At 64.9% G+C, this 112593-nt stretch carries 109 protein-coding genes, 5 tRNA genes and 2 pseudogenes (2 of these 116 cut by a window edge); 76 read left to right on the plus strand and 40 right to left on the minus strand.

Annotated elements, in window-relative coordinates:
- The 3 genes in view from epmA to WN73_RS38445 are tightly spaced (at most 43 nt apart) and all read left to right on the plus strand, a layout consistent with a single transcriptional unit that may run on beyond the window.
- Positions 1-881: the 3' portion of an EF-P lysine aminoacylase EpmA gene (gene epmA / locus WN73_RS38435; RefSeq protein WP_028171304.1), read on the plus strand. It extends 184 nt beyond the left edge of the window; the window shows 881 of its 1065 coding nt (coding positions 185-1065); the start codon falls outside the window, past its left edge; its stop codon occupies positions 879-881.
- Complete coding sequence (locus WN73_RS38440) at positions 878-1972, plus strand: lysine-2,3-aminomutase-like protein (RefSeq protein ID WP_161535017.1); 1095 nt, start codon at positions 878-880, stop codon at positions 1970-1972. Before epmA ends, WN73_RS38440 begins: the two co-directional genes overlap by 4 nt.
- Positions 1973-2015: 43 nt before the next feature.
- Positions 2016-2270: a hypothetical protein gene (locus WN73_RS38445; RefSeq protein WP_028171306.1), complete on the plus strand. Its 255-nt coding sequence runs from the start codon at positions 2016-2018 to the stop codon at positions 2268-2270.
- 56 nt (positions 2271-2326) lie between these two features.
- On the opposite strand, the gene WN73_RS38450 is transcribed toward WN73_RS38445, so the two are convergent.
- The 9 genes from WN73_RS38450 to WN73_RS38490 all read right to left on the minus strand — a co-directional run bounded on the left by WN73_RS38450 (position 2327) and on the right by WN73_RS38490 (position 9139).
- On the minus strand, positions 2327-3412 hold the full coding sequence (locus tag WN73_RS38450; RefSeq protein ID WP_011087161.1) for a 3-deoxy-7-phosphoheptulonate synthase: 1086 nt from the start codon (positions 3410-3412) through the stop codon (positions 2327-2329).
- Positions 3413-3644: 232 nt separating this feature from the next.
- On the minus strand, positions 3645-4223 hold the full coding sequence (locus tag WN73_RS38455; protein WP_011087162.1) for an HdeD family acid-resistance protein: 579 nt from the start codon (positions 4221-4223) through the stop codon (positions 3645-3647).
- A 69-nt stretch (positions 4224-4292) separates the two neighbouring features.
- Positions 4293-5333, minus strand: a complete 1041-nt coding sequence (locus tag WN73_RS38460) for a PrsW family glutamic-type intramembrane protease (RefSeq protein WP_271557423.1) — start codon at positions 5331-5333, stop codon at positions 4293-4295.
- 340 nt (positions 5334-5673) lie between these two features.
- The gene (locus WN73_RS38465) at positions 5674-5829 is read right to left on the minus strand and encodes a hypothetical protein (RefSeq protein WP_271557424.1); all 156 of its coding nucleotides are present in this window, start codon (positions 5827-5829) and stop codon (positions 5674-5676) included.
- Between the two features lie 141 nt (positions 5830-5970).
- Positions 5971-6213 carry a hypothetical protein gene (locus tag WN73_RS38470; protein ID WP_271557426.1) on the minus strand — a complete coding sequence of 81 codons (243 nt, stop codon included), beginning with the start codon at positions 6211-6213 and terminating at the stop codon, positions 5971-5973.
- A 134-nt stretch (positions 6214-6347) separates the two neighbouring features.
- Positions 6348-7352 (minus strand): acyl-CoA desaturase, encoded by a 1005-nt coding sequence (locus tag WN73_RS38475; protein WP_011087165.1) that lies wholly within the window; start codon positions 7350-7352, stop codon positions 6348-6350.
- A gap of 122 nt (positions 7353-7474) precedes the next feature.
- Positions 7475-8101, minus strand: a complete 627-nt coding sequence (locus WN73_RS38480; protein WP_271557428.1) for a PilZ domain-containing protein — start codon at positions 8099-8101, stop codon at positions 7475-7477.
- A gap of 206 nt (positions 8102-8307) precedes the next feature.
- Entirely contained in the window at positions 8308-8967 is a 660-nt protein-coding gene (locus tag WN73_RS38485) for a hypothetical protein (protein WP_271557430.1), read from the minus strand.
- A gap of 97 nt (positions 8968-9064) precedes the next feature.
- Positions 9065-9139, minus strand: a tRNA-Glu gene (locus WN73_RS38490).
- Between the two features lie 225 nt (positions 9140-9364).
- Between WN73_RS38490 and WN73_RS38495 the strand changes: the two genes are divergently transcribed.
- The 3 genes from WN73_RS38495 to WN73_RS38505 are packed head-to-tail and all read left to right on the plus strand — an operon-like array spanning position 9365 to position 10096.
- Positions 9365-9619, plus strand: coding sequence for a PilZ domain-containing protein (locus WN73_RS38495; protein ID WP_271557431.1), 255 nt, complete (start codon positions 9365-9367; stop codon positions 9617-9619).
- 57 nt (positions 9620-9676) lie between these two features.
- Positions 9677-9922, plus strand: a complete 246-nt coding sequence (locus WN73_RS38500) for a porin (protein ID WP_271557432.1) — start codon at positions 9677-9679, stop codon at positions 9920-9922.
- A 6-nt stretch (positions 9923-9928) separates the two neighbouring features.
- On the plus strand, positions 9929-10096 hold the full coding sequence (locus WN73_RS38505) for a hypothetical protein (protein ID WP_011087169.1): 168 nt from the start codon (positions 9929-9931) through the stop codon (positions 10094-10096).
- A 134-nt stretch (positions 10097-10230) separates the two neighbouring features.
- Here the strand turns inward: WN73_RS38505 and WN73_RS38510 are convergent, their stop codons facing one another.
- Complete coding sequence (locus WN73_RS38510) at positions 10231-10869, minus strand: glutathione S-transferase family protein (RefSeq protein WP_271557433.1); 639 nt, start codon at positions 10867-10869, stop codon at positions 10231-10233.
- Positions 10870-11158: 289 nt separating this feature from the next.
- Complete coding sequence (locus WN73_RS38515; RefSeq protein WP_271557435.1) at positions 11159-11611, minus strand: VOC family protein; 453 nt, start codon at positions 11609-11611, stop codon at positions 11159-11161.
- 307 nt (positions 11612-11918) lie between these two features.
- Between WN73_RS38515 and WN73_RS38520 the strand changes: the two genes are divergently transcribed.
- Positions 11919-12299: a hypothetical protein gene (locus WN73_RS38520; protein WP_271557437.1), complete on the plus strand. Its 381-nt coding sequence runs from the start codon at positions 11919-11921 to the stop codon at positions 12297-12299.
- A gap of 283 nt (positions 12300-12582) precedes the next feature.
- On the plus strand, positions 12583-13089 hold the full coding sequence (locus WN73_RS38525) for a hypothetical protein (protein WP_271557439.1): 507 nt from the start codon (positions 12583-12585) through the stop codon (positions 13087-13089).
- A gap of 124 nt (positions 13090-13213) precedes the next feature.
- Here the strand turns inward: WN73_RS38525 and pip are convergent, their stop codons facing one another.
- A complete protein-coding gene (pip, locus tag WN73_RS38530; protein WP_271557440.1) occupies positions 13214-14167 on the minus strand; it encodes a prolyl aminopeptidase in 954 nt (317 codons plus the stop codon).
- A gap of 172 nt (positions 14168-14339) precedes the next feature.
- Between pip and WN73_RS38535 the strand changes: the two genes are divergently transcribed.
- Positions 14340-14543: a hypothetical protein gene (locus WN73_RS38535; RefSeq protein WP_028171322.1), complete on the plus strand. Its 204-nt coding sequence runs from the start codon at positions 14340-14342 to the stop codon at positions 14541-14543.
- A gap of 103 nt (positions 14544-14646) precedes the next feature.
- Here the strand turns inward: WN73_RS38535 and WN73_RS38540 are convergent, their stop codons facing one another.
- Positions 14647-14949 (minus strand): hypothetical protein, encoded by a 303-nt coding sequence (locus WN73_RS38540; RefSeq protein WP_028171323.1) that lies wholly within the window; start codon positions 14947-14949, stop codon positions 14647-14649.
- Positions 14950-15151: 202 nt separating this feature from the next.
- On the minus strand, positions 15152-15337 hold the full coding sequence (locus WN73_RS38545; protein ID WP_271557441.1) for a hypothetical protein: 186 nt from the start codon (positions 15335-15337) through the stop codon (positions 15152-15154).
- A gap of 338 nt (positions 15338-15675) precedes the next feature.
- Here WN73_RS38545 and WN73_RS38550 point away from each other — a divergent pair, with 338 nt between their 5' ends.
- The 4 genes from WN73_RS38550 to WN73_RS38565 all read left to right on the plus strand — a co-directional run bounded on the left by WN73_RS38550 (position 15676) and on the right by WN73_RS38565 (position 17638).
- On the plus strand, positions 15676-15972 hold the full coding sequence (locus tag WN73_RS38550) for an HU family DNA-binding protein (protein ID WP_027542683.1): 297 nt from the start codon (positions 15676-15678) through the stop codon (positions 15970-15972).
- Positions 15973-16510: 538 nt separating this feature from the next.
- Positions 16511-16648 carry a hypothetical protein gene (locus WN73_RS38555; protein WP_165448157.1) on the plus strand — a complete coding sequence of 46 codons (138 nt, stop codon included), beginning with the start codon at positions 16511-16513 and terminating at the stop codon, positions 16646-16648.
- 315 nt (positions 16649-16963) lie between these two features.
- The gene (locus tag WN73_RS38560) at positions 16964-17116 is read left to right on the plus strand and encodes a hypothetical protein (protein ID WP_271557442.1); all 153 of its coding nucleotides are present in this window, start codon (positions 16964-16966) and stop codon (positions 17114-17116) included.
- 324 nt (positions 17117-17440) lie between these two features.
- Positions 17441-17638 carry a hypothetical protein gene (locus WN73_RS38565; RefSeq protein WP_271557444.1) on the plus strand — a complete coding sequence of 66 codons (198 nt, stop codon included), beginning with the start codon at positions 17441-17443 and terminating at the stop codon, positions 17636-17638.
- Here WN73_RS38565 and WN73_RS38570 read toward each other — a convergent pair.
- On the minus strand, positions 17635-17808 hold the full coding sequence (locus WN73_RS38570; protein WP_074076975.1) for a hypothetical protein: 174 nt from the start codon (positions 17806-17808) through the stop codon (positions 17635-17637). The genes WN73_RS38565 and WN73_RS38570 overlap by 4 nt on opposite strands.
- 54 nt (positions 17809-17862) lie before the next feature.
- Complete coding sequence (locus WN73_RS38575; protein WP_271557446.1) at positions 17863-18327, minus strand: hypothetical protein; 465 nt, start codon at positions 18325-18327, stop codon at positions 17863-17865.
- 44 nt (positions 18328-18371) lie between these two features.
- On the opposite strand from WN73_RS38575, the gene WN73_RS38580 reads away from it, so the two are divergent.
- Entirely contained in the window at positions 18372-18662 is a 291-nt protein-coding gene (locus WN73_RS38580; protein ID WP_011087180.1) for a hypothetical protein, read from the plus strand.
- 69 nt (positions 18663-18731) lie between these two features.
- On the opposite strand, the gene WN73_RS38585 is transcribed toward WN73_RS38580, so the two are convergent.
- Entirely contained in the window at positions 18732-18896 is a 165-nt protein-coding gene (locus tag WN73_RS38585) for a hypothetical protein (RefSeq protein ID WP_164933808.1), read from the minus strand.
- Between the two features lie 289 nt (positions 18897-19185).
- On the opposite strand from WN73_RS38585, the gene WN73_RS38590 reads away from it, so the two are divergent.
- The 4 genes from WN73_RS38590 (at position 19186) to WN73_RS38605 (ending at position 21584) form a co-directional block, all read left to right on the plus strand.
- Positions 19186-19944 carry an SIR2 family NAD-dependent protein deacylase gene (locus tag WN73_RS38590; protein WP_161535003.1) on the plus strand — a complete coding sequence of 253 codons (759 nt, stop codon included), beginning with the start codon at positions 19186-19188 and terminating at the stop codon, positions 19942-19944.
- Between the two features lie 198 nt (positions 19945-20142).
- Positions 20143-20802 (plus strand): cold-shock protein, encoded by a 660-nt coding sequence (locus WN73_RS38595; protein WP_027542689.1) that lies wholly within the window; start codon positions 20143-20145, stop codon positions 20800-20802.
- Positions 20803-20926: 124 nt separating this feature from the next.
- Positions 20927-21412, plus strand: a complete 486-nt coding sequence (locus WN73_RS38600) for a DUF192 domain-containing protein (protein ID WP_271557451.1) — start codon at positions 20927-20929, stop codon at positions 21410-21412.
- Positions 21413-21507: 95 nt separating this feature from the next.
- A tRNA-Pro gene (locus WN73_RS38605) sits at positions 21508-21584 on the plus strand.
- 56 nt (positions 21585-21640) lie between these two features.
- On the opposite strand, the gene WN73_RS38610 is transcribed toward WN73_RS38605, so the two are convergent.
- Positions 21641-21835 (minus strand): RNA-binding protein, encoded by a 195-nt coding sequence (locus WN73_RS38610; protein WP_231166472.1) that lies wholly within the window; start codon positions 21833-21835, stop codon positions 21641-21643.
- Between the two features lie 186 nt (positions 21836-22021).
- Between WN73_RS38610 and WN73_RS38615 the strand changes: the two genes are divergently transcribed.
- Positions 22022-22240 (plus strand): hypothetical protein, encoded by a 219-nt coding sequence (locus tag WN73_RS38615; RefSeq protein ID WP_028171329.1) that lies wholly within the window; start codon positions 22022-22024, stop codon positions 22238-22240.
- A 667-nt stretch (positions 22241-22907) separates the two neighbouring features.
- The gene (locus tag WN73_RS38620) at positions 22908-23102 is read left to right on the plus strand and encodes a hypothetical protein (protein ID WP_271557458.1); all 195 of its coding nucleotides are present in this window, start codon (positions 22908-22910) and stop codon (positions 23100-23102) included.
- A 31-nt stretch (positions 23103-23133) separates the two neighbouring features.
- Here the strand turns inward: WN73_RS38620 and WN73_RS38625 are convergent, their stop codons facing one another.
- Positions 23134-23532, minus strand: coding sequence for a hypothetical protein (locus WN73_RS38625; protein ID WP_028171331.1), 399 nt, complete (start codon positions 23530-23532; stop codon positions 23134-23136).
- Positions 23533-23697: 165 nt separating this feature from the next.
- The gene (locus tag WN73_RS38630) at positions 23698-24870 is read right to left on the minus strand and encodes an OpgC domain-containing protein (RefSeq protein WP_271557460.1); all 1173 of its coding nucleotides are present in this window, start codon (positions 24868-24870) and stop codon (positions 23698-23700) included.
- Between the two features lie 257 nt (positions 24871-25127).
- Here WN73_RS38630 and WN73_RS38635 point away from each other — a divergent pair, with 257 nt between their 5' ends.
- The 4 genes from WN73_RS38635 (at position 25128) to WN73_RS38650 (ending at position 27083) form a co-directional block, all read left to right on the plus strand.
- The gene (locus WN73_RS38635; RefSeq protein ID WP_028171332.1) at positions 25128-25433 is read left to right on the plus strand and encodes an ETC complex I subunit; all 306 of its coding nucleotides are present in this window, start codon (positions 25128-25130) and stop codon (positions 25431-25433) included.
- Positions 25434-25706: 273 nt separating this feature from the next.
- On the plus strand, positions 25707-26192 hold the full coding sequence (locus WN73_RS38640; protein WP_271557462.1) for an Lrp/AsnC family transcriptional regulator: 486 nt from the start codon (positions 25707-25709) through the stop codon (positions 26190-26192).
- 52 nt (positions 26193-26244) lie between these two features.
- Entirely contained in the window at positions 26245-26607 is a 363-nt protein-coding gene (locus WN73_RS38645) for a DUF1428 domain-containing protein (protein WP_271557463.1), read from the plus strand.
- 185 nt (positions 26608-26792) lie between these two features.
- Complete coding sequence (locus WN73_RS38650; RefSeq protein ID WP_161534999.1) at positions 26793-27083, plus strand: DUF3551 domain-containing protein; 291 nt, start codon at positions 26793-26795, stop codon at positions 27081-27083.
- Positions 27084-27183: 100 nt separating this feature from the next.
- On the opposite strand, the gene WN73_RS38655 is transcribed toward WN73_RS38650, so the two are convergent.
- The gene (locus WN73_RS38655) at positions 27184-28212 is read right to left on the minus strand and encodes an AraC family transcriptional regulator (RefSeq protein WP_271557466.1); all 1029 of its coding nucleotides are present in this window, start codon (positions 28210-28212) and stop codon (positions 27184-27186) included.
- Between the two features lie 147 nt (positions 28213-28359).
- On the opposite strand from WN73_RS38655, the gene WN73_RS38660 reads away from it, so the two are divergent.
- The 4 genes from WN73_RS38660 (at position 28360) to WN73_RS38675 (ending at position 34088) form a co-directional block, all read left to right on the plus strand.
- On the plus strand, positions 28360-29487 hold the full coding sequence (locus WN73_RS38660; protein ID WP_074077705.1) for an isovaleryl-CoA dehydrogenase: 1128 nt from the start codon (positions 28360-28362) through the stop codon (positions 29485-29487).
- A gap of 75 nt (positions 29488-29562) precedes the next feature.
- A complete protein-coding gene (locus tag WN73_RS38665) occupies positions 29563-31167 on the plus strand; it encodes a carboxyl transferase domain-containing protein (RefSeq protein WP_271557468.1) in 1605 nt (534 codons plus the stop codon).
- A gap of 4 nt (positions 31168-31171) precedes the next feature.
- Complete coding sequence (locus WN73_RS38670; protein WP_271557470.1) at positions 31172-33175, plus strand: acetyl/propionyl/methylcrotonyl-CoA carboxylase subunit alpha; 2004 nt, start codon at positions 31172-31174, stop codon at positions 33173-33175.
- A gap of 1 nt (position 33176) precedes the next feature.
- Entirely contained in the window at positions 33177-34088 is a 912-nt protein-coding gene (locus tag WN73_RS38675; protein WP_271557471.1) for a hydroxymethylglutaryl-CoA lyase, read from the plus strand.
- Positions 34089-34205: 117 nt separating this feature from the next.
- Here WN73_RS38675 and WN73_RS38680 read toward each other — a convergent pair whose 3' ends face one another.
- From WN73_RS38680 to WN73_RS38695, 4 genes are all read right to left on the minus strand, one after another.
- Positions 34206-35132, minus strand: a complete 927-nt coding sequence (locus WN73_RS38680) for a dihydrodipicolinate synthase family protein (RefSeq protein WP_271557473.1) — start codon at positions 35130-35132, stop codon at positions 34206-34208.
- Positions 35133-35206: 74 nt separating this feature from the next.
- Positions 35207-36190, minus strand: coding sequence for a TRAP transporter substrate-binding protein (locus WN73_RS38685; protein WP_271557475.1), 984 nt, complete (start codon positions 36188-36190; stop codon positions 35207-35209).
- A 23-nt stretch (positions 36191-36213) separates the two neighbouring features.
- A complete protein-coding gene (locus WN73_RS38690) occupies positions 36214-37479 on the minus strand; it encodes a TRAP transporter large permease (protein ID WP_011087197.1) in 1266 nt (421 codons plus the stop codon).
- Positions 37479-38087 carry a TRAP transporter small permease gene (locus WN73_RS38695; RefSeq protein WP_271557924.1) on the minus strand — a complete coding sequence of 203 codons (609 nt, stop codon included), beginning with the start codon at positions 38085-38087 and terminating at the stop codon, positions 37479-37481. The genes WN73_RS38690 and WN73_RS38695 overlap by 1 nt, the downstream gene beginning before the upstream one ends.
- Before the next feature lie 232 nt (positions 38088-38319).
- Between WN73_RS38695 and WN73_RS38700 the strand changes: the two genes are divergently transcribed.
- On the plus strand, positions 38320-39012 hold the full coding sequence (locus tag WN73_RS38700; RefSeq protein ID WP_271557478.1) for a GntR family transcriptional regulator: 693 nt from the start codon (positions 38320-38322) through the stop codon (positions 39010-39012).
- A gap of 99 nt (positions 39013-39111) precedes the next feature.
- Here the strand turns inward: WN73_RS38700 and WN73_RS38705 are convergent, their stop codons facing one another.
- From WN73_RS38705 to WN73_RS38715, 3 genes are read right to left on the minus strand one after another with little or no spacing between them, the layout of a single operon-like run.
- Positions 39112-40470, minus strand: coding sequence for a TRAP transporter large permease (locus WN73_RS38705; protein ID WP_011087200.1), 1359 nt, complete (start codon positions 40468-40470; stop codon positions 39112-39114).
- On the minus strand, positions 40467-41021 hold the full coding sequence (locus tag WN73_RS38710) for a TRAP transporter small permease (protein WP_060912279.1): 555 nt from the start codon (positions 41019-41021) through the stop codon (positions 40467-40469). Before WN73_RS38710 ends, WN73_RS38705 begins: the two co-directional genes overlap by 4 nt.
- Complete coding sequence (locus WN73_RS38715) at positions 41018-42040, minus strand: TRAP transporter substrate-binding protein (RefSeq protein WP_011087202.1); 1023 nt, start codon at positions 42038-42040, stop codon at positions 41018-41020. The genes WN73_RS38710 and WN73_RS38715 overlap by 4 nt, the downstream gene beginning before the upstream one ends.
- Positions 42041-42351: 311 nt before the next feature.
- On the opposite strand from WN73_RS38715, the gene WN73_RS38720 reads away from it, so the two are divergent.
- On the plus strand, positions 42352-42606 hold the full coding sequence (locus tag WN73_RS38720; protein WP_028171344.1) for a pentapeptide MXKDX repeat protein: 255 nt from the start codon (positions 42352-42354) through the stop codon (positions 42604-42606).
- A gap of 125 nt (positions 42607-42731) precedes the next feature.
- Here the strand turns inward: WN73_RS38720 and WN73_RS38725 are convergent, their stop codons facing one another.
- Entirely contained in the window at positions 42732-43079 is a 348-nt protein-coding gene (locus WN73_RS38725; RefSeq protein ID WP_028171345.1) for a DUF6481 family protein, read from the minus strand.
- 261 nt (positions 43080-43340) lie between these two features.
- Here WN73_RS38725 and WN73_RS38730 point away from each other — a divergent pair, with 261 nt between their 5' ends.
- The 3 genes from WN73_RS38730 (at position 43341) to WN73_RS38740 (ending at position 44868) form a co-directional block, all read left to right on the plus strand.
- Positions 43341-43577 (plus strand): hypothetical protein, encoded by a 237-nt coding sequence (locus tag WN73_RS38730; RefSeq protein WP_028171346.1) that lies wholly within the window; start codon positions 43341-43343, stop codon positions 43575-43577.
- A 70-nt stretch (positions 43578-43647) separates the two neighbouring features.
- Positions 43648-43890, plus strand: coding sequence for a hypothetical protein (locus tag WN73_RS38735; protein WP_028171347.1), 243 nt, complete (start codon positions 43648-43650; stop codon positions 43888-43890).
- 183 nt (positions 43891-44073) lie between these two features.
- A complete protein-coding gene (locus WN73_RS38740) occupies positions 44074-44868 on the plus strand; it encodes a hypothetical protein (protein ID WP_271557485.1) in 795 nt (264 codons plus the stop codon).
- A gap of 108 nt (positions 44869-44976) precedes the next feature.
- Here WN73_RS38740 and WN73_RS38745 read toward each other — a convergent pair whose 3' ends face one another.
- Positions 44977-45138, minus strand: a complete 162-nt coding sequence (locus WN73_RS38745; RefSeq protein ID WP_011087208.1) for a hypothetical protein — start codon at positions 45136-45138, stop codon at positions 44977-44979.
- A 294-nt stretch (positions 45139-45432) separates the two neighbouring features.
- Between WN73_RS38745 and WN73_RS38750 the strand changes: the two genes are divergently transcribed.
- Positions 45433-45585 carry a hypothetical protein gene (locus WN73_RS38750; RefSeq protein WP_165448158.1) on the plus strand — a complete coding sequence of 51 codons (153 nt, stop codon included), beginning with the start codon at positions 45433-45435 and terminating at the stop codon, positions 45583-45585.
- Positions 45586-45645: 60 nt separating this feature from the next.
- Here the strand turns inward: WN73_RS38750 and WN73_RS38755 are convergent, their stop codons facing one another.
- Both WN73_RS38755 and WN73_RS38760 read right to left on the minus strand, forming a co-directional pair.
- Positions 45646-45912 carry a hypothetical protein gene (locus tag WN73_RS38755; RefSeq protein WP_271557487.1) on the minus strand — a complete coding sequence of 89 codons (267 nt, stop codon included), beginning with the start codon at positions 45910-45912 and terminating at the stop codon, positions 45646-45648.
- Positions 45913-46135: 223 nt separating this feature from the next.
- Positions 46136-46212 (minus strand) — tRNA-Arg (locus WN73_RS38760).
- A 416-nt stretch (positions 46213-46628) separates the two neighbouring features.
- Here WN73_RS38760 and WN73_RS38765 point away from each other — a divergent pair.
- From WN73_RS38765 to WN73_RS38795, 7 genes are all read left to right on the plus strand, one after another.
- On the plus strand, positions 46629-51833 hold the full coding sequence (locus WN73_RS38765; RefSeq protein WP_271557488.1) for an alpha-2-macroglobulin family protein: 5205 nt from the start codon (positions 46629-46631) through the stop codon (positions 51831-51833).
- Positions 51834-51970: 137 nt separating this feature from the next.
- Entirely contained in the window at positions 51971-54031 is a 2061-nt protein-coding gene (gene pbpC / locus WN73_RS38770; protein ID WP_271557489.1) for a penicillin-binding protein 1C, read from the plus strand.
- Positions 54032-54081: 50 nt separating this feature from the next.
- Positions 54082-55824 (plus strand): ArnT family glycosyltransferase, encoded by a 1743-nt coding sequence (locus WN73_RS38775; protein WP_271557490.1) that lies wholly within the window; start codon positions 54082-54084, stop codon positions 55822-55824.
- Between the two features lies 1 nt (position 55825).
- A complete protein-coding gene (locus WN73_RS38780; protein ID WP_271557492.1) occupies positions 55826-56671 on the plus strand; it encodes a phosphatase PAP2 family protein in 846 nt (281 codons plus the stop codon).
- 65 nt (positions 56672-56736) lie between these two features.
- On the plus strand, positions 56737-57477 hold the full coding sequence (locus WN73_RS38785; RefSeq protein WP_028174100.1) for a glycosyltransferase family 2 protein: 741 nt from the start codon (positions 56737-56739) through the stop codon (positions 57475-57477).
- A complete protein-coding gene (locus WN73_RS38790) occupies positions 57470-57784 on the plus strand; it encodes a lipid-A-disaccharide synthase N-terminal domain-containing protein (protein ID WP_011087215.1) in 315 nt (104 codons plus the stop codon). Before WN73_RS38785 ends, WN73_RS38790 begins: the two co-directional genes overlap by 8 nt.
- A gap of 24 nt (positions 57785-57808) precedes the next feature.
- Entirely contained in the window at positions 57809-58249 is a 441-nt protein-coding gene (locus tag WN73_RS38795; protein ID WP_271557495.1) for a DUF3592 domain-containing protein, read from the plus strand.
- On the opposite strand, the gene WN73_RS38800 is transcribed toward WN73_RS38795, so the two are convergent.
- The gene (locus tag WN73_RS38800) at positions 58220-59911 is read right to left on the minus strand and encodes a Na/Pi cotransporter family protein (RefSeq protein ID WP_271557496.1); all 1692 of its coding nucleotides are present in this window, start codon (positions 59909-59911) and stop codon (positions 58220-58222) included. The two genes, WN73_RS38795 and WN73_RS38800, sit on opposite strands and share 30 nt — an antisense overlap.
- A gap of 155 nt (positions 59912-60066) precedes the next feature.
- Positions 60067-61251: a cystathionine beta-lyase gene (metC, locus tag WN73_RS38805; protein WP_271557498.1), complete on the minus strand. Its 1185-nt coding sequence runs from the start codon at positions 61249-61251 to the stop codon at positions 60067-60069.
- A gap of 381 nt (positions 61252-61632) precedes the next feature.
- Between metC and WN73_RS38810 the strand changes: the two genes are divergently transcribed.
- The 7 genes from WN73_RS38810 to WN73_RS38840 all read left to right on the plus strand — a co-directional run bounded on the left by WN73_RS38810 (position 61633) and on the right by WN73_RS38840 (position 73314).
- Complete coding sequence (locus WN73_RS38810) at positions 61633-62649, plus strand: amino acid ABC transporter substrate-binding protein (protein WP_011087218.1); 1017 nt, start codon at positions 61633-61635, stop codon at positions 62647-62649.
- 23 nt (positions 62650-62672) lie between these two features.
- A complete protein-coding gene (locus WN73_RS38815) occupies positions 62673-63878 on the plus strand; it encodes an amino acid ABC transporter permease (protein WP_060912270.1) in 1206 nt (401 codons plus the stop codon).
- A complete protein-coding gene (locus tag WN73_RS38820) occupies positions 63875-65395 on the plus strand; it encodes an amino acid ABC transporter permease (RefSeq protein WP_271557501.1) in 1521 nt (506 codons plus the stop codon). The genes WN73_RS38815 and WN73_RS38820 overlap by 4 nt, the downstream gene beginning before the upstream one ends.
- A gap of 11 nt (positions 65396-65406) precedes the next feature.
- Positions 65407-66144, plus strand: coding sequence for an amino acid ABC transporter ATP-binding protein (locus WN73_RS38825; RefSeq protein WP_028174094.1), 738 nt, complete (start codon positions 65407-65409; stop codon positions 66142-66144).
- A gap of 101 nt (positions 66145-66245) precedes the next feature.
- Positions 66246-68486 carry a tetratricopeptide repeat protein gene (locus tag WN73_RS38830; RefSeq protein ID WP_271557504.1) on the plus strand — a complete coding sequence of 747 codons (2241 nt, stop codon included), beginning with the start codon at positions 66246-66248 and terminating at the stop codon, positions 68484-68486.
- A gap of 203 nt (positions 68487-68689) precedes the next feature.
- Entirely contained in the window at positions 68690-70960 is a 2271-nt protein-coding gene (locus WN73_RS38835; protein ID WP_271557506.1) for an O-linked N-acetylglucosamine transferase, SPINDLY family protein, read from the plus strand.
- Between the two features lie 116 nt (positions 70961-71076).
- The gene (locus WN73_RS38840; protein WP_271557508.1) at positions 71077-73314 is read left to right on the plus strand and encodes an O-linked N-acetylglucosamine transferase, SPINDLY family protein; all 2238 of its coding nucleotides are present in this window, start codon (positions 71077-71079) and stop codon (positions 73312-73314) included.
- A gap of 19 nt (positions 73315-73333) precedes the next feature.
- Here the strand turns inward: WN73_RS38840 and WN73_RS38845 are convergent, their stop codons facing one another.
- Positions 73334-74368: a cysteine synthase A gene (locus tag WN73_RS38845; RefSeq protein WP_011087225.1), complete on the minus strand. Its 1035-nt coding sequence runs from the start codon at positions 74366-74368 to the stop codon at positions 73334-73336.
- Positions 74369-75117: 749 nt separating this feature from the next.
- On the opposite strand from WN73_RS38845, the pseudogene WN73_RS38850 reads away from it, so the two are divergent.
- From WN73_RS38850 to WN73_RS38865, 4 genes and pseudogenes are all read left to right on the plus strand, one after another.
- Positions 75118-76570: pseudogene (locus WN73_RS38850) on the plus strand (efflux transporter outer membrane subunit).
- Positions 76560-77978, plus strand: a complete 1419-nt coding sequence (locus WN73_RS38855) for an efflux RND transporter periplasmic adaptor subunit (RefSeq protein ID WP_271557511.1) — start codon at positions 76560-76562, stop codon at positions 77976-77978. Before WN73_RS38850 ends, WN73_RS38855 begins: the two are co-directional and overlap by 11 nt.
- A 236-nt stretch (positions 77979-78214) precedes the next feature.
- Complete coding sequence (locus WN73_RS38860) at positions 78215-78652, plus strand: transposase family protein (RefSeq protein ID WP_271557925.1); 438 nt, start codon at positions 78215-78217, stop codon at positions 78650-78652.
- Positions 78543-79058, plus strand: coding sequence for a transposase (locus tag WN73_RS38865; protein ID WP_271557514.1), 516 nt, complete (start codon positions 78543-78545; stop codon positions 79056-79058). The genes WN73_RS38860 and WN73_RS38865 overlap by 110 nt, the downstream gene beginning before the upstream one ends.
- On the opposite strand, the pseudogene WN73_RS38870 reads toward WN73_RS38865, so the two are convergent.
- Positions 79043-79297 (minus strand): annotated as a pseudogene (locus WN73_RS38870) (transposase); the annotation flags it as partial. The gene WN73_RS38865 and the pseudogene WN73_RS38870 sit on opposite strands and share 16 nt — an antisense overlap.
- Positions 79298-79372: 75 nt before the next feature.
- Here WN73_RS38870 and WN73_RS38875 point away from each other — a divergent pair.
- The 6 genes from WN73_RS38875 (at position 79373) to WN73_RS38900 (ending at position 88431) form a co-directional block, all read left to right on the plus strand.
- Positions 79373-80791 (plus strand): efflux RND transporter periplasmic adaptor subunit, encoded by a 1419-nt coding sequence (locus tag WN73_RS38875; protein ID WP_271557517.1) that lies wholly within the window; start codon positions 79373-79375, stop codon positions 80789-80791.
- Between the two features lie 36 nt (positions 80792-80827).
- Positions 80828-83977 carry an efflux RND transporter permease subunit gene (locus WN73_RS38880; RefSeq protein ID WP_271557519.1) on the plus strand — a complete coding sequence of 1050 codons (3150 nt, stop codon included), beginning with the start codon at positions 80828-80830 and terminating at the stop codon, positions 83975-83977.
- On the plus strand, positions 83977-87084 hold the full coding sequence (locus tag WN73_RS38885; protein WP_271557520.1) for an efflux RND transporter permease subunit: 3108 nt from the start codon (positions 83977-83979) through the stop codon (positions 87082-87084). Before WN73_RS38880 ends, WN73_RS38885 begins: the two co-directional genes overlap by 1 nt.
- Positions 87085-87121: 37 nt before the next feature.
- Positions 87122-87856, plus strand: a complete 735-nt coding sequence (locus WN73_RS38890; RefSeq protein ID WP_028174085.1) for a tRNA-uridine aminocarboxypropyltransferase — start codon at positions 87122-87124, stop codon at positions 87854-87856.
- A 152-nt stretch (positions 87857-88008) separates the two neighbouring features.
- Positions 88009-88082 (plus strand) — tRNA-Cys (locus WN73_RS38895).
- Positions 88083-88284: 202 nt separating this feature from the next.
- Positions 88285-88431, plus strand: coding sequence for a hypothetical protein (locus WN73_RS38900; RefSeq protein WP_165448159.1), 147 nt, complete (start codon positions 88285-88287; stop codon positions 88429-88431).
- Positions 88432-88512: 81 nt separating this feature from the next.
- Here WN73_RS38900 and WN73_RS38905 read toward each other — a convergent pair whose 3' ends face one another.
- A complete protein-coding gene (locus tag WN73_RS38905; RefSeq protein ID WP_028174084.1) occupies positions 88513-88707 on the minus strand; it encodes a hypothetical protein in 195 nt (64 codons plus the stop codon).
- Between the two features lie 258 nt (positions 88708-88965).
- Here WN73_RS38905 and WN73_RS38910 point away from each other — a divergent pair, with 258 nt between their 5' ends.
- The 16 genes from WN73_RS38910 (at position 88966) to WN73_RS38985 (ending at position 108994) form a co-directional block, all read left to right on the plus strand.
- Positions 88966-89229, plus strand: a complete 264-nt coding sequence (locus tag WN73_RS38910; protein WP_271557521.1) for a hypothetical protein — start codon at positions 88966-88968, stop codon at positions 89227-89229.
- A 420-nt stretch (positions 89230-89649) separates the two neighbouring features.
- Entirely contained in the window at positions 89650-90579 is a 930-nt protein-coding gene (locus tag WN73_RS38915) for an ABC transporter substrate-binding protein (RefSeq protein ID WP_271557522.1), read from the plus strand.
- Positions 90579-92201 carry an amino acid ABC transporter permease/ATP-binding protein gene (locus WN73_RS38920; protein ID WP_271557524.1) on the plus strand — a complete coding sequence of 541 codons (1623 nt, stop codon included), beginning with the start codon at positions 90579-90581 and terminating at the stop codon, positions 92199-92201. The genes WN73_RS38915 and WN73_RS38920 overlap by 1 nt, the downstream gene beginning before the upstream one ends.
- A 43-nt stretch (positions 92202-92244) precedes the next feature.
- Positions 92245-93486: an acetamidase/formamidase family protein gene (locus WN73_RS38925; RefSeq protein ID WP_271557526.1), complete on the plus strand. Its 1242-nt coding sequence runs from the start codon at positions 92245-92247 to the stop codon at positions 93484-93486.
- Between the two features lie 281 nt (positions 93487-93767).
- The gene (locus tag WN73_RS38930; protein ID WP_271557926.1) at positions 93768-96098 is read left to right on the plus strand and encodes an acetamidase/formamidase family protein; all 2331 of its coding nucleotides are present in this window, start codon (positions 93768-93770) and stop codon (positions 96096-96098) included.
- Positions 96099-96115: 17 nt separating this feature from the next.
- Positions 96116-96499: a RidA family protein gene (locus WN73_RS38935; RefSeq protein ID WP_271557527.1), complete on the plus strand. Its 384-nt coding sequence runs from the start codon at positions 96116-96118 to the stop codon at positions 96497-96499.
- 1253 nt (positions 96500-97752) lie between these two features.
- The gene (locus WN73_RS38940; protein WP_271557529.1) at positions 97753-98916 is read left to right on the plus strand and encodes a PspA/IM30 family protein; all 1164 of its coding nucleotides are present in this window, start codon (positions 97753-97755) and stop codon (positions 98914-98916) included.
- Between the two features lie 10 nt (positions 98917-98926).
- The gene (locus WN73_RS38945) at positions 98927-99586 is read left to right on the plus strand and encodes an OB-fold-containig protein (protein WP_011087241.1); all 660 of its coding nucleotides are present in this window, start codon (positions 98927-98929) and stop codon (positions 99584-99586) included.
- A gap of 28 nt (positions 99587-99614) precedes the next feature.
- Complete coding sequence (locus WN73_RS38950; RefSeq protein WP_271557531.1) at positions 99615-101309, plus strand: flotillin family protein; 1695 nt, start codon at positions 99615-99617, stop codon at positions 101307-101309.
- Between the two features lie 211 nt (positions 101310-101520).
- Positions 101521-101889 (plus strand): hypothetical protein, encoded by a 369-nt coding sequence (locus WN73_RS38955; RefSeq protein WP_060912259.1) that lies wholly within the window; start codon positions 101521-101523, stop codon positions 101887-101889.
- Positions 101890-102025: 136 nt separating this feature from the next.
- A tRNA-Asn gene (locus WN73_RS38960) sits at positions 102026-102100 on the plus strand.
- Positions 102101-102317: 217 nt separating this feature from the next.
- Positions 102318-102497 carry a hypothetical protein gene (locus tag WN73_RS38965; protein WP_011087243.1) on the plus strand — a complete coding sequence of 60 codons (180 nt, stop codon included), beginning with the start codon at positions 102318-102320 and terminating at the stop codon, positions 102495-102497.
- Between the two features lie 138 nt (positions 102498-102635).
- The gene (locus tag WN73_RS38970) at positions 102636-103298 is read left to right on the plus strand and encodes a protein-L-isoaspartate O-methyltransferase family protein (RefSeq protein ID WP_271557535.1); all 663 of its coding nucleotides are present in this window, start codon (positions 102636-102638) and stop codon (positions 103296-103298) included.
- Between the two features lie 206 nt (positions 103299-103504).
- Entirely contained in the window at positions 103505-104896 is a 1392-nt protein-coding gene (locus tag WN73_RS38975) for a TolC family outer membrane protein (RefSeq protein ID WP_271557927.1), read from the plus strand.
- Between the two features lie 306 nt (positions 104897-105202).
- On the plus strand, positions 105203-105976 hold the full coding sequence (locus WN73_RS38980; RefSeq protein WP_271557537.1) for a PopZ family protein: 774 nt from the start codon (positions 105203-105205) through the stop codon (positions 105974-105976).
- A gap of 141 nt (positions 105977-106117) precedes the next feature.
- Complete coding sequence (locus WN73_RS38985; protein WP_271557540.1) at positions 106118-108994, plus strand: valine--tRNA ligase; 2877 nt, start codon at positions 106118-106120, stop codon at positions 108992-108994.
- 89 nt (positions 108995-109083) lie between these two features.
- On the opposite strand, the gene WN73_RS38990 is transcribed toward WN73_RS38985, so the two are convergent.
- Positions 109084-109686: a DNA-3-methyladenine glycosylase gene (locus tag WN73_RS38990; RefSeq protein ID WP_271557541.1), complete on the minus strand. Its 603-nt coding sequence runs from the start codon at positions 109684-109686 to the stop codon at positions 109084-109086.
- A 130-nt stretch (positions 109687-109816) separates the two neighbouring features.
- On the opposite strand from WN73_RS38990, the gene lipA reads away from it, so the two are divergent.
- Both lipA and WN73_RS39000 read left to right on the plus strand, forming a co-directional pair.
- On the plus strand, positions 109817-110773 hold the full coding sequence (gene lipA, locus WN73_RS38995; protein ID WP_060912256.1) for a lipoyl synthase: 957 nt from the start codon (positions 109817-109819) through the stop codon (positions 110771-110773).
- Positions 110774-110779: 6 nt separating this feature from the next.
- Positions 110780-111250 (plus strand): type II toxin-antitoxin system RatA family toxin, encoded by a 471-nt coding sequence (locus WN73_RS39000; RefSeq protein ID WP_027542754.1) that lies wholly within the window; start codon positions 110780-110782, stop codon positions 111248-111250.
- A 110-nt stretch (positions 111251-111360) separates the two neighbouring features.
- Here the strand turns inward: WN73_RS39000 and WN73_RS39005 are convergent, their stop codons facing one another.
- Both WN73_RS39005 and WN73_RS39010 read right to left on the minus strand, forming a co-directional pair.
- Positions 111361-112176, minus strand: coding sequence for a c-type cytochrome (locus tag WN73_RS39005; RefSeq protein WP_028174071.1), 816 nt, complete (start codon positions 112174-112176; stop codon positions 111361-111363).
- On the minus strand, positions 112176-112593 hold the end of the coding sequence (locus tag WN73_RS39010) for a b(o/a)3-type cytochrome-c oxidase subunit 1 (protein ID WP_271557544.1). The gene runs 1205 nt beyond the window's last position; 418 of the gene's 1623 nt are visible here — the last part of the coding sequence; its start codon lies off the right edge, out of view — the gene reads right to left on this strand; its stop codon occupies positions 112176-112178. Before WN73_RS39010 ends, WN73_RS39005 begins: the two co-directional genes overlap by 1 nt.

Raw genomic sequence — 112593 nt, forward strand, 5'->3', positions numbered from 1 at the left:
CCCCCCGGACCGAGATCGTGCGGCCCGACGGCAGCCGGGCCAGCCGCTACCTGCGGACCTCCCCGGAATTTGCCTGCAAGAAGCTGCTGGCGGCCGGCGAGCCCCGAATCTTCGAGTTCGCCCGGGTGTTCCGTGACCGCGAGCGCGGCGACCTGCATCTGCCCGAATTCACCATGCTGGAATGGTACCGGGCCGGTGCGCCTTATGACGCCATCATGGCCGACACCGTCGTGGTCATCGCCCGCGCGGCGCAGGCGACCGGGATCGGGACCTTCTCCTTCCGCGGCCGGACCGCCGATCCCTTCGCCGAGCCGGAACTCCTGACGGTCGCAGGCGCCTTTGAACGGTTCGCCGGCATCGATCTGCTGTCGACAATCTCGGGTGACGAGGGTAACCGTGCCGCGCTCGCCCAAATGGCTGGCGGCAAGATCCGCGTGGCCGGGGACGACACCTGGTCGGACATCTTCAGCAAGGTTCTGGTCGAGCATGTTGAGCCGCATCTGGGACAGGGGCGTTTGACCATTCTGTTCGAATACCCATCTCCCGAGGCGGCACTGGCGCGCGTGAAGGCCGGCGATCCCAGGGTCGCCGAACGGTTCGAGGTCTATGCCTGCGGCGTCGAACTCGCCAACGGTTTTGGCGAACTGACCGACGCCGAAGAGCAGCGCCGGCGCTTCACCGAATCGATGGCGGAGAAGCAGCGCCGCTATGGCGAAGCCTATCCGCTGGACGAGGACTTTCTGGCCGCGGTCGCCGCAATGCCGGAGGCGAGCGGCGTCGCGCTCGGCTTCGACCGGCTGGTGATGCTGGCCAGCGGCGCAACGCGGATTGATCAGGTGGTGTGGACGCCGCCCGCAAATGAAACGCTGAGTGAAACATGACGAAGACCAATCTTGCACGCACCTTGCGCGAGCCGGCCGAGCTCGTGGCCGAGCACCTCGCGCCTGCCGCGGCGCTGCCCGCACTGGAGCGCGTTGCCGCGCGCTATGCGGTCGCGATCACGCCGGCGCTGGTCGAGCTGATCGACACATCCGATCCTGACGATCCCATCGCCCGCCAGTTCGTGCCGACCGCCGCGGAGCTCGAGATGCAGCCGGGCGAGAGCGCCGATCCGATCGGAGATCACCCGCATTCGCCGGTCCCGGGCATCGTGCACCGCTATCCCGATCGCGTGCTGTTCAAGCTCGTTCACGTCTGCGCGGTCTATTGCCGCTTCTGCTTCCGCCGCGAGATGGTCGGCCCCGGCAAGGACAACGCGCTCTCGGACAGCGCTTATTGTGCTGCCATTGATTACATCCGCGCGCACGACGAGATCTGGGAGGTGATCCTGACCGGCGGCGATCCCCTCATGCTGTCGCCGCGCCGCATGAGCGAGATCATGGCCGATCTCGCCGGCATCGATCACGTCAAGATCATCCGCCTTCACACCCGCGTGCCCGTCGCCGACCCCGCGCGCGTCAGCGACGAGATGGTCGCAGCGCTGAAGGTTGCGGGCGCGACCACCTGGGTTGCGCTGCATGCCAATCATGCACGCGAGCTCACGGAAGGCGCCCGCGCAGCCTGCGCGCGGCTCGTCGATGCCGGGATTCCCATGGTCAGCCAGTCCGTGCTCTTGCGCGGCGTCAATGACAACGTCACGGCCTTGTCGGATTTGATGCGAGCTTTCGTCGAATGCCGGATCAAGCCGTACTATCTGCATCACGGCGATCTCGCACCGGGCACTGCGCATCTGCGCACCACGCTGGCGGAGGGGCAGGAGCTGATGCGGCAGCTGCGCGGACGGGTGTCAGGACTTTGTCAGCCTGACTACGTCATCGACATTCCCGGGGGTGCCGGCAAGTCGCCGGTGGGGCCGAACTATGTGTTGGCGGCACAAAATACCGCACCCGACGCACGTGAAGCGGCGACGGAAACGCGCTATCGTATCGTGGACTATTGCGGGGACGTTCATCTCTATCCGCCCGAGACGTGAGTGGTGACGGAGTGGACGCCGGTTTGAGCATGGAGGAACGGAAATGAAGAGGATCATCGTGGCCGTGTCGCTCGTGATCTTGCTCGGCGGCGCGGCAGTGGCGCAGACCGGCAGCAAGGGATCGACCACCACGTCGGGACCGTCGGCGGGCAATTTGCCGCCTGCACCCGTCGGTCATCGGCAGCCGCGCGCCGGCGACGTGCCGAACGAGAAGAATTTGAGCGACCCGAACGATCCCCTCAGCAAGGAAAACCAGGCGCTCGACAAGAAGATCAAGAGCATCTGCCGCGGCTGCTAGGCCGCGTCGGTGCGGGCAGGGCGCGACAGCTCGCGCCGCCCGCGTTTGCTTTGGCCTTACGCCGAGCGCTCGTGCAGCCCCGCGCGCTGGGCGTTGCGCCGGATTTCGACCGCATCGGCGAGCTGCTCGAGCACAGTTGCCGTGGTCGCCCAGTCGATACAGCCGTCCGTGATGCTCTGGCCGTAGGTGAGCGGCTTGCCCGGAACCACGTCCTGGCGCCCGGCGACGAGATTGCTCTCGATCATCACACCCATGATGCGGCTCTCGCCACCGGAAATCTGGCCGGCAATGTCGGCCATGACCAGCGGCTGGTTCTCCGGCTTCTTGCTCGAATTGGCGTGGCTCGCATCCACCATCACCAGCGGCGCGACGCCGGATTTCGCCAGCTCGTTGCAGGCCGCCGCGACGCTTGCCGCATCGTAGTTCGGCGTGCTGCCGCCGCGCAGGATGATGTGGCAGTCCTCGTTGCCCGCGGTCGAGGCGATCGCCGAGCGGCCGAGCTTGGTCACCGCCATGAAATGATGCGGATGCGAGGCCGACTTCACTGCGTCCGCCGCGATCCGCACATTGCCATCGGTGCCGTTCTTGAAGCCGACCGGGCAGGACAGCCCGGAGGCCAGCTCGCGATGGATCTGGCTCTCGGTCGTGCGCGCGCCGATCGCGGCCCAGGACACGAGGTCGGCGATGTATTGCGGCGTCGTCATGTCCAGGAATTCGGCGCCGGCCGGGAGGCCGAGATTGTTCACCGCTGACAGCACGTTGCGCGCCAGCCGCAGGCCCTTGTTGATGTCGAAGCTGCCGTCGAGATCGGGGTCGTTGATCAGGCCCTTCCAGCCGACGGTGGTGCGCGGCTTCTCGAAATAGACCCGCATTACGATCTCGAGCTGGTCGGCGAGGTCCTCGCGCAGTTTTGTGAGACGCTCAGCGTAGTCGAGCGCGGCCCGGGGATCATGCACCGAGCACGGGCCGACCACCACCAGCAGGCGGTCGTCCTGGCCGGTGAGGATGGCATGGATGGCGTTGCGCGCCGCCATCACCACACGCGTTGCGGTGAGTGTGCGCGGGACCTCTCGCATCACCTCATCCGGCGTGCTCAGCTCTTTCAGTTCACGGATACGAAGATCGTCAGTCGTGCTCAGCACGGCGGGCTCCTGCTTGTTTGAACCTGCCGGCCAATAAAAAAGCCGCCAGGTCTGGCGGCTGTTCGGACGTTTGCTTCAATATTTCAGATTGAGCGCGATCCTCCTGCCGCCAGCGAGCTGTCGTAGCTAAAGTACCAAAAATAGCTGGTGGCAACGGTGATCATGGCAGGCCATATAGCGTGCCATTGGCGGGTTGTCACCCCCCAATCGGCTTGGCGGGCGACGAGACCCCTCAGGTGTTGCTGTTGCGTGCCGCCAGCGCCATGCCGATCAGGGTGGCGCCGCCGAACAGCAGGTTGATACCGACGAGCACGCCGATCGCCCATTCCGCCGAGCTCGGCAGCCCCGTGATCACCATGAACGAGATCGCGATGTCGACGAGACCGGAGATCAGGAGCCACGACCAGCGGCCGCTCAGTTCGCGGCGGTGCTCGAGTGCGTACATGATGGTGGCGACGCCCTCGGCGAGGAAATAGGCGCCGAGCACGATGGTCAACGTCAGCACGGCCTGCATCGGCCGCGCCAGCAGCAGCATACCGGCAAGCACGGCCAGCGCGGCCGAGATTAGCGACCACCAGAAGCCCGGCGTGCTGCGCGCCCAATAGGTCACGATCAGCCCGCCAATGCCGCTGATCAAGAACATCCAGCCGAGGAAGATCGCGATGGCAAGGCTTGCGAGCGGCGGCAGGATCAGTGCGGCGACGCCGAGAACGGCGAGCAGGATGCCCTCGAACAGGAAGGCCTTCCAATGCGCCTTCACAGTCTTGCTCATCGCGGATTGCAGCCGTGAAAGATCTTCAGGCGATGTCATCGGCAGGCTCCGGATCGAAGGGTGTGTGCTCAATCTAGTATGCGCGCAGCGGGCTTGCCATCCCGTGGCTCAACCGCCGCCGTGCGCGGACGAAAAACCTTCGCCGCTGGTGCGAATGCGGTTGCGGCCGAGAATATAGATCGCCGTTGTGACAATCAGAAGCGCGAGGCCGAGCAGGATCGAGACGAAGCCGATCGGGATCAGGGCCAGCGTCAGATTGCGCTCGGGGTTGATCAGCCAGTGGTGGATCGAGGTCAGCACGAAGGCGAGGCCGAGAAAGCCGACGCCGCCGCCGGCCAGCAGCAGCGCCCACATCCGGCGCAACTGGCTGAGCCGCTCCCGCGCAACGTCCGTGCGGGGCGCGTGGTGGCGCGCGACGCGCCGCACCAGGCGGATGGCGAAGGCGATCGAGCTGAAGCCGACCAGGAGGCTCGCGGCGCCCAGCCACATCCGCAGCGTCGGGTCCAGATCCGGCATCCGCTGGAGGGTCAGCAGCGGGAAGTCGAAGGCCGAATGCAGCGCGAGCGGGCCGGCGAAGATCAGCAGGCGGCTGGAGAGACGGGCCCAGTCGCGATGGTGCCGGTTTGCGCCCAGCGCCGTGCCGGCACGGGCGATCGTCAGGTAAGCGCCGGCGATGATGCCGAGCGCGCCGTGGAACGGCACGGTGAGGACGCTGCGCAAGGCGGCGAGCGAGCGCCACATCTCGGCATGCTGGACGAGATAGGCGAGGTTCTCGTAGGCGGCGAAGCCGAGGCCGACCGCGGCGCCATAGACCACGGTGTCCAACGGATTGGCGAAGGTCCGCCGCTTGGTCGAGGAGACCAGCACGATGGCGACCACCTTGACGGCCTCCTCGGGCAGCGCGACGCCGAAGATCGAATGCATCGCCAGCGCCGCCCAGGGATTGTCGGGCGCTGCAACCATCTTGGCGAAGGGGGCGCGGGCGAGGCCGAGCAGCGAGATGCTGGCCGCGCCGAGCAGGAACGCGGTCCAGACCTGGGCCGGTGGTCCCGGGCGCTCTTCGGCGGCAATGACGAGCCACAGCATCAGCAGCGCCGGGGCGATGGCGGCAGTTCCGATGACGGTGGGTAAAGCTTCAATCAGATACATCGGCGCCGAAAATAGGTTCCCTTGATCCGCTTATCTACAATCACCGCTGCGACCATGTGTCATGCGCTTGCTGTCGCCTCGCTTAACGGGCGTGACAGCTCCCGTTCATCCGCACCGCTGGGACCGAATGCAGGGACAATCAATTGCGTAACGGGCCTGTTGGTCATCAACGCGCCTGTTGGTCCTGGATGGTCGCGATCGCATGTCCAGGATCGGGCCGCGATTGGCAAGCCAAATCAAGGAAATGCACCGGTTTCTTCGATTCACGATGCACGTCTCCCGGCGGCGAGTCTGGCAGGCGTGCCGTCCGCCAGAACAACGCGCGGCCGGGTAGATCGGCCTAGTTACGCTTCCTTGTGCGCCGGCGGGGCGATGTGGCGGTACGGCGAGCCCGCACCTGCTCCAGCTGCCAGAAGACGCGCACGAGGCACGAGCCCAGGCAGAACACGATCAACAGCAGCAGGAAGGCTTGATCGACGGCGGCGACATGGATCATGGCGATAGCCAAGCAACGTGCATGCCATGCGTTCCTGCAGCGGCCTGCGCTCGGCGCGACCGCGCCTCCTACCAGGCGTTGCTTGCGGAGGCTCGAATCGGCGCGTTGGCGCAGGGCGATCGGGGCTGCCGCTGCCAGCCTTCAGTGCGTGGTGAACGGCGGCGCCGCCTCGGGGGCGATGTCGAAGGCGCCGAGATGGAATTCCTCCCCGATGGGCTCGTCCGGCTCGGCGTGCTGCGCGAGCAGCGTGAACGCGGCCTGCGGGTATTGCTTCCAGATCTCGAGATCGCCGGCGGTGATGGTGAGCCAGCCGAACGTGTACATGTAGCGTCCGGGCTCGGTAACCCGGCCGACCCTGTCCCAGGTGATCTTGTCGACTGCCATTCGGTCCCCCGATCGCAAATCTGCAAATGAGGTCCGGCGCGAGGCACAGACCCTCAAAAGCTGATCCCGCAATGGGGCCGCGATAGGGCAGAGATGCGGAGGCAAGACGGCCCCGGAGGGCCGCCGCCTGCCGGTCAGCGCGTCGAGGCCGCCTGCGCTTCCGACGCCCGCTCCAGCTGCCGGTGCGAGGCGTGGAAGACGTCGTGGACGAGGCCGATCTTCTCCATGCCCAAGATGATCAGGCCGTTGAGATCGATCTCCCACCAGGCGTGCGAGATATAGGCGTCCCGCGGGAAGCGGTGATGGTTGTTGTGAAGGCCCTCGCCGAAGGTGAGGATCGTGGTCACGAACTCGTTGGTCGAGGCGTCGTCGACCTCGAAGCGGCGATAGCCGTAGGCATGGCAGACCGAGCCGGTGAGCTGGCTGACGAGGATCAGCAGATAGGCCCGGAGCAGGCCGGAGAACAGCACGCAGCCGATCATGGTGTGCACGCCGCCGAAAACGTAGCCGATGAAGCCGGGGATGAAGACGGCCGACATCCCGTACCAGACCCAGCGAGTGCGGACGAAGAACATCGCGATCGGATCGGCGAGGATGTCCTTGGCATAGTATTCGTTGTCGGTGGTCGCCTGGTCGAACACCCAGCTGCCCTGGGCGTGCAGGAAGCCCTTGAGCGCGCTGACATAGCGATTGCCGAAGCCGTCGAATTGCGGGCTGTGGGGGTCGCCCACGTCATCGGCATAGAGATGGTGGCGGCGGTGGTTTGCGACCCATTTGGCGATCGAGCCCTGCACCGCCATCTGGGCGATGGCGCAGAAGAAGACGCGCATGATCGGGCCGGTGCGGAAGCTGCGATGGACGAACAGACGGTGCATGCCGGCGCCGATGCCGAATGTCGTCAGCGCGAACATCCAGGCAAACGTAAACAGCTCCACCTTGCCGACGCCCTGCGTGACGGCCCAGATGATGCCCGCGACCGCGCCGACATAGAGGATGCCGAGGAGGAGATAGCTTTCGCGCAGCTTGGCTTTGACGAGCGGTCCCTCGGTCACGACACCGGGGGGAAGCTGCGGCTTGGCGGCGGTGGGCGCGCTCTGAGCGGTCTTTGCCTGGGCGAACTCAGCGTCAGCGATGGACATTCCGGGGCTTCCAATACGTTAGGCCCGCAATGATTGCGGACGTACTGGATCACACCCTATCGCGCAGGGCTTGCCGCCTCCAGCGTTTCGTTAAGAAAGAGTTAAGATGGAGCCAGCCGGTCTCAGGCCGGCTGCGGCACGGGCGAGCGCACGATCAGGCGGACGACGTCGTCCCACTGCTGCTTCTCGGCGAATTTGACCGCAAAGCCGTTGTCGAACTTGCGGATGACGCGCCCGACGCAGGCGCCGACCGCAAGCGGGGTACCGATCGGCGGATCATACTCGCAGGATATCGCGACGCCGGCGGTGGAGACGTCGATGATGAAGCAGGGATGGGTGCTGCCGTCGGCGAGCGTCAGGAAGGTGTGAGAGACCTGCGGAACGAAGCGGGCGTCATTGCGCAGCTCCTGGACGCTGGCGTCCCTCTGCTTCTTCTCCAGCCAGGTCAGCTTCTCCGACATCCAGGCGCGCCGCGCCCGCGTCATGTCGAGTTCCATCAGGAAGCCCGACTTCAGCGTCGCGCTGATCGTGCACTGGAATTCGCCGAAATCCTGGAAGTACGAGGTCACGCGCTCGCCGATCTTGCCGACGACAGGCACGTCCACGATCATGCGGAACGGCGAGACGCGCTTGGTCCGGCAGGCGAAGGTGCGGAGGTTGCCCTCACAATCGTACCAGCGCGGCAGCGAGTAGCTTCCGCTCACGGTGACTTCCACTGCACGCTGCCTGAGGAATTCTGCGATGGACATCCGCGCCAATCGGGTTTCGGAGTATTTCCGTACTTCCACGGTAGCGGTCAAATTCTAAGCAAATGATACCGCCGCTCAGGAGCAGGGGTAAATTTCCGGTAAACGCGTGGCCCGGTCATGCACCGGCGAAAGCGGCATAAGGTCCCGATTATGGGGCACGCAAGTTCACAACACCGTTATTGAGAGCGACGGCTCGGTCGTGGCGTTCAGAGAGAGCCGAGCAGAACGAGACAGGCCAGCACGGCCACGGCAACGAGGAGCCTGGTCGTTTTCCAGGCCAGACTCTCCGCACCGACGTTCAATCCGAACCACGGCAATGCGTGCCGCAGCGCGCGCGTTGCGAATGCTTCGACCATGGCGAGCGCGAGGGCGATGCCGGCAAGGAACGCCCATGACTCGGCCGGGGGGATCCACGGCGCCAGCCAGGCAGGCACCGAGCCTTTGAAGGACGCGAGCAGCGCGAACCATCCGAACAGGTATGCGAAGCTCTTGATGATGTCGGGTCCGAGCGCATCGGGCTCGAGCCGGATGCCGATCGCTGCGAGCGCGCGCTCGATGCGCTCACCGTCGGCGAAGAAGAGAAAGGCGCCGAGGTAGAGCGGAACCCGCGACATGAAGAGGAGGGCCATCAGTCCGAACAGAACCGCGTAGCCGTAGGCGTCGCCGAGAATGTGCATGCCGCTGACGCGCGAGGGCTCCGGCGCGGTCGCGGCCTGGCGCTGCTGAAGCGACCTCGCTCGCGCCATGTGCTCCAGCATCCTGGCGCGGCGGTCCGGTGTGTAGGGCGTCGTGCGCTGCATCCAGGGCGGCAGTGCCGGCGAGGCAATGCTGGATTGGCCGTCCGAGGGGGATTTGCGCTGCTCCATGGGTCCACACCGGTTCCAACAGGATGTTGGTCGGAGGTGAGGGCCGGAGAGGTTCACGGGCAGGGCGGTGAATTTCGCCGCATCGTCCGCGCGCGGATGGCGCTCCCTAGCGGAATCGAACCGCTCTCTCCACCGTGAAAGGGTGGCGTCCTAACCGATAGACGAAGGGAGCAAACGCTAAGCCCCGCCGCTTTTGACGGCACGGCCGCGGCCGCGCGAGTCGTGCCCGGCGGCTTGCAGCGGGCGAACGTATAGTGGCCTTTCGGCCCGTGGGCAAGCCGTTCGGGAACGGTCTTTTGGAACCGTGGACAGCGCCGGCGAGAGGATGATTCGGACCCGATTTCAACGGTTTCTTAGGGCTCCCTGAGGTAGTGCTGGAGCGGGAGATTTCACGCCAATGCCACCGCCCAAGAAGCGCGCAGACCGCAAGCTGCTGTCGCAGCACGCCTGGATCACGCTCGACGGCGGGTTCGCGGCGCGGCATTGCCTGGTCCAGGACATCTCGAGCTCGGGCGCCAAGATCACCCTGGACGAGGACGCAAGCCAGCTTCCGGGGGTGATCCGGCTGGCCTTCGCGCGCGATGCCCGCACCGGGCGGAACTGCCAGGTGGTCTGGCGCCGCGGCAACTCGGCCGGGATCAAGTTCATCTGACATCCACCTAGTGCGACCCGGATGGCGCGCGGCACCTCGCCGGGCTAGAACGCTCGCATGCGCACACAGCTCCTCATCCTGATCTCGTTGCTGGCCACGTCCGCGGCCGCGGCCGAAGCCTTGCGCCTTCCGGCTGCCGAGCCGCCGCAGGCGGGCAAGACCTTGCCGCTGAAGGGCACGGGCGGGACGGCGAAGGCGGGCGCATGCGCGTCCTATGGCCGTGGCTACCACATGGTCGAGGGCACCGGCACCTGCGTGAAGATCGGCGGCTCGATCAGCGTCGACGCCGCGGTCCGGCGCTAAAGCCGCATGCCGCCGGATCTGTTGCGGCTCGATATCGTCGTCCCCGTGCTGATGTATTGCGCGCTGCTGTGGTGGGTCGGCCGCGGCCTGAGCTGGCCGGCGCGGCTCGCCACTGCTGTCGTGACGCTGGTGCTGATCATCTGCGTGCTGCTCGTCGAGCGCGGCTGGCTCTAGGCGCGGCCGTCAAAACAAAAAGTGCGAAAACAACCCCATGCACAGTAGCCGTCAAGTGCGGCGATGCCGCCGGCCGCGTGCGCCGGAATGACGATTCCCCGCGCGCTCATCGCAGCTTAAGCCGCGCCAGCGGCTCACGACATCGGCGGTGCGACAAACTGGGCAAAGCCGGGGCGTTTGCCGAGCTCGGCGAGCCAGCGCGTCAGGTTCGGCTGCGCCGGCCGGGTGATGCCCTCGACGCCGAGCCAGCGCCGCGCATAGGATCCAACAGCGATGTCGGCGAGCGTGAACTGGTCGCCCTCCATGTAGCGGCGCGTCGAGAGCAGGCGATCGGCGATCGCCCAGACCTCGACGGCGGTATCGGCATCGCGCTGCACCTGGATCATGTCGCGCTCGGCGGGCGCCGTGCGCACGATGCCCCAGAACACCGGACGGTCGACCGGCTGCACCGCCGACAGCGTCCAGTCGAGCCAGCGGTCGACCGAAGCTCGCTGCTTCGGCGCGTCCGGATAGATCGGCGTGCCGCGTCCATGCGCGAGGCAGAGATAGCGCATGATCGAATTGGATTCCCACAGCACGAAGTCGCCCTCGACCAGCGTCGGGATCCGCGCATTCGGGTTCATCGCGAGATACTCGGCCTCGCGGGTCTTGCCGTATTGCATGCCGGCATCGATGCGCTCGTAGGCGAGGCCAAGCTCGGTGAGGCACCACAGCACCTTCTGCACGTTGACCGAGTTGGCGCGGCCCCAGATCGTCAGCTTGGTGTCAGGCATGAAGCTTCTCCCGCGGCGTTTTCAGTTGTGCGGGTGATAGCGGAATTTCCTGTGCCGGACGACGGCGTTTGCGGCGCGCCCCTCATGCAAAAAGCTCCGCCATGGGCAGAGCTTTCATTGCAGGTTGAACCGGCTCGTCAGTGGCCGAAGAACAGCCACAGCAGAAGGATCACCGGGATCGGCACGCCCAGCATCCACAACAACAATCCTCGTCCCATCGCGTCCTCCTCCAATCATCTTGTCGAGGAGTGAACGTGCGCGGCGAGGGCTTGTTCCTATGGAAAAGGCCCTACCAGTGGCCGGTGTTCGGCATCGACGACCACGGCTCCTGCGGCGCTTTCGGCTCGCCCTTCTGCAGCAGCTCGATCGAGTGCAAATCGGGCGAGCGCACGAAGGCCATGTTGCCGTCGCGCGGCGGCCGGTTGATGATGACGCCGGCCTTCATCAGCTTCTCGCAGGTGGCGTAGATGTCGTCGACCTCATAGGCGAGATGGCCGAAGAAGCGATCCTCGCCGTACTTCTCCTCGTCCCAATTGTAGGTGAGCTCGACCAGCGGCGCGCCGCGCGTTTGCGGCTGCTTCTTCAGCGCCTCGAGATCGTCCGACGAGCACAGGAACACCAGCGTGAAGCGCCCCTTGTCGTTCTCGATCCGCCGCACCTCCTTCAGCCCCAGCGCATCCTGGTAGAACTTCAGCGCGACATCGAGATTGCGCACGCGCAGCATGGTGTGAAGGTATCGCATGGTTGTTGCTCCCTTTGACAGTCGGAGGGTTTTGCTTTGGGCCGGGACGGCGGGGGTAGGAGATAGCAGGAAAGTGGGAGGAGGGGCAGGGGGCGGGGGCAAAGTCAGCAGGCTGGCGAAGGCAAATGAATTTGATCCACCGTCACCATAGTCCTCCGGAGTCCAGTAGATGGTATTGGGTCCCCCAATATTATACGAACAACGATACGGTCCCTTTCGCCACCCTCGCGCAAAGAATCACGTGTACCATCAGCAATCAGAGAGAGACCAACGCGGCGCAGCGTTCCATGAGGCCGGGCATATAGTCGTGGCATGGAGTCTGGGTCTAGCTGTCGGCGAGGCCGAAATAGCGATCGGTGGTGACGACGCGAAGGGCACTGCGGAAATCCAAGACGCAGGCCATGCGGACCTCGTAGACCAGCTTGCAGTTTGCGCGGCGGGCTTGGAGGCTCAGAAGCTCTTTGACGCTCCTACACATGAAGGAGCAGGTTGGGGGGACTATGGGAAGATGGTGGAGCTAATGCGAGACCTCGATGAGCAAGAGCAATTGAGGATGATGCATCAAGGGCACGGCCGTGCATCTGATCTCTTGTCCGCACACTGCGCAAAGGTTGAGCGACTTGCTCTGGCATTGTTCGATAAAAAGCGGCTGGACGCGGATGAGATCGCAAGGCTTCTTGCAGACTAATCGTGCGCCACCGTGGCAATACGCTATCGTTGCAAGAGACACAGCAGGTGCTTAGGCGGACGTGAACAGTGAGGCACGATTTCATGGGGCGCTTACAGCAGCCGGGCATGGCGTGGGCCGAGCTTAAAAACAAGCTCCGCGAAGGTATGGTGATTTGGATCACGCTGGGAGGCCTTTCATCTTATGGCTCGCCGTTCAGAATGTATCAGACACATTCTTCTCTGAGACCGAACTGAAGGATCGCGTGCGGTGGTATGGCATCTTGTTAGAAATCGGCTCCATCATGAGCATCGCCTGGGAATTAAATAAGTCGCTCCTGGAGGCGAACCGTACGCCGCTACTTTATGGATTCTTGTGTTGGGTCGGTGAATGGCGATTTATCGGTTTTCGACGCTCGCCTAGGAGCGTCAGCGCCTCTGCAATTCTCAGGGGTGTCGGTTCAATGGCAGCGGTTGGGACAAGTATTATCACTGCCGGCACGCTGGAGGAACGCGTCGCGCATTTGCAGAGAACACTGCAGGAAGTACAAGCCACGCTCGGTAGAGTATCGCTCAAGGTCGATGCTAGCGAACGCGAGTTTCGCAAGTTGTTGGAACAAGAAACTGCGCAGCGGGCACAGGCACTTTCCACACTGCGCGAGAACTTGGAACGTCAAGCGCTTGGCGATATTCGTGTACAAGTCGCCGCGCTTATGGTGCTGATCCTGAGCATATTTTTCGCTAACGCCCCGGATGAATTTGCCGTCGTCTTCAATAGAATTGGGCTCGGCGGCAAGGGGCATTGGTTATGATACCCGAAATGTTGTTGCCGTTCATTTGCCAACGGAGCCGCAGCGATGGGCAGGGTTGCTAGCGAGTGAATTTGATGGACTGGACCGCAATTCCGGCGGTCCCACGCCGTAACAGCTCACGCGCCTACAGCTTCCCGAACTCATCCAGAGTTCTGATGACCAAGGGCATGAACTCATTGCCGCCGCCGTGGCCGGCGTCTTCGAGAATATGCAGCCTGGAGGTCGTCCATCGCTTGTGCAGTTGCCACGCCGTGGACAACGGTCCGCTGACGTCGAAACGGCCATGGATCAGGGCGCCGGGAATGCCGTTCAATCTCGATGCGTCGCGGATCAATTGATCCTCCGCGAGAAATGCGGCGTGGCGCCAATAGTGAGTGACCAGGCGCGCAAATCGCAATCGAAATTCCGCGTCGTCAAATCGGGGATTTGGCCGGTGTCCCGGGGTGAGCGAGACGTGCGCATCCTCCCACTCGCACCATGCCCGGGCGGCCCTGTCGCGAACGGTCTCGTCGGCATCGGCAAGCATGATTGCGTAGGCATCGACGAGCGGCATGCCGCGGAGATGCCGGGGGACAGTCTCGGAAAAGCGCTCCCATTCCCTTGGAAAGATGCGCCCGACATCGTTGGTGATCCATTGCACCTCTGCACGCGATGTCGTCGTCACGAATCCGAGCACCATCGCTTTCACGCGTCGCGGATGCGGTTGTGCGTAGGCGAGGCCAAGCGTGGTGCCCCAGGACAAGCCCAGGACGATCCAGCTTTCGACACCGAGCAGCTCGCGCAGCCTCTCGATGTCTGCGACAAGGTGAGCGGTGGTATTGCTTGCCAGGCTCGAACCCGACTGACTTGCGAGCGGAAGGCTGCGACCGGAGCCACGCTGATCGAACAGCACAGCCCTGTAGACATCAGGATCGAAAAATCGTCTCTGACCAACAGAGCAGCCCGTGCCCGGACCGCCATGCAGGAAAAGCGCCGGCTTGCCCGCGGGATTGCCGCAACATTCCCAGTAGATCTGCTGGCCGTCGCCCACATCCAGCAATCCAGTCTCGTACGGCTCGATAGGCTGGAACTGAGCCATCGCTTTCTCCTGACGCCTTTTGGCAGCCTTTCTCTATGCCGCAATAGCGGGCTTTGGCAGGCCGGATTTATCGGGCGAACGAATTTAGCGCGGCCACCGGATCGCGACGGCGCGGATGAACCCACGGAAAAGCCGGCGCGACCAATGCTCGGCTTCATAAGGTCCTCATCACATGAGCTGGAAGAAGAAATACGCGATCGGTTGCCTGATTGCCCTGTTCGTTTTCACGGCCATGGACTCCTACGATCGCCCCAACAGGGACGTTCGCTTTGGAGCTGTCATCGTGATGGCGGCTGTATGGCCCGTCACAGTGTCCGTCATTTTGGGCGGAGCCGTCGGCGGGATGGTTCGCGATGGCTTGCCCAGCGAGAGCTAGGCAGGCCCTCGGCTCCCGAGAACCGAGGCTTCGACCTGTTCGGCGCCGAGCAACGGCGAACGAACCTGATGCGGCCCGCCGCTGAATTTCTCGCCGTCTGCGCTTAGGCAGCGATCCGCTGCTCGGCAGGCGCCGTCAGGAGCTTGAGCACTTCGGCATGCTCGAGGTCAGGGACCGCGATCGCCGTATGGCTGTAGGTCGCATGGCTGCGTGATTTGGCGATCTTGTCCAGGATCGCTTTGCCCTTGATGACGTGGAGGCCCATGCCCTCTTCGGAAGGGAAGATTGCCAGCACGACGTCATAGGCCGCGATGACGGCTCTGAGCGCCTCGGCCTTGTCTTCGGCGACATCGACAAACACGCGAACATCGGCCGCGAGTTCACGCAGCTCGTGAAAATCCAGCACTGTGAGGATACTCCAACGCAACGATACCAAGGGGAGCTTGGATGCGTTGGGTTACTGAAGTGTCAACAACACGGCTCGAACCACAGGTTTCACGGTGAGGTGTCTTGCTGAGCTGGCTGGATGAGGTGGCTTTGCCGCCGCCCGTGAACGCCGTTTTCGCGCGGGAGCGCTACGTCACTTGCGTTAAGTCACTTGCGCTAAGTCACTTGGCGTAGCCCTGGGACCGGAGCCACGCGATCTTGCGATCGCCGTTGATCCAGTCGTCGGCATCTGCCTTGCTGGTAAATCCGGCGATTTCGCGCTGCTCGTGGTCGGGGTAGTCCGCCAGGATCTTCCAGTCGCCATCGGCGATCCGGACCGCTCTAAACGTCACTTTTGTTTTGGCCATGCGCCACTATGCAACAAATGCTTTCGAAAGAGAACCAGTTAGGGGCTTTCGTGACTTCGGCTAATACGGGCATCGCTGCTGCCTGCTGGCGAACCGGCAGAACCCTCTATGGACATTGCTGAATTCGATTCGGCGCGGGTCGATGCAAGCGCTGTCATCCCGCCGAAACAGGCGGAACCGACGTCAAACTGCGGCTTGCGTTTTCGGCCCCGATGGGTTCTAAGCCCGGTGACTTCCTGACCGCTGGCATGAACACAAAGCGCGCTGCGCGGCTTTGTCGCGTGCCCGGCACGGTTACCCCACAGCCCGCGCGCACCCCATTCAGAAGGACGTTTGACATGGCGAAGATGACCAAGACTCAATTGATCGACGCGATTGCCGAGGGCACGCAGCTTGCGAAGAACGACGTGAAGTCGGTCATCGAGTACATGGCGACGGTCGGCTACAAGGAGCTCAACGAGTCCGGCGAGTTCGTCATTCCCGGTTTCGTGAAGATGTCGGTCGTGAACAAGCCGGCGACCGAAGCCCGCATGGGCGTCAATCCCTTCACCAAGGAGCCGATGCAGTTTGCGGCCAAGCCCGCGAGCAAGTCGGTGAAGGCATCGCCCCTGAAGGTCGCCAAGGACGCCGTCTGATCCTGCCATCGCGCACCGCTTGCGTGCCCAGAGCCCCGTTCCGATGATGTCGGAGCGGGGCTCTTTGTTTTGTCTCTTTGTTTTTGTCTTGGGCGGCGCGATGTCCGCAAAAGCGAAAGCCCCGCCTGGGGGGAGCGGGGCTTTCTGATGGGGATGAAGCCTGGGGGAAGCTTCAGGAATAAGACGCGCCAGCCCAGTAAAAGGTTCAGCCTTCCGAAGAAGAGAAAGAGAAAACCCCGCGCTTTCGCGCGGGGCTTTCCAAACTGACGGCGATGGGATTTCAGCGCCTGGCCGTCAGCCGTAGATCAAACCTGGGGTAGAAAATCCAAAAAGCAACAGCGCCGCCGTGACGGAGTATGTTCGTCAGGCGGCGCTGCCGTATGACTGGGCGCTGAAATCCCCAGCCTCGATGGGTCTTTGCGGCGCCCAAAAGGTTCAAGACGATGGGCGTGGGAAATCGCGCGAGGGGGGCTGGACTTTTTGTTCTCATTTTGTTCCTATGAGCCATCATCTTTTGGAATCCTTTGGGAGGTGACTCATGACCGTCGAAAAGCAGCGCGAAGTGATCAGACTCTGGAACGAGCTCAGGAAGGTCGAGGGGCCGGCCGCAGAAGAACTCCGCATCCAGATTCTCGAATGCTTCTCCGAGAAGGGCAAGGAGAAGCGCGCGGCGTGATGCGCGCGCGGGCGGACGCCGGCCGCGATGGCGCACGAGATCGCCATCGTGGTTGCGGCGGTCTCGATATTTCGCCGCCGAAGATGTCTGCCGGCGAAGACGTGAGCGCACGCGGTTTCATCGATCGTTAGGAATCGATTCTCGCTGATTTTCCCGACTCCGATTCGTTCTTCGAGAACGAAATGGAGTCGGATGCAGAACAAGTTGCGCGTCCTCGATGTCGATGCGAGCGTGCGTGTCAGAACGAGACAGCGTGAAGTCTCGCACAGTGCCGTTCTCGTCTCCCGCGCAGGAGATGAGCGAGGAGAGAGCGACATGGATGCATGCTGGTTGATCGAGATGTTCGCCGAGATCGCGAGAGTGTTCTGGTCCGACCGGCACGCAAGACACCACGCGAGGCTGCGCAGCGACAAGCCATCGGTGCCGCAGGTGCTGCCGCTGCGATCGACGCCGGCCGAGACGACGTGACGAGAAATTTCGCGCGCGACACCACTCGTTAAGAGTTGCTCCGCGCCGATTTCTTCGATTCCGATTCGTTCTTCGAGAACGAAATGCGGGCGAAGCTGGAACAAAGACGGTCGGCGAGGGGCGGGCCTGCCTCGGCGATCGCGCGATGCCTCAAGCGGCTCGCCGAGATCCAAACGGCGCTGCGCCAACTCCTAACGAAAGCTTGCGCGGGAAACGATAACCCTATTCGGTTAGGTTAAAAGCCCAATCGCGTTGCGCTTGCCGCGGGTTGGAGTAGGTGTCTGGCAACGACAAGAAACGACTTTGCCAAGAAGCCACTTTGCCATGACACCTTTTTCAGAGCCGTCCTTTTATCAAGGCGACCGCCACACCTACTGGCGCGTCGCGATCGTCGGCACGCTGTTCTGCCTCGCTTTCGTGCTGATCAGTTTTTCGCTGCGGCAGCAAGCCGAGGACACGCGCGTCGCGGTCAAGGCCGACCGGCTGGTGCGCACGGCGGGCCAGGCGCCGCACACCAACTAGCGCTCGTCACCACCGATCCGGTCGTCGGCCGCTGCGCGCGGGCACGAGGTGCCGCGGCTCGCGAGCGCGACGAAGCCGGCATAGCCGGACAGGTTGAGCAAGACTTCGAGCCACACGGGCATGTCGAACATGTCGAACCTCACTTGCGTGAAGACAACCTCAACTTGCATGCGCGGCGCTTGTTCCCGGCTCGCGCAAAAGAGATCCGCTAGTAAGAAGTCCGCCTAGAGCCGGGAGGAGGGGTCGAGCCGCCGGCCGAGGGTCGCGACGGACTCGGAGGAGGGCTGTTCCCTGAGGAACTCGGCGATGGCCCGCGCCAGCTCGCCGTCGCTCATCGGCGTCGGCGGCGGGCGCAGCGCGCCGACACCGAAACTGCGGACGATCTCGTCGTAATGTCGATCGCCGGATCCGGGAACGAGCCGGCGGATCCGGGCAAGCAAAGCGGATATCGGCAATCCTTCCTCCTCGGCCTTCCGCCCCGCGGGCAGCCGTTGTTCTCTGCTGCCCATTTGCTCCCGTGGAACAAAAACCCCGCCAGCATCGCGGAGGATACTGACGGGGCTTTCGTGCTGGGCCTTCACCGGATAGCGGAGGCTTCGCACTTGCAATTCCAACCGCCGCACGGCGATTTCGTTCCGCCTCGCATCGATTTTTTTGACCGGCTCCGGTTCCGCGCCGCGCGCAACCATCAAACGGCACTCGCGTTGTCACCCCAGACGCGAAGGAGGAGCTCATGAAAAAGACACTGGCAGTTCTGGCCACCGTCGCAGCCGTCGGCGTGACCGCGGTGGCGGCGCCTGCGCCTGCCGAGGCGCGCGGCCGCGGCATCGGCCCGGGCCTCGCGTTCGGTCTTGCCGCCGGCGCGATCACCGCGGGCGCGATCGCCGCGTCCCACCCTTACGGCTATTACGGCCCTGGCTACGGCTATTATGACAGCCCGGGCTACTATTACGGATCTGGCCCGTACGCCTATTATGGCGACGGACCGTATTACTATCGCCGCCACTATTACCGTCACTGGTAACGGCGGGGGTAAGTGAAAAGCCCGGAGCGATGCTCCGGGCTTTTTTCATGCGTGGCGATCAGGCGCGTGCTACGGCCAGAGCGAGGGTCGCTCGACCTTGCGTGCGTTCTCAAGCGTCGACACGAAATACTCTTCGCGCTCGCGCTTGAACTTCTCCTGGGTGGCACGGAAGGCGGCGACACGGGCGGCGATCTCTTCGCGTTCACGGATCTTGCGTTGTTCGTCTTCGGTCATGTCCATCCCCTCTGTTCACACTTGGACGATGTTACTCGGGTTGTTTTTACAGGGTCGTGTTTACGAGTGTCCTCAAGCGCTGCCGCCGCACCGGGCCTTGAGTCGCATAACACATGCATTGGCGCTTCTGATTGGGGCGTCAATGGGGAGGAGGCATTGCAGGATTGTGATATGCGATGGGCGGAAAAAATTGCCGAGCGCACCTGCGTTCGCAGTTGATAACAGCGTCAACAATCTTGTCGCTTGCGCATCTTGCAGCTAGCGCAAGACCAAAGCGGGAGGCGTGCGATTGATTGCATCGGATCTTCGCAGCGGCGTTGAACGTCTCGGCGACATGATCGCCGAGGCGAAGACCATCGTACCGTTCACCGGCGCCGGCATCTCGACCGAATGCGGCATCCCCGACTTCCGCTCGCCGGGCGGCATCTGGACGCGCAACCGTCCGATCCCGTTCGACGAATTCGTTGCGAGCCAAGAGGCGCGCGACGAATCCTGGCGCCGGCGCTTCGCGATGGAGGAGACCTTCGCGGCGGCAAGGCCCGGCCGCGGCCATCGCGCGCTCGCCTCGCTCTACCGCGCCGGCAAGGTCCCCGCGGTCATCACCCAGAACATCGACAATCTGCACCAGGCCTCGGGCTTCGCGCACGAGCACGTGATTGAACTTCACGGAAATACTACTTATGCGCGATGCGTCGGATGCGGGCAGACCTATCAGCTCGACTGGGTGAAGCGCCGATTCGACCAGGACGGCGCTCCAAACTGCACCGTGTGCGACGAGCCGGTGAAGACCGCCACGATCTCGTTCGGCCAGATGATGCCGGAGGAGGAGATGCAGCGCGCAACCGCGCTGTCGCGCGCCTGCGACCTCTTCATCGCGATCGGTTCCTCGCTCGTGGTGTGGCCGGCAGCGGGCTTTCCGATGATGGCGAAGCGCGCGGGTGCACGTTTGGTGATCATCAATCGCGAGCCGACCGAGCAGGACGACATCGCCGACCTCGTCATCCGCCACGACATCGGCGAAACGCTCGGACCCTTTGTCGGCAATTGAGGCGTTAGTTTGATTCGCGGCTGTGCAAGCTGTTCATAGGTTCCGGCGAATCTCTTTTTTGTCTATGCGCCGCAACCGGGAGTGTTATCTTTTGAGTCGAAAGATTCGCGTCGCGTCGAATTGAGAACATTCTCTTAAGACGCGTGATTCGAGCGCCGCCAATGTGGCGGGTTGCATGGCAGTGTGGGGTCCGGGGTTATGGGGTCGTCGGACGGATTTGAGTCCAAAAAGCTTGGAGTTCCCGGACAGGGCACGTCGCCGGGGCGCATGACGCCGGGCGAGCACGGCAGCGGCCGCGAGAGCGGGCTCAGCCCGTTCACCGGCCTTGGCGAGGCCAGCGCCAACCTCGTCGAAGTCCACGGCGTCATCAAATGGTTCGACGCGTCGAAGGGCTACGGCTTCATCGTTCCCGACAATGGCTGGCCGGACGTGCTGCTGCATGTCACCGTGCTTAGACGCGACGGCTTCCAGACCGCCTATGAGGGCGCGCGCATCGTCGTCGAATGCATCCAGCGCGCGAAGGGCTACCAGGCCTTCCGCGTGGTCTCGATGGACGAGTCGACCGCGATCCATCCGGCGCAGATGCTGCCGCCGCGCACCCACGTCACGGTCACCCCGACCAGCGGGCTGGAGCGGGCTCAGGTCAAATGGTTCAACCGGCTGCGCGGCTTCGGCTTCCTGACCTGCGGCGAGGGCACGCCCGACATCTTCGTGCACATGGAGACGCTGCGCCGCTTCGGCATGACCGAATTGCGCCCCGGCCAATATGTCCTGGTCCGCTTCGGGCCCGGTTCCAAGGGCATGATGGCGGCCGAGATCCATCCCGAGACCGGATCGCCCGGACTGCAGTCGCACTAGCGGCGGCAGGATCGCCAATTCCCGCAATCGTGAGCAGAGGCGCGCCGGCTGACCGGCGCGCCTCTGGCTTTTCGGGCGGTCGCCGCGTAGGACTGTTCCATTCCCACGCCCTGAGTGCCATCCCATGAATCTTGATCGAAAGGCTGTCTGGTCCGTTGCGAAGGGCTGGCTTGCCGCCATCCTGGTCATCGCCGGCGTTGTCGTGGCGGGCGGACCTGTCCGAGCCGCGAGCTTCCAGCCGCTCGAGATCGTCACCAAAAGCGGCGTGCAGGTGTTCTCGGTGGAGATGGCAACGACCGAGGAGGAGAAGCAGACCGGCCTGATGTACCGCAAGGAGCTGGCCGACGGCAAAGGCATGCTGTTCGACTTCAATCCCGAGCAGGAAGTGTCGATGTGGATGAAGAATACCTATGTCCCGCTCGACATGATCTTCATCCGCGCCGACGGCCGCATCCTGCGCATTGCCGAGAACACCGAGCCGCTGTCGACCAAGATCATCTCGTCCAAGGGCCCCGCGCGGGCCGTTCTGGAGGTGGTGGCGGGAACGGCGCAGAAATACGGCATCCGCCCCGGCGACCGCGTCGGCCACCCGCTGTTCGGCAGCAAATAGAGCCGTCCGGTGGGGGCCTTCCCGGCCTTGCCGGCGCCTTTAGGACGCTTGCTGGCGCTTTGGGAAGCGTGTATCGACAGGGCTCGCCGGACATTCGGGGTATAGCGCAGCCTGGTAGCGCGGCAGTTTTGGGTACTGCAGGTCGTTGGTTCGAATCCAGCTGCCCCGACCAGTCCCGAGGTCGAACCTCCTTCATTTCCTTCGAAATTTCGACTCGCGGATCCCGGCTCAGAACAGCAGCCAATCGGCGAGGCGCCAGGCGATCCAGGCGAGGGCGCAGATCCAGCCCAGCATCACGATCCCCGCGACGCCGAGTCCGCAGAGTGCGAACAGCGAGTCTCCGGGCTCCGGCGCCTCGGAGAGTTTCTCGGTCGTATCGATCTGGCTCACAGCATCCCCCTTGCCTTGCGGCCCGTTGTTCATTGGTCTCTTCTCGCTCGACGAAATTCACCGACCGGGCTCCAGCTCACACGGACGTGAGACGCGATGACCGTCCGTCCATGGCGGGCGCGCGCTGATCGTTGGCGCTCGCCAGGACCCCGGACGGATGGGAAGAAGCTGCAACGCGCCGCGCGGCGATTGGTTGCGGCCGTCCGGCGCGGAACATGCGTGCCGGATCGAACTTTCTCACGCGGCCAGCGCCTGCTTTGCAGACCCGGCGCGTTCGGCCTGAAGCCCTCGCGCTCGTTGCTTGCGCAGCCCGACTTCCGCGCGATTTTTCAAGGCATTGGCGCGGTCGGCCCGACGCAGAATTACCAAAGATTCATCGAACCTTTGGCTGTCGCCATGGACATATGGATGTTGGGGATTTCAGCGCCCAATGCCTAACGGACGCCGCCAAGCGATAATACTCCGCTTGCGCGGCGTTGCGCTTTTCAAACGTCTTTTTTGCAGGCGTCGCGATCTTCAGACGTCGCGTTCTTCAGAATTGCCCAATCAGCTCGAGGCGTGCCAGCCGGGCGGAAACGGCACGAACGGCCAGACCATCTGGTTGTCGTTGGCGGCCCTTGGCGGTTCGTGAGCCGACGTCCTGACGGCCGGGACAGGCGGCGTCGATCGCACCGCCAAGCGCAGACATGCACACTGCAAATTCATTGTGGTCGCCCCAGCCAGTATGTCTTTTTTCAAAACGTCCGAGTCTTAAACCTTCAAGTCTTCAAAACTTCCGAGTCTTCCTCAAAATCCAAGTCGTCTTTAAATTCCAAGCTCTTTAAAAAAAGCGACGTCAGTTCAAATTCAATCGCGCGTCCCGAAAACGGTGCACTCACTCTCAAATCACGCATGCATTGTAGAAAAACCGGCGCCGGCTTTCAACCAGCCTGGCCACCTGTCCGCGACAGGTAAGGTTGATGGGTTAGGTTAAGAGCGAGCGGTTGTTGCGGCCACTTTGGCGATCGTTATCAGATCAGTGCCGGCTCGCGATGGGCTGCCTGGAATTCGCGCTCACACAAGATCACAGTTCGTCGCGGCGCGCGTATCCTGTGAGTTCTGTGTCATGTCTTTCGATCGCAACTTAAGAACGGCCAGCCCGCAGTCGAGCTGGACCGAAATCTGGCACCTCTGGACCGTGATCGTGCCGCGCCGCTCGATCAACGGGCAGCTCGTTTACGGCAAGGTCTGGCGCCGGCACGACGGCCGCGACTGGATCTACAAGAAATTCACCGAGTTCGACAGCGAAGAAGCGGCCTGAAGCGATGCGATCGTAAATCGTCATCCCGCTTTCAGGTTGGTGCCTGCACGCGCGGAAGCGGCAATTTGAAGTGACGTTTCGCGTAAGCGACGATCTCGTTGTCGGAAGGATGGTCGGCCGTTTCCACTGCGGCAATCCGCTTGGCGACATCTGGCGCGTTGGCGCGGATGTGGCTGGCGAGCTCGGTCTTCGCGTTGGCCGGGCCGATGATCAGGACTTCGCCGGCATCGGCGAGGGCTTTGGTCACCTCAGCGTAGAACGTCTTGTCAGGCGCGGCATGGCCGCTGCCGATCTCATTGGCCTTGTGATGGAGATGACGCGTTGCCAGATGCGGATGCAGCGTGATTTCGTCGGAGCCGCTCAGGCCGAGATGGAAGATCCGGGCCTGCGTGTGGTCGATCCATACAATGGCGTGAAAATGAGAGGGCATGTGCTTGGCCTTGTCCGGGAGGAAGCGCCGACGTCGATGCGGCGGCGCGAGTCGCGGCGACACTAGTTCGGCCGGCGCCGGCCCTGGTTGACGCAGGTCAATCCAATCCCGGACGAACCGACAGCGGCGTCGGAACGGTGCGCCCGGACGAACGGGCGTCCCGGCTCAGGCGGCCTTCGTTGCGGGCGCCGGCTTGGATGGCGGGGGCTTCAGCGGCTTGTCCTGCCGCTTCGACCACGAGATGTAATACGCCACCGTCGTCATGATCGCGATGCCGGCGATGCTGACGAAGAGCTGCGCGAACAGCGAGCCCGAGCTCATCGACAGCTCGAAATGGCCGACGAAGGACAGGAACACGCCGACGCAGAACACCGCGAGCGATTGCTGGCCGCAGACGATCAGGGGATCGAACACCTTCCATTCCAGGCCCGGCCAGTCCTTCGGCACGAAGCGGATCACCAGGATCACGATCACGACGAAATGGATGAAGCGGTACGGCGCAAGGTTGGTCTTGTCGTTGGGGTTGAAGGCCGAGAACAGCCATTCCGGGAACATGCCGCCGATGGCGGGGAAGCGGCCGGCCATGGTCATGACCAGTGCGAACAGGAGATAGCCGAGGCAGAGCCACAGCGTGATCGGCGAATTGATCAGCGTCATCGAGCGCCGCGCCCCGCCCATCGCGCACCAGGCGCCGAACACGAACAGCACCTGCCAGGCATATGGATTGAAGTACCACTGGCCGGCCGGATAGGCGGTCAGGTTCAGGCCGTAATGGCGCGCGGCGAGCCACAGCACGATCGACAGCACCATCGTCAAATCGGGCTTGCGCAGCATGAACCACAGCACCGGCGGGAACAGTCCCATCAGCACGATGTAGAGGGGCAGCACGTCGAGATTGAGCGGCTTGAAGCGCAGGAACAGGCCCTGGCGCAACGTCTCGGTGGCGTTGTCGACGAGGCCGGCGACGTTGAACTCGTTGATCATATCTGAATCGCCGAAGCGCAGCGCCAGATAGCTGATCGAGGCGATGTAGATCACGAACAGGATGATGTGGGCGACGTAGAGCTGCCAGACCCGCTTGGTCAGGCGCGTGGCGCCGACGATGAAGCCGCGCTCCAGCATCATGCGCGCATAGACGAAGGAGGCGGTGTAGCCGGAGATGAAGACGAACAGGTCGGCCGCGTCGGAAAAGCCGTAATTGCGCGTCGTGATCCAGTTCACGACGTTGTCAGGGATGTGGTCGAGGAAGATCGCCCAGTTGGCGACGCCGCGAAACAGGTCGAGCCGTAGGTCTCGGCCTTTTTCAGGGAGCGTGGCGTTGATGTTCAGGAAGGCCATGCGACGGGAGCTCTCGGAGGGGATAGATGCGCTGATGTCGGCGAGGCAGTGCGGCCGGGCTGAATCCCGGCGCGGAAGGCGGGTACGGAATTGTCACGGTGCAGCATAATGACTATACCGTCGGTAAGGGTGACCGGGGGGCCGGAATCACCGATCAGTTCCCGATCGGTGTCTCTATACTATCCCTGAGGTTTCCACCAACTGCCACCCTGACGCATCGAAATCGAACGAAAAGACGAAAAGGCCCGGACCACCCCATGACCGCACGCATTTTCAAGCCCGCCAAGAACGCGATGCAATCCGGCCGGTCCAAGACCCGGGAATGGCAGCTCGACTACGAGCCGGAGCAGCCGCGTGCGGTCGAGCCGCTGATGGGCTGGACCTCGTCCGGCGACATGAAGCAGCAGATCACGCTGCGCTTCGACAGCAAGGAAGAGGCGGTCGCCTATTGCGAGCGCAAGGGCATCGCCTACCAGGTCATCGAGCCCCAGGATTCGATCCGCCGGCCGGTCGCCTATGCCGACAATTTCTCGTTCCGGCGCGGCGAGCCCTGGACGCATTGAGGGGGCAGGTGGCTGCTCCGACTTCATACGACGTGATGTACTCGTCATGCCCGGGCTAGTCCCGGGCATCCACGTTTTGGGCCGCGTGAAAGAGCGTGGATGGCCGGGACATAGGCGAGCGGAAGCGACGCCGTCCTTCAGACGGTTATGCCCGGCCATGACCGTGGGGAGGTATTCCCCCGAACTCGATAGTGCCGCGCGCTTGGCTCTTGGCACCAATTCCGCCTCATGCTTCGCTGGTCCCGGCATCACGGGATCAGGGCGAGGTGGGGGATGGCCGGGCGTGACCAGCTCGACGGCGTCGATCTGAAGATCTTATCCGAGCTGCAGCAGGACGGGCGGGTTCGCAACAACGAGCTGGCGCTGCGCGTCGGCGTGTCCGCGCCCAACTGCCTGCGGCGGTTGAAATCGCTGTTCAGCCGCGGCGTGATCCGGGCGGTGCGCGCCGTCATCGACGAGCGGCTGCTCGGCTATGAGGTGGTGTCGTTCGTCTCGATCCAGCTCGGCAGCCAGGCCCAGCCGGTGCTGGAGGTGTTCGAGGGCTCGATCGCCGCGATCCCGCGCATCCAGCAGTGCTGGCGCATTTCCGGCGACACCGATTATCTGCTGAAATGCGTCGCGCCGAGCGTCGAGAGCATGCGCCAGCAGCTGCTGCATTTCGCCGCGATGCCCGATGTGAAGAACGTCCGCAGCTTTCCGGTGCTGGGCGTCGCGAAGGACGTGCCGCTGCCGTTGCAGGAGGTTGCGGCGGCGGGATAGGAGATCGCTCCGCCGGTGTGAGGCTCACAGAGACTGCGAAGGAGCTGAAATCATGTACATCGCAGGCTTCGTCATTCCGGTGCCGGAGGACAAGATGGAGGCCTATCGCCGATGGGCGGAGAACGGCGCGGCGCTGTTCAGGGAATACGGGTGTCTGGAGATCGTCGAGTCCTGGGAGGACAACGTCCCCAGTGGCACGCACACCGACTTTCGCCGCGCCGTGAATGCGAAGGACGGCGAGAAGATCGTCTTCACCTGGCAGGTCTGGCCCGACAAGGCAACGCTCGAGGCCGCCGAAGCCGGGATGGGCGACGACAAGCGATTTGAGGCTGCGGGCGACATTCCGTTCGATCCGAAGCGTCTGATCCTGGGCTGCTTCAGGCCGATCCACGTCATGGGGCGCCAGGACCGGTAAGGGCGTCATAGTGGAACTATATATCTTAGTAACTCACATAAGTTTGACATGTGATTTGCGAAGCCCTGCAATGCGCCGGATCGTGATTGTCGGTCCCTGCGCGCTGCCTAGATGCAGGGTGTGAGCCTCAGCCTGCATCGCACGCTGGGGATGCTTTTGTGGGACCCTAAGCAGGAAAAGACATCATGACATCGACTTCGAAGACGATCGCAGCGTCTGCTGCGGCGCTGTGTGCGTCTGCGTTTTTTGTTCTGTCGGCACCGGCTGCGAAGGCCGACGATTACTGCATTACCAACGGCGCCCAGGCCGCTCACGGCTGCGGTTATCCGACGATGGAAGCCTGCCGGCAGGCGGCAGGCGGCATCGGCGGCTCGTGCTCGCAGGCCGGCGGCGCGAAGACCACCAACGACGCGCTCGCCTTCCAGCCGAAGCAGACGCAGTCGCGCACCAAGCCTCGTTCGGGCGCGCAAAACTAACGCCTGACATCGAGACCGGATCCGGGACATTGCGGCCTCCGAGAGTGATCTCGGGGGCCGTAACTTATGACATGCAGACAACAATGCGCTTCGGCGCCCATCAGCGATACCTTCCGCGAAACTCGCGCGGTGAGGCGCCGGTCCAGCTTCGGAAGGCGCGGGAAAAACTCTTCTCGTTGCGGAAGCCGGCGATCTCCGCGATCCGCTTGATCGGGGTGCGGCCGCGCATCAACTCCTGCTTGGCGAGCTTGAATTTGGTCTCTTCCTTCAGATCGCGCAGCGAGGTCGCTTCCTCGCGCAGGCGCCGGTGCATGGTGCGGGTGGAGAGCGCAAGCTCGCTTGCGACATCCTCGGCGCCGAGACTGCGTCCGCGCGCATTGCGCAGCACGCGGCGCACGCGCTCGACCAGCAGCCGGTCGCGCCGATAGGGCAGCACGGTCAGCCGCAGCGCGCCCTTGAGCATGCTGTCGAGATCGGCCGGGCTGCGGGTCAGCGGCAGTGAAAGATAGTGCTTGTCGAACACGATACGGGCGCCATCCGCATCAAAGCTCAAATGCCTGCAGAAGATCGTCGGATAGACCGAGACGTGGCCCGGCTCGGAATAGGGAAACTCGGCCGCACGCAGCGCGATCGCGGAATCGACGGCCCAGCAGGAGAAGCCGAGGACATAGCGGAGCAGGGTGACGAGGCAGAATTCGCGCAAGGGGCCGAGATCGCGCTGCTCGCGAAGGGAGATGGTCGCGGTCTCATCACCAAGCGAGAGCTCGAACAGCACGTCCTCGGTCAGCAGGCGATGATGCCGGCACCAGCGCTTTAGCGCGACTTCGAGATTGGGGGCCGTGATCGAGGCGCGGCACAGCATGCCATAGGTTCCCCAAGGCAGCCGGCGCGAGAACCAGCCGAGCGCTTCGTCGTCGAGCTCGCGCATGGCGTGGCCGGCCAGCGCCTCGAACTGGGCCGCCGTCACCCGTCCGTCCTGGGATCGAACGAGATCCTCGGTGACCTGGCCCTTACCCAATGCCTCGGCCGGATCCCGCCCGTAAAGGGCATAAGCGGCAACCACGCCGCGGACGAAGGCGGCTGGGGTCATGGCGCGGCGGGGCGTCGCGGTTGCGGCTTGGAACGGCATGAAAAATCCTCGCCAAAGTTGGCGGAAAATGCAACCTTTTCGACCGCCAGGACGCCCGGGCGGGGGTAGGTTCGGACCCGACAAGAATACGGAGGAATCGCCTTGAACATCCCGAGCATCGATTTCGATCTGGGCGAAGACATCAGCATGCTGCGCGACACGCTGCGCGCCTTCGTGGAGGCGGAGATCGCCCCGCGCGCCGCCGAGATCGAGAAGGCCAACCTGTTCCCGGCGGATCTCTGGAAGCGCCTTGGCGACCTCGGCCTGCTCGGCATGACGGCACCGGAGCAATATGGCGGCTCCAACATGGGCTATCTCGCCCATATCGTCGCTATGGAGGAGATTTCGCGCGGGTCGGCAGCCGTGGGCCTGTCCTACGGCGCGCATTCCAACCTCTGCGTCAACCAGATCCGCCGCAACGGCAACGACGCGCAGCGCGAGCGCTATCTGCCAAAACTGATCTCCGGCGAGTATGTCGGCGCGCTGGCGATGTCCGAGCCCGGCGCCGGCTCCGACGTCGTCTCGATGAAGCTGCGTGCCGACAAGCGCGGCGACCGCTACGTGCTCAACGGCTCGAAAATGTGGATCACCAATGGCGGCGACGCGGACGTGCTGGTCGTCTACGCCAAGACCGATCCGGAGGCCGGCCCGCGCGGCATGACTGCCTTCCTCGTCGAGAAGGGCTTCAAGGGATTTACCCACGGCCAGCATCTCGACAAGCTCGGCATGCGCGGCTCCAACACCTATCCCTTGTTCTTCGACGAATGCGAGGTGCCGGAGGAGAACGTGCTCGGCAAGGTGGGCGAGGGCGTCAAGGTGCTGATGTCCGGCCTCGATTATGAGCGCACCGTGCTTTCGGGCGGCCCGCTCGGGATCATGGCGGCCTGCATGGACGCGGTGGTGCCCTACATGCACGAGCGCAAGCAGTTCGGCCAGCCGATCGGCGACTTCCAGCTGATGCAGGGCAAGCTCGCCGACATGTATGCGACCTGGCAGGCCACACGCGCCTATGTCTATGCGGTCGGGCGCGCCTGCGACCGCGCCGACCATGCGCGGACCCTGCGCAAGGATGCCGCGGCTGCGATCCTCTATTCCGCGGAGAAGGCGACGTGGATGGCGGGCGAGGCGATCCAGGCGCTCGGCGGCGTCGGCTACACATCCGAATTTCCGGTCGGACGCCTGTGGCGCGACGCCAAGCTGTACGAGATCGGCGCCGGCACCTCGGAAGTGCGCCGCATGCTGATCGGCCGCGAGCTGATGGCCGAGACGGCGTAGGTCCGGCGCACTTGGAATTGCCGCGGTCCAACCTGGCCGCGGCCTCTCACCAGATCACCAGAAACGCGGGACAACATGCCGCTCCATTCCAGCATCGATCCGTCGTCGTCAGACTTTGCGCGCAATTCCGAGGCCATGCGCTCCCTCGTCGCGGACTTGCGCGAAAAGCTCAGCCAGGTCGCCGGCGGCGGCGGCGAGGCCTCGCGCAACCGCCACACCTCGCGCGGCAAGATGCTGGCGCGCGAGCGCGTTGACCTCTTGATCGATCCCGGGACCTCGTTCCTGGAGCTGTCGCCGCTGGCGGCCTACGGCCTCTATGGCGGCGACGTGCATTCGGCGAGCGTCGTCACCGGGGTGGGGCGCATCTCGGGCCGCGAATGCGTGGTCGTCGCCAACGACGCCACCATCAAGGGCGGCACCTATTATCCGATGACCGTGAAGAAGCATCTGCGCGCGCAGGACATCGCGCGGCAGAACAATCTTCCCTGCGTCTACATGGTCGATTCCGGCGGCGCCTTCCTGCCGCTCCAGGACGAGATCTTTCCGGACGAGCGCCACTTCGGCCGCATCTTCTACAACCAGGCGCAGATGTCGTCGCAAGGCATCCCGCAGGTCGCGATCGTGATGGGGTCCTGCACCGCCGGCGGCGCCTATGTGCCGGCCATGTCGGACGAGAGCATCATCGTGCGCAACCAGGGCACCATCTTCCTCGGCGGCCCGCCGCTGGTGAAGGCGGCGACCGGCGAGGTGGTGACCGCGGAGGAGCTCGGCGGCGCCGACGTGCATTCGCGGCAATCAGGTGTGACCGATCACTACGCGCAGAACGACGCCCACGCGATCGGCATCGCCCGCCGCATCGTCGGCACCTTGAAGCCGTCGAGCCGGCCGAACCTCAACATGCATCCGCCGCGCGATCCGCTGTTCGCGGCCGAGGAGATCTACGGCGTGGTGCCGGTCGATGGCCGCAAGCCGTTCGACGTGCGCGACATCATCGCGCGCGTCGTGGACGGGTCGGAATTCGACGAGTTCAAGAAACTCTACGGCACGACGCTGGTGTGCGGCTTCGCCCATATCTGGGGCTATCCGGTCGGCATCATCGCCAACAACGGCATCCTGTTCAGCGAGAGTTCGTTGAAGGGGGCGCATTTCATCGAGCTATGCTGCCAGCGCGGCATTCCGCTGGTGTTCCTGCAGAACATCACCGGCTTCATGGTCGGCAAGAAGTACGAGGCCGGCGGCATCGCGCGCGACGGCGCCAAGCTCGTGACGGCGGTTGCGACCGCCTCGGTGCCGAAGTTCACCGTCGTGATCGGCGGCTCCTACGGCGCCGGCAATTACGGCATGTGCGGCCGAGCCTACTCACCGCGCTTTCTCTGGATGTGGCCAAACGCGCGCATCTCGGTGATGGGCGGCGAGCAGGCCTCGATGGTGCTGAGCCAGGTCCGGCGCGACAATATCGAGGCCAGGGGCGATAGCTGGTCCAGGGACGAGGAAGACAAATTCCGCGAGCCGATCCGCGCGCAGTATGAGAGCCAAGGGCATCCGTACTACGCGACCGCGCGCCTGTGGGACGACGGCGTGATCGACCCGGCCGACACCAGGCTCGTGCTCGGCCTCGGCCTCTCGGCGGCGTCGAATGCGCCGATCGAGCCCACCAAATTCGGCCTATTCAGGATGTGATGCGATGGACCGCTCAAAGCTCTACCGGCGTTTTCGCACGCTCCTGATCGCCAACCGCGGCGAGATCGCCTGCCGCGTCATCCGCACCGCCCGCGCCATGGGCCTGCGCACGGTCGCGGTCTATTCCGAGGCCGACCGCGACGCGATGCATGTCGCGCTCGCCGACGAGGCCGTGCTGCTCGGCCCCGCGCGGGCGCGTGACAGCTATCTCAATGTCGAGCGTCTGATCGAAGCCGCGCGAAAGACCGGGGCGGAGGCCGTGCATCCCGGCTACGGCTTCCTGTCGGAGAATGCCGAGTTTGCGCATGCCTGCCTCGACGCGGGGCTGGTCTTCGTGGGGCCGACCGCCGGGATGATGACGGCGATGGGCTCGAAGTCCGGCTCGAAAGCGCTGATGGAGAAGGCGGGCGTGCCGCTGGTGCCCGGCTATCACGGCGAGGCCCAGGACGAGGCGACGCTGGCGAAGGCCGCGAACCAGATCGGCTTCCCGATCCTGGTGAAAGCGTCCGCCGGCGGCGGTGGCCGCGGCATGCGGATCGTGCGCTCGGCGGCCGAGCTCGGGCCCGCGATCGTCAGCGCCAAGCGCGAGGCCAAGGCCGCGTTCGGCGACGACCGCATGCTGATCGAGAAATATGTCGACAATCCCCGCCATATCGAGGTGCAGATCATCGGCGACAGCCACGGCAATCTGCTCTCGCTGTTCGAGCGCGAATGCACGCTGCAGCGCCGGCACCAGAAGGTGATCGAGGAAGCGCCGTCGCCGACCCTCAATGCGGCACAGCGCGAGACGGTCTGCGCCGCGGCGCGGAAGGCGGCGGGCGCGGTGAACTATGTCGGCGCCGGCACCATCGAGTTCGTCTCCGACGGCAAGGACGCGTTCTTCATCGAGATGAACACGCGTCTCCAGGTCGAGCATCCCGTGACCGAACTGATCACCGGAATCGACCTCGTCGAATGGCAGCTGCGCGTCGCCTTCGGCGAGGCGTTGCCGCTGCGGCAGGACGAGATCCGCCTCAACGGCCACGCGGTCGAGGCGCGCGTCTACGCCGAAAATCCGACCAAGAACTTCATGCCCTCGGTCGGAAAGATCTCGACCTGGCGGCTGCCCCCGGAGACCGGCGGCCTGCGCATCGACGCGGGCTATCGCGAGGGCGACAGCGTCTCGCCGTACTACGACGCGATGCTCGCAAAAATGATCGCCTGGGCACCGACCCGGGATGTCGCGATCGAGCGGCTGAACCGCGGACTGGAGGACTCCGACGTCCGCGGCATCGTCACCAACATCCCGTTCCTGTCGGCGCTGATCACGCATCAAAAAGTGCGGGCGAATGCGATCGACACCGGCTTCATCGAGCGCGAGCTGGCGGTGCTGACGCAGGCTACGCCGGCGCCCGGCGAGCTCGAGCTCTGCGCCGCGGTCGCCGCGATCGTGAACGACGAGCGGCAGGCCGCGCAGGCCGAGGCGAATTCGCCCTGGCAGACGTTCGGCTGGATGCCGGTCGGCCGGCGTCAGCGCAGCTTTGCCTTCCGCGTTGGCCACGGGCCTGAGCAGAAGATCACCCTCAACTACGGCAGCGGGCCGTCGACGCTTGTGATCGGCGACCGCGAGCTGGCATTCGCGATCGCGCCGCGCGATGGCGGCTTCGATCTGACGCTCGACGGCGTCAAATCCCAGGTCGCCGCCGTGATCGACGGCCATGAACTCTATTTGCGCACGCGCCACGGCCGCTTCGACCTGCATTGGGTCGATCCGTTCGGCGGCGAGACCGAGGAGCAGGCCGGCGCGGACAAGATCGCGGCACCCTTGCCGGGCACGGTCGTCGCCGTGCTGGCCGAGGAGGGCGCAACGCTGGAGAAGGGCGCGCCGATCCTCACCCTCGAAGTGATGAAGATGGAGCAGACGCTGCGGGCGCCCTATGCCGGCGTGCTGACGTCGATCAAGTGCAAGGTCGGCGACATCGTGCAGGAGGGCGTCGAGCTCGCCGTGGTCGAGCCTTCGGGAGAATGAGATGAGCGAGCCCGTCCGCATCATCGAGATGGGGCCGCGCGACGGCCTCCAGAACGAGAAGAGTCCCGTCAGCGTCGAGGCCCGCATCGCCTTCGTCGAGGCGCTGGTCTCAGCCGGCCTCGATACGGTCGAGGTCGGCGCTTTCGTGTCGCCCAAGGCGATCCCGCAAATGGCAAGCTCCGATGCCGTGCTGCGCGGCGTGAGCCATATAACGGGTGCCGAATTCCACGTGCTGGTGCCGAACGAGAAGGGCTATGACGCCGCCCGCGCCGCGGGCGCGAAGGTGGTCTCGGTGTTCGCGGCAGCCTCCGAAGGCTTTTCGCGGGCCAACATCAACTGCACGGTCGCGGAGTCGATCGAACGGTTCAAGCCGGTGCTGGCGCGCGCCAAGACCGACGGCATCAAGGTGCGCGGCTACATTTCCTGCGTGCTGGGCTGTCCGTTCGACGGCGAGATCAAGCCGAAGGCGGTGGCCGATCTTGCTAGCACGCTGTGGGACCTCGGCTGCTACGAGATCTCGCTCGGCGACACCATCGGCGTCGGCACCCCGGCCAAGGCGAAGGAAATGCTGCGCGCCGTCAGCGCCGACATCCCCGCCGCCAATCTCGCGATGCACTTTCATGACACCTACGGCCAGGCGCTCGCCAACCTCTATGCCGGGCTGGAGCAGGGCGTCCGCGTCATCGATGCCGCCGCCGGCGGCCTCGGCGGCTGCCCCTACGCCCCCGGCGCGACCGGCAATGTCGCGACCGAGGATGTCGTCTACATGCTCGAAGGCATGGGCATCAGCACCGGCGTCGACATGGAGAAGCTGTTGGCGGCGACGAACGAGATGAGCGGCGTGCTGGGCAAGCCGCCCGTGAGCCGCGTGGCGTCCGCGCTGAATGCGAAGAAGAAGCGAACTACGTCCTAATTTTCGTAGGGTGGGCAAAGGCGCATAGCGCCGTGCCCACCATCTCTCCGCGATCGAATTTGGAAATGGTGGGCACGCTTTCGCTTCACCCACCCTACGAGACAACGAAACGCGCGGTCAGGCCGCCTTCAGCCCAACATCCGGCAGACGCGGCCGGCTCTTGAGCGCCTTCACCATCATGGCCTCGACCTCGGCCTTTTCCTGCGGCAGCAGGGCGAGGCGGGGCGGACGGGTCAGCACCGTGCCGCGGCCCATGATGTGCTCGCACAGCTTGATGCACTGGACGAGGTCCGGGCGCGCATCGAGATGCAAGAGCGGCATGAACCATTCGTAGAGTGGCATCGCCTCGGCATAGCGTCCCGCCTTGGCCAGGCGAAACAGTGTCTCGCCCTCGCGCGGGAAGGCGTTCGACATGCCGGAGACCCAGCCCACGGCGCCCATGGCGACGCTCTCGACGATGACGTCGTCGAGGCCTGCGAACAGCACGAAGCGGTCGCCGACCATGTTCCTTGTGTCGATGAAGCGGCGCGTGTCGCCGGAGGAATCCTTGAAGCAGACGACCGTCTCGACGTCGGCGAGCGAGGCGAGGATGTCGGGGGTGACGTCGTTCTTGTAGATCGGCGGGTTGTTGTAGAGCATCACGGGAAGGTCCGTCGCGGTGGCGACGGCGCGGAAATGCGCGGCGGTCTCGTGCGGCTTCGACGAATAGACCAGGGCCGGCATCACCATGACGCCGTCGATGCCGACGCGCGCGGCTTCCTTCGCCGTCTCGACCGCGAAGGCCGTGGTGAACTCGGCGATGCCGCACAGCACGGGCACGCGCCCGGCCGCGACGGATTTCGCCGTCTCCATGATCGCGACCTTCTCCTTGCGATCCAGCGACGTGTTCTCGCCGACGGAGCCGCAGACGATCAGACCGGAGACGCCGTCGCGGATCAGTCCGTCCATCACCTTCGCGGTCGCGTCGATGTCGAGCGAGAGATCGTCGTGGAATTGCGTGGTGACGGCCGGGAAGACGCCTTCCCAGGAAACGCGGCGGCTCATGGTCTTACTCCAAGTAAATTTCGCCGGCGGGGGGCTGGGGCCGCCGGCTGTGGTGAAGAGGATGGCGGGCGGGATCAGAGCGTAGCGCCGACCTTGCGCAATTCGGCGAGGACCGGAGCCTTGGGCAGCCAGATATTGTCGAACTCGGCAATGACTGCCTCGGTGTCGCCGGCCGGCACCTGGCGGATCGGGATCGGCGCGCTCTTGAAGTTCTCGATCAGTGCGGGCTCATTGCCGGCGAGCTCGTCGATCTGCGCGTCCAGCGTCGACTTGACCGTCTTGGCGATCAGCTCGCGGTCGGCTGCGGGGAGCGACTGCCAGACCCGGCCCGAGACCACTGCGGCCATCGGCATGAAGACGGCGTTCATCTGGAGGATCACCTTCGAGACCTTGTCGAAGCGCTGGTTCCAGGAGAATTCGAGATCAGCCTCGAGGCCATCGACCTGGCCGTTGGCCATCGCGTCGAACACCTGCGGCGTCGGGATCGGTGTCGGCGCTGCGCCAAGCGAAGAATAGAAATCGCGATAGACCGGCGTCGGGTTGATGCGCAGCTTCATGCCCTTGATGTCGGCGAGCGAATTCAGGTCCCTGGAGGAGAACACGGCGCGCATGCCGGTGATGCCCCAGCCGAGCCCGATCGTGCCGGTCTCCTGCGGCAGCACGTCGAACAGCTTCACCGCCGCGGGATGCCGCACGAATTTCGCGACCGCCGGCGTCGAGCGGACGATGTAGGGCGCATTGATCGCGGCGATGTGCGGGACGCGCGAGCCGAGCTCGGCGGCCTGGATGAAGCCCATGTCGAGCGCGCCGGACTGCAATTGCTGCATCATCGCGGGCTCGTTGCCGAGCTGGCCGGAGTGGAACACGGTCAGCGTCAGCCGGCCGCTGGTGGCGGCCTTGAGGTCGTCGCCGAATTTGAGTGCGGCCTTGTTCCAGGAATGGCCGTTCGGCGTGATCAGGCCGAGGCGGAATTCCTTGGCCTGGGCGAGCGCCAGCGACGGCGCGAACACCGATGCGGCGGCGCTGGCGGCGAGAAGGCGGCGACGAGAAAGCGGCATGGTCGGGCTCCTTTTGGACGGGCCTATTTGACGAGGATCAGCGAGAGCGAAGGGAAGAGCGAGAGCAGCACCAGCAGGACGCAGGAGATGACGAAGAAGGGCAGCGTCACCATGAACATCTTGCCGGGCTTGGCGCCGGTGACAGCGGCCGCAACGAAGAAGCAGAGCCCGACCGGCGGTGACAACAGGCCGAGCACCAGGTTGATCACCACGACGACGCCGAAATGCCGGGGGTCGATGTGATAGACGTCGGTTGCGACCGGCAGCAGGATCGGCACCGTCATGATCAGGCCGGGAATGCCGTCGATGACAGTGCCGATCACCAGCAGGATGACGTTGCAGATCAGCATGAAGCTGATCGGGTCCTTGGCCGCCGACTGGATCCAGCCGGCGGTCTCCTGCGGAACCTTGCCGAAGATCAGGACCCAGGAGAACACCGCGGCGGCGGCGACGAGGAACAGCACGATGGCCGAATAGATAGCACTGCGCAGCATCATCTGCGGCAACTGGGAGAACTCGAACTCTTTGGTCCAGTATTTCCCGACCAGGGCAGCGGCCACGGCGCCGACCGCGGCGGATTCCGTTGCGTTGGCGAGGCCGCCGAGGATGGTGCCGACGATGACGATCGGGATCAGCAGGGTGGGCGACGTCCGCAGGATCGTCATGACGCGCTGGCGCGGCGTCTGATAGTCGGCGCGGGGATAATTGTAGATGTATCCCATCAGCGCGATGACGAGGCAGAACATCACGGTCAGGATGACGCCCGGCACGATTCCGGCGATCAGCATGTCGCTGACCGAGACCTGCGCGAGCACGCTGTAGACCACGAACATGACCGAGGGCGGGATGATCGGCCCGAGCATGCCGCCATAGGCGGTGAGGCCCGCCGCAAAGGTCTTGTCGTAGCCCTTCTTCTCCATCTCCGGCACCATGATCTGGGCCATGATCGCGACCTGCGCGGTCGCAGATCCCAGGATCGAGGAGATGAACATGTTGGCGAGGATGTTGACGTAGGCGAGCCCGCCCTTCAGCGAGCCGACGAAGGCCATCGCCATGTCGACGATGCGGCGGGTGATGCCGCCGCCGTTCATGATCTCACCGATCAGGATGAAGAGCGGAATGGCAATCAGGCCGTAACTGTCGACGCCGCCGAACAGCTGGAGCGGATAGGACTGGAACAGCACCGGATTGCCGGATGCGGCGATATAGACGAGGCCGGCGAGGCACAGGCAGAGCCCGATCGGCACGCCGACCAGCATGATCGCGACGAAGGCGGCAGACGTGATCATCAGTTGACCCCGTCGAGCTCGGAGAGCTGGAAGCCCCTCAGCGGCGTGCGCGGGACCAGCTCGAGATCTTCAAGTAGATTGGCGAGGCCGTGAATGGTCATCGACACCGCGAAGATCGGCAGCGTCAAATAGAGCACCCAGGTCGGCCAGTTCAGCGTCTGGGTGTGCTCGGTGTAGAGGAAGTTGAAGGTTTCGGCCGCGAGCTTGCGCCCGTCGAAGCCGGCGCGTGCGAGCCCGATCGGGTCCATCCAGAGCACGCAGGTGACGATCAGGGCGATGCCGAACACGACGACGAGACCTGTCGAGATCACTTTGGCGATCTTCTGGTGCTGCGGCGAGAGACGCTCCGTCAGCATCGTGACGGCGAAGTCCAGCCGCAACCGCGTCATGGCGGAGGCGCCGATGAAGGTCAGCCAGACCACGCAATAGACCGCGGATTCATCGATCCAGTAGATCGGGAAATGCGAGTAGCGGGTGACGACGTTCACCAGGATCAGTGCGGTGAGCAGGTACATCAGGCCCATCAGCGCCAGACGCTCGAAGGCCAGCAGCGCGCTCGACGCCCTGATCACAATCCGCCGGGCGCTGAGCGCGCCCGTATCCGGCATCGTCCCTTCGATCATCAAAGGCCCCAATCCCCCGTCAGAATTCTCGTGCCAAGGCAAAATGTATAATTTATACATTTTGGGTGTCAAACGGAGATTGCGGTCATTTCGGCGGCAGGACGCGCTTTTGCTGGGCACCTGGTTTTGTGGGGGGCTGGCTTTTGCTGGCGCCCTCAACATGCAAGAGAGGGACCGCTTTCTGCCGGACGAGTCGCGAAGAAAGACGGAAGGTCAGATGAAACAGCCTCTGAAGCATCGCACCCTGTCGGCTGCGATCGTCGACCAGCTCCGGCAGGCGATCCTCGACGGCACCTATCCGGCGGGATCGCAATTGCGCCAGGATGCGCTTGGCGATGCCTACGGCGTCAGCCGCATTCCGGTGCGCGAGGCGCTGTTCCAGCTCGAGGCCGAAGGGCTGGTGCGCATTGTTCCGCAGAAGGGCGCCATCGTCTCGGAGCTGTCACTGGACGAGATCAACGACGTGTTCGACCTCCGCCGCATCCTGGAGCCGCGCTTGCTGGCGCAGTCGGCGCCGCGCTTCACCGCGGAGGATTTCGCGGGGCTCGACGACATCCACAAGAGTTTCGAGAAGGCGATCAAGGCGCGCAACGTCAGCGAATGGGGCCAGCTCAACGCCGACTTCCACATGGCGCTCTACGTCCACGCCCCGCAGCCGCGCACGCGCGCGATCGTGCTGTCGCTGCTCCAGACCAGCGACCGCTACACGCGCCTGCAGCTCTCCAACACCAAGGCGATGGGGACGGCCGAGAAAGAGCACGCCCACCTGATCGCGCTCTGCCGCGCGCAGAAGGTCGATGAGGCCTGCCGGTTTTTGGAGCGGCACATCGAGGCCGTGCGCAAGGATCTGTTGCAGGTCGTGGCCGGCAGCACGATCGCGCCGAAATCACGGCGGAAGGAGAAATCGTAGGGTGGGCAAAGGCGCATAGCGCCGTGCCCACCGTCTAGGCGTCGTACATTCTGGTGGGCACGCTACGCTTTGCCCACCCTACGGAAGTTGCGATTGCCGCTACCTGCTCCCGTCCGGCCCCATCACGAGATCCGGCAGCGCGGTCGATATCCCCGGCACGAAGCACAGCAGCAGCACGGCGAGCATCATCAGCAGCACGAAGGGGAGGGTGCCCCAGATCACCTCGCTGAGGGGAATATCGGGCGCGACGTTGCGGATGACGAAGATGTTCAATCCCACAGGTGGGTGGATCAGCCCCATCTCCATCACGATGGTCATGACCACGCCGAACCAGATGATGTCGAAGTTCGCGGCGCGTAAGGGCGGCAGGATGATCGGCGCGGTCATCAGGATGATCGAGACCGGCGGCAGGAAGAAGCCGAGCACGACGACCATGACGAGGATCGCGAACAACAGGCCCCAGCGCGGCAGGTGCATCGCGACAACGGATTCGGCGACCGATTGCGAGATGTGCAGATAGCTCATCACGTAGGAATAGAGCAGCGACATGCCGATGATCATCATCAGCATGGTCGATTCCCGGATCGTCGACTTCATGATCGGCGCAAGGTCGCTCGGCCGCCACACGCTGTAGATCGCGGCGATCAGCCCCAGCGCGAGGAGGCCGCCGAGGCCGGCGGTCTCCGACGGCGTGGCATAGCCGCCATAGAGCGCGATCATGACGCCGGTGAGCAGAAGCACGAACGGGATCACACGCGGCAGCACGCTGAAACGCTCGGCCAGCGTGTACTCGTCGCGGGCGAGAATTGCGGCTTCCGGTCCGCCTTTCCTGTAGATGGCCTCAGCGGCTGCATATTCCCGGCGGAAGCGGATCACGGCATAGGTGCCGAACAGGGACACCAGCAGCAGGCCCGGCCCGATGCCGGCGAGGAAGAGACGCCCGAGTGACTTTTCCGCCGCGACCGCGAACAGGATCATGGTGATCGAGGGCGGCAGCAGGATGCCGAGCGTGCCGCCGGCGGCGATGATGCCCGCGGCAAAGCCGCCGGAATAGCCGCGCTTGCGCATCTCGGGGATGCCGGCCGAGCCGATTGCCGAGCAGGTCGCTGGGCTCGAGCCCGCCATCGCCGCGAATAGCGCGCAGGCGAACACGTTGGCGACGCCGAGCCCGCCGGGGACGCGATGCAGCCAGGCATGCAGGGCCAAATAGAGATCCTGGCCGGCACGCGACTTGCCGATCGCCGCGCCCTTCAGGATGAAGAGCGGGATCGACAGCAGCGTGATCGAGGCCATTTCCTCGTAGACGTTCTGCGTCACCGTATCGAGGGAGGCCGACGGCATGTAGATGCCCATGAACACGACCGCGACCGCGCCAAGTGCGAAGGCGATCGGCATGCCCGAGAACATCACGACCAGCGTCGCAATCGCGTAAGCTAGGCCAATACCGAAAACGCTCATGGACGCCTGGCTCCTGCGAAAGGCAGCGCAAGCTGCACGAGAATTTGGACGCAGAGCAGGCTCATGCCGAGCGCCATCAGCGAATAGGGAATGGCGAGTGGCGGCGACCACATCGAGTTCGAGACCTGGCCGTCGACATAGGCCTCATGGGCCAGCGTCCAGGATTTCCATGTGAAGAAGGCGCAGAACATGAATGTCGCGGCATCGACCAGCCAGAGCCTGATCCGGTTCGCCAGCGGCGAGAGCAGGCCGACGAAAGCCTCGATGCCGATATGACCGCGGTTCTGCTGCACATAGGCGGCCGTCATGAAGGTCGCGCCGACCAGCAGGAACACGGCGGCCTCGTCCTGCCAGTAATTGGCGGCCTTGAACAAGGCGCGGCTCAGCACGCTGTAGCTCAGGATGGCGCAGGCCGCGACCAGCGCGATCGCCGCGAACACGACGATGATGCTGTTGAGGATGGCGAGACCGCGATCGATCGCCGCCGCAAGGCCGGTCCTTGCGGCAGCGTTGGCCTGGTCGTCACGATCCGGAAGCGGACCGTGGCTCATGCCGCGACGTCGGTGGCGAGCTTGAGCAGGTTCGCGGCGGTCGCGGTCTTGGCGCCGTAATCCTTCCACGCGGTGTCGCGGGCGATGTCGCGCCACTTTCCGACGGTCGCGGCATCGAGCACCGAGACCTTGGCGCCGGCCTTCTCGTATACCTTTGCGACCTCGACGTCGTCGTCCTGCGCGCCCTTGCGGCCGAAGACTTCGAGCTCGGCGCCAACTGCGAGCAGCACGTCCTGCTGGTTCTTCGGTAGCTTGTCGAAGATCGCCTTCGACATCATCAAGGGCTCGAGCATGAACCAGTAGGAAGCGCCCGCGCCCGAGGTCAGCGACTTCGCGACCTCTTCGAGCCGGAACGAGATCAGGCTGGTGGAGGAGGTGAGAGCGGCGTCGCAGGCGCCGGTCTGCATCGCCGCGTAGATTTCGTTCGAAGGCACCGACAGCACCGAGGCGCCGGCGGTCTGGAGCACCATGTCCATCTCGCGCGAGCCGCCGCGCACCTTCATGCCTTTGGCGTCTTCAGGCGCGACGATAGGCTTGGAGCGGCTGGCGAGGCCGCCGGCCTGCCATACCCAGGTGAGCAGGATGATGCCCTTGTCGGCGAGGAAGTCGGAGAGCGCCTTGCCGACCGGCTCCTTCTTCCAGCGCATGCCCTGGTCGTAGGTGGTGACGAGGCCCGGCATCAGGCCGATATTGGTCTCCGGCAATTCGCCGCCGGCGTAAGGCATCGGATAGAGCGAGATATCGAGCGCGCCCTTGCGCATCGCGGAGAACTGCGCGTTGGTCTTGATCAGCGAGGAGTTCGGATAGATCTCAGCGGCAATGTCGCCATTGCTGCGCTTGGCGACTTCGGCGGCGAACATGCGGCAGAGCCGGTCGCGGAAATCGCCCTTGTCGATGGTGCCGCCCGGGAATTGGTGCGAGATCTTCAGCGTGGTCGCGGCATGCGCGGTGCCAGTGCCGAAGCGGAGAATGGCGGGTGCCGCGACGGCGGTCGCGAGCAGGTGGCGGCGCGTGAGCATGGTGTGATTCCCTTGGACGGTTCTTGTTTGGTGTGATTTGGGTCAGGCCTTGTGAGACCGGTGCCTGGGCCCATCCTAGCCGGTCTTTCGCCCGATGTTCTCTCATCTGATAGTTCGAGACCGAATGCCGCGGCAAGTGTCGGCCGTGCTGCGCTGCACACTTCTGGTCCTCCTAGGCCAGGCGGAACGAGGGACGGCGGCGGCGCGCAGAAATTTATCAGCGACCGCGTAACAACGCCGCGTGGCAATCCGTCGAGATTGAATAGCGGCGTCCGTCGCTGACAAACACCATCTCGAAGGGAAGACCAATCATGACCATTCGCACCCGCATCGCGCTCGGCGTCTCGGTTGCCGCTCTCTCGCTTGGCCTCGCACTGTCGCCGGCCGCCTTTGCCCAAGACAAGATGGGCGACAAGATGGGCAAGGAGGACGGCATGATGAAGAAGGACACCATGTCCAAGGACGGCATGAAGAAGGATGCCATGACCAAGGACGACGGCATGAAGAAGGATCACATGTCGAAGGACGGGATGAAGAAAGACGACGGGATGATGAAGAAGAACTGATCTTCCATCGTCGCGGGAGGCGTTTGCGCAAGGCAGACGCGCGCTCTCGAAAGTCCGGAGCGGTCCCGTGGACCGCCCCGGAGCGATGTCTCAGCGCAAGTTCAACTGAATGTGACTTGTGAACGTTACTTGCGCTTGGCCTTGCGGGCGGCGTAACGGGCGTCGCGCTTGGCCTTCTGTTCGGCCTCGAGCGCAGCCGCTTGGGCGGCCGCTTCCTCGGCCTCACGCGCAAGTCGCGCAGCTTCCGCGGCCTTGGCTTCTTCCTCAAGGCGCTTCTGCTCGGCCTTTTCCGCCTCGCGCGCAGCCTTTGCCTCGGCGCGCTTGGCCGCGAGCGCCTCACGCTCGGCACGCTTCGCCGCAACCGACGGATCATCCGGTCCCGGTTGGGATTTGAATTTGTTCAAAAGATTTTTGCGGGCGTCCTGCGCCGCCTTTTGCCGGTCTGCGAAACCTGGTTCCCTGAATCCACTCATCGACGAGCCTTGTCTTCCTCGCTTTCGACCCTACATCACTGCGTGTTGGTACGTCGGCTGGGCATAGCAGGCGCCACGCGACGCAGATGCGTGTACATCGCCGCGCGTCGCAACGCCACCCAAATCGCAGCCGACCAGGTAGACGAAAATCGCCTCCCGACGATCCTCGTAGCCCGGAAAAACTGCCGAATTGTGATGTCCCTCATAAGGGAGCACGCGGAGCGGCGCCTAGCGTCCGCGCCAACGAGACGGAGCACGGGCATGATGATCTTCCGATTGAGCCTGAAGGCGCTCGCAATCACCGTCGCTGTCGCCGCCTTGGCCGGCGCCGCGTTCCTGCTCGCCCGTCCGCAGCCGATCGAAAGTGCCGTCCTGGGCGCCGACTGGGAGTGCAGCCAGACCGCGTTCGTGCTCACGACTTGCGCACCACGCGTCCGTGAGGCGATCCCCGCGGTCGAAACCTCGCGCAAGGATGCGATCCGGGCGACCCGAGGCTGAACCGGAACTTGCGATGTGACGCGTCGCCGCAGAGGTGTTAAAGCCGGCTCGCCTCCGTGATCATCCCGTCATGACCAAGCCCGAGTCTGAGCCCAATCCCGAACCCAAGCCTGAACTGGGTGAGGGGCCCAAATCCCCGCCAAGACCTCAATCCGGTGACAACCGCCGCGGCGCGGTCGCCGGCCTGATCATCGCGATCGTGATCCTCGGCGTCGGCTGGTGGCTGGCCCGCGATCTCACCGCCGCCAGCAAGATGCAGGACTGCCTGATGTCGGGGCGAAGCAATTGCAACGTGATCGAGCCGGCCCGCTAGAAGTCCTCCAACGCTGTCCTCTGCAGCTCTTTGGGCCGAAAAATCGCCGTGATCTTAATCATTTGTAACGGGACTTCGCCGATCAGGCAGGTCAGTTATGTCAGCCGGCATCAGCCCAGCGCGCAGCGAATCGTCTATCGCGCTGGGACCACGGCAATCGAAAGAGTAGGGGGGCAAGCACGCATGAGTGCGTCCAGCAGCAAGAAGATCATCATTCCCTTGGTTTCGGCCATGTCGTTGCTCGCGCTCTCGGCGCAGGCGCAGGAAGCCAGGCCACCGAGGGACGCCGGCCAATTTCCGGCAGCGCCAGCTCCGGGCTTACCGTCCCAGAACAACCAGAACATGCGCAAGGGCCCGCCGCCGCAGCAGGCGGCCCGGCCTGCGCCGCAGCCCGGCGGCCAGCCCCATGCGGGCCCCGGGGCCGGTCCGCACAATGCGGGCGGCCCGCCGCCCGGACGTAACTACGCCAGGGGGCCCGCACCGGCGCGCGACTGGGGCGGACACGCCTATCGCGGCCACGTCGCCTGGGATGGCGGGCGCTGGCGCCACGAGGTCCACAACGGCCGCTCCGGCTGGTGGTGGGATGTCGGCGGCGTCTGGTACTATTATCCGGGGGGGGGGGGGGGGGGGGGGGGGGGGGGGGGGGGGGGGGGGGGGGGGGGGGGGGGGGGGGGGGGGGGGGGGGGGGGGGGGGGGGGGGGGGGGGGGGGGGGGGGGGGGGGGGGGGGGGGGGGGGGGGGGGGGGGGGGGGGGGGGGGGGGGGGGGGGGGGGGGGGCATCGTCGGCGGCGTGCTCGGCGGTCTGCTCTCGGGCAACGCGACGGGCGCGGCCGCGGGCGCCGTGATCGGCGGCGCCACCGGCGCGATCGCCGGTGCTACGGCTGCCTCGCGTCCCGGCTACTACCTGGCCGAGGGCAATTGCTACTACCGCTATCCGAGCGGCCAGTATGTGCAGGCCGATCCTCGCGCGTGTTACTGAGGGTCCAGGCAGCTCTGAAATGAAGAGGCGGGCGAAAGCCCGCTTCTTTTTTGTCCGGGTTTGTCGTCTTGGCTTGGCGCCGCGGCGGAACGACTGATTGCCGCGCGCCTACGACACCAGCCAGGTCATGAACGCCATGAGGCCCCAGACCAGGCCCGCGATCCAGGCCAGCATCACGATGCCGATGGTCGCAAGAAAGGTGACGCCGAACGCGTCGGACCTTTTTCGCGGTGTGGGGACGTGAGCCTCAGCTGCTGCTTCTCGTGTCATGACCGCAAGACCACCCGTGCCTTCTCCCGTCTTTGGGAGCGCTGAGATGTTCTAGCCGAGACGCCGGGCGCAGGCTGTGACGCAATTCACATCCGTCCGAATGACGCCGAGTCTCACGGGTTCGTGCGGTATGGCGTCGCACGGTCGCCGTGGGGCGCGTTAAAACCGCGGGTGCAGTTTCATATGATGCACAATTTAAGCGTGTTGAAATCGCTCACGACAACGCTGATTATCCGCAATCATACGGACGAAATTGCCATGCACTTGTCCAGATCGGACGGCTAGAATCCGCCCATGTGTAACAAGTACGATCCACAGCACGAAGCCGAGGCGGCAATGAAGCGCGCCGCGGCATCAGAAGGCCCGGACCGGCAGAGACTCATCGAGCTCGCCATTGCCTGGCATCAGCTGGCACGCGACCGGCGCGACGATGAACCGACGGAATAGTCGGATCAAGCCGACGACTGCCGGCCGAATCCTTGAGCCTGCGATCCACCGCAAGCGACGTTACACGCCGCGATCGATTCCTGCCGGTTTCGACCCGTGCTCGTAATCCTGGATGCATGGTCGATCCGCCGAACGGCGATTCTGGTCGCTCCCGCCCGCCAGCGAACGAACGGCGAAGGCCAGCTGATGCTGGCTCGCCGCGACGTTCATAATGGAAGCTTGTGCCGCCTCGAGGTGTTTGGCTATCCCGCTGGAGTTCAAGTCCACGCCCGCATCGATCGCCAGAAACGACATTGCGCCGACGGCAATTCCGGACGCGACAGCCATTCTTGTCCATTCAGATGACGGCATCACAAAACCTTCGACACCTTTTCTGCATGCCGGATAGGTAGGATTCTCTCGCCGCCTGGACAGGTCCGCGCACGCTTTGTTGAAGTGCGCTGGATCTGCAAATCACGCCGCCACGGAGATCGCGGGCCGGGGTGATTTCTGGCTCTCGTCGGCTCGGCTCAGCCCGAACGAAGCCAATCCGCTCGGAGAGTGTTAAGACTGGCGATCCCAGCAGGACTCGAACCTGCAACCCGCGGAGTAGAAATCCGCTACTCTATCCAGTTGAGCTATGGGACCGTCGTGAGGCCGCTCTTGAGCCGGCCTCGGCTACCGTCTGCCGGTCTTCTATCACGCCAAATATGAAAAATCCGCACGTCCGCCAAGCCTGAACCGAACCGTTTTCCTCAATGGCGCGACAAAACGGAACGGTGGGGTGTCAGGGTGCCGGGTTGAGCGGCAGCGGACCGGACGATGGATCACATCGCCGGGAACGCTGAACAGCTTCCGGGACACGGCCGCCGGTCGACCGGCTAGATATTGCTGCGCCATCAGGACGGCGTGCGCGGCGGTATCTTGATCGGTCTCCTCTGGGCCTGCCTTGTCATGGCGAATGCGACGTTTTGCACCTCTGGTTCCATCGCCTTGAGTCCGTCACCTTTCCACGCATTTCATGCGACAAGCGGCGTTCGTCCGCGATTTCCGGGAGTCCATCCATGATCGGTCTTGTTCGCGCCGTCACAATCTGCGCCGCGCTGGCGCTCGGCCTTTCGGCTGCGCAAGCCGCCGACAAGGCTTTCAAACGCGACGATCTCGCCGATTCCGCGATCAAGCTCGAGGCGCAGATCAAGAGCGAGGCGGGACCGGTCGCCAAGACCAACGCGACGCTGCGCACGGATGCTGACGCCGCCTTCCGGCGCAATGATTACCGTGCCGGCCTGTCGGTGCTCGGCCAGATTGCGGCCACGACGCCTGACGATGCCGGCAACTGGCTGCGGCTTGCCAAGGTGATCTTCCAGATCTGGCCGAAGAACTCGACCGAGCAGACGTTCCTGCTGGAGCGCGCCTCGACCGCCGCCTACATCGCCTACCAGCGCGCCGGCAATCCGGGCGAGGAGGCCGACGCGCTCGCCGTGCTCGGCAAGTCGCTGGCTGAACGCAAGCTGTGGCGGCCGGCGCTGGACGCGCTGCGGCTGTCGCTCGACATGCGCGAGGTCGCCGACGTCCGCGGCCAATACGAGAAGATGCGCGACGAGCACGGCTTCCGCCTGCTCGACTATACCGTCGATTCGGATTCGGCCAGTCCGCGCGCCTGCTTCCAGTTCTCGGAGGAGCTCGCCAAGCGCACCGACTTTGCGCCGTTCCTCGCGCTCGCGGGCCAGGACAAGCCGGCGCTGTCGGCCGAAGGCAAGCAGCTCTGCGTCGACGGCCTGAAGCACGGTGAGCGCTACAACATCAACCTGCGCGCCGGCCTGCCGTCCACGGTGAAGGAGGGGCTGCCGAAATCGGCCGAGTTCAACGTCTATGTGCGCGACCGCAAGCCCTTCGTGCGCTTCACCAGCCGCGCCTATGTGCTGCCCAGGACCGGCCAGCGCGGCATTCCCGTGGTCAGCGTCAACACGCCCGCGGTCAACATCAACGTCTTCCGGATCGGCGACCGCAACCTGATCAACACGGTGGTCGACAGCGACTTCCAGAAGACGCTGTCCAAGTATCAGCTCAGCGATCTCGGCGACGAGCGCGGCGTGAAAGTCTGGACCGGCGAGCTCGCGACCGCGATGACGCTGAACCAGGACGTCACCACGGCATTCCCCGTTGACCAGGCACTGGGCGAGCTCCAGCCGGGCGTCTATGTCATGACCGCGGCGGCCAAGGGGCCGGGCTCGGACGACGAGTACCAGCTCGCCACGCAATGGTTCATCGTCTCCGATCTCGGTGTGTCGGCCTATTCCGGCAACGACGGCATCCACGTGTTCATCAACTCGCTGGCCTCGACCGATCCGGTCGGCAAAGCCGAGGTGCGACTGGTCGCGCGCAACAACGAGATCCTGGCCACCCGCAAGACCGACGATTCCGGTCATGTGCTGTTCGAGGCCGGCCTTGCGCGCGGCGAGGGCGGCCTGTCGCCGGCGATGCTGACGGTGACGGGCGAGAAGGCCGACTATGCCTTCTTGAGCCTGAAGACCTCGGCCTTCGACCTCAGTGACCGTGGCGTGGCGGGCCGCGTGGTGCCTGTTGGCGCCGATGCCTTCGTCTATGCCGAGCGCGGCGTCTACCGCTCCAGCGAGACCGTCTATCTCACCGCGCTCTTGCGCGACGGGCAGGGCAATGCCGTCACCGGCGGGCCGATGACCCTGGTGGTCGAGCGCCCTGACGGCGTCGAATACCGCCGCGCCGTACTGTCCGACCAGGGCGCCGGCGGCCGCACGCTGTCCGTGCCGCTCAACTCGGCTGTGCCGACCGGGACCTGGCGAGTGCGTGCCTTCACCGATCCGAAGGGCTCGTCGGTCGGCGAAACCACCTTCATGGTCGAGGACTATGTCCCCGACCGGATCGAATTCGACTTGTCTGCCAAGGACAAGCTGATCAAAGCTAACGCTCCAGTGGAGCTTAAGGCCGACGGTCATTTCCTCTACGGCGCACCCGCCGCGGGTCTCCAGCTCGAAGGCGACATGCTGATCGCGCCCGCTTCGGAACGTCCGGGCTTTGCCGGCTACCAGTTCGGCGTCGCCGACGAGGAGACCACCTCGAACGAGCGCACGCCGCTTGAGAACCTGCCCGAGGCCGACGCCAACGGCGTTGCCACCTTCCCGGTGACGCTGGACAAGCAGCCGGCCTCGACCCGCCCGCAGGAGGCGCAGATCTTCGTCCGCATGGTTGAGACCGGCGGCCGTGCCGTCGAGCGCAAGCTGGTGCTGCCGGTCGCGCCCGCGAGCGCCCTGATCGGCGTCAAGCCGCTGTTCGGCGACAAGAACGTGGCCGAAGGCGACAAGGCCGAGTTCGATGTCGTGTTCGTCTCGCCCGAGGGCAAGGCGTTGCCGCGTGACGGCCTGCGCTACGAGCTCCTGAAGATGGAGTCGCGCTACCAGTGGTATCGCCAGAACAATTACTGGGAGTATGAGCCGGTCAAGTCGACCTCGCGCGTCGCGGACGGCGACCTCACCATCGCCTCCGACAAGCCGTCGCGGGTCTCGCTCAGCCCGCGGCCCGGCCGCTACCGGCTCGACGTCAAGTCGAACGACGCTGACGGCCCGGTGACCTCGGTGCAGTTCGACGTCGGCTGGTATTCCGACGGCAGCGCCGATACGCCGGACCTGCTGGAGACCTCGATCGACAAGCCGCAATATGCCTCCGGCGACACCATGACGGTGTCCGTCAACGTGCGCAGCGCCGGCAAGCTCACCGTCAACGTGCTCGGCGACCGCCTGCTGACGACGCAGACGATCGACGTCAAGGAAGGCACCGCCCAGGTGAAGCTCCCGGTCGGCAAGGACTGGGGCACCGGCGCCTATGTGGTGGCGACGCTGCGCCGTCCGCTCGATGCCGCCGCCCAGCGCATGCCGGGCCGCGCCATCGGCCTGAAATGGTTCGGCATCGACAAGCAGACCCGCACGCTGAGTGTGAAGCTGACGCCGCCGGCGCTGATCCGGCCGAACGCGATGCTGAAGATCCCGGTCAGGCTCGACGGGCTCAATCCGGGCGAGGACGCCAAGATCGTCATCGCCGCGGTCGATGTCGGCATCCTCAACCTCACCAATTACAAGCCGCCGGCGCCCGACGATTACTATCTCGGCCAGCGCCGCCTTTCCGCGGAGATCCGCGATCTCTACGGGCAACTCATCGACGGCATGTCGGGCACGCGCGGCCAGATCAAGTCCGGCGGCGATGCCGGCGCGGCCGAGCTCCAGGGCTCGCCGCCCGCGCAAAAGCCGCTCGCGCTCTATTCCGGCATCGTCACGGTTGGCGCTGACGGCACCGCCGAGGTGAGCTTCGACATTCCGGAGTTCGCCGGCACCGCGCGCGTGATGGCGGTGGCGTGGACCGCGACCAAGCTCGGCCGCGCCAACACCGACGTCGTGATCCGCGATCCCGTCGTGCTGACCACGACCTTGCCGCGCTTTCTGCTCAATGGCGACCACGGCACGGTCAACCTCGAAATCGACAATGTCGAGGGCCAGGCCGGCGACTACGTCATCAACGTGAAGACCAGCGGCCCGGTGAAGATGACCGGCAATCCCGCGACCACGGTCAAGCTCGCCGCCAAGCAGCGCAACGCGTTCTCGCTTGCGCTCGATGCGACCGCGGCGGGACAGGCGACGCTCGACGTCGACATCAAGGGGCCGAACGGGCTTGCACTCGCACGCCACTATGCGTTCGACGTCAAGGCGGCGACGCAGGTGCTGGCGCGGCGTTCGATCCGGACGCTGGCGAAGGGCGAGAGCCTGACGCTGACCTCGGACATGTTCTCCGACCTCGTGCCGGGCACCGGCAGCGTCTCGGTCTCGGCGAGCCTGTCCACGGCGCTCGATGCGGCGACGATCCTGAAAGCGCTCGACCGCTATCCCTATGGCTGCTCGGAGCAGATCACGAGCCGCGCCATGCCGCTGCTCTATGTCAACGAGCTTGCGGCCGGCGCCCACCTCGCCATGGACACCGAGGTCGACCAGCGCATCCGCGACGCGATCGAGCGGCTCCTGGCGCGCCAGGGTTCGAACGGGTCGTTCGGCCTGTGGTCGGCCGGCGGCGACGATGCCTGGCTCGACGCCTACGTGACGGACTTCCTGACCCGGGCCCGCGAGAAGGGCTTTGCGGTGCCGGACGTGCTGTTCAAGAACGCGCTCGACCGCATCCGCAACTCCGTCGTCAACGGCAATGAGCCGGAGAAGGACGGCGGCCGCGATCTCGCCTACGGCCTCTACGTGCTTGCACGCAACGGCGCAGCTCCGATCGGCGATCTGCGCTATCTCGCCGACACCAAGCTGAGCAACCTCGCGACGCCGATCGCGAAGTCGCAGCTTGCGGCCGCGCTCGCGCTGGTCGGCGACCGCAACCGCGCGGAGCGGGTTTATGGTGCGGCGCTCGACAGCCTCGCGCCAAAACCCGTGCTGGAGTTCGGCCGCACCGATTACGGCTCGCAGCTTCGCGATGCGGCGGCGCTTGTCTCGCTTGCCAGCGAAGGCAACGCGCCGAGGGCGACGCTGACGCAGGCGGTGTCGCGAGTCGAGACCGCGCGCGGGCTGACGCCCTACACCTCCACGCAGGAGAACGCGTGGCTGGTGCTGGCGGCGCGGGCGCTCGCCAAGGAGAACCTGTCGATCGAGGTCGACGGCCAGCCGGTCAAGACCGCGCTCTATCGCAGCTACAAGGCGGACACGCTGAGCGGCAAGCCGCTGAAGATCACCAACACCGGCGATGCGCCGGTGCAGGCGGTGGTCTCGGTGTCGGGCTCGCCGGTGACGCCGGAGCCGGCGGCCTCCAACGGCTTCAAGATCGAGCGCAATTACTTCACGCTCGACGGCAAGCCCGCCGACATCAGCAAGGTCAAGCAGAACCAGCGCTTTGCGGTGGTGCTGAAGATCACCGAGGCCAAGCCGGAGTACGGCCACATCATGGTGTCCGACTATCTGCCGGCGGGCCTGGAGATCGACAATCCGAAGCTGGTGTCGTCCGGTGACAGCGGTACGCTGGACTGGATCGAGGACGGCGAGGAGCCGGAGGATACCGAGTTCCGCGACGACCGCTTCACGGCGGCTGTTGACCGGGCCTCCGACTCCAAGTCGGTCTTCACCGTCGCCTATGTTGTCCGCGCCGTTTCGCCGGGTAAATACGTATTGCCGCAGGCTTATGTCGAGGACATGTACAACCCCTCGCGCTACGGGCGGACGGGCACGGGGAATGTCGAGGTACGGGCGGCGAAGTGAGTGGAGCGCAGGTGAGCGAAGCCAACCAAGTGTCTCGTCATTCCGGGATGGTCCGAAGGACCAGACCCGGAATCTCGAGATTCCGGGTTCGGCTCTTCGAGCCGCCCCGGAATGACGGAGAAGGAGGGCGCACCACCATGCGCATCCTTTCCGTCCTCGCCCTCACACTCATCCTCGCCATCACCGCCTTCGTCGGCTGGGTCTACTCCCTCGGCCCGCTCCCGCTCGACGAAGCGCGCCAGGTCTCCACCACCATCGTCGATCGCAACGGCAAGCTGCTGCGGGCCTACGCCATGGCGGACGGCCGCTGGCGGCTTCCGGTCGACGCCAGGACGAACGTCGATCCGATCTATCTCAAGCTGCTGCTCGCTTATGAGGACCAGCGCTTCTATGCCCATGACGGCATCGATCCGCTGGCGCTGGGCCGCGCCGCGTTGCAGCTCGGAACGCGCGGCCAGATCGTGTCCGGCGGCTCGACCATCACCATGCAGCTGGCACGGCTGATGGAGCCGCGGCGGCAGCGCTCGCTCTATGCGAAGCTGCGGCAGATGGTCCGCGCGATCGAGATCGAGCGGACCCTCAGCAAGAGCGAAATCCTCGACCTCTATCTCGCGCTCGCGCCGTATGGCGGCAATCTCGAAGGTATCCGCGCCGCCTCGATCGCCTATCTCGGCAAGGAGCCGAAGCGGCTCTCGCTGGCTGAAGCCGCATTGCTGGTGGCGCTGCCGCAATCGCCGGAGACGCGCCGGCTCGACCGCTATCCCGATGCGGCGCTCAAGGCCCGCGACCGCGTGCTCGACCGCATGGTCGAGGAGCACGTGGTCAGCCTCGATGACGCAAAGCAGGCCAAGGCCGTGCCGGTGCCGAAGCTGCGCAAGCCGATGCCGGTCCTGGCGCCGCATGCGTCCGACACCGCGCTTGCGACGGTCAAGGATACGCCCGTCATCAAGCTGACGCTGGACGCCAATCTCCAGAAGGTGCTGGAGCCGCTGGCCCGCGACCGCGCGGTTGCGCTCGGTGCGAACATCTCGGTCGGCATCATCGTGGTCGACAACGAGAGCGGCGACGTGCTCGCGCGCGTCGGCTCGGCTGATTATTTCGACGAGAGCCGGGCAGGGCAGGTCGACATGACGCGCGCCATCCGCTCGCCAGGTTCGACGCTCAAGCCCTTCATCTACGGCCTCGCCTTCGAGGACGGCTTCGTCCATCCCGACAGCCTGATCGACGACCGGCCTGTCCGCTTCGGCTCTTACGCGCCGGAAAATTTCGACATGACGTTCCAGGGCACCGTGCCGGTGAAGAAGGCGCTGCAATTGTCGCTGAATGTGCCGGCGATCGTGCTGCTCGACCGCGTCGGCGCGAGCCGGCTGGCGTCGCGGCTGCGGCAGGCCGGCGGCAATCTCATCCTGCCCAAGGACGAAGCGCCAGGGCTTGCCATGGGGCTCGGCGGCGTCGGCGTGACGCTTCAGGACCTTGCGCAGCTCTATGCCGGGTTTGCCCGCCTTGGAACCACCAAGCCGCTGCGCGAGGTCGTGGCTGCCAAAGACGACCGCGAGCCGCTGCGGCTGCTCGATCAGGTCGCGGCCTGGCAGGTCGGCAACGTGCTGCTGGGTACGCCACCGCCGGAAAACGCCGCCCACAACCGGATCGCCTTCAAGACCGGCACATCCTACGGCTATCGCGACGCTTGGTCGGTCGGCTTCGATGGCCGCATGACCATCGGCGTCTGGGTCGGTCGGCCCGATGGAGCGCCGGTTCCCGGCCTGATCGGCCGTGTCGCCGCCGCGCCCATCCTGTTCGACGCCTTCGCCCGGACCGGTAAGACGCTGGCCCCGATGCCGAAGCCGCCCAAGGGAACCCTGGTCGCCAGCAACGCCAAGCTGCCGCTGCCCTTGAAACGGTTCCGCCCGGTCGGGGAACTGGTGCGGACCGGCAGCGAGCAGGCGCTGCACATCCAGTTCCCGCTGAACGGCTCGCGGATCGACGTCGATCGGTCGGGTGGCTCCGAGGCCGCAGCCATGCCGGTTAAGGTCGCCGGCGGCGTTCTGCCCATGACCGTCATGGTTAATGGCACGGCGCTCGGCGAGATCGACGGGCGCCGCCAGCGCCTGATTGATCCGCCCGGTCCGGGCTTTGCGCGGCTCACTGTGATCGATGCCACTGGCGCCGCGGACACAGTTGTCATTCGAATTCAATGACCCGGCCTTAAGCGGTTGTCGGAATGACGGTTTCAGCGTAAGCGGAACCAATGGCCGAGACCTACCCAAGCCCCCGTTTTGGAGCCCCCCGCGAGCCGAAATCGCCCGTCAATCCGGGTAGCCGGCTGGTGTCGATGCTCGATGTCGTCACGGCTAGCCACGCCCGCGCGGTGGCCTTTCTGGTGCTGTGCGCGCTGCTGCTGTTCCTGCCGGGCTTCTTCACAATCCCGCCTGTCGACCGCGACGAGGCGCGCTTTGCGCAGGCCACCAAGCAGATGGTCGAGAGCGGCGACTATGTCGACATCCGCTTCCAGGAGGACGTCCGCTACAAGAAGCCGGTCGGCATCTACTGGCTGCAATCCGCGGCGGTTGAAACCGCCGCGGCGCTCAAGCTGCCGAAGGTCGAGTTGCGGATCTGGGTCTACCGGCTGCCGTCGCTGCTAGGGGCGATCGGCGCCGTGCTCATGACCTATTGGGCTGCGCTCGGCTTCGTCACGCGGCGCGGTGCGGTGCTCGCAGCGCTCTTGATGTGCGCCTCGGTGCTGCTCGGCGTCGAGGCGCGGCTCGCCAAGACCGATGCGATGCTGCTGTTCTGCGTCACCGCCGCGATGGGCGCGATGGCGCGGGCCTATCTGTCCTGGCAGCGCGCCGAGGACGAGACACATCCGCCCTGGAGCTGGCCCGCGATCTTCTGGACCGCGCTCGCCGTCGGGATCCTGATCAAGGGGCCGCTGATCCTGATGTTCGCCGGCCTGACCATCGTCGCACTGGCGATCCAGGACCGCGATGCCTCCTGGCTGTGGAAGCTGCGCCCGCTCTGGGGCTTGATGTGGATGCTGGTGCTGGTGCTGCCCTGGTTCGTCGCGATCTTCTGGCGCGCGGGCGATGCCTTCTTCGCGGACTCCGTCGGCGGCGACATGCTGAGCAAGATCGGCGCGCAGGAATCCCATGGCGCGCCGCCCGGACTGTACCTCGCGCTGTTCTGGATCACCTTCTGGCCGGGCGCACCGCTCGCGGCGATGGCGGCGCCTGCGGTGTGGCGGGCGCGGCGTGAGCCCGGTGCGCAATTTTTGCTGGCCTGGCTGGTCCCGTCCTGGATCGTGTTCGAGGCGGTGCTGACCAAGCTGCCGCATTACGTGCTGCCGCTGTACCCGGCGATCGCGATCCTGACCGTGGGCGCGCTGGAGCGGCGCGTGCTGTCGCGCTCCTGGCTGATGCGCGGCTCGGCCTGGTGGTTCGCGATCCCCGCGGCCGCCTCGATCATCGCGGTGGTCGGCGCCGTGATGCTGACGCGGCAGCCGGCTTTCGTGGCCTGGCCGTTCATCGCGGCGTCGCTGATCTTCGGCCTGTTCGCCTGGTGGCTGTTCGACACCAACCACGCCGAGCGCTCGGTGCTGAACGCGCTGGTCGCAGCCTTGATGCTTGCGGTCGTGGTCTACGGCATCGTGCTGCCGTCGCTGACGCCGGTGTTTCCGAGCATCGAGGTCGCGCGTGCTCTGCGCAACGTCACCTGCGTCGGACCGAAGGCGGCCGCCGCCGGCTATCACGAGCCGAGCCTCGTGTTCCTGACGGGCACCCAGACGCTGCTCACCGACGGCTCGGGCGCGGCGGACTTCCTGCGGCAGGGCAGCTGCCGCTTCGCGCTGATCGAGCAGCGCTCGGAGCGCAGCTTCGTGCAGCGCGCCGAGGCGATCGGGCTGCGCTACAAGGTCGGCGCCCGCATCGACGGCTACAATTTCTCGCAAGGGCGCGCGATCTCGATCTCGATCTTCCGCTCGGAAGGCACCGAATAGGATGCCGGCCTCGACCAACATCGCGCCGCGGCCGAGCTATCCCGCGCAGTTTCTGACCGTGACGGGGCGTGCGCTGGCGCAGCTCGTGCGTTCGCCCTCGCATTCGCGCCGCGCCGAGGCCGCGCGAAAGCTGGCGCGCCATTCGCTATGGCTCAGCGCAGCGGGCGCGGCCCTGGTCATCGCGCTGATGCTGGCGTTCGACCTGACTGAGATCCAGTTGATGCCGGCGCGCGGCACGCCCAGCCTGTGGCCGATCCGCATCCTGACCGATTTCGGCAAGGACGAGTATGTGCTCTCGGCGCTGGCCGTCGCCCTCGTGGCCGTGGCGCTCGTTGCGGCCGGCCTTTACGGCACCCGCCGCGCGCTGCTGCTCGGCCTCGGTACGCGGCTCCAGTTCCTGTTTCTATCCGTTGCATTCTCGGTGTTGATCGCCGAGATCCTGAAATATCTCATTGGCCGCGGACGTCCGTTCGTCGGCGGCAAGGCCGACCCGTTCAACTTCATCCCGTTCGAGGGCAGCGGGGCCTATGCCAGCCTGCCATCCGGCCATGCGGTGACGGCGTTCGCGCTCGCTTTCGCGGTGTCCGCACTCTGGCCGCGGCTGCGCGTCTTCATGTTCACTTACGCAATCGTGATCCTGCTGACGCGCCTGGTGCTGCTCGCGCATCATCCGAGCGACGTCGTGGCCGGCGCCCTGGTCGGCATGGTCGGCGCCATGGCGGTCCGCTACTGGTTCGCGGCCCGTAGGCTCGGCTTCGCCATCCGCGCCGATGGCAGCATCTTGGCCATTCCAGGACCGGTCGGCGGCCGCCTCAAAAGGGTTGCCCGCGGGGCCTCCGCCCCATAAAAGCGGCTGCCTGCCGGGGCCGCCGGTTCCCCGAGGCGCAGGCCAATTCCAACCACGAGCCTCATTTGTCGACGTCCCAGCCTTCGGTTTCCATCGTCGTTCCCGTGCGCAACGAAGCCGACAACATCGCGCCCCTGATCGAGGAGATCACCGCGGCGCTCGACAGCCGCTGGGATTACGAGATCATCTACGTCAATGACGGTTCGACCGATACGACCGGCGAGCGGCTCAAGGCCATCATGGCGCAGCGGGGCAATCTGCGTCAGCTCCGACATGCAAAATCCGGTGGCCAGTCCGCTGCCGTGCGCAGCGGCGTGCGTGCCGCGCGCGGCGCGATCGTGGCCACGCTCGACGGCGACGGCCAGAACAATCCGGCGTTCCTGCCGGACCTGATCGCGGCGGTCGAGAAGGGCGCCCATGTCGGGCTCGCCGCGGGCCAGCGCGTCGGACGCAAGGACACGGGCTTCAAGAAATTCCAGTCGCGCGTGGCGAACAAGGTCCGCAACGGCATCCTGAAGGACGGCACGCGCGACACCGGCTGCGGCCTGAAAGCATTCCGGCGCGAGGTCTTCCTGGCGATGCCCTATTTCGACGGGCTGCACCGTTTCCTGCCGGCACTGGTGCGGCGTGAAGGCTACGAGATCGCCTATGTCGACGTGATCGACCGGCCGCGCCGCTCCGGCGTGTCAAATTACGGTTTCTTCGACCGGCTATGGATCGGCATCATGGATCTGGCCGGCGTGTGGTGGCTGATCCGACGCAAGAAGCCGACGCCCGACGTGACCGAGGTGACACCTCATGACTAGCCTTCTCAACTATCTGCACGACGTCTTCGTCGTGAAATTCGACGCCTGGGTGATCCTGGGCTTCGTGGCGCAGGCGTTCTTCACCATGCGCTTCGTGGTGCAGTGGATCGCGTCCGAACGTGCGCGCAAGAGCGTCATGCCGGTCGCGTTCTGGTTCTTCTCGGTCGGCGGCGGTGCGCTGCTCCTGGTCTACGCGCTCTATCGCAAGGATCCCGTGTTCATCGCGGGCCAGGCGCTTGGCCTCGTTGTCTACCTCCGCAACGTCTATTTCATCATCATCAACGGCAAGCAGGTCTCGAGCGAATAGCTCGCTCTTGCGTGCCTCATCGGCATGAACAAGTTACAAGCTGTCCTGTTCACATCTGTCCTTCTGGCCGGCCTGCTGTTACTTGGGCTCGGCCTGTTCGAGCTCGGCAGCACCGTCGCGTTCCTTGTGCGGGCCGAGCAGACCGAAGCGCGCTTCGTGGGTGCCGTCGCGCGGACCGGCGGGAATCATGGCGGAACGTTTCTCTATCCGTCGTTTCAATTCACGACGATCGACGGGCGCTCGGTGACGTTCACGTCCTCGTCGGGCTCGACCGCTCAGCCTTATTCAGACCGCGAGCAGGTCAAGATAGCCTACGATCCACGGCGGCCCGAGGATGCGCGGCTGCTGTCGTTCCTGACGCTGTGGATCGCTCCGGTCCTGCTTTGCGGCGCGGGCCTGCTGCTGGCGGGCGGCGCGGTTCTTGTTCGCGCCGGGCTAGCGCGGCAACGCCGAGGCCGCGCCTGAGGCGGGCAGGGCGACTGTCTCGGTCTCGGTCCTGCGATACGGCTCGCCCGCGGCATCCAGCACGGGATAGGCGACCGAGCAGATGTGCGAATGGATGCGGCGCAGATCGCGCAGCACGTCGAGGTGCAGCGAGGTGGTCTCGATGGTCTCGGGGCGGCCCTCGCGCAGGCGGTCGAGATGGCGCTCGACGGCGGCAAGCTCGGTGTTCTTCAGCGTGGTCTTCTCCACCAGCAGCTTGCGCGCTTCATTCGCATCGCCCGACATGAACACGCCGAAGGCGATCCGCAGCGATTCCATCGTGCGCTTGTGGAAGGCGGCGAGCTCGTCGGAGCCCTCGGCCGAGAACTGGAAGCGGCGCTTGATCTTCTTGGTCGCAAGCTCGCTCAGGCTCTTGTCGATGATGTCGCCGATGTGTTCGAGGTTGATGGCGAAGGAGATGATCTCCATCGCGCGCCGCCCCTCGCTCTCGTCGAGGCTGCCCCGCATCAGTTTCGTCACGTACAGCTTGATGGCTTCATCCAGGCCGTCGACGACATTGTCCATCTTCGAGACCTGGTCGACCAGGGCACGGTCGCCCGTCATCATCGCGGCCATGACCTTGCGCAGCATCACCTCGACGAAGTCGCCCATCCGCAGCGTTTCGCGGGCGGCGTCGGCGAGCGCCAGCGACGGCGTCTCCAGCGCGGTCTCGTCCAGATAGCGCGGGCGGGCCGGATCGGTGTCCTGGATGCGGTCGGGCAGGAGGCGGGTCAGCAGGCGCGACATGGTGTCGAGCAGGCCGATGAAGATGATGGCGGTGCCGACATTGAAGGCGATGTGGAAGGCGGCCGTCATCCTGGCGAGATCCGGCTGCCAGGCGTGCATGTGCTCCGCGATCGCGCTCAGGAATGGCAGCACCAGTGCAATCCCGATCACGCGATTGACGAGATTGCCGACCGGCAGGCGGTAGCTCGCGGGATCGTCGCGCCTGGCCCCTTCGAACACGGGGTTGATGGCGCTGCCGAGATTGGCGCCGAGCACCAGAGCCAGGGCCGCGTAGGGCGTGATGAACTGCGAATAGGCCAGCGACATGATCAGCAGCACGCTGGCGACGCTCGAATGCACCGCCCAGGTGACGAGCGCCGCGATGACGATGCACAGGATGGGATCACCCGTGATCGCCGACATCACGACGCGCACGCCGGGTGCGTTCTCGGCCGGCGCCAGCGTGTCGAGCAGGATGTGCAGCGACAGCAGCATCAATCCGAGACCGATGCAGACGCGGCCGACGTCCTTGATCCGCGAGCGCGGTCCGGAGCGGAAGGCGACGAGCCCGAGGACGAACAGCACGGGCGCGACGGCAGCAATGTTGAACGACAGCACCTGCACGATCAGCGTCGTGCCGACATTGGCCCCCAGCATGATGGCAAGCGCTGCGGCGAGGCTGACGAGGCCCTCGGCGGTGAACGAACTGGTGATCAGGGCTGTCGCGGTGCTGCTCTGGAGCAGCGCGGTGAGCCCGAGGCCGGCGGCGAACGCGCTGACGCGGTTGCCGAGCGCCTTGCCGAGCAGGCGGCGGAGGTCCGGGCCGAAGGCGCGCAGGATCCCGCTGTGGACCATGTGCAGTCCCCACAGCAACAGCGCCACGCCGCCCATCAGATCGAGCAGAACCAACGTTCCCATGCTCCGTGTCCGGATTGGAGTCGATTGGTGAAGCTAGCGCCAAATGTCTGGGGATCAAACCATTTGTTGGCGCGTCGGCGTTAACGTTTGCGGCGGCTGCGCGTTCCCGCGGCGCGCGTTGGCGCGTCCGCAGGCGCGATGCCTTTTGAGCAGGCTCACATTGCTGCCTTGAGGGCAGCGAAGCCGCGATCGAGATCCGCTTTGAGGTCGTCGGTGCTTTCGAGCCCGATATGCAGACGCAGGGTAGGGCCGCCCGGCGCCCACTTGGTCGCGGTGCGATAGCCGTCGCAGTCGAAGGGAATCGCAAGACTTTCGAAGCCGCCCCAGGAGAAGCCCATGCCGAACAGATTGAGCGTGTTGAGCATGGTGTCGACGGCCTTCTGCGGGGCCGGCTTCAGCACGATGCTGAACAGGCCCGAGGCGCCGGTGAAGTCGCGCTTCCAGATCGCATGGCCCGGATCGGTCTCGAGCCCGGGATGCAGCACGCGCGCGACCTCGGGACGGCTTGCGAGCCAGCGCGCCATGTCGAGGCCGGAACGATGATGCTGCGCCAATCGCACCGATAGCGTGCGCAGGCCGCGCAGCGCCAGGAAGACGTCGTCGGGGCCGGCGCAGACGCCGAGCAGGCGGATGCCCTCGGCGATCTGCGGCCAGGCTTTTGCGTTGGCCGAGATGGTGCCGAACATGATGTCGGAATGGCCGCCGATATATTTGGTCGCCGCCTGCATGCTGATGTCGACGCCCTGCTCGAGCGAGCGATGATAGAGCGGGGTGGCCCAGGTGTTGTCGTCGACGACGAGCGCATCGCGCGCATGCGCGACCTCGGCGATGGCGCGGATGTCGGGCATCTCGAACGATTGCGAGCCCGGCGCCTCTACCAGCACCGCACGCGTGTTGGGCTTGAACAGCTTGTCGATGCCGGCGCCGATCAGCGGATCGAAATAGGTGGTCTCGACGCCGTAGCGGGCGAGCATGCCGTTGCAGAAATTGCGCGAAGGCCGATAGACATTGTCGCAGACCAGAATGTGGTCGCCGGTCTTCAGCACCGAGAGCAGGGTGGTGGAGATCGCCGACAGCCCGGATGGCACGATGCCGACGCCGGCGCATTGCGGCCCCTCCAGCGCCATCAGCGTGTCCTGGAACGCCCTGGTCGTCGGGGTGCCGTGGCGGCCATAGGTGAACTCGCCGCGATGGGCATGCAGGTCCTCGGCGGTCGGATAGAGCACGGTCGAGCCGTGGAACACCGGCGGATTGACAAACCCCTTCTGCGCCTTGGTGTCGCGGCCGGAGGTGACCAGCCGGGTCTCGGCCTGCTGCTGGGAGGGGTGCGAGGAATCCATGCGCCTGCTTTCAAAACTGCGTTTCCGCCGGGCGCGATGCGCCCCGCTGGCCGGCCGAAAGGCCGCTGTCGTTAATAACAGAACACAGAAGAGTCCCGTCAACCCCTTGACCCGGCTCGCCAGTCGTTCTGTGATGCGTAGGTGCTATTCAGTCGCCGCATGTTGAGGGGCCTGCCGCGACCTTCGATCCATCGTCTGACCGGACCTTGCGCCACAGCCATAATGGCGGGCGCCTGCGGCGGGGATTAAGGTATGGCCTCCCGAGATCGGCGAGTGTTCGGCAAGGTTTTCCAGCATGACTCTTGCAAGGCTCACCCTGGCAGAGACGATCCTGAGACAACATTCCTGACCTTGAGACGACCCTTGAAAGGCCTTCCCCCCATGAAACGCGTAACCCTGGCTCTCACTCTTGCTCTCGCCGCCGGCCTGACTGCCCAAGCCGCCGATGCGCAAACGCTCAAGACCGTCAAGGACCGGGGCACGCTGTCCTGCGGCGTCAGCCAGGGCCTGCCGGGCTTCTCCGCGCCCGACGACAAGGGCAACTGGACCGGGCTCGACGTCGACGTCTGCCGTGCGATCGCGGCCGCCATCTTCAACGATCCGACCAAGGTCAAGTTCGTGCCGACCTCGGCCAAGGACCGTTTCACGGCGCTGCAATCCGGCGAAATCGACGTACTCTCGCGCAACACCACCTGGACCATCTCGCGCGACACCTCGCTGGGCGCCAACTTCACCGGCGTGACCTATTATGACGGGCAGGGCTTCATGGTGAAGAAGTCGCTCAAGGTGAATTCCGCCCTCGAGCTCAACAGCGCCTCGGTCTGCGTGCAGACCGGCACCACCACCGAGCAGAATCTGGCCGACTACTTCAAGGCCAACAACATGAAGTACGAGGTGATCGCGTTCGGCACCAACGACGAGACGGTCAAGGCCTATGAGGCCGGCCGCTGCGACGTGTTCACCACCGACCAGTCGGGCCTCTATGCCAACCGCCTCAAGCTCGCCAATCCCAATGACCACATGGTGCTGCCCGAAATCATCTCGAAGGAGCCGCTCGGCCCGATGGTGCGCCACGGCGACGACCAGTGGTTCGACATCGTGAAATGGACGCTGTTTGCCCTCGTCACCACCGAGGAGCTCGGGGTGACCTCGAAGAACGTCGACGAGAAGGCGAAACTCGAAAGCCCTGAGCTGAAGCGCGTGCTCGGCAGCGACGGCAATTTCGGCGAACAGCTCGGCCTGACGAAAGACTGGGTGGTGCGGATCGTGAAGGCGGTCGGCAATTACGGCGAGGTGTTTGATCGCAACGTCGGCGCGGGCTCGCCGCTCGCCATCAATCGCGGCCTCAACAATCTCTGGAACAAGGGCGGTCTCCAGTACGCGCCGCCGATCCGCTGATCCCGCTTGAGCGGCACGCGGCGATGAGCACCGAGGCTCGAAAACCGCCGGCCCAGATCGCGCTGAAGATCAGGCGCATTCTGGGCGGCAAGGCAGGCTGGAACGGCGTCGCCGTCCAGTTTGCCTTCGCGGCGATCCTGGGCTGGATCGGTTATGAGATCGTCTCCAACGCCCGCGCCAACCTCGAAAACCAGCACATTGCCGCCGGCTTCGGCTTCCTCAGGAACAATGCCGGCTTCGACGTCAACCAGACCCTGATCTCCTACACTGGCTCGGACACGTTCCTGCGCGTGTTCATCGTCGGGCTTCTGAACACGCTCGTGGTCTCGGTGGTGGGCATCTTTTTCGCCACCGTGATCGGCTTTATCGTCGCGCTGTGCCGGCTGTCGCCCAACTGGCTGCTGTCGCGCATCGGCGAGCTCTATGTCGAGATCATCCGCAACCTGCCGCTGCTGTTCCAGATCCTGTTCTGGTACCTGGCGGTGCTCGCGGCGCTGCCAAATCCGCGGCAGAGCATTTCGCTGCTCGGCATCGCCTTCGTCAGCAATCGGGGCCTCGTCATTCCCCGTCCGATCGGCGAGAGCGGGTTCGAGCCGTTCCTGGCGATGCTGGTCCTCGGCATCGTCGCATCGCTGGCGTTGCGCTTCCATGCGCGGCGCGCGCTGTTCCAGCGCGGGCAGGTGATCCGCATCTGGCCTTATGTGCTGGGCCTGCTGTTCGGGCTGCCGCTGGTCACGATGCTGGTGTTCGGTCTGCCCTTCACCTTCGAGCTGCCGCAGCTCAAGGGCTTCAATTTTGCCGGCGGGTCGCGGATCATCCCGGAGTTCGTGGCGCTGACGGTCGCCTTGTCGACATATACCGCCGCCTTCATCGCCGAGATCGTGCGCGCCGGAATCCTGTCCGTGCACAAGGGACAGATGGAGGCGGGGTCCTCGCTGGGCTTGAGCCGCGGCACAACGCTCCGGCTGATCGTCGTGCCACAGGCGATGCGCGTCATCGTGCCGCCGCTGACCAACCAGTATCTCAACCTCACCAAGAACTCCTCGCTGGCGGTCGCCATCGGCTATCCCGACCTAGTGTCGGTGTTCGCCGGCACCTCGCTGAGCCAGACTGGACAGGCGATCGAGATCATCGCCATGACGATGGGCGTCTATCTCTTGATCTCGCTCGTCACCAGCGCCGTCATGAGCGTCTACGGTTGGCGCGTCAGCCGGAGTCTGGGCGCATGACCGACATCACCTCGTCCAGCTTCGTTCGCCAGGACCTGCTCACCGAGCGTCCCGCGCCGGTGAAGACCACGGGCTTCGTCGGCCTGATGCGTACGCGCCTGTTCAACTCGCCGACCAACATTCTGCTCACGATCGTGGGCGCCCTGCTGCTCTGGTTCACCATCATTCCCTCAGTCAGGTTCCTGATGGTCGATGCGGTCTGGGCCGGCAAGGATCGCACGGCCTGCCTGGCCGAGAATGCCGGATTTGCGGTCGGCGCCTGCTGGCCCTACATCCAGGCCAAGCTGCCGCAACTGATCTACGGCTTCTATCCCGAGGCCGAGCGCTGGCGGGTCAACCTCACGCTCATCCTGGCGGCGGTCCTGCTGGTGCCGCTGCTCGTTCCGCGCCTGCCGTCGAAAGGGCTGAACGCCGGCCTGTTCTTCTTCGCCTTTCCGGTGGTCGCATTCTTCCTGCTGCGCGGCGGCGGCATCACCGGCTTTGGCCTGAGCTGGACGGCCGGCCTCCTGCAATTGTTCAACGACAGCATCATCGGGGCAGGGCAGGCCCTGCTCAATCTCAGCAAGACGTCGGCCATCGCCCCATTGCTGTGGGTCGTTGGCAACCTCGTCGTGCTTGTCGGCACGGCGATCTACTGGCTGATCTTTCCGCTGACCTGGCTGCGCGATCAGCTCCAGGGAACGGGCCAGTCGGTCTGGGTCGATTTCGCCATCACCGCGGTGATCGTCTCCCTGATCGCCTTCCTTCTCGGCGGTGGTGTGCGCGCCGGCTGGCGTGCGCTCGCATCGAGCATTGCCACCTTCGTCGCCATCGCCATCGTGATCAAGCTGATGGGGCTCGATCATGGCGGGCTGCCGGTCGTGGAGACGAGCCTGTGGGGCGGCCTGCTGGTGACGCTGGTGGTGTCCGTCACCGGCATCGTCACCTCGCTGCCGATCGGCATCGCGCTGGCGCTGGGCCGCCGCTCCACCATTCCGCTGATCCGGATCTTCTCGATCGCCTTCATCGAGTTCTGGCGCGGCGTGCCGCTGATCACCGTGCTGTTCTTCGCGACCTACATGCTGCCTCTGTTCCTGCCCGGCAATTTCACCGTTGACGGTCTGGTGCGTGCGCTGATCGGCATCGCGCTGTTCACGGGCGCCTATCAGGCCGAGAACGTTCGCGGCGGGCTTGCTGCTATCCCGCGCGGGCAGGGCGAGGCCGCGGCCGCCCTGGGGCTGTCCTGGTGGAAGACGACCTCGCTGATCGTGCTGCCGCAGGCGCTGCGCCACGTCATTCCGAACCTCGTCAACAGCTTCATCTCGCTGTTCAAGGACACTTCGCTGGTCTCGATCGTGGCGCTGTTCGACCTCCTGGGCTCGCTCAGGGCCTCGTTCTCGGATCCGAAATGGTCGACGCCGTCCACGGCGTTCACGGGTTTCGCGTTCGCGGGGATCATCTATTTTCTGTTCTGCTTCGGAATGTCACGCTACTCGCTGTTCGTCGAGCACCGCCTCAACGCCCACCGCCGCAACTGATCGAGGCCACCATGTCCGACCCCATCGTCAAGATTTCCGGCCTGAACAAATGGTACGGCGAATTTCACGTCCTGCGCGACATCGACCTCGAGGTGAAGAAGGGCGAGCGCATCGTAATCTGCGGGCCCTCGGGCTCCGGCAAGTCCACGCTGATCCGCTGCATCAACGCACTGGAGGAATTCCAGGAGGGCGAGATCGTCGTCGACGGCATCGCGCTCGGGCCGAACCTCAAGCATGTCGACGCGGTGCGCCGCGAGGTCGGCATGGTGTTCCAGAGCTTTAACCTGTTCCCGCATCTGACGGTTCTGGACAATTGCACGCTGGCGCCGATCTGGGTCCGCAACATCCCCAAGAGGGATGCCGAGGCAACCGCGATGAAATTCCTGGAGCGGGTCAAGATCCCGCACCAGGCCAACAAGTTTCCGGGCCAGATGTCCGGTGGCCAGCAGCAGCGCGTCGCGATCGCGCGCGCGCTGACGATGAACCCGAAGGTGATGCTGTTCGACGAGCCGACCTCGGCGCTCGACCCCGAGATGGTCAAGGAGGTCCTCGACACCATGGTTGACCTCGCCGGGGAGGGCATGACCATGCTGGTCGTGACCCACGAGATGGGATTCGCCCGCGAGGTCGCCAACCGCGTCGTGTTCATGGACGCCGGCCAGATCATCGAGGCCAATACCCCGAACGAGTTCTTTGCCGCCCCCCAGCACGCCCGCACGAAACTGTTCCTGAGCCAGATTCTGCGGTGAGCGCCTGAAAATCCGGCGGCCTCGCTGCTCCAACCGACCCACCAGCTTCGCACCATGCGAATCAGCTTGCCTCTTTTCGGACCATCCTCCGGAGAGAGACCTTGCAGAGCAGTGTCGGCGCGCGCGCATACCAGAATGCGCGATTGGAAAAGAAGCTGAGGAAGCAGGCGGACGCCGTCATGTCCTTCGCGATCGAGGCACTTGGGCAGGGCAGATTTGACGAAGTCGAGATCCTTTGCCGCGAGATCCTGAAGGAGGTTCCGGATCACTTCCACGCCACGCACCTGCTCGGCCTGCGCGCGTTCGACGGCGGGTGGCTCGAGGACGCGCAATTCCTGCTTGAGCGCGCCGTTGCACTCGATCCGCGTTCGCCCGATGCCCATGGCAATCTCGGGGCCGTGTATTTCGCGCTCGAGAGGTTCAAGGATGCCCGCGCATGCCAGGAGAAGGCGATTGCGCTGAAGCCGAATTGTCCGATCACCCTGACCAATCTCGGCAATACGCTGCTGCACCTCGGCCTCGCCAAGGAGGCGATCGAACTGCACGAGCGCGCCATCAGGCTGAAGCCGAACTATGCCGATGCATTTTGCAACCGCGGGATGGCGGAACTGATGATCGGCCAGTTTGAGCGCGCCGGGGTGGACTTCGATCGCGCCCTGTCGTTTCAGCCGCGTCACGCCGAAGCGATCGCCGGCAAGGCCATGGTGAGCCTCGAGCTCCGGCACTTCGAGGCGGCGGAGGCCGCCTTCGAAGCTTCGCTCGCGCTCAAGCCGGGCTCACCGCGGATTCTGGTGCAGCGCGGACGGCTCCATTTGACCCTGTACCGGCTGGAGCAGGCGGCCGCGGATTTCGATGCAGCGCTGGCGCAATCGCCACGGAACGAGCTCGCGCTGTGCTGGAGGGCGCAGGTCGACATTATGGTGAGGAACACGGCGGGGGCGATGGCGGGCGTCAAGACCCTGCTTGAGGTCAATCCGCAATCCGAGGCGGGCATGTCGCTCCTGGCCTCTTGCTATGCGAACCAGGGAGACATCGCGACGGCGCTCGAATATCTCGATGCGGCGCTGGCGATCGCGCCGGACTTTCCGGAGGCCATCGGATACAAGATTTTCGTGCTGGATTACCTGCCGGAGGCCGATTTCGTGGTCCAGCAGGCGGCACGAAAATATTGGTGGGATCAGATCGGCGCCAAGCTTCCGCAAAGGACCCTGTCGCCGCGCGATCTCGATCCGGACAGACGGATCGTGATCGGATATGTCGCGTCGGAATTCAGGCAGCATTCGGCGGCGTACACCCTGTTGCCGGTGATGCGCCATCACGATCACGCCAAGTTCAAGATCGTCTGCTATTCCTGCTGGCCGTTGCAGGATGGGATGACCGAGAAGTTCAAGGCTTGCGCAGACGTCTGGGTCGAGGCCGCGCAGTTTTCGGACGATGAACTGGCCGATCGTATCCAGGCCGACGGGATCGATATTCTGATCGATGTGTCCGGACATACGACCGGCAGCAGGCTCCATGTTTTCTCGCGGAAGCCGGCCCCCATCCAGGTCACGGGCTTCGGGCACGCAACAGGCACGGGCCTTCAGACGATGGACTACGTGCTCGCGGATCCGATCTTCATTCCGCAGTCGGCGCGCCACCTGCTGGCCGAAAAGGTCTATGACCTGCCGAGCCTGATCACGATCGATCCCATCCTGGACGTGCCACCTTCGGAGCTTCCCATGCTCCGCAACGGCTATGTGACCTTCGGTGTGTTCAACCGCATCTTGAAGATCTCGGACGAGGCCATCCGGGTGTGGTCGAAGGTGATGCGTGAGGTGGCGGGATCGAAGATCATCATCAAGAACGGGCTGCTCGACGATCCGATGCTGCGCGACGGTCTGATCGCGCGGTTCGTGGCACAGGGCATCGCCGAGGAGAACGTCATCTGCATGGGCTCGACCTCGCGCCGCGAGCATTTGCGGGCCTTTGCCAATGTCGACATTTCGCTCGACACCTTCCCGCAAAACGGTGGCATCAGCACCTGGGAATCCCTCTATGCGGGCGTCCCGGTCGTCGCCAAGCTCGGTAATGGCTCCTCGTCGCGCGCCGGCGGCTCCATCGTGGCGGCCGTCGGTCTCGGCGACTGGGTTGCCGATGACGACGAGGGCTATGCCGCGATCGCGTGCAAATTTGCCGCGCAGCCTGCCCATCTGGCGAAGCTGCGCGCGGATCTGCCGGCGCAGATCGCCAATTCACCCGCCGGCAACGTCGAGATCTACACGCGTGAGGTCGAGGCGGGATATCGCAAGTTCTGGCGCGACTATTGTGCCGAGGCCTCGGAAACATGCGACGTTGCGTAGGCACGTCCGCCGCGCCGGACCGCGACGTCCGAGGCCTGAGATGATCGACATCAGCTTTGGATGGTGCATGCCCGAGGCTGGTCCCGAGCCAGATCCCGCGCGGGGCACCGGAAGATCCCGGGGTGTTGCCGGTCCAGCCGATCGGGCGGCCTCGGCCGCGAATCAGTTAGACTCTCGGTAAGGCCATCCTCCGGAGAGTAACCTTGCAGAACAGCGGCGGCGCGCGCGCATTCCAGAACGCGCGATTGCAGAAGAAGTTGATGAAGCAGGCGGATGCCATCATCTCCGCCGCGGCCGCCGCCTATGGCCAAGGCAAATTTGCCGAGACAGAGGCGCTATGCCGTGAGATCCTGAAAGCGCTTCCGGATCATGTCGACGCCTTGCACCTGCTCGGGATGTGTGCGCATGACGGCCGCCGCCTGGAGGAGGCCCGGGAGCTGCTCGATCGCGTGATTGCGCTCGATCCGCGCCTGCATGACGCCCATAACAACCTGGCGACCGTGCACTTCGACCTCGGTAATTTCGAGGAGGCGCGGCGGTGTCAGGAGAGGGCCATCGCGCTGAAGCCGAATTTCGTGGTCGCGCTGACCAACCTCGGCAATACGCTGATGCATCTGGGGCAGTACGAACAGGCGCTCGAACTGCACGAGCGCGCAATCAAGATCAAGCCGGACTACGCCGATGCGTTCTGCAATCGCGGAATGGTCGAGATAGTGCTTGGACAGATCATGCGCGCCAAGGAAAGTTTCGATCGCGCCTTGCTGTTTCAGCCGCGTCACGCCGAGGCAATCGTCGGCAGCAGCATGGTCAGCATGGAGCTCCGGCACCACGAGGAGGCGGCAGCCAAGCTTGCCACGGCGCTCGCGATCAAGCCCGGCTCGCCGAGGATTCTGGCCCAGCGAGGGCGGCTCAGTTACGAGTTGCAGCGCCTGGAGCCGGCGCTTGCGGATTTCGAGGCCGCGCTTGCCATTTCGCCCAAGCTCGAACTGGCCCTCCGGGGCAAGGCACAGGCCTGCCTCGTGATGGGGAAGACCGCGCAGGCGATGGCGGCCGCAACGGCCTTGATCGAGCAAAATCCGCGCTCCGAGGTCGGCTTGGCGCTGATGGGATTCTCTCATTCAAATCAGGGAGAGATGGACGCCGCGATCGAATATCTCGATCGCGCGCTGGCGATCCGCCCGGACTATGGAGATGCGATCAGGGGCAAGATCTTCTTGCAGGACTACCGCGCCGAGGCCGATTTCGCGCTCCAGCAGGCGGTACGACGAGATTGGTGGGACTTGATCGGCTCCAAGCTGCCGCGGCGGACGCTGCCGAAGCGGCCGCTCGATCCGGACAAGCAGATTGTGGTCGGCTATGTCGCTGCCGAATTCCGGCAACACTCGGCGGGCCTCACCTTGCTACCGGTGCTGCGCCATCATGATCACGCCAACTTCAAAATCATCTGCTATTATTCCTGGCCGGGAGCGGACGAGTACACCGCCATGTTCAAGTCGCTGGCGGACGTCTGGGTCGACGCCTGGGGCCTTTCGGACGACGAACTCGCCGATCGCATTCAGGCTGACAATGTCGACATCCTGATCGACGTTTCGGGCCATACGACCGGTAACAGGTTGCAAGTTTTCGCGCGGAAGCCTGCCCCGATCCAGGCCACTGGGTTCGGACACGCGACGGGCACGGGCATGCAGACCATGGACTATGTGCTCGCGGATCCCGTTTTCATTCCGCCGTCGGTCCGGCATCTGTTTCCCGAAAAGATCCACGATCTGCCGTGCTTGATCACGATGGAGCCCGTCTCGGATCTGCAGCCGTCCGAGTTGCCGATGCTCCGCAACGGCTACGTCACCTTCGGCGTGTTCAACCGCATCTACAAGATATCGGATGATGCGATCCGTGTGTGGTCGCGGATCATGCGCGAGGTTCCGGGATCCAAGATCGTCCTCAAGCACGGTCTGCTCGATGATCCCCTGCTGCGCGATAGCCTGATCGCGCGTTTCGTGGCGCAGGGCATTGCCGAGGAGAATATCACCTGCCTCGGCACCACCTCGCGCAACGACCACCTGATGGCCTTTGACAAGATCGATATTTCGCTCGACACGTTCCCACAGAATGGCGGCATCAGCACCTGGGAATCCCTCTATGCGGGCGTCCCGGTCGTCGCCAAGCTCGGCATTGGAGCCTCCTCGCGCGCCGGCGCTTCCATCGTGGCCGCCGTCGGTCTCGGCGACTGGGTCGCCGAGGATGACGATGGCTATGTCGAGATCGCCCGCAAGTTTGCATCGCAGCCCGATTATCTGGCGAAGTTGCGCGCGGGATTGCCGGCTCAGATCGCAGCCTCGCCCGCCGGCAATGTCGAGATCTACACGCGTGAGCTCGAAGCGGGTTACCGCCAGTTCTGGCGAGACTATTGTGCCGCCGCCTCGGAGAGCGGCGACGCTGCGGTAAGCGGGACAGACGCACCTAGCGGTTCCTGAGCCGGATCCTGCAGCGAGCCCCGGAATAGCCCGGAAGGGTTTCCGGTCCCGCCGACCGGCCGGCCCGCCGCGCGAATCAGTTAGTCTCGCCGCGGGGCATCTTCCGGAGAGACACCTTGCAGAGCAGCGTCGGCGCGCGCGCATTCCAGAATGCGCGATTGCAGAAGAAATTGAAGAAGCAGGCGGACGCCGTCATCTCTGCCGCGGCAAGCGCCTATGGCCAAGGCAGGTATGCGGAGACCGAGGCGCTCTGCCGCCAGATCGTGCAAGCCGTTCCGGATCATTTCGACGCCACGCACCTGCTCGGCCTGAGCGTGCAACAGGGCGGGCGCCTGGAAGAGGCGCAACAGCTGCTCGAGCGCGCGATCGCGATCGATCCGCGTTCGCACGAGGCCCACAACAATCTCGCGGCCGTGTACGTCGTCCTTCAGAAATTCGAGGCCGCTCGCGCATGCCAGGAGAAGGCGATCGCGCTGAAGCCGAATTTCACGCCGGCCCTGACCGGCCTCGGCAATACCTTGCTCAACATGAACCTGCCCGAGCAGGCGATCGAGATGTACGATCGCGCGATCAGGCTAAAGCCTGACTATGCCGACGCGTTCTGCAACCGTGGCCTGGCCGAGCTTGCGCTGCGCCAGCTTGATCGCGCCAGGCAAAGTTTCGAGCGGGCGCTGCTGTTTCAGCCGCGAAACGTGGAGGCGCTCGTCGGCAAAGGTTTGGTCAATATCGAGCTCAAGAACTTCGACGAGGCAAAGGGCGCGCTCGAGGCGGCGCTCGCGATCAGGCCAGGTTCGGCGAAGATCCTGGCGAACCGCGGACGGCTCAATTTTGAGATGTCGAGGTTGGAACAGGCGGCTGCGGATTTTGACGCAGCCCTTGCGATTTCGCCCAAGCTCGAGGTGGCCTTGCAGGGGAAGGCGCAAGTCTCGCTCGCCGTGGGAAATACGGCGCAGGCGATCCTGGCCTGCACCACGTTGCTGGAGGAAAATCCGCGCTCCGCGAGCGCGATGGCGCTGATGAGTGCTTGTTTTGCAAACCAGGGAGAGATCGCATCGGCGATCGAATTGCTGGATGCGGCGCTGGCCATTGTGACGGATGCCAGCCTGATCGGGCGGAAGATCTTTTTCCTGGACTATCTCTCCGACGCCGATTTCGCTGTTCAGCAGGCCGCCCGAACGCAGTGGTGGGACGCAATCGGCGTCAAATTGGCGCAAAGGAAGCTCGCGCCCCGGCAGTTCGATCCCGACAGGAGGATCGTGATCGGCTATGTCGCTGCCGAGTTCTGGTTCCACTCGGCAGGGTTCACGCTGTTGCCAGTGCTCGCTCATCACGATCATAGCAAATTCGAAATCGTCTGCTATTCGTGCTCACCGGTACGAGATGAAGTGACCGCCAAATTCGAGTCGCTGGCGGACGTCTGGGTCGAGGCCGGGCGGCTCTCGGACGATCAATTGGCCGATCGCATCGAGGCCGACAAGGTCGATATCCTGATCGACGTGTCCGGACACACGACCGGCAACAGGCTCCCTGTCTTTGCGCGGAAGCCGGCCCCCATCCAGGTCTCTGGATTCGGACACGCGACCGGCACTGGCCTTCGGACCATGGACTATGTGCTCGCGGATCCGGTCTTCATTCCGCAATCGGCCCGCCATCTGTTGGCCGAGAAGGTCCATGATCTGCCCTGCCTGATCACGATCGATCCGATCCTGGATGTGCCGCCCTCGGAGCTTCCGATGCTCCGCAATGGCTACGTGACCTTCGGCGTGTTCAACCGGATTTACAAGATTTCGGATGAGGCGATCCGCGTTTGGTCGCGCGTCATGCGTGAGGTGACCGGGTCGAAAATCATCATCAAGCATACTATGCTTGACGATCCCTTGGTGCGCGACCGCCTGATCGCGCGGTTCGTGGCGCATGGCGTCGCCGAAGCAAACATCACTTGCCTGGGCTCGAGCCCGCGCGCCGAGCATCTGCGGGCCTTTGCCAATGTCGATATTTCGCTCGACACGTTCCCGCAAAATGGCGGCGTCAGCACCTGGGAATCCCTCTATGCGGGCGTTCCGGTCGTCGCCAAGCTCGGTAACGGTGCCTCCTCGCGCGCCGGTGCCTCCATCGTGGCGGCCGTCGGTCTTGCCGACTGGGTTGCCGATGACGACGCGGGCTATGCCGCGATCGCGTGCAAATTTGCGGCGCAGCCCGCTCATCTGGCGAAGTTGCGCGCGGAGTTGCCGGCTCAGATTGCGGCCTCGCCCGCCGGCAATGTCGAGATCTACACGCGTGAGGTCGAGGCAGGATATCGCCGGTTCTGGCGCGACTATTGTGCCGTGGCCTCGGAACACGGCGAGGTGGCGTGAACCGGCCGAACCGCGACGATCAAACGAAGGGCGGCTTGATGTTGCTGCGCTTCTCCAGCCATTCCGGCACCGGAAGGTTCTTGGCGCGCATGAAGTCCGCATTGAACAGTTTTGACTGATAGCGGCTGCCGGAATCGCAGAGCACGGTGACGATGGTCTTGCCGGGGCCGAGCTGCTTGGCGAGGCGTATCGCGCCGGCGATGTTGATGCCGGTCGAGCCGCCGAGGCACAGGCCCTCGTGCTGGAGCAGGTCGTAGATCTCCGTGACGGCGTCAGTGTCGGGAATGAGATAGGCGTCATCGACCTTCGCGCTCTCGACGATCGCGGTCGCCCGGTTGAGGCCGATACCTTCGGTGATCGAACCGCCCGGCGTCGCCTTGGCTTCGCCGGTCCTGAAATAATCGAACATCCCGGCACCATGCGGGTCGGCGCAGGCGATCCGGACGTTCTTGTTCTTTTCCTTCAGAAGGCGGCTGACGCCGGCGAGCGTGCCGCCGCTGCCGACCGAGCAGACGAACCCGTCGACCTTGCCGCCGGTCTGCTCCCAGATCTCCGGCCCCGTGGACTCGTAATGCGCTTTCGCATTGTCGAGATTGTTCCACTGGTCGGCGAACAGCACGCCGTTAGGCTCGGTCTTGCGCAGCTCGTCGGCGAGCCGGCGGCCGACATGCTGGTAGTTGTTGGGATTGGCGTAAGGAAGCGCCGGCACCTCGATCAGCTCGGCGCCGCACAGCTTGAGAAAGTCCTTCTTCTCCTGGCTCTGCGTCTCCGGGATCACGATCAGCGTGCGATAGCCGCGCGCACTCGCCACGACCGCGAGCCCGATGCCGGTATTGCCGGCGGTCGCTTCCACCACGAGGCCGCCGGGCTTGAGCTCGCCGCGCTTCTCGGCCTCCAGGATCATCCACTTGCCGGCGCGGTCCTTCACCGACTGGCCGGGATTCATGAATTCGGCCTTGCCCAGAATGGTGCAGCCGGTCGCCTCCGAGGCGCGTTTGAGCTTGATCAGCGGGGTGTTGCCAATGGCTTCGACAACGTCGTTTCGAATGGTCATGTCAGGGGGAAATCACTGGCAAGGGGTTGATCAGGTTGGCCAGAACCTAGTGCCTGGGAGGCCAAAGGGGAAGGCTTTTGCGCTGCGGCGAAACGGGTGGAAGTGCCCCTCCGGGCAACCATATTTCGGGGGAAGATGAGCGCGGGCGATCCTGAGCTGCGGCGCCGGATTTCGGTGGAATGATTTGTCCGACAACTGTCAGGGCATGGAAGATAATGGTCGTCGCGATTAACCTTGGCGCCCAATCTCCGCCGGGGCGAGATGGCGGACGACACATCTGCACAACAGCTGCATATTCCTTCTCGATCACTGCCGGCTTCGTGACGATGGCCCGCCGCGGTTTGAGGTGGAGCCAAAGCCGCATAAAGCTTGTTGCCGACCAATGCTCCGCCGGATCAAACGGATCCGTGTGGGTGTGGCGCCAATATCACATGAAATCTTGGTAAGCTTGAATCCGCTTCGCGATGGCGGAAAAATACGAGAAGTCTTTGCAAGACAGCCATATCTTGCACTTTCATGGCGCGGATATCCGCGCATCCGGGTCGCCATCTCGCACCTGCGGGACTGTCCCGCTGTTCCGCGCCCGGCTAGTATGAAGCTCAAAGTTCCGCTGAAAGCATCACCGTTGTGATCGAGCTACACGAAGCCCCCCGACTGTCCGGCCGCGAATCGGTTAATCCGGCTGCGCGGTGGCGGCTCGGTCTGCCCGGCGGGGGGTGGAAGTGACACAGCATGTTCTGGCGACCGTCATGCGGCGGTCTCTGGGTTCTGCGTCCCGGACGCGTCGTGCGGCGCGCTGGCTTGCGGTGCTGTGCCTCGCCGCCGGTTCGGGCGGTTGCGTGCTGACGCAGGATCTTCCGGATCCCGCGCTCGATGTTCCCGCGCAGTACAAATACGCCGGGAAGGGGGATACGCCGCCGTCGCTGGATTGGTGGCGCGGCTTCCGTTCCGCCGAGCTGACGCAGCTGATGGAGGAGGCGCAGACCGTCAACCTCGACATCGCGGCCGCCGTCTCGCGCATCGTCCAGGCGGACGCCCAGGCGCGGCAGGCGGGCGCTGCGCTGCTGCCGAGCGTGTCGACCGGCGGATCGGAAACCTATTCACGCACCTCGGGCTCGTCGTCCTCGGGTCTCACCAACGGCGGCCGCGAGGTCGTCAATTATTCGGCTTCGCTGAGCGCGAGCTACCAGCTCGATTTCTGGGGCCAGAATCGCGACGCACTCCAGACCGCGGAGGAGACAGCGAACGCCAACCGTTTCGATCGTGACGTCGTCGCGCTCACGACGCTGGCGAGTGTCGCCAACGCCTATTTCCAGGTGCTGACCTCGCAGGATCGCCTCAGGACCTCCCAGCGCAACATCGCGAGCGCGCAACGCATCCTCGATGCCGTCAAGGAGCGTCGCAAGGCCGGCACCGGCACCGATCTCGACGTTGCCCAGCAGGAGAGCGTGGTCGCCAACCAGAAGGCGCTGGTGCCGCCGCTGCGCCAGACGCTCGACCAGAACGTCAACGCGCTCGCCGTGCTGGTCTCGCGCCCGCGCCGAGAGCGTGCGCGTGCTCGGCGGCTCCCTGGACCGGATCGCGATCCCGCGCGTGACGCCTGGCCTGCCGTCGGAGCTGCTGACGCAGCGGCCGGACATCCGCCGGCAGGAGGCGCAGCTCGCCTCGGCGACCGCGAACATCGGCAATGCCCGCGCGCAGTTCTTTCCGACCATCCAGCTCACCGGCAATGGCGGCTATCAGAGCTCGGCGCTGGTGTCGCTGTTCCAGCCGCATGCGGCCTTCTTCCAGCTGGTCGGCAGTGCCACCCAGCCAATCTTCGACGGCGGCAAGATCCTCGGCAATTTCGAATTTGCCAAGGCGCGGCAGGACGAACTGCTCCAGACCTACCGCAAGACCATCGTCCAGGCCTTCGCCGACGTCGACAATGCGCTGTTCTCGATCAAGCAGACTACGATCAAGCTGCAATTGCAGCGCGATGTCGTCACCGCCTCGCGGCGCGCGTTCGATCTGTCGGAGCAGCAATTGCGCGCCGGCACCGCCGATATCGTGACCGTGCTCAACACCCAGCTGACCCTGTTCCAGGCGGAAGACGCGCTGTCGCAGGCCCAACTCGCACGGCTTCTCGCCATCGTCAGCCTGTATCAGGCGCTCGGCGGCGGCTGGGAACCGAGGATGGAGAAACCGGTCAATGCTCTTTAAGCCGGATAAGAAGGATGACGCGAAGGCGGGGACGGTGAGGAAATCGTCGCGCGGCGGCTTCATCCTGACTCTGGTCACGCTCGCGATCCTCGGCGGCCTCGGCTATCTCGGCTGGACCGTGTGGCATCAGCAGCCGCAGCAGGCGAACGGCCGCAACCAGCGCCCCGATCTGCCGGTGCCGGTGCTGGCGGCAACGCCCCGCATCCAGGACGTCCCGGTCTATCTCGACGGCGTCGGCGCGATCCGCGCGCTCAACACCGTTACCGTGCGCTCGCAGGTCGACGGCAAGCTGATCGCGGTCAATTTCACCGAAGGCCAGGACGTCAAGAAGGGCGACGTGGTCGGCGAGATCGATCCCGCGCTCTATCAGGCGACGTACGATCAGGCGGTCGCCAAGAAGGCGCAGGACCAGGCCCAGCTCGCCAACCAGCGCATCGACTTGACGCGCTACGAGCAGCTCGCCGCCTCCAACGCCGGCTCCAAGCAGAAGGCCGACACACAGCGCGCGCTGGTCGCCCAGACCGAGGCGCTGGTCAAGGCCGACCAGGCCGCGATCGACAATGCGGCAGCGACGCTGAGCTATACCAAGATCGTGGCGCCGATCTCGGGGCGCGCCGGCCTGCGCCAGGTCGACCAGGGCAACATCATCCACGCCCCCGACACCACCGGCCTTGTCGTCATCACCCAATTGCAGCCGATCGCGGTGTGGTTCAGCCTGCCGCAGCAGCAGATCATGCGGGTCAATGCCGCCGCTGCCAAAGGCGCGCTGTCGGTCGACGTGTTCGGCAATGACGGCGTCACCGTGATCGACAGCGGCAAGCTCACCGGCATCGACAACCAGGTCGACCAGACCACCGGCACGCTCAGGCTCAAGGCTGAATTCCCCAACGCCAATTACCAGCTCTGGCCGGGCCAGTTCGTCAATGTCCGCCTCAAGGTCGAGACCTTGTCGCAGGCGCTGGTGGTGCCGACGTCGGCGGTGCAGCGCGGACCGATCGGCACCTTCAGCTATGTCATCGGCGAGGGCGACATCGTCTCGGCCAAGCCTGTGACGGTGACCCAGCAGAACGAGCATGACGCGGTCATTGCGAGCGGATTGACGGCGAACGACAAGGTCGTGACCGCAGGCTTCGCCAATCTGTCCGACGGCTCCAAGGTGATCGTCGGCCGCGACGAGCAGACCCCGTCGGCCGACCTCGTCCCGCGCAAGCGCACGCGTGCGCCGGATGGCCAGAAGAAGGATGGCCAGGCCAAGGACGGTCAGAAGGACGGGCTGAAGGACGGACAAGGCAAGGACGGCGAGCTTCGCGCCAAGCGGAGCAGCAGTGAGGGCGACCAGAAGGGCCAGACCGGTCCGGCGCCAGGGCCGGGGGCTCAACCATCGGGATCTGGAGCCAAACAGCCATGATCCCGGCAACAGCCGCCTGAGCGGCAGGCGCATCCCATGGTGTCTCCGACCCCTTTATCCGGCGGCCGATCGCAACCTCGCTGCTCGGCATTGCGCTGCTGATTGGCGGCGTGCTCGGCTAAGGTCGGAATCGCAGTCGACGCCCGTAATTCGCCTTGCTCCATGCCTTCCGCTCACTGGTTTCCCCCGAACGTTCGATTGTCGAGATCCTTCCCCAGACCGACAGGGGGGTGCTCGTGGCTCGGCCAAAGTCAGCGGTCTCGCTCTGCCCCTGTTGCGGCGGCCAGACGGGTCGCGTCCACAGCCATTACGAGCGACGCTTAGCCGATCTGCCATGGCAGGGGCGGGTTGTCGAAATCCGGCTTCAGGCGCGACGCTTTCGATGCGCGAATCCGCAATGCCCGCGTCGGATATTCACTGAGCGGCTACCGGCAACGGTGCGGCCGAAAGCAAGACGCACAACCCGCCTCGGCGAGAGCCAGCTGGCGATCGGCTTTGCGGTCGGCGGTGAGCCCGGCTCGCGCCTGTCGCGCAAACTGGCCATGCCAGTCAGCGGCGACACCCTTGCCGGATTTCGTTGCCCCGACCGTCGTCGGCATCGACGATTGGGCTTGGCGTCGTGGCCAGCGATGTGGAACGATCATCTGCGATCTGGAGCGCAATTGCGTGCTTGACCTGCTTCCCGATCGTAACGCCGGCAGTGTTGCGAGCTGGCTGAAGCGCTGGCCGGAGATCAAGGTCGTCGCCCGCGATCGTGCGGGACTTTATACTGATGGCGCACGCTGCGGCGCCCCCGACGCGGTGCAGGTGGCGGACCGCTGGCACCTGCTCAACAGTCTGGGTGAGGCCCTGCGCCACGCGGTCGGCCGCCATCGTCACAGCATAGCCGCCGCCGTGCAAATCATGGCGTCCGTGCAACGACCGAAGACTGGCAGTTCCACGCTCCCGCCCGGCCTTGCACAATTGCGGGCGGATCGAAAGGCTGCACGACGCGAACGCTGGGATGAAATCTGTCGCCTAAGAATTGGACGCGCATCGCTCCCAGCTCCTAGAGCGCTTTCCGATCACGTTGCGTCGTAACCAGCCGCGACGAGATAATTTTGACATTCCTCGGGTGAGAAGCGTTTGAGAGCGTTGGCGATTGCTTGCCAGAGATCGGGCATGGTGCGCGCTGCGGCGGCCCGCAACAGCGCTTTCAGTTTGGAGAAGGCCATTTCAATCGGGTAGAAGTCTGGACTGTAGGACGGAAGATAGAGCAGGCTAGCTCCGGCCGCCTGGATGGCCTCTCGAACGCTATGGACCTTGTGAGCGGGCAAGTTGATGGGGTGGACGCCCCCTCACGGCATCGCTGTGCCAAAGTGGTGTCGTTGACCATCACTTGAACGGAGGCGTCCATGTCGGAAGTTAGCATAATCGGGTTGGATCTGGCGAAGAATGTGTTCCAGATGCACGGCGCGGATGCATCAGGAACCGTGCTTTTCCGCAAGAAGCTGCGCCGGGATCAGGTCCTTAAATGTCTTGCCGCGCAGCCGACGTGCACGGTCGCCATGGAGGCCTGCGCCAGCAGCCACTACTGGGGGCGCGAGATCGGGAGATTGGGGCATGCGGTGCGACTCGCGCCAGACTATGTAAAGCCTTTCGTAAAGCGGCAGAAGAATGATGCCGCCGATGCGGAAGCAATCTGCGAAGCCGCCCAGCGGCGCACCGTGCGCTCGCAGGTCGACGGCAAGCTGATCGCGGTCAATTTCACCGAAGGCCAGGACGTCAAGAAGGGCGACGTGGTCGGCGAGATCGATCCAGCGCTCTATCAGGCGACGTACGATCAGGCGGTCGCCAAGAAGGCGCAGGACCAGGCCCAGCTCGCCAACCAGCGCATTGACCTCACCCGCTATGAGCAGCTCGCCGCCTCCAACGCCGGCTCCAAGCAACAGGCCGATACGCAGCGCGCGCTGGTCGCCCAGACCGAGGCGCTGGTGAAGGCCGACCAGGCCGCGATCGACAATGCGGCGGCGACGCTGAGCTATACCAAGATCGTTGCGCCGATCTCGGGGCGCGCCGGCCTGCGCCAGGTCGACCAGGGCAACATCATCCACGCCGCCGACACCACCGGCCTCGTCGTCATCACGCAATTGCAGCCGATCGCGGTGTGGTTCAGCCTGCCGCAGCAGCAGATCATGCGGGTCAATGCGGCCGCCGCCAAGGGCGCGCTCGCAGTCGACGTGTTCGGCAATGACGGCGTCACCGTGATCGATACCGGCAAGCTGACCGGCATCGACAACCAGGTCGACCAGACCACCGGCACGCTCAGGCTCAAGGCTGAGTTCCCCAACGCCAATTACCAGCTCTGGCCGGGCCAGTTCGTCAATGTCCGCCTCAAGGTCGAGACCTTGATGCAGGCGCTGGTCGTCCCGACGTCGGCGGTCCAGCGCGGTCCGATCGGCACCTTCAGCTATGTCATCGGCGAAGACAACGTCGTCTCGGCCAAGCCCGTGACGGTGACCCAGCAGAACGAGCATGACGCCGTCATCGCCAGCGGCCTGTCGGCGAACGACCGCGTCGTGACGACAGGCTTTGCCAATCTGTCCGATGGCTCAAAGGTCGTCGTCGGACGCGACGACCAGACGCCGTCGGCCGACCTCGCGCCGCGCAAGCGCTCGCGCGGGCCGGACGCTCAGAAAAAGGATGGCGCCAAGGACGGCCAAAAGGACGGCGAGCCCCGCGCCAAGCGGAGCAGCAGCGAAGGCGACCAGAAGGGACAGACCGGGCCGGCACCGGGACCCGGGGCAACGGGAAGTGGAGCCAAGCAGCCATGATCCCGACAACAGCCGCCTGAGCGGCAGGCGCATCCCATGGGTGTCTCCGAACCCTTCATCCGCCGTCCCATTGCGACCTCGCTGCTCGGCATCGCGCTCCTGATCGGCGGGCTGCTGGGCTATTTCTCGCTCCCGGTCTCGGCGCTGCCGCAGGTCGACTTCCCGACCGTGCAGGTGACGACGCAGCTGCCGGGCGCCAGCCCCGACGTGATCGCCTCGCTGATCACCGCGCCGCTGGAGCGGCAGCTCGGCCAGATCCCGTCGCTGTCGGCGATGAACTCGACGAGCTCGTTCGGCGTCAGCCAGATCTCGCTCCAGTTCGACCTCAACCGCGACATCGACGGCGCGACCCAGGACGTCCAGGCCGCGATTAACGCCGCAGCCGGCGTGCTGCCCAAGACGCTGCCATATCCGCCGACCTACGCCAAGGTGAACCCGGCGGATGCGCCAGTCATGACGCTGGCGCTGCGTTCGGACACGATCTCGCTGCGGGCGATGAGCGACATCGCCGATACGCTTCTGGCGCAACGGCTGAGCCAGATCTCCGGCGTCGGGCGCGTTTCCGTGCTCGGCGGGCTGAAGCCGGCCGTGCGCATCCAGGCGGATCTGGCGCGGCTGGCGGCCTATGGTATCGCCATGGAGGATCTGCGCACCGCGATCGCCAATGCCAACGTCTCGGGTCCGAAGGGCTCGCTCGACGGCGCGCAGCAATCCTACATCATCGCCGCCAACGACCAGATCGCCGCCGCCGAGGCCTACAAGCCTGTCATCATCGCCTATCGCAACGGCTCGCCGGTCACGATCGCCGACGTCGCGCAGATCGTCGATGGCCTGGAGAACGACCGCACTGGCGGCTGGTACCAGGGCACGCCGGCCGTCATCATCGACATCCAGCGCCAACCCGGCGCCAACGTCATCGACGTCGTCAGCCAGATCCGCGCCGAAATCCCGAAGGTCCAGCGCGCGATCCCGGCCGGCGTGAACCTCACCATCGTCTCCGACCGCACCGTCACCATCCGCGCCTCGGTGCGCGACGTGCAGTTCACGCTGATCCTCAGCGTCGTGCTGGTGACGCTGGTGGTGCTGCTGTTCCTGCGCTCGCTCAGGGCCACGCTGATCGCGGGCGTGGCGTTGCCGCTGTCGCTGATCACGAGCTTCGGCATCATGTATTTTGCCGGCTTCAGCCTCGACAATCTGTCGCTGATGGCGCTTACGATCGGCACCGGCTTCGTGGTCGACGACGCCATCGTGATGATCGAGAACATCGTCCGCCACATGGAGAATGGCGACGGGCCGATGGAGGCCTCGCTGAAAGGCGCGAGCGAAATCGGCTTCACGGTGATCTCGCTGACGGTGTCGCTGATCGCGGTGTTCATCCCGCTCTTGTTCATGTCGGGCCTCGTCGGGCGCATGTTCCGCGAATTCGCGCTGACGCTGACGATCGCGGTCGTGACCTCGGCCGTGGTCTCGCTGACGCTGACGCCGATGATGTGCTCGCGGCTGCTGAGGCACGCCCATGAGGAAGTGGCGGTGCCGGGCCTCGCTGCGATCAGCCGCTTCATCGACCGCACCGTCGAGTTCTATCACCGCACGCTGCTCTGGGTTCTGGAGCGCCAGCGCGCCACGCTGGTCGTGACCTTCGCCACGCTGATCGCAACCCTCGTCCTCTACGTCGTGGCGCCAAAGGGCTTCCTGCCGCTTCAGGACACCGCCTCGATCACGGCGGTGACGGAGGCCGGACCCGACGTCTCGTTCGCGGAGATGCAGAAGCGGCAGGCCGAGGCCGCCGACGCCATCAAGGCAGACCCCGACGTGGTCGGCGTCGTCTCGGTGATCGGCGCCGGCTCGGTCAATCCGACCACCAATGTCGGCCGTCTCGTCATGACCTTGAAACCGCGCGGCGAGCGGCGTGACGACGTCAGCGTGGTCGTGACCCGGCTGAAGCAGAGGGTGTCGGGCATCCCCGGCATGACCGTCTATTTCCAGCCGGTGCAGGACGTGCAGATCTCGAACCAGTCGAGCCGCTCGCAATACCAGTACACGCTGACCGGCACCGATGCGGCGCTGGTGTCGGAATGGGCGCGCAAGCTGGTTGCGGAGATGCGGCGCGATCCCTTGTTCCGCGACGTCTCCTCGGAGGCGCAGGAGGGCGGCCTGCGGGCGCAGCTCGATGTGGATCGAACGCGGGCGGGCCAGCTCGGCGTGAGCCTGCAAGGCATCACCGACACGCTGAACGATGCCTTCGCCCAGCGGCAGATCTCGACCATCTACGGCCAGGCCAACCAGTACCGCGTCGTGCTGGAGGCGCTGCCGATGTACCAGCGCGATCCCTCGATCCTGTCGAAGCTCTATCTGCCGGGCGCCGCGAGCGCCATCGTCGGCGCGCCCAACGCCCAGGTGCCGCTGTCGGCGGTGGCGACGCTGAAGCGCACCACGGCGCCGCTGGCGATCTCGCACCAGGCGCAATTCCCGGCGATCTCGCTCAGCTTCAACCTCGCGCCGGGCGCAGCCCTCGGCGATGCCGTCGAAGCGGTGAAGACGATCGAGACCCGCATCGAAATGCCCAACAGCATCGTCGGGGTCTATGCCGGCGATGCCGCCGAATTCGCCAAGGCGCTCGCCGGCCAGCCCTGGCTGCTGCTCGCCGCCGTCATCACGATCTACATCGTGCTCGGCGTGCTCTACGAGAGCTACATCCACCCGATCACCATCCTGTCGACGCTGCCCTCGGCCGGCGTCGGCGCGATCCTGGCGCTGGTCCTGTGCGGACAGGATCTCTCGGTGATCGGCCTGATCGGCATCATCCTGCTGATGGGCATCGTCAAGAAGAACGCGATCATGATGATCGACTTCGCGCTCGAGGCCGAGCGCGGGCAGGGGATGTCGCCCAACGAGGCGATCGTGCAGGCGTGTCTCCTGCGCTTCCGCCCGATCATGATGACGACGCTGGCCGCGCTGTTCGGCGCGCTGCCGCTGGCGATCGAGAGCGGCACCGGCGCCGAGCTGCGCTTTCCGCTCGGCATCTCCATCATCGGCGGCCTGCTGCTGAGCCAGCTCCTGACGCTGTACACCACGCCCGTGATCTACCTGGCGCTCGACCGCATCAACCGCCGCCTCGAGCAGGCGCTGCCGCCGGCCGAATCCGGCGGCCCGCCGGTCGCGGGCGCGACCGAGGGGATGCAGTGATGGCATCGATCTCGGAGCCCTTCATCCGCCGCCCGGTCGCGACCACGCTGCTGTCGATCGGGTTGTTCCTGCTGGGTGTCGTCGCCTACGAGTTCCTGCCCGTCGCCTCGGTCCCGAACGTCGACTTCCCCGCCATCTTCGTCTCGGCCAGCCGGCCCGGCGCCGACCCTTCCGTGATGGCGGCGACTGTGGCCTCGCCGCTGGAGCGGCGGTTAGGTGAGATATCAGGCATCAACCAGATCACCTCGACGTCGTCGCTCGGCGTCACCAACATCCAGCTCCAGTTCGACATCGGCCGCAACATCGACAAGGCCGCGCGCGACGTGCAGGCCGCGATCAACGCCTCGTTGGTGGACCTGCCGAGCGATCTGCCGACCCTGCCGCGCTTCCGGAAAGCGAACACGGCCGGCGCGCCCGTCTTCGTGCTGGCGCTGACCTCGAAGACACTGTCGGCGAGCGCGATCTACGACGTCGCCGATACGGTGCTGGCGCAGCGCATCTCGCAGGTGCCGGGGGTCGGCGACGTCACGGTCAGCGGCGCCGACCAGCCGGCCGTGCGGGTGCAGCTGAACCCCGTCGCGCTGTCGAACGCCGGCATCGCCACCGACGACGTGCGGACCGCAATCGTCAACGCCAATCCGCTTGGTCCCGTCGGCATCTTCAACGGCGAGCGCCAGAGCGAGACGCTGTCGCTGAACAAGCAGATGCGCACCGCGAAAGAGTTCCGCGACATCGTCATCAAGAGCTCCAACGGCAATTTCGTCCGGCTTTCCGACGTCGCCGAAATCGAGGACTCCGTCCGCAACGCCCGCTCGATCGCCTGGTTCAACAAGCAGCCGGCGGTGCTGATCCAGATCACCAAGCAGGGCGATGCCAACGTCATCGACACCGTCGACCGCGTGAAGGCGCTGATCCCCGAGCTGAAGCAATGGATCCCGGCCGGCGTGGACATTTCCACCCTGGTCGATCGCACCAGCACGATCCGCGCCAGCGTCCTCGACATGCAGTGGACCCTGCTGGCAACCGCCATCCTCGTGATGCTCGTCGTGTTCGTGTTCCTGCGGCGGATGACGCCGACGATCGCGGCCGGCATCTCGGTGCCGCTGGCGCTGGCTGGCACCTGCGCCGGGATGTGGGTCGCAGGCTTCTCGATCGACAATTTGTCGCTGATGGCGCTCGCCATCTCCGTCGGCTTCGTGGTGGACGATGCCATCGTCATGATCGAGAACATGTTCCGCAATCTCGAGCACGGCATGCGGCCGTTCGAGGCGGCGCTGGAGGGGGCGAAGCAGATCGGATTCACCGTCGTGTCGATCAGCCTGTCGCTGATCGCCGCCTTCACCCCGCTGATCTTCATGGACGGCATCGTCGGCCGCCTGCTGCGCGAATTCTCGCTGACGCTCACCTTCGCGATCCTGGTCTCGACGCTGGTGTCGCTGACCGTGACGCCGATGATCTGCGCCCATTACATCCGGCAGACCACCTCCGGCACCGCGACCCTGTTCGATCGCCTGATCGAGGGCTCGCTGTCGCGCATCGTCGCCTTCTACACCCGCACCCTGCGCACCGTGCTGGAATTCCCGCTGCTGACGCTGCTGGTGTTCTTCGCCACCATCGGTCTCACGGTGACGCTCTACATCAAGGTGCCCAAGGGCTATTTCCCGACCGACGATTCCGGCTTCGTCATCGGCGCGACGCGGGCCTCGGCCGACATCTCGTTCCAATCGATGCTCAGCCTCCAGCAGCGGCTCGCCGACATCGTGATGCAGGATCCGGCCGTGGCCGGCATCGGCTCGACCGTCGGCAGCGGAGGCGGGGGCCCGGGGGCGGCGACCTCGAACCGCGGCACCATGTTCATCAGCCTGAAGCCGCCGGAGGAACGCGACCACGTCTCGACACAGGTCGTGATCGACCGTCTCAGGCGCGCGCTGTTCCCGGTGCCCGGCATCCGCCTCTTCATGTTCGCCGCCCAGGACGTGCGCGCCGGCGGACGGCAGAGCGATTCCGACTACCAGTACACGCTCTCCTCGACCGATCTCGACCTGTTGCAGAAATGGGCGCCGATCGTCGCCAAGCGCATGGAGAGCGTCGAAGGCATCACCGACATTTCCAGCGATCGCGATCCCGGCGGGCTTCAACTGACGCTCAGCATCGACCGCCAGAAGGCCTCGGCGCTCGGCGTCAAGGTTCAGGACATCGACAACGCGCTGAACAACGCGTTCTCGCAGCGGCAGATCTCGATCATCTACACCCAGCGTAACCAGTACATGACCGTGCTGGAGATCGACCCGAAATTCCAGGTCGATCCTTCCAACCTCGATCGCATCTATGTCGCCGGCGCCGGCGACGTGCAGGTGCCGCTGTCGGCCGTGGTGCGCGCGACGCGCGGCCTTGCCGCGCTCGCGGTCTATCATTCGCAGTCGTTCCCTTCGACCACGGTGTCGTTCAACCTGCTGCCGGACGTGCCGCTCCAGGCTGCGACGCAGAACATCCAGCGGGCGGTCGAGGAGCTGCATATGCCGGAAGGCATCCGCGGCAGCTTCGACGGCAATGCCGGCGATTTCGCCAGGACCAGTGGCCGCCAGCCGCTGCTGATCCTCGGTGCGCTGGTGGCGATGTATATCGTGCTTGGCGTGCTCTATGAGAGCCTCGCCCATCCGCTCACGATCATCTCGACGCTGCCCTCGGCCGGCCTCGGCGCGCTGCTGGCCCTGCAGATCACCAACACGCCGCTGACGGTGATCGCCTTCGTCGGCATCATCCTCTTGATCGGCATCGTCAAGAAGAACGGCATCATGATGGTGGACTTCGCGCTCGACGCCGAGCGCCAGCGCGGCCTGTCCTCGGCGGAGGCGATCTTCGAGGCCTGCCAGGCCCGGTTTCGCCCCATCCTGATGACGACGATGGCGGCGCTGTTCGCCGGCATTCCGCTGGTCGTTGCGACCGGGCCCGGCACCGAGCTCCGCCGTCCGCTCGGCATCACCATCATCGGCGGCCTGTTCGTCTCGCAGATCCTGACGCTCTACACCACGCCCGTGATCTACCTGCTGATCGACCGCCTGCGGCGGCGAACAGGGCCGCGTCCGCTGCCCGCACCGGCGGAATAGGTTGTTGAACCGCCGTGCAAAGCGTATAGCGGCGGCCATGTCGAACCCTACTGCCGCCGCGCCGGCCGACCCGATCCCCGAATGTCCGCACTGCCAGAAGCCGATGCCGCTGTGCATCTGCGACAGTGTCGCGCCCATTGAAAATCGCCTCGGCCTCTTGATCCTCCAGCATCCGCAGGAGCAGGACAGGGCGCTCGGTACCGCGCGGTTGACTGCGAAGCACTTCCCCAATGCCGTGGTGCGCGTCGGCCTGTCCTGGCCGAGCCTGTCCAAGGCGCTCGGGCAGCCGGTCGAGAATGCCTCCCACTGGGCCGTGCTCTATCTTGGCTCGGCCCGCGCGGCCGATCTCGAAGCCGAGGCCGAGATCGTCGCGCTCAACCGCAAGGGCGAGGTCGCGGACAACCAGCGCGCGATCCTCGGCAAGCTCGAAGGCGTCGTGCTGCTCGACGGCACCTGGAGCCAGGCCAAGGCGCTGTGGTGGCGCAATCCGTGGATGCTCAAATGCCAGCGCGTGATCCTCAACCCGTCGCGCCCCTCGCGCTACGGGCGCCTGCGCAAGGAGCCGCGCAAGGACGGGCTGTCGACCATCGAAGCGGCTGCTGCGATCCTGGCAGGCCTAGAGCGGCGCCCCGACATCGCCGAGACGCTGCATGCGAGCTTCGAGCGGATGCTGACGCGCTATCGCGAGGTGCAGGCGGAGATGCCTGAACTGGCGCCGAAGCCGGTGGTCAAGGACCGCCGGCGCGGTGTCCGGCGGGGCAAGCGAGCCTGACTTCGGCCTACGTCATCCGCGCGATCCTGCTGGTTCGCCGCTGCCGGCGCGACCGAGGAGATTCTCGGCCGATATCTCGCTGGCGCGAAGGCTTAGCCGCCCGGTCGGGGTTGCCTAAGCCATTGATCCCCTATATTGGTCCGCCCTTACGGGGCCACGTGGCGGAGTGGTTACGCAACGGTCTGCAAAACCGTGTACACCAGTTCAATTCTGGTCGTGGCCTCCATCACAAGCTTCTGATTTTTCAGCCAAAAAATCAAATTCGGCGCAGGTTCCACCGATGCCGCTCGCCGTCGGCTGCCGGGGTGAGGCGGGACGCTGCCACCGGGTTTGCCCGGGGCTTGGCGGAAACCAGCGATTCAGGCCCGATGGCATAGACTTCGCATCTGCGAAGTGATGCGTCACGAACCCTGAAAGCTGGAGAGCACGTGAGCGACGTCGTTCGATTTGTCCCGAAATCCGAGCTGGAGCGGGCCCGTCTCATTCGCGAGGCCCGTGCGATCTATGACAGCATCTTTCCGCCGGCCGCACCCGACCGGGTGCCGCAGGACGGCGAGGAGCGCGTCAAGAATTGATCGTGGCCGCGCCGGGTTCCGGCGCATGGCGATGCCAAACCGCCCAGCAGGCGGGCGCATTCGTTCACGGTGAAGGTGGCCTCAGCAGGCCGCGTACCAGCCGTCGGGAAACGGCAGCATGGGCCAGGCGCCCTCATTGTCATTGGCGGCTTTGGGCGTTGCGTCGAAGCTCCACGAGCGGGGCACGAATTCCTCCTCCGGCGCGGGCGCAAAATCGTCATGGACGATGGCGTCGCGGACGGCATCCAGCAGCAAGTTGAATTCGGCTTCGCTCATCGCACCCTCCGGAACGCGGATGGCGCAATGTCGCAAAGCCGGTTTGTTGCCCGATTGAGCCGATCGTTCGCATTTTAACGATCCGGCGATCAGGTCTCGTATGGTTAGCGATTCCTGAAAATCCTCGCGGGAACTTAGGCGTCCCGGGCTGGCTGCCCGTGTGAAAGGGATCACATTCTCCACGATTTATTTCTCCTACCCCTGCACACATCGGCCAACGGCTGGCCGGGGCGGGCAGGGCAGACAGGAGACTTCGTCATGAAGGCAAGGTTCTTGCGGTTAGCGGGTGTGAAGAGCCGGGCGCGACACGCCTCCACGGTCGGACTGTTCCTGACGCTGTTTGCCTCCGCGGCTCACGCGCAGCAGGGAACGGCGGAGCAGCGCCGGGCCTGCACCCCCGACGTCTACCGGCTCTGCGCCGGCGAGATTCCCAATGTCCGCGCCATCACGGCCTGCCTGCGCCGTAACCGGTCAAGCTTGAGCGAGGCTTGCCGTTCCGTGTTCGATCAGGCCGGCGGCTGACATAGCGGGTCTGTGAGTTTGTGCGCAGCAAGTGGCTCGTGCGGCCTCGCGAATCCGGCATAGTCACCCTGTGGATATGCTGCGGACAGGCTGTGGAGGGGCGGTGATCTGCTTCGGATATCGCACGCAGATACGTCCGTAACGCGTCACATCTCTGTCAAATGACCCAATCGAATGGTTCCCTGATCGTGCAGACCCCTGCGTGATACGAGATCATTTGGTTCCGCCGAATTCGGAATATCGGTTCACCGCGCGCAAAGCCTGCGAACAGTTTTTGTGCAGCGGCTTGCCCAAATTGCGGGCCCCCTCCATCCAATTTTTTGTACGCCCGCAGACAAGCTTTCCCCGGCGCACTCCACCTAGGCTCGCTCCCGAGATCTGGAACATGGCCAGTGCCATGACAATTCGAAGGAGCTGGATATGGAGAGACGGGTATTGCCCCAAGTACGGAGGAACGTGCGGCGGGGGATCGCACGCTCATCGTTGCCGTGGCACAAGGCCGCGCTCGGCGCCGCCATCGCTCTCGGCGTTCTCGGCGCACCGCTCAGCGCGCAGGCCGCAGCGCCCGCCGCCTGCGCCGCGCTCCAGGAGAAATATCCGGACTGGAAGGGCAAGACGCTCGTCAACGCCATCAACCCCCACACGCCGGGCTATGAGACCATCGATCCGAAAGACCCCAGCAAATATATCGGCTTCGACATCGATCTCGGCGAGGCCATCGGCGAATGCCTCGGCTTCAAGCTGACCTACAAGCCCGTGGTGTTCGCGGCGCTCCTGACCACACTTTCGGCGGGACAGGCCGACATCGTGATCTCCGACATCTACGCCACCAAGGAGCGCGCCAAGGCCGCCGACTTCATCACCTACTCGAAGGTGTTCGATGGCGTGCTGGTCGCCAAGGGCAATCCGAAGGGCATCAACGGCATCAACACGTCGATGTGCGGTGCGGCCGCCGCGGAAAACACCGGCTACGTCGAGGTGCCCCTGATCCAGGCGCTGATGCCGGAATGCAAGAAGGCCGGGAAGGCGGAGCCGACCATCCAGCTCTACGACAACAACGCCAACTGCATCCAGGCGATCCTCGCCGGCCGCGCCGACACCTATGTCAACGACGTCAACACCGTCGACAGCGCGGTGAAGGCCTATCCGGACAAGCTGGAGAAGGCGATCGCGGTGACGATCCCGTATTCGGTCGGCATTGCCGTCCCGAAGGACAAGCCGAAATTCCGCGACGCCGTGCTCGCCGCGCTGATCGAGGTGCAGAAGGCCGGCACGCATATTGAGCTTCTCAAGAAGCATGGGCTCGACGTGAACAACTTCAAGGAGCCGGACATCCTGACGGCTGACTGATGTCGCTGTTCCTCCATTACCTGAGCATGCCGTATCTGCTCGAGGGCATCGAGCTCACCCTCGAGGTGACCGCCCTCGGGCTCGGCGGCGGATTGATCCTCGGATTGATCCTCGCCGGCATGCAGCTCTCCCGCTTCTGGCTGCTGGCGGCGATCGCCAGGGCCTACACCGTGATCTTCCGCGGCACGCCGCTGATCCTCCAGATGGTGTTCGCCTACGACGCGCTGCCGCATATCGGCATCAAGCTGCCGGCGGTGCTGGCGGCCGGCCTCGCGCTCGCCTGCAACGAGGCGCCGTTCATCGCCGAGATGCTGCGGGCCGGCGTGCTCGGCGTCGATCGCGGGCAGGTGACCGCCGGCCAGGCGCTCGGCATGACGCCGCGGATCCTGATGTGGCGGGTGATCGCGCCGCAGGCGATCCGCACCATGATCCCGGCCTTCGGCAACGAGGCGGTGAGCGCACTGAAGAATTCCTCGCTCGCCTCCGTCGTCGCGGTCCAGGAGCTGACGCTGCGCTCGACCCAGCTGGCGTCCTCGACCTTCGACTTCTTCTCGATCTTCTTCGCCTCGGGCCTTCTGTATCTCGTGCTGACCGCCACCATCAGCGTCATCCAGCTGTTCGTCGAATGGCTGCTCGATCTCGACCGCGCCAAGGGCCGCGAGCGCAAGCTTGCTGATTACCTGCCGTGGCGCCGCGTCGATCTCGGCACCAAGCTCGAACTTGCAGCCGTGACCGTTGATGATCCGGAGCCCGCACAGGCAGAGCTCGCGGACACCGCGCCGCTGGCGCTGACCCGCGAGGAGCGCACCCGCCGCGCCGCGACGATCGCGCGCAACAACATCGCGGTCGAGGCCAAGGACCTCACCAAGAGCTATGGCCCGCAAAAGGTGCTTAGAGGTCTCGACCTCACGGTCCGCGTCGGCGAGGTGGTCGCGCTGCTCGGCCCCAGTGGCTCCGGCAAGAGCACGCTGCTCCGCTGCATCAATCATCTCGAAGACTGGGACGCCGGCACCGTGCGCGTCGGCGGCCGGCGTCTCGGTTTTGACGACGACGGCAAGCTGCTGTCACCGCGGGCGATCGCCAACGAGCGGGCGACCGTCGGCGTCGGCATGGTGTTCCAGCAGTTCAATCTGTTTGCCCATTTGTCGGCAAAGGAGAACATCGCCGGCCCGTTGCGCTGGGTCCACGGCATGCCCCGGATCGATGCCGAGCGCCGCGCCACCGAGCTGCTCGACCGGGTCGGGCTGTCGCACCGCGCCGATGCGCTGCCGCGGCATCTCTCCGGCGGCCAGCAGCAGCGCGTCGCCATTGCGCGGGCGCTTGCGCCGAACCCCAGCGTGCTGCTGCTGGACGAGCCGACCTCCGCGCTCGATCCCGAACTCGTCAACGAGGTGCTGGAGGTGATCCGGCGCCTCGCCATCGACGACGGCCTCACCATGATCATCTCGACGCACCAGATCCGCTTCGCCGATGAAGTCGCCGACCGCGTCGCCTTCTTGAGCGGCGGCACGATCATCGAGGAGGGGCCGGCGCACGAGGTGCTCTCCAACCCCCGCAATCCGCTCACCGCGCGCTTCCTCAGCGTAATGGAAGCCGACAAGACACCGGAGGCGGTCCGATGAGCGCAGTGTCCACAAGGCTCAAGACTCCCGAAGAGGCCACCTCATGACGCATTTCACGCTGCCGGTTTCGCCGAAAACCGTTCACTGGGGCTATTTCTCCAAGACGGTCGCTCCGGCCCTGACGCTGCGCTCGGGCGACCGCGCCACCATCGAGACGCTGACCCATCACGCCAACGACGATTACGAGCGCATGATCCAGGGCGATCCCGGCGCCGAGAGCGTGTTCCAGTGGACGCGCGAGCACAAGGCGGTGGCGCGGCGCGGCTCGGGCCCCGTCGAAGGCCCGTTCATCCGCGGCGCGGGCGAGGGGATCGGCGTGCACCTCCTCACCGGCCCGGTCGCGATCGAAGGCGCCGAGCCCGGCGACATTCTCGAAGTGCGCATCCTCGATATCAGGCCGCGGCCGAGCTGCAGCGCCTGCCATGCCGGCCGCTGCTTCGGCTCCAATGTCGCAGCGAACTGGGGCTTTCACTACCACGACCTGATCGAGGAGCCGAAGCCGCGCGAGGTCGTCACCATCTTCGAGCTCGACACCTCGGGCGAGCCCTACGCGAAGGCGGTGTACAACTATGTCTGGACGCCGCAGACCGACCCTGATGGCATCGTGCATCCGACCATCGACTATCCCGGGGTCCGCGTCGACCACGCCACCATCAAGAAGCGCGAGAACATCCTCGCGAGCATGAAGGTGCCCGCACGATTGCATTTCGGAACCATGGGCCTTGCGCCGTCGGAAGCCGATTTCGTCAGCTCGATCCCGCCGAGCTACACCGGCGGCAATATCGACGACTGGCGCATCGGCAAGGGCGCGCGAATGTTCTATCCGGTCGCGGTTCCCGGCGCCTATTTCTCGGTCGGCGATCCCCACGCCGCCCAGGGCGACAGCGAGCTCGGCGGCACCGCGATCGAGACCTCGCTGACCGGCGATTTCGAATTCATCCTGCACAAGAGGGCCGATCTGGCCGGCACCAATCTGGAAGGCCTCGACCATCCGATGCTCGAGACCGAGCAGGCCTGGTCGTTCTACGGCTTCACCTATCCGAACTATCTCGCCGCGCTCGGGGCCGACGCACAAACCGAGATCGCCAATCACAGTAGTCTCGACCGTGCGATGCGCGATGCGTTCCGCAAGCTGCGCCGGTTCCTGATGACCGTGCACGGCCTCAGCGAGGACGAGGCGATCTCGCTGCTGTCGGTCGGCGCCGATTTCGGGGTCACCCAGGTGGTCGATGCCAATTGGGGCGTCCACGGCACGATCCGCAAGAACATCTTCCGGTGCGACTAGATCTCTCCGTCTTGTCATTCCGGGGCGAGGCAAAGCGTCGAACCCGGAATCCATTTCACCACCGTCTTCTGCGCCCGATGGATTCCGGGTTCGCGCTTGGGCACGCCCCGGAATGACGAGCGTCAAGACGAGCGCATCATGCTCTAACCCGTTGAAGGTTAGCCTGTTTTCGGAATGAGAGGATGACCAACGAGCCCCATTTGCGGCCCGTCGCTGCGACGGAGGATCGCGTGCGTCTGGCACAGAGGTTGCTTCGATCAACTGCAATCTGGGTTGATCCGATGAGCTTCCGGCCGTTCACGAGCGAGTCCTACGCGCAAGACGACCGCCCCGAAGCCTGGCGGGACGTGCTGGCTGCCGTCGGCCTGCAACCGGCGACCGGCCATTCCTTCCTTGACGGACATGCAACCGCATCGCATCGCCATACTGCGGGCGTCGCGCTGACGCGCATGGCCGCGGGCGCGCAGACCATCGGTCCACTCTCGCAATTCAACGAAGATATTCCGATCGCACTGATGCCGGTCGAGGACGGCATGGTGCTGAAGAGCGCCGGCGGCCACCGCATCGTTCCCGTCGGACATCTCGTGCTGCTGCCGCGCAGCGGCGACTGGAGCATCGTGTTCCAGCGCGACATGCGCGCGATCGTGCTGTCGGTGACCTCCGAAGCGCTGCACGGGCGGTTCTCGGGCAAGCCGCGGCTCGGCGAGCCCCGCGTCGTGCCGCCCGGCGGCTTTGCCGATGTGTTCGCGCGCCTGCTCGACGCGACCGCGCGCACGCTCGACAGCTTGAGCGATGCCGAATGGAATGCGGTCGCGCAGAGCCTCGTCGATCTCCTCCTGACGCTCGCGCATCAACTGGCGGCCTCGACGTCCGACGCCGGATCGAGCGCGACACAGGCGGCGCTCCTGCACCGGATCTGCCAGACCATCGAGCGCCGGCTCGACGATCCCGAGCTGGTGCCCGCGCGCGTCGCAGAGGCCGAGGGGATTTCCGAGCGCTACTTGCAAAAGCTGTTCGAGACGGTCGGCGATAATTTCACCCACTACGTCCGCGAACGCCGGCTCCAGCGCGCCTGGGCCGACCTGTCCAATCCGGCGGAGGCGCATCGCTCGATCTCGGAGATCGCCTACGCCTATGGCTTTGGCGATTCCGCGCATTTCAGCCGCGCCTTCCGCCATCGCTTCGGCCTGCCGCCGCGCGAGTTCCGCCAGCAGGAGGCGGAGCGGGCGACCTCGCAGCACGGCGTCGCCGGTCAGCGTGGCTGGCCGCAGGAGGCGCTGGCGCAGCTCCGGGTGCATCCAAGCGTGGAGGCACGCAGCAGCGTCGCGTGTGCCGGCGCCGAGGAGCGCACGACAACGGAGCGCAGGCATCACCATCTCCCGGTCGGGGCCAGCCGCGTCCATTGGGGCTATTTCAGCCGCTCATTGCAGCCACAGATCGAGATCGCTTCGGGTGACACCATCACCATCGAGACGCTGACCCAACACGCCTCCGACGCACCCGACATGATGATCGCGGGCGATGCCGGCGCCGAGAGCGTGTTCGGATGGACGCGCGATCGAAAGAACGTCGATCGCCGCGGGGCAGGGCCGATGGATGCCAGCGTGTTCGGCCGCGGCGCCGGCGAGGGGTTTGGCGTGCACATCTGCACTGGGCCCGTCGCGGTGAAGGACGCCCAGCCCGGCGACGTTCTGGAAGTGCGCATCCTCGACATCGTGCCGCGCGCAAGCCGCAATCCGATCCATGCCGGCCGCGTGTTCGGCTCCTCGGTCGCGGCGTGGTGGGGCTATCACTACAACGAGTTTCTCGGCGGTCCGAAGCCGCGCGAAGCCGTGACGATCTACGAGATATTTGACGACACCGTCGCGCCGCACGCCCGCGCGCTGTATTCCTACCGCTGGGAGCCACAGACCGATCCGTTCGGCGTGGTGCACGCGACCTACGACTATCCCGGCGTTCCCGTCATGCCCGCCACGATCAAGCGCCGCCACGCCGTGCTCGACGGAATCCGCATTCCCTTGCGGCCGCATTTCGGCGTGATCGCGGTGGCGCCGCGCGAGGTCGATTTCGTCGACTCCGTGCCGCCGTCCTATTTCGGCGGCAATCTCGACAATTGGCGGCTGGGGAAGGGGGCGGCCGTCTATCTTCCGGTCTCCGTCCCCGGCGCGCTGCTGTCGGTCGGCGATCCCCACGCAGCCCAGGGCGACGGCGAACTCAGCGGCACCGCGATCGAGTGCTCGATGACCGGCACCTTCGAGGTGATCCTGCACAAGAAGGCCGACCTTGCCGGCCAGCCTTTCGCCGATCTCTCCTATCCCCTGATCGAGACCGCGACCGACTGGGTGTTGACCGGCTTCAGCCATCCCAACTATCTCGCCGAGTTCGGCGCGCAGGGGCAGAGCGAGGTTTACGCTAAATCCTCGCTCGACCTTGCCATGAAGGATGCCTTCCGCAAGATGCGGCGCTTCCTGATGAACGTGAAGGGCCTCAGCGAGGACGAGGCGATCGCGCTGATGTCGGCCGCCGTCGATTTCGGCGTCACGCAAGTCGTCGATGGCAATTGGGGCGTGCACGCCATCCTCAGCAAGCGCCTGTTCGAGAACGCCTCCTAACCCCAAGGATATCCCAAGTGAAATTCCACATGATCAGCGGCGGACCGAAGCCGGTCGCGCCCTTCAGCCACGCCGTCGAGACCGACGGCTTTGTCTTCGTCACCGGCCAGATGCCGGACACGCCGCAGTCGCCGGGCGTGCTGCCCGACGGCATCGTGGCGCAGACGCGAGCAGTGATGGAGAACCTGAAAGTGGTTTTGGCCGGCATCGATCTCGGCCTCGAGCACGTCGTGATGACGCGGATCTACCTCACGCGTTTCAAGGAAGACTACGCCGCGATGAACGAGACCTACCGCACCTACTTCGCGCCCGACCGGCTGCCGGCCCGCACCTGCGTCGGCGTCACCGGGCTTGCCTTTGACGCGCTGATCGAGATCGACCTGGTGTGCCGGCGGCCGTGAGGCATGTGTGCTTTGTAGGGTGGGTTAGCCGAGCGGCTGCGCGAAGCGCTGGTCGGCTGGCGTAACCCACCACTTCTGCTTCTGCGGAGATAGACAGTGGTGGGTTACGCTGCGCTAACCCACCCTGCGACCCCACAATCCGCTCAGGCGAAAAGATTCCACTTTACCGAAATTCGGCTTTGGCGTATTCGTGCGCCACCTCATCCCGGTCAGAGGGGCGTATCGCGATCGTCACGACACGCGGGGTGAGCTGCGGTGGACGTTAGTCACATCGGCGCGAGGGCATCGCAGGGCGGGCAACCGTGAGCGAAGGCCGTCGCGCACACGACCGATGTGATCTGCGTACGGCAAAACCGTGTCGTCCTGGCGCCCGGGGTCTGTGCGCCAAGTCTTGCGGTGATGCGGCGGCCCGACCGGGCGCGCACATCAGCGATCCGCAAGGCGACGGGGGCAATAGTGCATCGCTCCCCGGGGAGAACGCGGCATAAGCCGTCAAACCACTGCGCAGGGAAGGCCGGTTGCTATGGCTTCACCTGTATGCCGCTGTGCAGATTTTCGTAGCCACCTTTCGCACAGTGGACCTCGGGTGCCAGTCGGCACCCGGTCTTCCCTGCGCCCTTTGAGAGGAGGGTGACGAGATGAGGCAAAAGCTCGGGCGAGATGAGCCGCGAGGATACGAAGGTGTGTCTGCAAGGTCGTAGGATGGGTACAGCACTTGCGAAACCCATCATGCTTCGGCGCGCGCAGAAAAAGCTTTGATGGGTTTCGCTTCGCTCTACCCATCCTACGAATACTCCGTCATTGCGAGCGCAGCGAAGCAATCCGGACTGCCGCCGCGGAAAGATTCTGCTTCGCTGCGCTCGCAATGACGACGCTAAGAGAGTCGAGCCCCAATTCTGCTCTCGTGCCCCGGACGCTGCGCAGCACGAAGTGACGCGCTGCAGAGCCGGGGCCCATGCCACAGCGTACGGTGCGGCTTCCTGGGTCCCGGCTTTGCGCCGCAACGTTTCACGTTGCAGCGCGTCCGGGACACGAGAGCGAGCAGCAAGCACCAAGCACCGTTGCCGAACGCTCCCTCCATTTCGCCTCAAATTGCAACCCGCGCGTGCAAGAAGTCTTGATCGGCTGTGATCTAGGGGTGATCGCCAGCCTTGAACGCGCCAAAGCCCGTCAGCGACCAACTCATAGAGTGCATAAGGATCAGTGGAACGTGATCGGCCTTCCCCCTTGTAAAGCACCAAAATGGTGCTTTAGTGCTTTCCATGAGCCAGTCGCCCCGAAACGCGCCGTCCGCGCTGCGTTACAGGCTTGCCCCTGACCCGGCCGCCAAGGCCGCCATGGAGGCGACATTCCAGGCCTATGACCGCATGATGGAGATCCTGGACGAGGTTGCGCGGACCCATAACGTGGGTTCCAACGTGGTCCTGCTCCACGCCCATGCCTATGAGCCGATCCGGAAAGCAACCGCACTGCCGTCGCGGCTGGTGACGCTGGGTCTGCGCGACCGCGCCGACTATCGCGCCGCGCAAGGGCGCCGCCTGCCGCTCGACGACAAGCTCGCCAAGATCAAGGGGCCCGCCACCATTTCGATTGCGACCGTGCAAGGGCGCTTCAGCGTGCCCTTCGACTACGCCGGTTATGCCGAGGGCTGGGGGCAGAGCGCGCCCGCACACCTGATCCGCACCGACGACGGCTTTGAAGTTCACTACGGCGTCACGCCGAACAGTCTGCCAGAGGAGGAGAATGCCATGGATACCATCGCTGCCGCCCCCGACAATTTCCTGTCCCGGGTCGGGCGCCTGATCGCCGGGATCGCCTATGACGCGATCGAGCAGGCGGAAGGCAAGAACAAGCTGAAAGTGGTCGGCCAGGCCATCCGCGAGATCGAGCGCGCCGAAGCTGAGGCCCGCGACGCGCTCGCGGCGGCGCGCGCCGAGGAATACCGCCTCAACGCGCGGCGCACCGAGATCGAGCGCGAGATGACCGATCTCACGGCCAAGATCGAGGGCGTGATCGCGGACGGGCGTGATGATCTCGCGCGCGCCGGCATCGCGCGCCAGATGGATCTCGAGGCGCAGTTCGAGGTGCTCTCCCGCGCCATCGACGAGAACAACGAGAAGATCGAACAGTGCGTGACGTCGCTGCGCGCCGTGCTGTCGGCCTTGCAGGATGCCGAGCAGCGTCGCGCGGATCTCGAAAAGAGCGAGGCCCACGCAAGCCACCAGGCCGCGACGTCGCCCCGGAAGCCCGGTGGTGCCTCGGCTGCGGCGAAGGCGCTGCGTGCGGGCAGGGCGGTGGCGCGCGCCACCGGCGTGCCGGCTGCCATCCCGTTTTCAAGCGACATCGACGAGCTCAGCACGTTGCATCGCGACAAGGAGATTGCAGCGAGGCTGGCGCGGTTGAAGTCGCGCTCCTGAGTAATGTGTCATGAGCGCACTGCTCGAACACGTCATGGCGCCCGAGGTCAGGCCGTTCGCGATCGCGGCGGCCATGATCGTCATCGTCGGCTCGCTCGAGGTCGTCACGATGCTGGTCGGGGCCTCGTTGAGCGAGATGCTCGGCACCAGCATCGATTTCAGTCACCCCAGCGACAACGGCGTGCTCAACGCCATTTCCTGGATCAATGTCGGTGGCGTGCCGCTGCTGATCTTCCTGCTGCTGGCGCTCGGCGCGTTCTCGATCACCGGCTTCCTGATCCAGGACGTCGCGCGGATGGTCGCCGGTCCCATGCCGGCGACGGTCGCCTCGATCGGGGCCGTCGCCGTCTCGGTTCCGCTGGTCCGCGCCGCCAGCCGCGGCATCGCGCGGGTCATTCCCAAGGACGAAAGCTATGTCGTCGGTCTCGGCGACCTCGTCGGCCGCGTCGGCGAGGTCGTCATCGGTCCGCTCGACCAGGGGCCGCCGGGCCGTGTCAGCGTCGCCGACGTCCACGGCAACAGGCACTTCGTCTGGGCGGTCGCAGCGCCCGCATCTGGACCACTGGAGCAGGGAACCATGGTCCTGCTTGTGGATCGCGCCGGCACCCGCTTCGTCGCGGTCAAGGCCGACGATGAACTCAAGCCGTCCAAGCCGACTCTAAGCACTTAGCCAGCCAAGCTCATTAGCGGAGAAAGTCATGTTCGACATCGCAGTCCCGGCCATGATCGGCGTCGCGCTGATCGTCGTCCTGGGGATCGTCTTCACCATCCTCTACAAGCGCGCCACGCGCGACGAGGCCTTCGTGCGCACCGGCCTCGGCGGCAAGAAGGTCGTGCTCGACGGCGGCGCGATGATCCTGCCGATCTTCCACTCCTATGCCAGCGTCAATCTGAAGACGTTGCGGCTCACCGTCGAGCGCAAGGAGCGGGAATCCCTGATCACCAAGGACCGCCTGCGCGTCGACATCGTGGCCGAGTTCTACGTGCGCGTCCGTCCCGACGACGAGAGTATTGCGCTCGCCAGCCAGACGCTGGGCGCGCTGACCAATGACGCCGAAGCCCTGCGTAACCAGGTCGAGGCAAAATTCGTCGACGGCCTGCGTTCGGTGGCGGCCACCATGTCCATCCTCGAACTGCAGGAAAAGCGCAGCGATTTCGTCAAACACGTGCAGGCGACCGTGGAGTCGGACGTAAAATCGAACGGTCTCGAGCTTGAATCGGTGTCGCTGACCAAGCTCGACCAGACGGATGTGAAGTTCTTCAACCCTGAAAATTTCTTCGACGCCGAAGGTCTCACCCAGCTCAAGACCATCACCGAAACCCGCCGGCGCGACCGCAACGCCATCGTGCGAGACAACGAGGTGGCGATCGCCCAGAAGGACCTCGAGGCGCGCCAGCAGACGCTGACCATCGAACGCACCAAGAAGGAAGCCGAGCTCTCCCAGGAGCGCGACATCGCCAACAAGACCGCGAGCACCCGTGCGGAAGTCGCGACGGCGACGCAGACCGCGCGCCTGACCGAGGAGAACGCCCGCATCGACACCGACCGGGCGGTCGCCGAGAAGGAGGCCGGCGCCAAGCAGGTCAAGGAGACCGCCGTGATCGAGTCGGATCTGGCGATCAACAAGCGCAAGACCGACGCGCAGCGCGAGATCCAGATCGCGACCCAGGAGAACGAGATCCAGATCGCGGCCAAGAGCAAGCAGACCTCGGAAGCCGTCGCCGAGGCCAAGACGGCCGAGGCGATCGCCGTCTCCGCGGAGGAAAAGGTCGTGACCGCGCGTGCCGTCGAGGTCGCCGATCGTGCCCGTCTCACCCAGGTGCTTGCCGCGCGCACCGAGGCCGAGCGCAAGTCGACCGAGGTGATCGTGGCGGCCGAAGCCGAGAAGAGAGCCGCGCTCGATCGCGCCGAGGCCACCAAGACGCTGGCGATGGCGGAGGCCGAGTCCAACAAGATCAAGGCGGTCGGCGTCCGGAACATCGGCGAGGCGGAAGCTGCCGTCATCACCATGAAGAACGAGGCGCAGAACAAGCTCGGCAGCAACGTCATCGACTTCGAGATCGCCAAGAAGCGGATCGAGATCATGCCGTCGGCCCTCGCCGAGATGGTCAAGCCGATCGCCAACCTGAAGGACGTCCGCATCCTGCACACCGGCGGCGCATTCGGCGGCAACGGCGCCGGCGGAGGCAATGTCGGCTTCGGCGAAGGGCTCGCGGGCGAGCTGCTCAAGGTGCACGCGCTGCGTCCGATGATCGACGAGATCCTGCGCCAGAGCGGCTTTGCGCCGGGCGATGATCCCGTGCAGGCGCTGGTCGGCGCCGTGACGGGCAAGAGCAACGGTGCCGCTGTGCCGGCGCACGCGCCGGAGAAAACGAACGCCGCCGATCTATGAACGCCCGTTCATTGCTGCTGAGAATTCGAATCGATAAGAAATCCCCGTGCGCGCCTCGCGTCGCGCACGGCTCCGGAGTGCTGATCGAGGCGTGTTGAACCTTTCGATCACGCTCCGGACGAACCGTTGGAGGCAACGCCATTGGTTGCCGCGGCGCCTGCGCCGATCGACGTCAGGCGCTTAAAGCCTGTTTCGATCGGGGGAATTTCACATGAAGTATTTTCTGGCTGCACTGGTCGCGATCGGTCTTTCGATCGCCGCCACACCGTCGTTCGCGGCGGACGCCCGCAACGTCACCGTCGTCAACGAGACCGGCTATGCCATCAAATTCCTGGGCTTCAACGCGCCGGACGATGGCCTGGACGAATGGGACAACGAGCTCGACAAGGTTTTGCAGAACCAGGCGAGCACCTATGTCGAGTTCGACGATGACGACGAGGGATGTGTCTGGAACATCCGCGTCGACTGGCAGAACTACGACGAGTCGGTGCTCTGGAAGAACGTCAACCTCTGCAAGTTCACCGCGCTGCGGCTGCGCTACGACTCCGGCACCAAGACCACGTCCTTCGTCGCCGAATAGTTTTCCGCCCGACATGGCCGGAGGAGGGGCCGTCCGGCCCTTCCTCAGGCGCGTTGCGGAAGACGACGAATTCGTCCTTTGCAAGCGCAACCGGCTTTGTTATACGCAGCCGCGCGCGAACGAACGGTTCGCCTTTTCCTCGGTAGCTCAGCGGTAGAGCATCCGACTGTTAATCGGATGGTCGCTGGTTCGAATCCAGCCCGGGGAGCCAAATTCCGCCGTAATCTCAGAAGCTTGCAGTCGCGCCTTGATGTGGTGCGCGATGTCGCTCGGGCCATCTCTCAGCACGGTGCTTGCCCGAATCCGACGCAGAATCGTGTTCAAACAAACGTGTCCCGACCGCTGCTTCGCCACCGTGCGGCTTGGCACCAAATCGACTTAATTCAAATCAAGCTTGGCAGGGCCGGACTCTTACGGAGCTGATTCCCATGCCCCACATCCAGATCGACCGTGCCCACCTGGCTCCCTCGATTCTGCCGGCCGACATTCCCGAGCTCAGCGACGACGAATGCATCGCCTGCCTGGCGCGCGCGGTCGAGACGCCCGATTCGGCGCGGCTGGACGAGGTCGCCGCCCTGATCGGCCGCCTCGCGGTGACGATCGAATAGTCCATCGCCCCCTGATGCGGCGAGTTGCGGAGGCGTTGGCCGGCGGAGGCCAACGGCCATGTTGCGTTTTCGCCGGGCATGTTCCAAAGATGCCGGCAACTTTCGTCCGCGGCATCGTCCGCATTTCAGGGTCCGCAAATGTCCGGTTTCTCGACCGCGCGCCTCAAAATGGTCGATGGCCAGGTGCGCACCAACGACGTCACTGATCGCCGTGTCCTCGACGCCATGCTTACGGTTCCGCGCGAGGCCTTCGTGCCGGCGAGCCGCCAGGCCTTGGCCTATCTCGACCTCGACCTCGATGTGAGCGAGGGCGGCGGCAAGCGGTTCCTGATCAAGCCGCAGCTGACCGGTAAGCTGCTCCAGGCCGCCGAGATCGGCGAGGGTGACAACGTGCTGGTGGTCGGCTGCGCCACGGGCTACCTCGCGGCACTGGCCGCCAAGCTGGCGAGTCGGGTTACCGCGACGGAATGCGATTCGGCCCTGGTTACGAAAGCCAAGGACGCCTTCGCCGCCCTCGGGCTTACCAATGTCACTTGCAAGGCCGCTTCCTGCACCGAGGGTGACCCCTCTGCCGCACCGTATGATGTCATTATCCTCAATGGCGCTGTCGAGGTGACGCCGGAAGGGCTGCTCGGGCAGCTTAGGGAAGGCGGGCGTCTGGTGGGGGTATCTGCCGAATCCCGGCCGCCGCGGGCCGTGATCGTGACCCATACCCACGGCGAATTCGGCCATCGGGCGCTGTTCGATGCCGCCGCCCCGGTCCTCCCAGGGCTGGAACGGGCCGCCGCCTTCGTCTTCTGACGCTCCAAAGCCCGTTAAAATCCCGTTCTGAATCAGAAGTGTGGCCGGGATGCTGCACGTGAAGAGTTTCCACCGAGAACTACCTTGAGGTAGTTCCGTCGCGCCAATCCGCGTCCTATGTTGCGACGGGGCAACGACTCCACTCGGTAGACGGTAACCCAGCTCGCGGGCACGAGCCGGACGTTAGAATGAACGGAATTTTTGGGATGCATGGGGTGAAGCTCTTCACCGGAGCTGCGGTTTCGGTCTTGGTGCTGGCGCTTGCCGGGCCGACGCCTGCCTTGGCGGACACGATCGAGGCCGCCTTGGTGCGCGCCTATCAGAACAATCCGCAGCTCAACGCACAGCGCGCCCAGGTGCGCTCGACTGACGAAAACGTACCGCAGGCCTTGTCAGGCTATCGTCCCAAGGTCGCGCTGACGGCGAGCACCGGGTATCAATATCAGGACATCCAGCAGGTGCAGAGGGGCCCGGGAATCCATGAACCCAACCCCCTTCAGCCCAACGCCGCCAGCCTGACCGTCTCCCAGACGCTCTATAACGGCAACATCACCGCCAACAAGACGCGCAACGCGGAAGCCCAGGTCTCCGGCTCCCGCGAAGCGCTGCGCGTGCTCGAGCAGTCCGTTCTGCTGCAGGCTGCCAGCGCCTACATGGACTACCTGCGTGATGCGGCAACGCTCGAAGTTCAGCGCAGCAACGTGCGCGTGCTCGAACAGACGCTCAAGCAGACGCGCGATCGCTTCAATGTCGGCGAGGTTACCCGCACCGACGTGGCACAATCCGAAGCGCAACTGGCTGCGGGCAGGACGCAAGCCCTGACCGCTGAATCGAATCTCACGACGACGCGCGCGAACTTCCGCCGGATCATCGGCAACGAGCCGACAAACCTTGCCCCGGGCTCGCCGGTCGACCGCTTCCTTCCCGGGACGATCGCCTCCGCGGTCAATCTCGGTTTGGTCGAGAACCCCAACGTCACGGCTGCTATGTACGGCATCGACGTCAACTATCTCCAGGTCAAGATCAACGAAGGCGCGCTGCTGCCGACCGTCACGATTCAGGCGGGCATCACCCAGCAGTACCAACAGACCCTGACGGTGTTCCGAACGACGACCGCTTCCGCCATCGCGACGGCTTCCGTGCCGATCTATCAGGGCGGCATTGAATATTCGCTCATCCGCCAATCGAAAGAGAACCTGGCGCAGCAACGCCTGAATCTTGAGACCACCCGCGATCAGACCCGCGCCAACATTGTGCAGGCCTGGGGCCAGCTGGAAGCCGGCAAGGCGCAGGTGCAGTCCGCGCAGGCGCAGGTCACGGCCTCCGAAATCGCGCTGAACGGCGTGCGCGAGGAAGCCAAGGCCGGCCAGCGCACCACGCTCGACGTGCTCAACGCGCAGCAGGCGCTGGTGAACGCACGCGTTGCGCTCGTCACTGCGCAGCATGACCGCGTGGTGGCGTCCTATTCGGTGCTCAACGCGGTCGGCCGTCTCGCGCCGCAGGTGCTCGGTCTCAACACAACTGTCTACGATCCGAGCGTTCACTACCAGCAGGTCCGCGACAGCTGGGCCGGCGTGCGCACGCCTGACGGGCGCTGATTCCCATAAGTGTCCGGTCGGCCTCGCAAACAGCCGGGGCCGATCGGTGCTTTGCTTGCAATCATCAAAATCCCTGACATAGCCTTGCCAAGAAGATGCGGGTCGATTCGCCCCCGCACCTGATGTCGTGTGCGTAAAGCTTGAGTGCCGAGGGCAGGGGCGCACCGCCGCACGTTGAGCCGTGATCTGGGGACAAGTCGGCCTGCCGCGACGAAAATGTCGGGGCGTCCGTTGCGGAACCGGCCAATCCTGCCGTGCTTGGTGTAAAACAACGCATGCGAGGGCGTTGATGATGTGGAGTCGGAGATGACGCAGCCTGCAAAGGTCACAGAACCCTCGATGGAGGAGATTCTGGCCTCGATCCGGCGCATCATTGCCGACGACGAGGCCAAGCCGCCGCCGGCAGACATCGCGAAGCCCGAGAAAGCCGCGGCGCCGGCAGCGCCGCCGAAGCCGATGAACGACATTCCGCCATCCAAGGTCGCACCCGCCAAGCCCGCTGCCGAGAAGCCCGCCCCGCCGCCGGCCGCAAAGCCGGCGCCGCCCCCGCCGCCTGCACCTGCCGCGGATGTCGGGCCAAACAGCCAGGACGATATCGACGCGCTGCTGGCGGGGCTCGACACAGCCACGTCAGCGCCCGAGGTCCGCGCTCCGGAACCTGAGCCGGAGCCCGAGCCCGACGTGCTCGAATTGACCGACGACATGGCGATGGACCCGGAGCCGACGCCGCCTCCGCCGCCGCCGAGCTTTCGCAAGGTCGAGCCGCGCGACGATCTCGAATTCGCCGAATCGCCCCCACCACGCCCGTCGCCGCCGCCGTCCTACGCGTCGGTGGATTTCGATGCGCCGCCGCTGCCGCCGCAGCAGCCGATCCTGGCGCAATCGACGGTCTCGGCGGTCGAATCCGCCTTCAACTCGCTGGCTCATACGGTGCTCAGCAGCAACGCGCGGACGCTGGAGGACCTGGTCAAGGAGATGCTGCGCCCGATGCTGAAGTCGTGGCTCGACGACAACCTGCCGGGCCTGGTTGAACGCATCGTGAAGGCCGAAATCGAGCGGGTCTCGCGCGGCGGCAGGTAACGCAGGCCGCGGAGCCCTCATAAAGCCCCGCTTGTACGTCACATTTGGCCTCTCGACCGGGCCGGGAAGCCGTTTTGCCGCCAGGCTCTCCGTTGACCTTTTCGTTGACTTGCCCCCCGCGCGCGGCTTTCTAGCAGCCCCATGATCGAGAAAAATTACCAGCCCGCCGATATCGAAGCCCGTATGTCCGTGGTGTGGGAGGACAGCCTTGCCTTCAAGGCCGGCCGCCCCGACCGCCGCGACGCAGTGCCCTTTACCATCGTGATCCCGCCACCGAACGTGACGGGCTCGCTGCATATGGGCCACGCCCTCAACAACACGCTCCAGGACATCCTGTGCCGGTTCGAGCGCATGCGCGGCCGCGACGTGCTGTGGCAGCCCGGCACCGACCATGCCGGCATCGCCACCCAGATGGTGGTCGAGCGGCAGCTGATGGAGCGCCAGCAGCCTGGCCGCCGCGAGATGGGCCGCGAGAAGTTCCTGGAGCGGGTCTGGCAGTGGAAGGCCGAGAGCGGCGACACCATCATCAACCAGCTCAAGCGCCTCGGCGCGTCCTGCGACTGGTCGCGCGAACGCTTCACCATGGACGAGGGCCTGTCCAAGGCCGTCATCAAAGTGTTCGTCGAGCTGCACCGCGACGGCCTGATCTACAAGGACAAGCGGCTGGTGAACTGGGACACCAAGCTCCTGACCGCGATCTCCGATCTCGAAGTGCAGCAGACCGAGGTCAAGGGCAGCCTCTGGTATCTTCGCTATCCGATCGAGGGCAAGATCTTCAGCCCCGAGGATCCCTCGAGCTTCATCGTCGTCGCCACGACGCGCCCGGAGACCATGCTCGGCGACACCGGCGTCGCCGTGCATCCCGATGACGAGCGCTATCAGAAGCTGGTCGGCAAGCACGTCATCCTGCCTCTGGTCGGCCGCAAGATCGAGATCGTCGCGGACGACTATTCCGATCCGGAGAAGGGCTCCGGCGCGGTGAAGGTGACGCCGGCGCACGACTTCAACGACTTCGAGGTCGGCAATCGCCACGGCCTGCGCCGGATCAGCGTGCTCGACAAGGAAGGTTGCCTCGATCTCCTCGACAACGAGGACTACCTGCGCGACCTGCCGGAAGGCGCCGCGCAATTCGCCGAGGAGTTCAACAAGGTTGACCGCTTCGTTGCGCGCAAGCGCATCGTCGAGCGGCTGGAATCGTTCGGCTTCGTCGAGCGGATCGAGCCGCACACCCACATGGTGCCGCACGGCGATCGCTCCAACAGCGTGATCGAGCCGTACCTGACCGACCAGTGGTATGTCGACGCCAAGACACTCGCAAAGCCCGCGATCGCGGCGGTGCGTTCGGGCGAAACCAGCTTCGTGCCGAAGAACTGGGAAAAGACCTATTTCGAGTGGATGGAGAACATCCAGCCCTGGTGCATCTCGCGCCAGCTCTGGTGGGGCCACCAGATTCCGGCCTGGTACGGGCCGGACGGCAAGGTGTTCGTCGCCGAGACCGAGGAGGAGGCGATCAGCCACGCGCTCGGCTACTACGTCGAGCAGGAGGTCATCACGGCCGAGCAAGGCCGCGAGATGGCGCTCGACCGCAACAAGCGCGAGGGCTTCATCACTCGCGATGAGGACGTGCTCGATACCTGGTTCTCCTCGGCGCTGTGGCCGTTCTCGACGCTGGGCTGGCCCGAAGACGCACCCGAGGTGCAGCGCTACTACCCGACCAACGCGCTGGTGACCGGCTTCGACATCATCTTCTTCTGGGTCGCCCGCATGATGATGATGGGCCTGCACTTCATGAAGGAAGTGCCGTTCTCGACGATCTACATCCACGCCCTCGTCCGCGACGAGAAGGGCGCCAAGATGTCGAAGTCGAAGGGCAACGTCATCGATCCGCTCCACCTGATCGACGAATACGGTGCGGACGCGCTGCGCTTCACGCTGGCCGCGATGGCGGCGCAAGGACGCGACATCAAGCTCGCCACCAGCCGCGTCGAGGGCTACCGCAATTTCGCGACCAAGCTCTGGAATGCGTCCCGCTTTGCCGAGATGAACCACTGCGCCGTGCCCGAAGGCTTCGAGCCGGCGAAGGCGAAGGAGACGCTGAATCGCTGGATCGCGCATGAGAGCGCACACACCACGCGCGAGGTGACCGAGGCGATCGAGGCCTATCGCTTCAACGATGCCGCCGGCGCGATCTACCGCTTCGTCTGGAACGTCTATTGCGACTGGTATGTCGAGCTCGCAAAGCCCGTGTTGCTTGGCCCGGACAGCCCCGCCAAGGACGAGACCCGCGCCATGGTCGCCTGGGCACGTGACGAGATCCTGAAGCTGCTGCACCCCTTCATGCCCTTCATCACCGAAGAGCTGTGGGAGGTGACGGCGAAGCGCGACGGCCTGCTGGCGCTGGCCGCGTGGCCGCTGAAGCCGGCCGAGCCGACGCCGGAGCAACTGGCGATGTTCGCCGCAGCCGCAGGTCCCACCGATCCGTTGATCTCGCCGGCCCTGATCGTGCCGATCTTCGACCATGCCGACTTCACCGATCCCAAGGCTGAAGCCGAGATCGGCTGGGTGATCGACCTCGTCACGCAGATCCGCTCGGTGCGCGCCGAGATGAACATCCCGCCGGCGACGCTGACCGCGCTGGTGCTCGCCGGCGCGTCGACCGAGACCAGGGAGCGCGCGCCGCGCTGGAGCGACGTCATCAAGCGTATGGCGCGGCTGTCGGACATCTCCTTCGCCGACCGCGCGCCTGACGGCGCCGTCCAGCTCCTGGTGCGCGGCGAGGTGGCCGCGCTGCCGCTCAAGGGCGTGATCGACGTTGCCGCCGAACGCACCCGTCTCGACAAGGAGATCGGCAAGGCCGACGCCGACATCAAGCGCGCCGAGTCCAAGCTGGCGAACGAGAAATTCGTCGCCAACGCGGCCGAGGAGGTCGTCGAGGAGGAGCGCGAAAAGCGCGAGGCGGCGCTGGCCCGCAAGGCCAAGCTGCTGGAGGCGCTGGAGCGGCTGAAGCAGGCGTCGTAGCCTCGCTGTCATTCCGGGGCGGCTCGAAGAGCCGAACCCGGAATCTCGAGATTCCGGGCTCGCGTCTTCGACGCGCCCCGGAATGACAACTACTTCGGAAACGGCTTGCTCAGAAACTTCGAGCCCTTGACGCCATAGCGCCAGGGCAGCTCGAGAGCCTTGGTGATGCCGATCCGGATGCCTGTCGCCACCTCCAAATCCTCCGTCCGCGCATGCAGCGCGATCGGCGGCCGGTCCAGCGGCAGGGCATTGTGCGCGATAGTGATGCCGAGCGCCTCCGTCAGCTTGCCCGGGCCCGAGCACAGCGCGTGCACGTCCTGGAGATGACGGCGGCGGCGCATTGCGGCGATGCCGTGCGTCGGCTCCAGCGCGCGGATCAGCACCGCCGCGGCCGAGCCTTCCGCCTCGCAGACGAAGTTCACGCACCAGTGGATGCCGTACGAGCGGTAGACATAGGCAAAGCCGGGCGGGCCGAACATGACATGGTTCCGCGGCGTCGGGCCGTTGTAGGAGTGCGCCGCCGGCTCGGTATGATGATAGGCCTCAACCTCGACGATGGGGCCGCCGACGCCATCGACCAGCATGGTGGCGCCGATCAGGTCGTGGGCGACCTCGCGGACGCTGCGGCCAAAAAAGGCGCGCTTCAGGGGCTTGCCGAGCCGCGGGGGAGAAGTCTTCGAGGTTGGAGCCATTCGAGGTGAGAATCGTCTGAGAACAGAGCAGGATATTGCCCATATCTGCCATGTTCCCTGAAGCGGTGCGAGCCGGGTTGCGATGCCGGGCAAGACCGACTAGGTAGGACCTGAACAGACCGGACACCTCATGGTCGTTATTGTCGATACCATCTCGAACCCGCTGCGCCCGCGCCACCCCGAAAAGGTGAATCGCCCCGATTCCGCTTCGCCGCCGAAGCCGGACTGGATCCGCGTGCGCGCGCCCAACACCCGCGGCTATGCCGACACCCGCAACATCGTGAGGGCGAACGGCCTGCACACGGTGTGCGAGGAGGCGGGCTGCCCGAATATCGGCGAGTGCTGGGACAAGAAGCACGCGACCTTCATGATCATGGGTGACACCTGCACCCGTGCCTGCGCCTTCTGCAACGTCAAGACCGGCCTGCCCAACGCGCTGGATGCGGCCGAGCCGCAGAACGTCGCCGAGGCTGTGGCCAAGCTGGGCCTCGCCCACGTCGTCATCACCTCGGTCGACCGCGACGACCTCGCCGATGGCGGCGCCGAGCATTTCGCCCAGACCATCCGCGCCATCCGCGCCGCATGCCCCTCGACCACGATCGAGATCCTGACGCCTGACTTCCTGCGCAAGGAAGGCGCGCTGGAGGTCGTCGTCGCGGCGAGGCCCGACGTCTTCAACCACAATCTCGAGACCGTGCCGTCGCGCTATCTCACGGTACGCCCCGGCGCGCGCTACTTCCATTCGATCCGGCTGTTGCAGCGGGTCAAGGAGCTCGATGCGTCCATCTTCACCAAGTCCGGCATCATGGTGGGCCTGGGTGAAGAGCGCCACGAGGTGCAGCAGGTGATGGACGATCTGCGCTCGGCCGATGTCGACTTCCTGACCATCGGGCAATATCTCCAGCCGACCCGTAAGCATCACGCGGTGATGCGCTACGTGCCGCCGGACGAGTTTTCGTCCTATGAAAAGGTCGCTTACACCAAGGGCTTCCTGATGGTGTCGGCGAGTCCGCTCACCCGCTCGTCGCATCATGCCGGCGAGGATTTCGCGAGACTGAAGGCTGCGCGGGCAGCTCACGCCAGCTGACGTATCATGCATCGAGTTTCGAGCAAGCACCGCGTCAACCACAGTGCGTCCGAGATGTTTGATCTGGTCGCCGATGTCGAGCGCTACCCGGAGTTCGTGCCGCTGTGCAGCGCGCTGAAGGTCCGCCAGCGCATGGCGAAGCCCGACGGCACCGAGGTGCTGGTCGCCGACATGACGGTGTCGTTCAAGCTGGTCAAGGAATCCTTCACCAGCCGCGTGACGCTCGACCGTGCCAACCTGAAAATCCTCGTCGAATATCTGCAAGGCCCGTTCCGTAATCTGGAAAACCGCTGGACGTTCGAGCCCAAGGGCGAGGGCGTCTGCGACGTCGGGTTCTTCCTCGCCTACGAGTTCAAGAGCCGCATGCTGGCGATGCTGATGGGCTCGATGTTCGACGCCGCGTTCGCGCGGTTTTCCACCGCGTTCGAGAAACGCGCGGATGCGATCTACGGCCGGCCGAAGCTGGCGTCGACGTAAGGCGTAGCCTCTCCGCCGTCATTGCGAGGAGCTATTGCGACGAAGCAATCCAGAGCCTTTCCGCGGAGGGATTCTGGATTGCTTCGCCACGCTCGCAATGACAGCGGGGCTCAATCAACGGCCTTCACGATATCCGGCGGCTGCGAGGCATAATACGCCGCGGCCTGCTCGATCTCCTGTGGCGTCATCGCGCGGGCGATGTTGCGCATCTGCTGGCTGATGTCGTTGCGCCGCTCGCCTGAGGCGAAGGCCTGCAGCTGCGCCTTCATATAGGCCTCGGATTGCCCCTCCAGCCACGGGCTGCCGGTCTTGTTGTCGAGGCTGCCATGGCAGGCGCCGCACGGCGCGATGCCGCGGATCGGCGCGCCGTAGATGACGATGTTGGGTTTCGGCAGAAGCGGCGTCGGATGATAGGCTGGTAGCCGCGGCAGATAGGCGTAGTAGTTCGCGAGGTCGGCGATCTCCTGGTCGGTCAGGTTGACGGCAAACGGCGACATCACGGCATTGGTGCGCGCGCCTGAGCGGAAATCGTGCAGCTCCTTGTAGATCACGGCCGCATACTGACCGGCGAGGTTGGGCGAGTCCGCGCGGCTGATGCCGGTCGGGCCATGGCAGATCGCGCAGCGCTGCGCGAGCGTGGCGCCGCGGCCAATCGCCTCCTGGCTCGGACGCGACAGCGTGTGCGAGGTGAGCACGACCTCCGACAGACGCATGCTCTGCTCGGGCGCCGTCACGCTTGCCGCGCGCCGCGGCACACCGGCGGCGCTACAGATCGCATCCCAGACATTGGCGAACTGCACCCAGGGCTGCGCGAAGGGCAGCACGATGAAGCCTGCGATCGCCGTCACGACGAGGATCGCGGCGGTGATGCCAACGCCAATCTTGAAATGGCCGTTACGGAAGGTGAAGAGGTCGCGCGTGCTCATCACTGCGCTCCCACATAGACGGCCGGCACCGACGTGCCCTCGGTCAGTGCCAGCGTCAGGATCGGATAGCCGTAATTGGTGATGGTCAGGGCGATCATCAGCGCCACCCACAGCGCATGGGTGTTGAGCGCGACCGGCACCGTCGCCGGCTGATGCACCGCCAGCGCGAAGCGATAGGGGCCGGCATCAGCCTGAGGCGCACGCATCCCTCGGGCCAGAATGACCAGGAATATGATGCCCGAGGTCAGCAGGATGAAACCGCCAATCGCGGAGAATGTGACGGAGAGCGCCTGCGGCGCGATCGCGGGATCGCCGAAGTCGAAATAGGCCATGCGGCGCGGCATGCCCAGGATGCCGACCCAGTGCCAGGGGAATGTCGTGACGATCATGCCGACGAACCACAGCCAGAGCTGGGTG

This window comes from Bradyrhizobium sp. CCBAU 45394 (assembly GCF_028128655.1).
GTDB classification, from domain to species: Bacteria; Pseudomonadota; Alphaproteobacteria; order Rhizobiales; family Xanthobacteraceae; genus Bradyrhizobium; species Bradyrhizobium diazoefficiens.

Bases quoted from the DNA above. Each gene is read 5' to 3' on its own strand.
- WN73_RS38440 (WP_161535017.1), top strand. From the start codon at position 878: ATGACGAAGACCAATCTTGCACGCACCTTGCGCGAGCCGGCCGAGCTC.
- WN73_RS38445 (WP_028171306.1), top strand. From the start codon at position 2,016: ATGAAGAGGATCATCGTGGCCGTGTCGCTCGTGATCTTGCTCGGCGGC.
- WN73_RS38455 (WP_011087162.1), bottom strand. From the start codon at position 4,223: ATGACATCGCCTGAAGATCTTTCACGGCTGCAATCCGCGATGAGCAAG.
- WN73_RS38460 (WP_271557423.1), bottom strand. From the start codon at position 5,333: ATGTATCTGATTGAAGCTTTACCCACCGTCATCGGAACTGCCGCCATC.
- WN73_RS38465 (WP_271557424.1), bottom strand. From the start codon at position 5,829: ATGATCCATGTCGCCGCCGTCGATCAAGCCTTCCTGCTGCTGTTGATC.
- WN73_RS38470 (WP_271557426.1), bottom strand. From the start codon at position 6,213: ATGGCAGTCGACAAGATCACCTGGGACAGGGTCGGCCGGGTTACCGAG.
- WN73_RS38475 (WP_011087165.1), bottom strand. From the start codon at position 7,352: ATGTCCATCGCTGACGCTGAGTTCGCCCAGGCAAAGACCGCTCAGAGC.
- WN73_RS38480 (WP_271557428.1), bottom strand. From the start codon at position 8,101: ATGTCCATCGCAGAATTCCTCAGGCAGCGTGCAGTGGAAGTCACCGTG.
- WN73_RS38485 (WP_271557430.1), bottom strand. From the start codon at position 8,967: ATGGAGCAGCGCAAATCCCCCTCGGACGGCCAATCCAGCATTGCCTCG.
- WN73_RS38495 (WP_271557431.1), top strand. From the start codon at position 9,365: ATGCCACCGCCCAAGAAGCGCGCAGACCGCAAGCTGCTGTCGCAGCAC.
- WN73_RS38500 (WP_271557432.1), top strand. From the start codon at position 9,677: ATGCGCACACAGCTCCTCATCCTGATCTCGTTGCTGGCCACGTCCGCG.
- WN73_RS38505 (WP_011087169.1), top strand. From the start codon at position 9,929: ATGCCGCCGGATCTGTTGCGGCTCGATATCGTCGTCCCCGTGCTGATG.
- WN73_RS38510 (WP_271557433.1), bottom strand. From the start codon at position 10,869: ATGCCTGACACCAAGCTGACGATCTGGGGCCGCGCCAACTCGGTCAAC.
- WN73_RS38515 (WP_271557435.1), bottom strand. From the start codon at position 11,611: ATGCGATACCTTCACACCATGCTGCGCGTGCGCAATCTCGATGTCGCG.
- WN73_RS38525 (WP_271557439.1), top strand. From the start codon at position 12,583: ATGAGCATCGCCTGGGAATTAAATAAGTCGCTCCTGGAGGCGAACCGT.
- pip (WP_271557440.1), bottom strand. From the start codon at position 14,167: ATGGCTCAGTTCCAGCCTATCGAGCCGTACGAGACTGGATTGCTGGAT.
- WN73_RS38535 (WP_028171322.1), top strand. From the start codon at position 14,340: ATGAGCTGGAAGAAGAAATACGCGATCGGTTGCCTGATTGCCCTGTTC.
- WN73_RS38545 (WP_271557441.1), bottom strand. From the start codon at position 15,337: ATGGCCAAAACAAAAGTGACGTTTAGAGCGGTCCGGATCGCCGATGGC.
- WN73_RS38550 (WP_027542683.1), top strand. From the start codon at position 15,676: ATGGCGAAGATGACCAAGACTCAATTGATCGACGCGATTGCCGAGGGC.
- WN73_RS38555 (WP_165448157.1), top strand. From the start codon at position 16,511: ATGACCGTCGAAAAGCAGCGCGAAGTGATCAGACTCTGGAACGAGCTC.
- WN73_RS38560 (WP_271557442.1), top strand. From the start codon at position 16,964: ATGGATGCATGCTGGTTGATCGAGATGTTCGCCGAGATCGCGAGAGTG.
- WN73_RS38565 (WP_271557444.1), top strand. From the start codon at position 17,441: ATGACACCTTTTTCAGAGCCGTCCTTTTATCAAGGCGACCGCCACACC.
- WN73_RS38570 (WP_074076975.1), bottom strand. From the start codon at position 17,808: ATGCAAGTTGAGGTTGTCTTCACGCAAGTGAGGTTCGACATGTTCGAC.
- WN73_RS38575 (WP_271557446.1), bottom strand. From the start codon at position 18,327: ATGGTTGCGCGCGGCGCGGAACCGGAGCCGGTCAAAAAAATCGATGCG.
- WN73_RS38580 (WP_011087180.1), top strand. From the start codon at position 18,372: ATGAAAAAGACACTGGCAGTTCTGGCCACCGTCGCAGCCGTCGGCGTG.
- WN73_RS38585 (WP_164933808.1), bottom strand. From the start codon at position 18,896: ATGACCGAAGACGAACAACGCAAGATCCGTGAACGCGAAGAGATCGCC.
- WN73_RS38595 (WP_027542689.1), top strand. From the start codon at position 20,143: ATGGGGTCGTCGGACGGATTTGAGTCCAAAAAGCTTGGAGTTCCCGGA.
- WN73_RS38600 (WP_271557451.1), top strand. From the start codon at position 20,927: ATGAATCTTGATCGAAAGGCTGTCTGGTCCGTTGCGAAGGGCTGGCTT.
- WN73_RS38610 (WP_231166472.1), bottom strand. From the start codon at position 21,835: ATGAACAACGGGCCGCAAGGCAAGGGGGATGCTGTGAGCCAGATCGAT.
- WN73_RS38620 (WP_271557458.1), top strand. From the start codon at position 22,908: ATGTCTTTCGATCGCAACTTAAGAACGGCCAGCCCGCAGTCGAGCTGG.
- WN73_RS38625 (WP_028171331.1), bottom strand. From the start codon at position 23,532: ATGCCCTCTCATTTTCACGCCATTGTATGGATCGACCACACGCAGGCC.
- WN73_RS38630 (WP_271557460.1), bottom strand. From the start codon at position 24,870: ATGGCCTTCCTGAACATCAACGCCACGCTCCCTGAAAAAGGCCGAGAC.
- WN73_RS38635 (WP_028171332.1), top strand. From the start codon at position 25,128: ATGACCGCACGCATTTTCAAGCCCGCCAAGAACGCGATGCAATCCGGC.
- WN73_RS38640 (WP_271557462.1), top strand. From the start codon at position 25,707: ATGGCCGGGCGTGACCAGCTCGACGGCGTCGATCTGAAGATCTTATCC.
- WN73_RS38645 (WP_271557463.1), top strand. From the start codon at position 26,245: ATGTACATCGCAGGCTTCGTCATTCCGGTGCCGGAGGACAAGATGGAG.
- WN73_RS38650 (WP_161534999.1), top strand. From the start codon at position 26,793: ATGACATCGACTTCGAAGACGATCGCAGCGTCTGCTGCGGCGCTGTGT.
- WN73_RS38655 (WP_271557466.1), bottom strand. From the start codon at position 28,212: ATGCCGTTCCAAGCCGCAACCGCGACGCCCCGCCGCGCCATGACCCCA.
- WN73_RS38660 (WP_074077705.1), top strand. From the start codon at position 28,360: ATGCTGCGCGACACGCTGCGCGCCTTCGTGGAGGCGGAGATCGCCCCG.
- WN73_RS38665 (WP_271557468.1), top strand. From the start codon at position 29,563: ATGCCGCTCCATTCCAGCATCGATCCGTCGTCGTCAGACTTTGCGCGC.
- WN73_RS38670 (WP_271557470.1), top strand. From the start codon at position 31,172: ATGGACCGCTCAAAGCTCTACCGGCGTTTTCGCACGCTCCTGATCGCC.
- WN73_RS38675 (WP_271557471.1), top strand. From the start codon at position 33,177: ATGAGCGAGCCCGTCCGCATCATCGAGATGGGGCCGCGCGACGGCCTC.
- WN73_RS38680 (WP_271557473.1), bottom strand. From the start codon at position 35,132: ATGAGCCGCCGCGTTTCCTGGGAAGGCGTCTTCCCGGCCGTCACCACG.
- WN73_RS38685 (WP_271557475.1), bottom strand. From the start codon at position 36,190: ATGCCGCTTTCTCGTCGCCGCCTTCTCGCCGCCAGCGCCGCCGCATCG.
- WN73_RS38690 (WP_011087197.1), bottom strand. From the start codon at position 37,479: ATGATCACGTCTGCCGCCTTCGTCGCGATCATGCTGGTCGGCGTGCCG.
- WN73_RS38695 (WP_271557924.1), bottom strand. From the start codon at position 38,087: ATGCCGGATACGGGCGCGCTCAGCGCCCGGCGGATTGTGATCAGGGCG.
- WN73_RS38700 (WP_271557478.1), top strand. From the start codon at position 38,320: ATGAAACAGCCTCTGAAGCATCGCACCCTGTCGGCTGCGATCGTCGAC.
- WN73_RS38705 (WP_011087200.1), bottom strand. From the start codon at position 40,470: ATGAGCGTTTTCGGTATTGGCCTAGCTTACGCGATTGCGACGCTGGTC.
- WN73_RS38710 (WP_060912279.1), bottom strand. From the start codon at position 41,021: ATGAGCCACGGTCCGCTTCCGGATCGTGACGACCAGGCCAACGCTGCC.
- WN73_RS38715 (WP_011087202.1), bottom strand. From the start codon at position 42,040: ATGCTCACGCGCCGCCACCTGCTCGCGACCGCCGTCGCGGCACCCGCC.
- WN73_RS38720 (WP_028171344.1), top strand. From the start codon at position 42,352: ATGACCATTCGCACCCGCATCGCGCTCGGCGTCTCGGTTGCCGCTCTC.
- WN73_RS38725 (WP_028171345.1), bottom strand. From the start codon at position 43,079: ATGAGTGGATTCAGGGAACCAGGTTTCGCAGACCGGCAAAAGGCGGCG.
- WN73_RS38730 (WP_028171346.1), top strand. From the start codon at position 43,341: ATGATGATCTTCCGATTGAGCCTGAAGGCGCTCGCAATCACCGTCGCT.
- WN73_RS38735 (WP_028171347.1), top strand. From the start codon at position 43,648: ATGACCAAGCCCGAGTCTGAGCCCAATCCCGAACCCAAGCCTGAACTG.
- WN73_RS38740 (WP_271557485.1), top strand. From the start codon at position 44,074: ATGAGTGCGTCCAGCAGCAAGAAGATCATCATTCCCTTGGTTTCGGCC.
- WN73_RS38745 (WP_011087208.1), bottom strand. From the start codon at position 45,138: ATGACACGAGAAGCAGCAGCTGAGGCTCACGTCCCCACACCGCGAAAA.
- WN73_RS38750 (WP_165448158.1), top strand. From the start codon at position 45,433: ATGTGTAACAAGTACGATCCACAGCACGAAGCCGAGGCGGCAATGAAG.
- WN73_RS38755 (WP_271557487.1), bottom strand. From the start codon at position 45,912: ATGGCTGTCGCGTCCGGAATTGCCGTCGGCGCAATGTCGTTTCTGGCG.
- WN73_RS38765 (WP_271557488.1), top strand. From the start codon at position 46,629: ATGATCGGTCTTGTTCGCGCCGTCACAATCTGCGCCGCGCTGGCGCTC.
- pbpC (WP_271557489.1), top strand. From the start codon at position 51,971: ATGCGCATCCTTTCCGTCCTCGCCCTCACACTCATCCTCGCCATCACC.
- WN73_RS38775 (WP_271557490.1), top strand. From the start codon at position 54,082: ATGGCCGAGACCTACCCAAGCCCCCGTTTTGGAGCCCCCCGCGAGCCG.
- WN73_RS38780 (WP_271557492.1), top strand. From the start codon at position 55,826: ATGCCGGCCTCGACCAACATCGCGCCGCGGCCGAGCTATCCCGCGCAG.
- WN73_RS38790 (WP_011087215.1), top strand. From the start codon at position 57,470: ATGACTAGCCTTCTCAACTATCTGCACGACGTCTTCGTCGTGAAATTC.
- WN73_RS38795 (WP_271557495.1), top strand. From the start codon at position 57,809: ATGAACAAGTTACAAGCTGTCCTGTTCACATCTGTCCTTCTGGCCGGC.
- WN73_RS38800 (WP_271557496.1), bottom strand. From the start codon at position 59,911: ATGGGAACGTTGGTTCTGCTCGATCTGATGGGCGGCGTGGCGCTGTTG.
- metC (WP_271557498.1), bottom strand. From the start codon at position 61,251: ATGGATTCCTCGCACCCCTCCCAGCAGCAGGCCGAGACCCGGCTGGTC.
- WN73_RS38810 (WP_011087218.1), top strand. From the start codon at position 61,633: ATGAAACGCGTAACCCTGGCTCTCACTCTTGCTCTCGCCGCCGGCCTG.
- WN73_RS38815 (WP_060912270.1), top strand. From the start codon at position 62,673: ATGAGCACCGAGGCTCGAAAACCGCCGGCCCAGATCGCGCTGAAGATC.
- WN73_RS38820 (WP_271557501.1), top strand. From the start codon at position 63,875: ATGACCGACATCACCTCGTCCAGCTTCGTTCGCCAGGACCTGCTCACC.
- WN73_RS38825 (WP_028174094.1), top strand. From the start codon at position 65,407: ATGTCCGACCCCATCGTCAAGATTTCCGGCCTGAACAAATGGTACGGC.
- WN73_RS38845 (WP_011087225.1), bottom strand. From the start codon at position 74,368: ATGACCATTCGAAACGACGTTGTCGAAGCCATTGGCAACACCCCGCTG.
- WN73_RS38855 (WP_271557511.1), top strand. From the start codon at position 76,560: ATGCTCTTTAAGCCGGATAAGAAGGATGACGCGAAGGCGGGGACGGTG.
- WN73_RS38875 (WP_271557517.1), top strand. From the start codon at position 79,373: ATGTCGGAAGTTAGCATAATCGGGTTGGATCTGGCGAAGAATGTGTTC.
- WN73_RS38880 (WP_271557519.1), top strand. From the start codon at position 80,828: ATGGGTGTCTCCGAACCCTTCATCCGCCGTCCCATTGCGACCTCGCTG.
- WN73_RS38885 (WP_271557520.1), top strand. From the start codon at position 83,977: ATGGCATCGATCTCGGAGCCCTTCATCCGCCGCCCGGTCGCGACCACG.
- WN73_RS38890 (WP_028174085.1), top strand. From the start codon at position 87,122: ATGTCGAACCCTACTGCCGCCGCGCCGGCCGACCCGATCCCCGAATGT.
- WN73_RS38905 (WP_028174084.1), bottom strand. From the start codon at position 88,707: ATGAGCGAAGCCGAATTCAACTTGCTGCTGGATGCCGTCCGCGACGCC.
- WN73_RS38910 (WP_271557521.1), top strand. From the start codon at position 88,966: ATGAAGGCAAGGTTCTTGCGGTTAGCGGGTGTGAAGAGCCGGGCGCGA.
- WN73_RS38915 (WP_271557522.1), top strand. From the start codon at position 89,650: ATGGAGAGACGGGTATTGCCCCAAGTACGGAGGAACGTGCGGCGGGGG.
- WN73_RS38920 (WP_271557524.1), top strand. From the start codon at position 90,579: ATGTCGCTGTTCCTCCATTACCTGAGCATGCCGTATCTGCTCGAGGGC.
- WN73_RS38925 (WP_271557526.1), top strand. From the start codon at position 92,245: ATGACGCATTTCACGCTGCCGGTTTCGCCGAAAACCGTTCACTGGGGC.
- WN73_RS38930 (WP_271557926.1), top strand. From the start codon at position 93,768: ATGAGCTTCCGGCCGTTCACGAGCGAGTCCTACGCGCAAGACGACCGC.
- WN73_RS38945 (WP_011087241.1), top strand. From the start codon at position 98,927: ATGAGCGCACTGCTCGAACACGTCATGGCGCCCGAGGTCAGGCCGTTC.
- WN73_RS38950 (WP_271557531.1), top strand. From the start codon at position 99,615: ATGTTCGACATCGCAGTCCCGGCCATGATCGGCGTCGCGCTGATCGTC.
- WN73_RS38955 (WP_060912259.1), top strand. From the start codon at position 101,521: ATGAAGTATTTTCTGGCTGCACTGGTCGCGATCGGTCTTTCGATCGCC.
- WN73_RS38965 (WP_011087243.1), top strand. From the start codon at position 102,318: ATGCCCCACATCCAGATCGACCGTGCCCACCTGGCTCCCTCGATTCTG.
- WN73_RS38970 (WP_271557535.1), top strand. From the start codon at position 102,636: ATGTCCGGTTTCTCGACCGCGCGCCTCAAAATGGTCGATGGCCAGGTG.
- WN73_RS38975 (WP_271557927.1), top strand. From the start codon at position 103,505: ATGCATGGGGTGAAGCTCTTCACCGGAGCTGCGGTTTCGGTCTTGGTG.
- WN73_RS38980 (WP_271557537.1), top strand. From the start codon at position 105,203: ATGACGCAGCCTGCAAAGGTCACAGAACCCTCGATGGAGGAGATTCTG.
- WN73_RS38985 (WP_271557540.1), top strand. From the start codon at position 106,118: ATGATCGAGAAAAATTACCAGCCCGCCGATATCGAAGCCCGTATGTCC.
- WN73_RS38990 (WP_271557541.1), bottom strand. From the start codon at position 109,686: ATGGCTCCAACCTCGAAGACTTCTCCCCCGCGGCTCGGCAAGCCCCTG.
- lipA (WP_060912256.1), top strand. From the start codon at position 109,817: ATGGTCGTTATTGTCGATACCATCTCGAACCCGCTGCGCCCGCGCCAC.
- WN73_RS39000 (WP_027542754.1), top strand. From the start codon at position 110,780: ATGCATCGAGTTTCGAGCAAGCACCGCGTCAACCACAGTGCGTCCGAG.
- WN73_RS39005 (WP_028174071.1), bottom strand. From the start codon at position 112,176: ATGAGCACGCGCGACCTCTTCACCTTCCGTAACGGCCATTTCAAGATT.